We start from the raw sequence: 111193 nt of genomic DNA on the forward strand, positions 1-111193 counted from the left end.
GCCATCGCCGTCGAGAAAGCCGGTCAACACCGGGATCGGCTGCTTTTCGAGCGGATTGCCCAGCTTGTCGAAGCCGACGAAGACGACGTCATAGCCCGATACCGGCTTTCGGTTCCACGATCCGTGCCGTGCGACGAAGGCCCCGCTGGCGTACGGCCCGCCCAGCGAAACCTCGTCCGCGAAGACGAGACCGAGCGGCGCGGTATGCGCGCCGAGCGCATATTCCGGATAGCGCACGTATTCCTGCAGATACTGCGGCATCGGTGCTTCGACCCGGCCGTCGTATTCGAACCGGTAATAGATCCATGGCCAGCCGTAGTTGACCCCGATCGGCACGTTGCTCAAATAGTCGGGCGGGCCGTCCGATCCCATCATGTCGCGTTCGTTGACCACGGTCCACAGCTCGCCGCTGTCCGGGTTGAAGTCCATGCCGACCGGATTGCGCAGCCCTGCGCCATAGATGCGGTTGGCGTTGGTCGCGGTGTCGATCTCGTAGATGGCGGCGCGGCCCTTCTCCAGCTCCATGCCCCGCTCGCCGATGTTCGATGCCGATCCGATCGAAACGTAGATATGCTCCCCATCCGGGCTCAGCACGAGGTTGCGGGCCCAGTGGTTGCCACCCTTGGGCAGATCCATCACCTTGACCGGCCCACCCTCGATCCTCGTTTGCCCGGGGCTGAACGGAAAGGCGAGGACGGCATCGTTGTTCGCGACATAAAGCTTGCCGTCGTGCGCCACCATGCCGAACGGCGAATTCAGGTTCTCGAGCAGCACGCTGCGCGCCTCTGCCCGGCCGTCGCCGTCGGCGTCGCGCAGCAGCACGATCTGATTCGCCGAAGGGCCGGCGGCGCCGACCTTGGCCATGAAGAATTTCATGATCCGGTCCTGCAGCGACTTGGCCTCGACCGTCGGCGCATTGGTCAGCGCGACAAGAACGTCGCCATTGTTCAGCGTGAGCATCGCGCGAGGATGATCCAGCCCCTCGGCAAAGCGCGCTACGGAAAGTCCCTGCGCCGCGACGGGAGCATCCCCGGCGGCCCACCCGCTCGGCGTCACCAACTTCACTGTTGGCACCGTTTCGTAATTCGGCGGCGCGATGACCGGATCGGTACCCGTCACTTCGGCCAGTGTCAGTTCGGCGGGCGACCCATGGATGAAATAGGCCGCGAGGCCGACGAGGATCGCCGTCACCATGGCGATTGCGATGAGCGTATTGCGCAGCTTGGAAGTCATGCCTGTTCAATAGGGTGCCCACTCCGCAGGCACAATGGGGACGCACAGGGGGCGTTAAACGGCGGGCACACGCGATGGCGCTTTGCCGCGTCGCGCGTTATGGAGCGGCGCATGTACGATTTCGCCCCCGCCGATACCGGCGACAAACCCGCCCTCTATCGCGATCTGGAAAGCGCCGTGCGCGCGATCACCGATGGCGAGCGCGACGCGGTGGCCAACATGGCCAACTGCGCCGCCTTGCTCGCCGAGTTTCTGCCGGATCTCAACTGGTCTGGCTTCTACCGGATGGTCGGCGACGAACTGGTGCTCGGCCCCTTCGTAGGACGGCCGGCCTGCATCCGAATTCCGCTTGGCCAGGGCGTCTGCGGCACTGCTGCTGCCGAAGCTCGCTCGGTCTTGGTCGAGGATGTCCACGCCTTTCCCGGCCATATCGCATGCGACGCGGCCAGCCGCTCCGAACTCGTCGTTCCGGTGATGCACGATGGAGCGGTGATTGCGGTGATCGACCTCGACAGCCCGGCCCTCGCCCGGTTCGGCGCGGAGGACCAGGCAGGGATCGAGGCGGTGGCCGCGATCCTGTCTGACCGAATTTAGATCTCGCCGCCAGAAAGTCGCTGGCAGATCATGTCGAGCTGATCGAGGGTCTTGTAGCCCACGATGACCTGGCCCGAGGTCGGATCGCCATCCGCCTTGATCTGCACCGGCAGGCCGAGCAGTTCTTCCAGCGTCTTCTGCACCGCGAGAATGTCCGCATTGTCCGCGTCGCGGGGCGGGCGCGCAGCCCGGCGCCTCGGCGCATCGCCACTGGCAGCCTTGCGCACACGCTTCTCGACATCGCGAACCGAGAGGCGGCCGCCGGCAGCGTCCCTGGCGATTTCCTCGGCCTTCTCGCAATTGATCAGGGCGCGGGCATGCCCCATCGATAGCTCGCCCTGTTCGACCATAGTGAGAACGCCGTCCGGAAGGCTGAGTAACCGCATCAGGTTGGCGACGTGGCTCCGCGATTTTTCGACCATCTCGGCAATGTCGGCCTGCGACATGCCATCGCGGCTCGCGAGCCGATTGTAGGCGCGCGCTTCCTCGACCGGGTTGAGGTCCTCGCGCTGGATATTCTCGATCAGCGCCAGCGCGGTCACGTCGCGATCGCTTAGTTCGCGAATTATCGCAGGAATTTCATGGACTTGCGCCTTCTGAGCCGCTCTCCAGCGGCGCTCGCCCGCGACAAGCTGGTATTGGCCGCCCTTTCCCGGACGAACGATGACCGGCTGGATGACACCGCGCGACCTGATGGACTTGGCAAGATCCTCTAGAGCGCCTTCCTCGAAGCGGACGCGCGGATTTTCCGGATGCGGTTCGATGCTGGAGATCGCGAGCATGGCCAAGCCATCGCGAGGTGCGGCAGCACCGTCGATGCCAGAATTCGCGGCGACCGGCTCCTCGCGGCGCGTATCACCGAGCAAGGCGCCCAGTCCCCGCCCGAGCGCGGCGCGGCCTTTGGTCGACGGCTTGGTGGCGACGTTCTCGCTCATGCGGCTTTCCTTCGTTCGGGGAGACGTTCGATGAGTTCGCGGGCCAGGTCCATGTAGGCGCGCGATCCCGAACAATTATGATCGTAGACGATCGCAGGGAGCCCGTGGCTCGGCGCTTCCGAAAGGCGCACGTTGCGCGGAACGACCGACTCGAAGACGAGCTTGCCAAGGACCCCACGAACGTCATCGGAAACCTGATCGGTCAGGCGATTTCGCCGATCGAACATGGTAAGCGCGATGCCCACGATCTCCATTTCCGGATTGAACCGTTCACGGACCTGTTCGACCGTTCGCAGCAACTGGCTCAAACCTTCCAGCGCATAAAACTCGCACTGGAGCGGCACCAGAAGCTTGTTCGCCGCCGTCAGGGCGTTGAGCGTCAGCAATCCCAGCGACGGGGGACAGTCGATGAAACAGATATCGTAACCGGCTCCCGCCAGCCCGGCACCCAGCAGACCTGTTCGGTCATGCATTTCGACCAACTCGATCTCGGCCCCCGACAGGTCGACCTTGGCCGGGACCAGGTCCAGGTTTGGGATGGCTGTCGAAACAACGCACTCTTCAAGCGCTATGCCATCGACCAGGAGTTCGTAGCTCGAATTACCGCGGTCCTCCGCGTTGACACCCAATCCGGTCGAAGCGTTGCCTTGGGGATCGAGATCGACAAGCAGCGTTCGCCAGCCCATCGCCGCCATCGCCGTAGCCAAATTTACGGCGCTGGTCGTCTTGCCCACGCCGCCCTTCTGGTTTGCCACTGCGATGGTAATCATCATCGTCAACCCCGCTTCAGGTACGCCCGAGAAGTGTACCGGTAATGATCCCGGATTGCGGATCGGTCACCGACTGTTCCACGTGGAACAGATGCCGCCACCCCTTCAGCTCCTGCAATTCCTGCTTGGCCGACCGCCCTTTCGGCAAGAGCCAATGGGTAGCAGGTGTGGAAAAGGCGGCGGATAGCTTGAGCAGTTTAGGCAGAGGCGCGAAGGCCCGGGCACTGATCACGTCGAAGTTCTTTTTAGGCAAGGTTGTCACGTTGGCTGTCTGCACGATTATGTTGGAAAGGCCGAGATCGCCAACCTGTGCTTTGAGCCACTGCGTCCGCAACGGACGTTGCTCGACCAACGTGAACTGAATGTCTTCCGCCGCGATCGCGCAAACCAGGCCTGGGAAGCCCGCCCCCGTCCCGAGATCCAGCCAAGTGGAGAGTGTTCCACGTGGAACAAGCTGGAGCAGTTGGAGGCTGTCGACGATATGCCGGGACCAAGCGAGCGGGAGCGTCCCCTTCGCAACCAAGTTCTGCCGGTCATTTTCGCGACGCAGGTTTGCGACCAGCAAGTCCAGTTTTGCAACTTGTTCTGCGCTGATTCCCAGATTTGCGTGCAGCCATTCCTGCGACCACGCGCGATCCCGGTCGTCCTCTGCTGTCACGCGGCATCGCTTTGCTGCAGGCGTCGGGCATGCACCAATACCGCCGACAATGCCGCTGGAGTGATCCCCGGCACGCGACCTGCTGCGGCGAGACTATCCGGCATGGCCCGTTCCAACCGCTCGACCATTTCGCGCGAGAGTCCGGGGATGGTCCCGTAGGGAAAGGTGGCATCGAGCGAGACCGATTCGCTCGCCCGAAGATCCCGGATCTCCGCGTCCTGTCGAGCCAGATACGGCGCGTATCGAGCGTCCTCAAGCACCTCCTCCACAAGGTCGGGGTGCTCGCCATAGTCGCAATCGAGTAACCCAACGCCCACGGAAGCAACGGCGTCGAACCGCATCCAGTCCGCCAGGGGCGCCGGCGGCAAGTCGCGTCGCACCTCTAGCCCCGCCTCACGCAAATCGGTGGGAGAGTATGCGCGTGACAACTCGCCTTCCAAAGCATCACGGTGCTCTTCGCGGCGTTCGAACCACGCGATCCGCTCCGGCCCGACGCAGCCCATATCCAAAGCAATCGGCGTCAGGCGGGTCGTGGCATTGTTGGCCCTGAGCCGCAGGCGATATTCCGCCCGCGCGGTCAGCATGCGGTAGGGTTCGCTGACCCCGTGGAGCGTCAGGTCGTCGATCATCACCGCCATGTAGCTGTTCGCGCGGTCGAGAGCCGGCCCCTCACGATCCTGTACGGCACAGGCTGCGTTGAGCCCAGCGATCAAACCTTGCGCCGCTGCTTCCTCGTAACCGGTGGTGCCATTGATCTGCCCGGCGCAGTAAAGGCCGGGTATCACGCGGACCTGCAAGTCCCGGTCGAGCGAACGTGGGTCGATGTGGTCGTATTCTACGGCGTAACCGGGAATGGCCATCTCGACCTCGGCCAGACCCTCGATCGATCGGAGCATGGCAAGCTGCACATCGACCGGGAGCGAAGTGCTGATGCCGTTGGGATAGATCAGCGCGTCGTCGAGACCCTCCGGCTCGAGGAAGATCTGATGCGAATCGCGGTCGGCGAACCGGTGGATCTTGTCCTCTATAGACGGGCAATATCGCGGGCCGCGCGCGTCGATGGCTCCACTGAAGAGCGGCGAGCGATCCAGTCCCGCCCGGATGATGTCATGGGTTTTGGCGGTCGTGCGGGTGATCGCACAATGCACCTGCGGGTTCGGCCTCTGCCTTGTCAGCGGCGACATGGTCCAAGGATCCTCGTCGCTCGGCTGCCTGTCCAACCGACCCCAATCGATCGTGCGACCGTCAAGTCGCGGTGGTGTGCCGGTCTTCAGACGCTGCATCGGCAAGGCCGCATCACGCATCTGCGCCGCGAGTCGATGCGCGCCCGCCTCGCCAATGCGGCCGCCCTCGAACACGTCCTCGCCCCTGAACATCCGGCCTCCCAGGAATGTCCCGGTGCAGAGCACCACAGCGCTCGAATACAGCCTCGAGCTATCAGCCAGCTCGACCCCGCCGACCCGATCCCCATCAAGAATCAGCGCCGCCACCTCGCCTTCAATTTCCGCCAGATTTTCCTGTCCACGAACCATGCCCTGGATGGCCATGCGGAATAGCTGGCGATCGGCCTGAATCCGGGGACCCTGAACCGCGCTGCCCTTGGATCGGTTGAGCATGCGATAATGGATGGCAGCGGCATCGGCGGCCCGAGCAATCATACCATCGAACGCGTCGACTTCCCGCACGAGGTGCCCCTTGCCCAGCCCGCCGATGGCAGGATTGCACGACATCGCTCCGGTCCGGGATCGATCAAAGGTGACCAGTGCAGTGACGGCCCCGCAACGCGCCGCTGCCGTGGCGGCTTCGCATCCGGCGTGGCCCGCGCCGACAACGATGACATCGAAATGAGGCATGGCCGGCGGTCTAACGTTTAGACTGCGTCGCGTCAAAGTTGTTCCACGTGGAACATCACTTGCCGATGCAGAACCGGCCGAACAAGGCATCGAGCATGTCCTCGGTGGCGGCTCTCCCGGTCAAGCGATCGAAGGCGATGCACGCCAACCGCAATTGTTCTGCCACAAGGAGGGGGTCGATCTCCTCGGCCGCCGAGGCAACGGCAATCCGCGCCTGTTCGAGCAGCACCCCTTGACGCCGGGAAACCGCGACCTGCCCGGGGCGCGGCATCGCAGAGCGCGCACGCTCGACCAGCGCGGTCGCGAGCGCAGGAATTCCCTCCATCGTCTTCGCCGAAACGCGGAAGTCGGGTTGCGACTTGCGGATGCGATCGTCTCGGTCGGTCATGCTCTCGATCTCGATCGCTTGCGACGGCCCCTCACCCTCCGCGCCTAGCCAGATGACGAGATCGGCCTTTCCCACCTCTTCCCTCGCCCGCGCAACACCGATGCGTTCGACCACATCGTCGGTATCTTCGCGGATACCGGCCGTGTCGGATATGAGGAACGGCACTCCGGCAATCGACACCGGGCGCGACAGCACATCGCGGGTCGTTCCGGCAATCGGCGTCGCGATCGCTGCTTCCTCCCCAAGCAAGGCATTGAAAAGACTGCTCTTCCCCGAGTTCGGCGGCCCGGCAATGGTGACCCGATAGCCTTCCCTCAGCGCCTCTGCCCGCGGCACGCCAAGCCATTGGGCCAAGCCGGCGGCCAGCGCGTCGCACCGATGAGCGAAATCGGACGGCATGGTTGCCACGTCATCCTCGTCCGCGAAGTCCAGATTTGCCTCCACCAGCGCGGCCAGCCCGAGTAGCTCGACACGCCACGCCTCGACCTGATGGGACAATGCACCGGTCGCCAGAGCCTGGGCGTTGCGCCGTTGCAGCTCCGTTTCCGCTGCCAGCAGGTCTGCCAGCCCCTCGGCTTCGGCGAGATCCATCCGTCCGTTGGCGAAGGCGCGCCGGGTAAACTCGCCAGGCTCGGCCCGGCGCAGGCGAGGCAGTGCCGCCAGCGCGCTTTCGACGGCCGCGATGACAGCCCTGCCCCCATGCAGATGCAGTTCCGCGCAATCCTCGCCGGTGGCGCTGCCGGGACCCGGCAGGTAGAGGACCAGCGCCCGATCAAGGACGGAACGGTCCGCGTCGCGCAATGTCCTCAAGGCCGCATGGCGCGGCGCCGGGATCGATCCGCAGAGCGCCGACAGTGCTGCGCCCGCATCGGGACCGCTCAGCCGGACGACCGCGATGGCGGCGGGCGGACTCCCGCTCGACAAGGCAAAGATGGTATCCGCGCTCATGCCAAGCGCCCTAGCGCGCCGGGGCGGAGGGCAAAAGTCAGTTCTTGTTCGGCGCCTTGCCGCCAAAGGCCGCGTTGGTTCCGCTCTCGACGATTTGCTGGAACATGCGCAGACCCATCTCGCCCATCGGTGCAAAGCCCTTGATCAGTTCCTGCACCTGGTCGAGGCTTCCGGCACCCTTCATCGCGTTGACGAGGCTGTCGACATAGACGTCGTTGGCGCGCGAAACGTCGGGAAGGCCCATGAACCGCCGCGCCTCTTCGGGCGAGCAGTCGATCTCCACGTTCACTTTCATCCCGGCTTTCCTTCCTGCGCCGCGCGATCGATCGCAAACGACCGGCTGTCCGTCATGACAAGCTGTCACACCCCCTTGGCAAAGTCCATCTAGCCGCCCTAATCCTCGCATCGAACCTGACACAAAGCGGAGCCAGCCATGACCGAGACCGTCCGTATCGCCACCCTTGACGGGGCCGACAGCTTCGATGCCTACGTCGCCTGGCCGGAAGGCACGCCGCGCGCGGCGATCATCGTGATCCAGGAGATTTTCGGGGTGAACCCGGGCATCCGCGCCAAATGCGACAAGTGGGCCGCCGCAGGCTATCTCGCCGTCGCGCCCGATCTGTTCTGGCGCATTGAACGCGGCATTGAGCTGGACCCCGACGTCGAGCCCGAGATGCAGCGCGCCTTCGAGCTCTTCGGCCTAAACAAGCCCGATGACAACGTGAAGGACATCGAGGCAACGATCCACTGGATCCGCCGCGAGGCGGGTGTCCCGAAAGTCGGGGCGGTCGGCTACTGCCTGGGCGGAAAGCTCGCCTACATGACCGCGACGCGCACCGATATCGATGCCTCGGTCGGATACTACGGGGTGATGATCGACCAGATGCTGGGCGAATCGCACGCCATTGCGAAGCCGCTGCTGCTGCATGTGCCGACGGCCGACCACTTCGTGGATGCCGAAGCCCAGGCGAAGATGCACGAGGGGCTGGACGGTCACCCTCGTGTGACGATCCACGATTACGAGGGACTGGACCACGGCTTCGCCACCGAGAGCGGCAACCGCCGGGACGAGGCCGGTGCCCAATTGGCCGACAGCCGCACCGCGGAGTTTTTCGCAGCCAACCTCTGATTTTTTGGCCGAGAAACAGGAAAGGGCGGGCACTCCCAATCGAAATGCCCGCCCTTTCCTTAACCTTCCTGGCGCGATCTCTAAGCGCTACGAACCTTACTGGTTCATAGTCGCGAAGAAGTCCTCGTTGGTCTTGGAATCCTTCATCTTGTCGAGGAGGAATTCCATGGCGTCGACGGTGCCCATCTGCATGAGGATGCGGCGCAGCACCCACATCTTCGACAGGTTGTCCTTGCCGACCAGCAGCTCTTCCTTGCGGGTGCCGGACTTGCCGACATCGAGCGCCGGGAAGATGCGCTTGTCCGCGACCTTGCGGTCGAGGACGATTTCCGAGTTACCGGTGCCCTTGAACTCCTCGAAAATGACTTCGTCCATGCGGCTGCCGGTATCGATCAACGCGGTGGCGATGATCGAGAGCGAGCCACCCTCCTCGATGTTGCGGGCCGCACCGAAAAAGCGCTTGGGACGCTGCAGGGCGTTCGCATCGACGCCGCCGGTGAGCACCTTGCCCGACGAGGGAACGACGGTGTTGTAGGCGCGGCCGAGGCGGGTGATCGAATCGAGCAGGATGACGACATCCTTCTTGTGTTCGACGAGGCGCTTGGCCTTTTCGATCACCATCTCGGCGACTTGTACGTGGCGCTGCGCGGGTTCGTCGAAGGTCGAGGAGATCACTTCGCCCTTCACCGATCGCTGCATGTCGGTGACTTCCTCGGGCCGCTCGTCGACGAGCAGGACCAGAAGGAACACCTCCGGATGATTGTCGGTGATCGCCTTGGCGATGTTCTGCAGCAGCACGGTCTTGCCGGTCCGCGGCGGCGCGACGATCAGCGCGCGCTGACCCTTGCCCTGCGGACTGATGATATCGATGACGCGGGCGGACTTGTCCTTGACCGTCGGGTCGGTCGCATCGAGCGTCAGCTTCTGTTCGGGATAGAGCGGCGTCAGGTTGTCGAAGTTGACCCGGTGGCGCACCACGTCGGGATCGTCGAAATTGACCTTGAGCAGCTTGGTCAGCGCGAAATAACGCTCGCCGTCACGCGGCGCGCGGATCTCGCCCTCGACCGTGTCCCCGGTCCGCAGCTGGAACTTGCGAACCTGATTGGGCGAAACGTAAATGTCGTCGGGACCGGCGAGATAGTTCGCCTCGGGGCTGCGCAGGAAGCCGAAGCCGTCGGGCAGGACCTCGATCGTGCCGATGCCGAGGATTTCCTCGCCGTCTTCGGCCACTTCCTTGAGGATGCCGAACATCAGGTCCTGGCGACGCATGGTCGATGCGCCTTCGACGCCAAGCTCTTCGGCCATTTCGACCAGCTCGGCGGGGGTTTTCTGTTTGAGTTCCTTGAGATGCATGATGCAGTTTCCGTAGGGGACTGGCCGGTTCGAAGCGTTCGTTCGCGATGACGGCGGATTTCGAAGCCGTGGTCCAAGGGCTTGGAGAAAGCGGACCTGATCGCGGCCCCTGCCGTTCGCGGGAAGCCGGATCGACGGCAAGGACGCCGCCTGCTGCCCAGATATGCCGCCGGGCGTCCCTCGTCAATGACCGGCGCGCCATGGCGCCGCGCAAGCGCGCCTAGCCGAGGACGGCTCTCCCGACGATGACGGTGGTGACGATCAGGATCGCGGCGATGCCCGGCACTTCGTTGATCAGGCGCAGCTGCTTGCCGGTCAGCGCCGGCTCTCCGCGCGCGAGTTTGCGCGCATAGCCGATCATCCAGCCGTGATAGCCCGACAGGCCCAGCACCAGAGCGAGCTTGAGGTGAAACCACGCTTCGCCCCATGCCTGGATGGTGAAGGCAAGCGCCAGCCCGAACAGCCAGACCATCACGATAGCCGGGTTGAGAATGATCTTCCTGAGCTTCGCCTCACGCTCCACCCAGCGCGCCGCCTCTTCCGATCCCACGGGCGCTTCCTGGTGATACACGAAAAAGCGCGGCATCATCAACAGGCCGGCCATCCAGAAGATCACGAAGACCACGTGGCCGACCTTCAGCCAGGGATAGAGCAAGGTCAGGATCTCCTGCATGGGGTCGAGATAGGCAGGTGACCCGCCCGCTTCAATCGTGCAGCGGGCGTCGTCAACGCGACCATGCGCGAACGGCGCCCAACAGCTCCTCGACATGGGCGATCGGCGTATGCTGGCCGATGCCATGGCCGAGGTTGAAGACGTGCGGCCGGTCGGCGAAACAGTCGAGCACAAAGCGGGCCCGGTCCGTCATTCGCTGACCCCCGGACAAGAGAAGCAGAGGATCGAGATTGCCTTGCACCGGCATGTTCGCGGGCAGTTCGCGCGCCGCCCACGCCGGGTCGATCGTCTCGTCCACGCCGACCGCGTCGACCCCCGTTTCGCGCGCGTAGGCGGCCAGCTTCTCGCCCGCGCCCTTGGGAAAGCCGATCACCGACACATCGGGGCAGGCGGCGCGGAAACGATCGACGATGCGGGCGTTGGGCGCGATTACCCAGCGCTCGAATTCGTCCGGTGCAAGGCTTCCGGACCAGGAATCGAAAAGCTGCACCGCCTCCGCCCCGGCTCTCGCCTGGCCGATCAGGTATTCGACCGTGACGTCGCCGATGGCATCGACGATGGCCTGGAACGCCGCCGGATCGCCGTAGGCCATGGCCCGGGTCTCGTGCTGGTCGCGGCTGCCCTCTCCGTTCACCATGTAGGTCGCGACCGTCCACGGCGATCCGGCAAAGCCGAGCATTGTCTTGGTCTCGTCCAACCGAGCGACGCACAGTTCGACCGTGCGGTAGATCGGGGTCAGCCGTTCGGGCACCCTCTCCAGCGAGGCGAGCGCCGCATCGGCGAGGCGGGGCGAAAGGTGCGGCCCTTCCCCGGCCAGGAATTGCAGGTCCTGTCCCATCGCGTAGGGCACGATCAGGATGTCGGAAAACAGGATCGCCCCGTCGAACCCAAAACGGTCGATCGGTTGGATCGTGACCTCCGCCGCGGCCTCGCTGTCATAGACGAGGGCGAGAAACCCGCCCTTGTCGGCCCGCAAGGCACGATATTCGGGCAGGTAACGCCCGGCCTGACGCATCAGCCAGAGAGGACGGCGGGACCCATTCGTTCCCTTCAGCGTATCGATTAAAAGACCGGGCATGCGTGTCTCAGAACACCATAAAATAAGTTTTTAAAAGGGTGATTGGAGTCTGTTGGCCCTGTGGAAAGCGGGGACGGGTTGTTCCTGCCCGAATTGTCAGTCCGGCGCCAGAGCGGATCACGCCATGCGAATCCGCACGCTCTCGCGGTCAAACGAAACTTGTCCGCCTTCTCCACAGGCTGTGGCCAAACCCCGACCCTGTCCAGAAATTCCCGGTATCGAATCCGGTACAGCGGGGAGCGTTTGCGCGGTTTGACTTGTCCGCCTTCCTCTCCCGTGGTTTATCCGGTCGTCTTTCCACAGGCCCCGCCGACGATCGGGCCAAGTTCGGGCTGCCACGCGAATCGATGACCAAGCTGCATCTCCATCTCCTGTCCGATTCGACCGGCGAGACGCTGGAGATGATTGCCAAGGCGGCCCTCTCGCAGTTCGACGACGTGGAGGTCGAACGGCACTTCTGGCCGATGGTCCGATCGCACCAGCACCTGGAAAGGATCATGAACGAGATCACCACCAATCGGGGTCTCGTCATCTTCACGCTGGTCAACCAGGACATCCGTACCCGGCTGGAGGAGGCGTGCAAGGCGGCAGACGTCGCTACCGTTTCGGCGCTCGACACGGTGACCAACTGCCTGTCGCGGGTGCTGGGGCAGGAGCAGCTGCACCGGCCCGGGCGGCAGCACCAGATGGACGACGCCTATTTCGCGCGGGTCGAGGCGATCCAGTTCACCATCGCCCACGACGACGGGCTGCTCTGGGAGGAATGGGAGGAGGCCGACATCCTGCTGGCAGGAGTCTCGCGCACGTCGAAGACGCCGACCTCGATCTATCTCGCCAATCGCGGCTTTCGCGTCGCCAACATTCCCATCGTGCCGCAATCGCCGCCGCCGCAGGCGCTGTTCCGGTTGAAGCGACCGATGGTGGTAGGCCTGACCACCTCGCCCGACCGTCTGGTCCAGGTGCGCCGCAACCGGTTGCTCTCGCTCAACCAGTCGCCGGACACCGACTACGTCGAACGCGACAGCGTCGAGGACGAGGTCCGTTATGCCCGCCGCATCTTTGCCGACAACAACTGGCCGGTCATCGACGTCACCCGACGCTCGATCGAAGAGACGGCCGCGGCGGTGATCAACCTTCACAACGAACGGCGCATAGCGGAAAAGCCGGGCCCGAAGCCCGTCTGATCCGGTTGTGCCCCTCTTTGACGATGACGATGACGATGACGATGACATGCTGATCCTCGCTTCCAAGAGCGCCTCGCGCCAGGCGATGTTGTCCGCTGCCGGTGTCGCTTTCACCGCCGTGCCCGCCGATATCGACGAACGCGCTCTCGAAGCTGCCCTGCCCGACGCCGCGCCCGCCGACATCGCGGCGCAACTGGCCGAGGCCAAAGCACGAACGGTGTCCGCGCAAGATCCCGGCGCGCTGGTTCTCGGCAGCGATTCGCTGGTGGTGGTGGACGGACGCCGCTTCGACAAGCCGGCCGATCGCGAAGAGGCCGGCGCGCATCTGCGCCAGTTCTCGGGCCGGACGATGGAACTCTACAGCGGCGCGGTCCTCGTCCGCGATGGCCTGACCGTGGCGCGCATAGTCGATTGCGCCCGCCTTTCGGTGCGTGAATTGTCCGATCGGTTCATCGAAACCTATCTCGACGCCGAATGGCCCGAAGTCGGCCACTGCGTCGGCGTCTTCCGCATCGAGGCGCGCGGACCGCAGCTCTTTTCGGCGATCGAGGGCGATCAGTTCACCGTGCTCGGCATGCCGCTGCTGGCCGTGCTCGCGGCCTTGCGGGACGAAGGAGTGCTGCCGGCATGACTCGCCCCTACGCCGAGGTGATCGGCGATCCCATTGCCCAGTCAAAGTCACCGGCCATCCACGGCTTCTGGCTGGAGAGAGCCGGAATCGCGGCGGATTATCGCAGCTGCCACGTCCGCCCCGCCGATCTAGCGGACTACATCGCCAGCCGCCGCGGCGACGACGATTGGCGCGGCTGCAACGTGACGATGCCACACAAGCAGGCGATCATGCCGCTGCTCGACCGGATCGAGCCGATTGCCGCCAAGGTGGGCGCGGTGAACACGGTCGTCCCGGTCGATGGCGAGCTCGTCGGCTCCAACACCGATGTTGCGGGCTTTCTAGAGCCGTTGCGCACGGAGCTTGCCAAGCAACACTACTTCCGGATGGCGCGCATCATCGGCACCGGCGGCGCGGCGCGGGCGATCATTGCGGGCCTGGCGGACGAAGGCCTGGTGCTGGTGGTGGCGGGCCGCGACCCGGCCAAGGCCCGCGCCTTGCTGGACGAACTCGATCCCGGCGGCGAACACCACGTCGCACCGCTCGACCATTTCGCGGCCCCGACCGACTTTGCCTTCGACGACCGGGAAGGTTGCCTCGACCTCGTCGTCAACGCGACATCGCTGGGGATGGTGGGGCACGATCCGCTGCACTTCGATTTCGGCCACGTTCCGCCCGGATCGATCTGCTATGACATCGTCACCGCGCCACTGGAAACGCCGTTCCTGGCCGAGGCGAAGGCCCGCGGGTTTCGCACCATCGACGGGCTCAACATGCTGATCGGCCAGGCGGCGGCCGCGTTCGAACGGTTCTTCGCGGTTCCGGCGCCGCGCGACGACGACGACGACGAACTGCGCCGCAGGCTCGGCGCATGAGCCGGGAGATGCCGACACGCGACGGGCCCCGTCCGTTCATCCTCGGCCTGACCGGCTCGATCGGCATGGGCAAGTCGACCGTGGCCGGAATGCTGCGCGATTTGGGCGTGCCGGTGTTCGACGCCGATGCCGAGGTGCACCGCATGCAGGGGCCGGGCGGCGAGTTGCTTCCCGCGATCGAGGCGGCCTTTCCCGGCTCGACCGGGCCGGAGGGCGTCCGGCGCGCGGAACTGGGCGCGCTGGTCTTTGCCGATCCTGCCGCGCTGTCGCGGCTGGAGGCGATCGTCCACCCGGCGGTCGCGGCCGAACGGATCGGCTTCATGGATACGAACTGGCACGCACCGCTGGTCGTCTTCGACATCCCGCTGCTCTACGAACGCACCGGCAGCGCGGGGCTGGATGCGGTGGCGGTCGTCTCGGCCCCCGCCGAAGAGCAGCGCCGACGCGTCCTCGCCCGGCCGGGCATGACCGAGGCCAAGTTCGAGGACATCCTGTCGCGCCAGATGCCCGATGCGGAGAAGCGCCGCCGCGCCGATCACATCATCGATACCGGCCTCTCGCTCGCAGCAACGCGCCGCCAAGTGGCCGACCTGGTCGCGAGACTGAGGCGCTGAAACAGAAAAAGGCGGCCCCGCAGGACCGCCTTTCCCGATTATTGCGAACCAGAAACGAAGCTCACTCGGCCTTGTCGTCGGTCGAGCGCGTCGGCTCGTCCGTCTTCTTGCCCGGGCCCCTCGCCGAACCCTTGACGGTCTTGCCCTTGCGCGACTTGACCACCTTGGGAGCGGCAGGCGTGAGTTCGAAGGCGAGCACCGGCTTGCCGTCTTCCTCGCGGGTCGAGACGTGGACCTCGCCGCCCTGTGCCAGTTTGCCGAACAAGAGCTCTTCGGCCAGCGGCTGCTTGACCTTCTCCTGGATCAGGCGGCTCATCGGCCTTGCGCCATAAAGCTTGTCGTAGCCGCGATCCGCCAGCCACGAACGCGCGTCGCTGTCGAACTGGATGTGCACGTTCTGATCGGCCAGTTGCATCTCGAGCTGGAGGATGAACTTGTCGACCACCCGGCTGACGATTGCCTTGCCGAGATAGGCGAACGGCACGATGGCATCGAGGCGATTGCGGAATTCGGGGGTGAAGAGCTTCTTCACCGCATCGTCGCCCGCATCCGCCTTCGACACGTCGCCGAAGCCGATGCCGCTCTTGGCCATGTCTGCCGCGCCCGCGTTCGTCGTCATGATCAGGACGACGTTGCGGAAATCGACGGTCTTGCCGTGGTGGTCGGTCAGCCGCCCGTTGTCCATCACCTGCAAAAGGATGTTGAACAGATCCGGGTGCGCCTTCTCGATCTCGTCGAGCAGCAGGACGCAGTGCGGCTGCTGATCGATCGCATCGGTGAGCAGGCCGCCCTGATCGAAGCCGACATAACCCGGAGGGGCACCGATCAGGCGGCTCACCGAATGGCGCTCCATGTATTCCGACATGTCGAAGCGTTGCAACGGGATGCCCATGATGTCGGCCAGCTGGCGCGCCACCTCGGTCTTGCCGACGCCGGTCGGGCCGCTGAACAGGAACGAGCCGATCGGCTTGTCCGCATCGCGCAGGCCTGCCCGCGAGAGCTTCATCGCGGTGGAGAGCACCTCGATCGCCTTGTCCTGCCCGAAGACTACCTGCTTCAGGTCGCGCTCGAGATGTTCGAGAACCTTCTTGTCGTCCTTCGACACCGACTTGGGCGGGATGCGCGCCATGGTCGAGATGACCTGCTCGATCTCGCGAGAGGTGATCGTCTTGCGCCGCTTCGATGGCGGCACCAGCATCTGCATCGCGCCAACTTCGTCGATCACGTCGATCGCCTTGTCGGGCAGCTTGCGGTCGTTGATATACCGGGCCGACAATTCGACCGCGGTCTTGATCGCGTCGGGCGTGTACTTGACCTGGTGGTGTTCCTCGAAGGCGGAGCGCAGGCCCTTGAGGATCTTGATCGTGTCCTCGACCGTCGGCTCGTTGACGTCGATCTTCTGGAACCGGCGCAGCAGCGCCCGGTCCTTTTCGAAGTGGTTGCGGAACTCCTTGTAGGTGGTCGAACCGATGCAGCGGATCGCGCCGCTGGACAGCGCGGGCTTCAACAGGTTGGACGCGTCCATCGCGCCGCCGCTGGTCGCGCCCGCCCCGATGACGGTGTGGATCTCGTCGATGAACAGGATCGCCTCCGGCATCTTCTCGAGCTCGTTGACGACCTGCTTCAGGCGCTCCTCGAAATCGCCGCGATAGCGGGTGCCGGCCAGCAGCGCGCCCATGTCGAGCGAGTAGATGACCGCGTCGATCAGGACTTCGGGCACGTCGCCTTCGACGATCTTGCGGGCGAGGCCCTCGGCGATGGCGGTCTTGCCGACGCCCGGATCGCCGACATAGAGCGGGTTGTTCTTCGAGCGGCGGCACAGGATCTGGATGGTGCGATCCACTTCCGGCCCGCGACCGATCAGCGGATCGACCTTACCGGCCAGCGCCTTCTCGTTGAGGTTGACCGTGAACTGGTCGAGCGCGGAATCCTTCTTGCCCTTGCCGCTCTCGGCCTTCTCCTCCTGCTTGGCCTCTTCCTCCTGCGTGCCCTTGGGAGTCCGCTGTTCGACGGCGCGGCCCGACTTGCCGATGCCGTGGCTGATGTAGCTCACCGCGTCGAGGCGGCTCATGTCCTGCTGCTGCAGGAAATAGACGGCATAGGAATCGCGTTCGGAGAACAGGGCGACCAGCACGTTGGCGCCGGTCACGGTGTCCTTGCCGCTCGACTGCACGTGCAGGATCGCGCGCTGGATCACCCGCTGGAACCCGGCGGTGGGCGAGGGGTCGGCCTTGTCCGCAGTCTTCAGCGACTGGTATTCCTGGTCGAGGTACTGCTTCACCACATTGCCCAGTTCGGGCAGGTCGACGCCGCACGCTTCCATCACCTGCGCCGCATCCGGATCGTCGACGAGAGCGAGCAGGAGATGTTCCAGCGTCGCATACTCGTGGCTGCGTTCCGCCGCGTTGGCGAGAGCCGAGTGGAGCGTCTTTTCGAGGCTCTGGGCAAATGATGGCATCGTGAAAGGCCCTTTCTGTGCCTAGGAAGCGGTGCCCATAACCAGTCTACCGGAGTCGTCTGAACGAACGGCAAACGGAATGGTTGCTGCAATGCAGCACGATTGCTGCACCTGCGTAAAGAAAAATGCGACGATTGCAGGTCGACCCGCCGAAGTCCGGCAAGGCGACGTTCCGGTCACGCCGGTGGCTCGACCGGCCTGGTCGCGAAGAGTGCGTCGGCGGCAAGGCGATGCGCGGCGGCCTTTGCGCCGTGCGCCTTGACGCGGGCGATTTCCGCTTCGAGCTGCGCGATGCGAACGTCCATCTCGTCCTGCGAATAGCTGTCCAGGCTTTCGCTGGCGAGGCGGCTGGCGTTGTCGCCGCGGATACGGGGGCGATCGTCGTCGTCCATCTTACGATGCCAATCTTGGGTCTCGATGGCTTGCTGTCAACGGGTGGCGCTAGTAGTCCACCGTTTGGCGCTGGAACGACCGGATGGGGCCGGCCGCTTCGGGGGCGTCGACAAGGGGATGACGCGAGTGCCTGATACGACCGTGCCGGAAACCATGACCGCGATCCTGTGCGACGGGGCCGGGGGGCCCGAAGTGCTGGTCCCGCGCGAGATCGACGTTCCTCGGCCCGGCGCCGGGCAGGTGCTGATCAGGGTGGCGCACGCCGGGGTGAACCGCCCTGACGTGATGCAGCGCAAGGGGCTTTATCCCCCGCCGCCGGGTGCGCCAGAGGTTCCGGGACTGGAGATTGCGGGGACCGTGGCGGCTGTCGGCGAAGGGGTGGGGCCGGAACTGGTCGGCACGCGCCAATGCGCGCTTGTCATCGGCGGCGGGTATGCCGAGTACTGTCTTGCCGAAGCGGGTCACTGTCTCCCGGTTCCCGAAGGGCTTTCGCTGGCCGAGGCAGCGGCGATTCCCGAAACGCTCTTCACCGTCTGGCACAACGTCTTCGAACGCGGGCTGGCGGCAGAGGGCGACTGGCTGCTGGTCCACGGCGGCACCAGCGGCATCGGCACGATGGCGATCAAGCTGGCGGTCCTGTTCGGCATCCGCATCATCGTGACCTGCGGCGATGCGGCCAAGTGCGAGGCCGCCCGCAAACTGGGCGCGCATCACGCGATCGACTACAGGAAGCAGGACTTCGTCGAGGAGGTGAGGCGCATCACCGACGGCCGCGGTGTCGATGTCGTGCTCGACATGATCTCCGGCGATTACGTCGCCCGCAACATCGACTGCATGGCCGAAGACGGCCGCCACGTGACGATCGCGGTGATGGGCGGGGTCAAGGCCTCGATCCCGATGCACAAGGTTCTCACCAGGCGCCTGACCCTGACGGGATCCACGCTGCGCCCGCGCCCGAAAGCGTTCAAGACGGCGGTCGCCGACGAGATCCGCGGCTCGGTCTGGCCCTTCGTCCAGTCAGGCCAGCTCCGCCCCGCGATGGACACGAGCTTCCCCCTGCGCGATGCGGCCAGCGCCCATGCGCGGATGGATGGCGGCGAGCATATCGGCAAGATCGTGCTCGATATCTGAGCGTTGTTGGAAGCGGCGCAGGGACTGCAAAGTGCCGGCCCTGCACTGCGCCCTTGCCGAAAGGGCGCGCTTCCCCTAAATCGGGCAGGCAAGCGGCCGCTCCGGTAAGGGGCGGCCCTTATCGTATCTGCCGCCCGCGCGCATCGCTGATGCCGGTGCCGGGCCCGTACTCGAGAGGTGCTCCCGTGAGCCAGAATCAAGCCACTCCCCTGATGCCGCACGCGACGGCCAGCTGGTTGGTCGACAATACCGGCCTGACCTTCGAACAGATTGCCGATTTCTGCGGCCTCCACATCCTCGAGGTCCAGGCCATGGCCGACGATCTCGCCGGCGCGAAATACACCGGTCGCGATCCGGTGCGTTCGGGCGAACTGACGAACGAGGAGATCGAGAAGGGCCAGGCCGATTCGACCTACAAGCTCCGGATCCACAAGGCGCCGGTGCAGATCTCGCGTACGAAGGGCCCGCGCTACACCCCGGTGTCGAAGCGCCAGGACAAGCCCGACGGCATCGCCTGGATCCTGCGCAACCACCCCGAGATGTCGGACGCGCAGATCGGCAAGCTGATCGGCACGACCCGCAACACCATCGCCGCGATCCGCGAGCGGTCGCACTGGAACATTCAGAACATCAATCCCAAGGATCCGGTGACGCTGGGCCTGTGCTCGCAGCGCGAACTCGACGCCGCTGTCGGCAAGGCCGCAAAGAAGGCCGGGATCGAGGCCGAATCGGTGCCCGATTCGAAGCTGGTCGACGATCGCCAGGCGCTGATCGACGAGCTGAAGAAGGAGCGCGAAGACGCCGCGCGCGCCGCTGTCGTCGCCGCACAGGAGGCCGAGGCCGAAGCCTGGCTCGCCGCGCGCCGCGAGGAAGGAACGTCGGAATAAACATCGACGCCGCGGTGCCGTAACGGCAGCCTCGGCGCCGTCGCCCGCTTCTGCAAAAGACCCGGCCCGCTTCGCTGCGGTGCCGGGTTTTTTGCTGTGCGCGCAAGACGGACGGCTTGCCGCCGGCGGGATAACAGTCCACAATAACTGACATGAATGTAAGTAGCATGGAGAGCGTGCTTCCCGGCGAATGGCCCCGCAGCGGGCCCGGGGAAGGCGAACCGCACAACTATCGGCATCCGATCGCGTGGAGCAGCGCGTTCGAACCCCTGTCGGTCCCCGACCTGTTCGCCCGCGGCGTCGCGCTGGGCGGCACGAAAAAGATCGTCGATTTCTACGGACGGCGCACGAGTTATGCGGAGATGGACGCCGAAGTCGCGCGCGTCGCCCATGCGCTGCAGCGGGCGGGCGTGGGGAAGGGCGACCGTGTCGGCCTGTTCCTGCCCAACGTCCCCGTTTACATCGCGGCCTATTACGGAATACTGCTGGCCGGCGCGACGGCGGTGAATTTTTCCCCGCTCTACACGGTCGAGGAACTGGCCGCGCAGGTCGAGGATTCGGGCGTGACGATGCTGTTCACGATCGATTCGGCGGCGCTGCTGCCGACGGCGCTCAAGGTCATGGATTGCTCGCGGCTGGAAAAGGTCGTCGTCCAGGGGCTGGCCGACATGCTGCCCCGGATGAAGGCGACGCTGCTGCGCATTTTCGGTCGCAAGCAGGTCACCCCGCTTCCCGACGATCCGCGCGTGGTACGCTACGACCGTTTCGTCGCGGGTTGCGACCGGCCGGCGCCTGTCGCCATCGATCCGGTCAGCGACGTGGCCCTGCTGCAGTACACCGGCGGCACCACCGGGCGGCCCAAGGGCGCAATGCTGACGCATCAGAACATTACCGCCAACGCCCGGCAGACCTTGCGCGTCGATGCCCACAGGGGCGAGCGCGACATCATGCTGGGTGTGTTGCCGCTGTTCCACATCTTCGCCAACATCGTGGTGCTCAATCGCACCGTGCTCGACGGCGGGATGATCGTCATGCTGCCGCGTTTCGACGCGCGCCAGACGCTGCAGGCGCAGACGCGGGTGCGCGCAACCTCGATGCCGGGCGTCCCGACGATGTACCAGGCGCTGCTCGACCATCCCGACGTGGCCAAGACCGACTTCGCGTCGCTGCGTGTCTGCATTTCGGGTGGGGCACCTCTGCCCCTGCCGCTGAAGCGCCGGTTCGAGGCGGCGACCGGCGCGCACGTCGTCGAGGGCTATGGCCTCACCGAATCGGGCATCGTCTCGACCAACCCCTTCGATGGGCGCGAGTTCGAGCGGCCCGGCACGATCGGGCAACCCCTGCCCGGCACGCGGGTCCGCCTGCTCGACAAGGAGGATCCGTCGCGCCTCGCTTCGCCTGGCGAACCGGGCGAGCTCGCGATCTGCGGCCCCCAGACGATGCTCGGCTATTGGCGCCGGCAAGATGCGGGCGACGTCTTTGCCGACGGCTACTTGCGCACCGGCGACGTCGCGACGATCGATGCCGACGGTTTCATCACCATTGTCGACCGGATCAAGGACATGATCAGCGTCGGCGGCTTCAAGGTCTTCCCCAGCCAGATCGAGGACGTGATCCTGGCCCGCGACACCATTCGCGAGGCGCTGGTGATCGGCGTTCCCGACGACTACCTGGGCGAAGTGCCCAAGGCCTATGTCACCCTGAACGAAGGTGCCGAGGAAACCGCCGAGGGGCTGCGCAACTGGATCAACGCGCAAGTCGGCAAGCACGAGCGGCTGCGCGCGGTCGAGATCCGCGACGAACTGCCCAAGACGATGATCGGCAAGCTCGACCGCAAGGCCCTTCGCGCCGAGATCGCCGCCGGCTGAGCGGTAGAACGGACGGGGCCCAAACGAACGGGCCCGCCACCTTGCGGCAGCGGGCCCGGTCGGTTCACAGGTCCAGGATCAGTTGGCGAGGCTGAGAACCGGTTCCTCGGTCTTCTTCATGCCGTTCTGAGGGCGCTGGGCAAAGCGCCCTTCGACCATCGCGCCCTGCTCGATGGTCAGCGTGTCGTAGAACACGTCGCCGGTGATCTTCGCGCTCTTCAGCACGACGAGCGTCTTGGCGGTGATTGCCCCCTCGATGGTGCCGGCCAGCCGCGCCGAATCGGCGGTGATCGAACCCTTGATGACGCTCGACTGGCCCTGCACCAGCGAACCGCAGGTGATGTCGCCTTCCACTCCGCCGTCGATGTGCAGGTCCTCGCTGGCGCTGATGTCGCCCTTGATCTTCAGGTCGGCGCCCAGCACCGAGAACGTGGAATTGGTCGCCACGGGATTAGCTGTCCTTTGCGGGCGCGAAGGCTCCGCGCTTCTGTCGTTCCTTGAGAACACGTTTGGCTCCGAGCAGGCTTGCGCCCTTTTCCAGCATGGGACGCGGATTCACCGCGCGATCGTTGATGCGAACTTCGAAATGGAGATGCGGCCCGGTCGAGCGCCCGGTCGAGCCGATCAGGCCGACGACGTCGCCGGCATCGACCGGCTGGCCGACGCGGGCCTTGAACCGGGACATGTGGGCGTAGCGGGTCATCAGACCGTTGCCGTGGCTGATCTCGATGACGTTGCCGTAACCGCCCTTCTGTCCGACGAAGCTGACCTTGCCCTTGGCCGCGGCATGAATCGGCGTGCCGACAGGACCGCGGAAGTCGAGCCCGGCGTGCATCGCCGCGTGGCCATTGAACGGATCGCGGCGATAACCGAAGCCCGAGGAAATCATGTCGATGCTGGCAGGAAGGACATTGGGGATCCCGGCAAGTCCACGCTCCAGCGCGCTCATCCGCGCGAGCGACAGGCCCAGCTTCTCGAATCGGGGGTCGATCGCTTCTGCGCCGGCAAAGGCCTCGAACGGACCGCCCATGGCCGAACGATCGGCGTGGCGCACGATCGCCACCGGGTCCAGGCCGATACCGCGGATCGCCGCGGCCGCCTTGGCCGCGCGCTTGTCGGCCAGTCGGGTCAGGCCTTCGACAAAGGCGACCTGGCGCGCCTCCATCCGGGCGACTCCTGCCGCTTCGGGGATGACCATGCTGACCTTGTCGACGGTGCGAGAGGTTTCGGCCGTGCTGTCCTGCACGCCCTTGACCGTGCCGGCAGCGGGCAGTTCGCCCAGGTGGTTCTCGACCATCTCGTCGATGAAATCCTGTCGGCGCGCCAAATCCTCTACGGTGCCGTCGAGATTGTCGCGATAGGCGGCGACGCGGCTTTCGGCGGTCGCGATGCGGGCTTCGCGCGAGGACAGCTCCTCGGCATTCTGGTGCTGCAGCACCTCGTTGGCGAGCGCCGCGGCCATCGTGCCGGTCCAGACAAGGGTCATCGCGGCAACCGTACCGGCGAGGCGCTTCTGGAATTTCCCGCTGATGCGGACGAAGCGGACCTGGCCTTGCGAGCGCATGATGAACTCGCGATCCGGAAACCAGTTCTGCAGGCGGGTGGATAACCCGCTGGCCGCCTTTTTCACACCAAGATCCCGTAATCCATCAAGCCAGGCTGGGGGTGCCCGGCTTTCCCGTCGGCGCTTTGGCTATCAGGGACGAGGTTAACGTCGAGTTCCGATTTCTTGCGACGGGATGAACCGTTGGGCTGTCGGGACGAGCCGAGACGATTTGCGGCAAAATTGTGGAAACCGCGGGAACAGAACTTGCCCGAACGTGTTTGGCCGAGCTGCTGACACCGATGTCGACAGAATCGACCCGCCCCGATTCTGCCGCAATCGCGAAAGCGACTGACAGCAGCCTGCGGCGGTGGTAACTGCGCGGCCATGACGACCACCGATACCATGACGCCCGAGACACCCGCCGCGGCCACCCTCTCCGCCGGTGCGCCGGACGTGGGCGCGGTCATTGCCGAACTGGCGGCACGCGCGCGCAGTGCGCAGCGTATTCTCGCCGGAATGTCGGATGCGACCAAGGCCGATGCCTTGCGCCGCGCCGCCGCCGCGCTGCGCGCAGATGCCGCCCTGATCCTCGAAGCCAATGCCAAGGACTTGGCCGCGGGGGAGGAGCGGGGGCTTTCGGGGGCGATGCTCGACCGGCTGCGGCTCGACGCGGCGCGGCTGGGCGGCATTGCCGACGCGGTGGAGCAGGTTGCCGGCTTGCCCGATCCGGTTGGCCAAGTCATCGACGCCGCCGAACGCCCCAACGGCCTCAGGCTCTCGCGCGTGCGGGTGCCCATCGGGGTCATCGGCATCATCTACGAAAGCCGCCCCAACGTGACCGCCGATGCAGCCTCGCTCTGCGTGCGGGCGGGCAACGCCACGATCCTGCGCGGGGGGAGCGAGGCGGTGCATTCCAACCGCGCGATCCTCGCCGCATTCCAGCGGGGCCTTGCCGCCGGTGGCGTGCCCGAAGACGCGGTGCAGCTTGTCCCGACACAGGATCGGGCCGCCGTGGGCGCACTGTTGCAGGCCGCCGATGGCGTCGACATGATCGTGCCGCGCGGCGGCAAGAGCCTCGTCGCCAGAGTGCAGGCCGAAGCGCGGGTCCCCGTGCTCGCCCACCTCGACGGCATCTGCCACACCTATGTCCACGCCGCCGCCGCGCCCGACATGGCCGAAGCGCTGGCGCTCAACGCCAAGATGCGCCGCACCGGCATCTGCGGCGCGATGGAGACGCTGCTGATCGACGCGGCCTATCCGGCGGGCGAGGCGCTTGTCGCGCGGCTGATCGACGCGGGCTGCGAATTGCGCGGCGATGGCCGGGCGCAGGCGCTCAACCCCGCCATCCTGCCGGCCAGCGACGAGGACTGGGACACCGAATACCTCGACGCGATCCTGTCGGTCGCGGTGATCGACGGGCTCGAACCCGCGCTGGAACATATCGCGGCGCATTCGTCGGGCCATACCGACGCCATCGTCACCGACGATGCAGCGGTCGCGGAGCGGTTCCTGAACGCGGTCGATTCCGCCATCGTCATGGCCAATGCCAGCAGCCAGTTCGCCGATGGCGGCGAATTCGGGCTGGGCGCGGAGATCGGCATCGCCACCGGCCGGCTGCACGCGCGCGGCCCGGTCGCGCTCGAAGGTCTTACGACCTACAAGTGGCAGGTCCGCGGCAACGGCCAGACCCGGCCCTGAACCGGCCCTCTCGCCAGTGACCGCGCCGATCTACACCGGCCTGCTTGGCGGAAGCTTCAATCCCGCGCATGGCGGTCATCGCCGCATCACCCTTTTCGCCATGGCCGCGCTGGGACTGGACGAGGCGTGGTGGCTGGTGTCCCCCGGCAACCCGCTCAAGCCCAAGGCGGGCATGGCGCCCCTCAACGCCCGCGTGGCGAGCGCCCGCCGCCAAGCGCGCCGCGCGCCGATCCGGGTGACCGCGATCGAGCGCGATCTGGGCACCGTCTATACCGAGGCGACGCTGACCGCGCTCGTCCGACGCTACCCCAAGCGCCGCTTCGTGTGGCTGATGGGCAGCGACAACCTGGCGCAATTCCACCGCTGGAAGAACTGGCGGAGGATAGCGCGGACCATGCCGATTGCGGTGATTGCCCGTCCGGGGTATGATGCGCAGGCCGTGACAAGCCCTGCCACGGCCTGGCTCCGGCCTTACCGGGTACCGGCCGCCAGATTGCGAAACCGGGAAAGTTGGAGCGCACCGGCACTGGTGTTCCTGGCATTCGATCCGGACAAGCGCTCGGCCACGGCCCGGCGCATGGCAGAGCCCGATTGGGCCGACGCCTGGCTTGCGGCCCGGCCCCGCGACGGGGTCACGCGCAGGTCCGTCTCGGGGGACCCGGCTTGAACCGCGCGCATCGCTGCGTGCCTTTCATGGTCCATTTCCGGTATCGTTCATCCTGCATGGTGCAGGAGGGAGTCCCGCGTTTCGCATTGACGTGGGCGCGACTCTCGTTGAAGGGCGCTGTCGAGGAGCCTACATCCATCTTATGAACACGGCCCAAGCCAAGCCGGCCTCGTCCGGCCTCCAGAACCAGACCCCGACGGGTCTGCCCACTTCCGTCAGCGGGATCGCCGACATCGATACCGTGCCCGGATCGCTCCACGCGCTGGTGCTCCAGTCGCTTGACGACGATCAGGCGCAGGACATCGTCTCGATTCCCCTTGCCGGCAAAAGCTCGATCGCGGACCACATGGTCATCGCGAACGGCCGCTCGAGCCGGCAGGTGACCGCGATGGCCCAGAAACTGGCCGAGCGGGTGAAGCACGAGGGTTTCGGCCCCGCGCGGATCGAGGGGCTGCCCGCCGCCGACTGGGTGCTGATCGACGCGGGCGACGTGATCGTCCACTTGTTCCGGCCCGAAGTGCGTTCGTTCTACAACCTGGAACGCATGTGGGGTTTCGGAGAGGGCGGCAGCGCCTGAACCCGCCCTGGCGCCGATGCCCGGACAAACCGCCAAGGTATAACCGGGCCACGCGCTGGACGACATTCGCGCGCGCGGTGTAACAGGCTCGCATGCGCCTGCACGTCATCGCTCGCGGCAAGATCGGCCGTTCGGCAGAGGCCGAGCTCGTCGCCCGCTATGCCAAGCGCGTGACCTGGCCCATGCAGTGGACCGAGCTGCCCGACGTGGGCGGCACCGTCCCGCCCCCGCTGTCTCCATGCCGAACGGTCCTGCTCGACGAACGGGGCAAGCCGATGTCGTCGGAGGATTTCGCCCGGCTCCTCGAACGCTGGCGCGACGACGGGATGCGCGAGGCACGCTTCCTGATCGGCGCGGCCGACGGCCATGGCGATGCCGCGCGGGCGGAGGCGGACCTGCTGCTCGGCTTCGGCCCGATGACCTGGCCGCACCTGATGGTTCGCGCGATGCTGGCCGAACAGCTGTGGCGCGCGACGAGCATCATCGCCGGCCATCCCTACCACCGGGCCGGATAGCGTTGCGGCGCTTGGTCCTGGCCGTGGCGCTTGCTGCCATTCCGGCCGTGGCGCTGGCTGCAACCACCGCCGACCGGCTGCGCGAGGTGGAGGCGGCCCGGCTTGCCGCCGAGCGCCAGGCAGCGCGCTTCGCCGACCAGTCCCGCCTGATCCAGGACCGCGCGTTGCGGCAGGAGGCCGAAGCGCGCCGTTTGACCGCCGAAATCGCGGAAGCCGAAAACCGGCTGGAGGCGGCACGGATTCGCGCCGGCACCGCGGAGGCGCGGCTCGCCGGGCTGCGCGACGGCCTCGCCTTGGGACAGGCACCGCTGACGCGGATGCTGGCGGCCCTGCAACGGCAGGCCCGCCGCCCCACGCTTCTGCTGGTGATGCGGCCCGGTTCGATCCGCGATTTCGTGAGGATGCGCGCCATGGTCGCCGGGTTGCAGCCGCAGATCGCGGCGCGCACCGCCTCGCTTAGGGCCGATCTGGCGCAGGCGCGCACCCTTGCCGCCGACGCCGAACGCGCCCGGGCGACGGGCGAAAAGGCTCGCTCCGACCTCTACGCGCGGCGCGAGGCCTTGGCCGAGAGCGGCGCGCAGGGCCGGATCACCGCGCAGCAACTGGCCCGGCAGGCGAACCGCGCGCGGCGCGACGCCACGCTCGCCGGGGCGCAGGCGCTGTCGATCGGGCAACTCGTCGCGGAAGAAACACAGGGACGGCGTACCCTCGCGCAGCTTTCGGCCCTGCCGGCGCCGAACCTGCTGGCCGGCGGGGACAGTGGGCCTGAGCGCAATGGACCTGAGCGCAAGGGGCCGAAGCCGCAAGTGCCGGTGGCGGGGCGTGTCCTCGCCGGGTTCGGAGAGCGCGACGCGGCTGGCGGACGCAGCAAGGGCATCACCATCGCCCCTGCCCCGAACGCGCCGGTCGGCGCGCCGCTGGCGGGCGAAGTCGCCTTTGCCGGTCCGTTTCGCGGCTATGGCACCGTCGTCATCCTGCGCCACGGCGACGGCCTGATCGGCATGCTCGCGGGCCTTGATCGCGCGGTGGTGGCGACCGGGGAGAAGGTGATGCAAGGCGAAGCCGTCGGCACCGCGCCGGCCCGCGATCCGGCCATCCTCTACGAATTGCGGCGGGGCCGGACGGCGATCCACCCGCTGCTACCCTGAACCGTTTAACGGCCGCCATCTGGCGTTCAGCGTTCACAGACTATACATTGCCTCGCAACAGGTCCCGCCCCGGATCGGCGGGTCACGCACAAGGACGACAATTGCCCATGGCTATCCGCTTCGCGCCTCTCCTGCGTACCGCAGCGCTCGTCACCGCGCTCGCGCTGCTGCCCGCGACGACGGCGGGTCTGGCCGCGGTGGACGCGCGCGGCGCCCCCGAATTTGGCAAGCTGATGGCGATCTACCAGCGGATCCAGGCCAATTACGTCGACCAGGTCGACAACGACAAGCTGCTGCGCGGCGCGATCGACGGCATGCTCGCCAGCCTCGATCCGCATTCGGCCTATCTCGACGCCACCGCCTTCGAAAGCCTGCGCACCCAAACAGAGGGCAGCTACGGCGGGCTCGGCCTGTCGGTGACAATGGAGGACGGGGTGGTCAAGGTGATCGCGCCGACGCGAGGCACCCCGGCCGACAAGGCGGGGGTGAAGGCCGGCGACTTCATCACCCACATCGACGGCAAGCTGATCTACGGCGGCACGCTGGACGAGGCGGTGGAGAGGATGCGCGGCGCGCCGGGCACCGCCATCGGGCTCACCATCTATCGGCCGGGCCGTGACGAACCGTTCGACGTCAAGGTGACCCGCGCCATCATCGATCTCCAGCCGGTCAGCTATACCGTCGACGGCAAGGTCGGTGTCATCACCGTCTCCTCCTTCAGCGCCAATGTCGGGCGCGAGGTCGAGAAGGCCCTGGCCGGCATCCGCAAGGACGTGGGCGGCGCGCCGCAGGGCATCGTCATCGACATGCGCTCCAACCCCGGCGGCCTGCTGGACGAGGCGGTGGCGATGAGCGACCTGTTCCTCGACAGCGGGCAGATCGTGTCGCAGCGCGGCCGTTTCGCGCGGGACAACGAAAGCTACATGGCGCGCAACGGCGACATCGCGCGCGGTGTGCCGATCGTCGTGCTGATCGATGCGGGCTCCGCCTCGGCGTCGGAAATCGTCGCCGGCGCGTTGCAGGATCATCATCGCGCGCTCGTCATGGGCCAGCGCAGCTTCGGCAAGGGCAGCGTCCAGACCCTGCTGCCGCTGACCCGCGACAGCGCGCTGAAGCTGACCACCGCGCGCTACTACACGCCGTCGGGGCGCTCGGTGCAGGAAGGCGGGATCGAGCCGGACATCGCGGTGCCGCAGATTTCCGATCCCGATGCCCGGCTACGCGCCGAACGGGCGATCCGCGAATCCGACTTGCGCGGGCACCTCATCAACGAACTGGACATGGACGACCGCGATCTCGAGCGTGACAAGATCGACGATCCGCGGTTCCAGATCTCGCCCGAGGAACTGGAAAAGCGCGGCATCAAGGATTTCCAGCTGCACTACGCAATCGATACCCTGCGCAACACCCGGCTGGCCCAGACGATGACCAGGCCCGCCGGGGCCAAGCCCGCGTCGCAGCGGCGCTGACCGCCAGAAGACGCTTGCGATGACCGATCGCCTGTCCACCGCGCGGCTGGTCGCGCTGATCGTCCCGGCGGCGCTGCTTGCCGGGGCCTATTTCTTCGAATACGGCATGGGCCTCTACCCGTGCGAGATGTGCTGGTGGCAACGCTATGCCCATTTCGCGGCGCTGGTGCCCGCGGTGCTGGCCTTCGTCGTGCCGTTGGGGCCGCTGCGCATCGGGCTGGTGCGGTTGGCGGCGCTCGGCATCCTCGTCTCGGGTCTGATCGGCGGTTTCCATGCCGGCGTGGAATACGGCTGGTGGGAAGGTTTTACCCAGTGCACCGGGCTGACCATCGCCGAAGGGCAAAGCGCGCTCGACGCCATCATGGGCGCGCCAACGGTGCGCTGCGACGAGGTGCAGTGGAGCCTGTTCGGCATTTCGATGGCCGGCTGGAACTTCCTGATCTCCACCGCCGCGGCCATCGTCATTCTGGCCCTGTCGCGGCGCCGCGCGGCACCGGGCGGCCTTTCGCGCGTTGGATAGGGCATGACCAGACAGCAGATCACGACGGGCGCGGAAACGATCGAGCAGATGATCCGCGTCGACCAGGCCGGCGAATACGGCGCGGCGCGCATCTATGCGGGCCAGATCGCGGTGATGGGCGACCGGGGGCCGGGTGCCGGGCAGATCGCCGCGATGGCCTCGCAGGAGCAGGAACACCTCGACCGCTTCAACGCGCTGATGGTGGAGCGCGGGGTGCGCCCGACGGTGCTCCAGCCGGTTTGGGACGTGGCCGGGTTCGCGCTTGGCGCGGCGACCGCGCTGATCGGGCCGGAAGCGGCCATGGCCTGCACCGCCGCGATCGAGGAAGAGATCGACCGCCACTATTCGCAGCAGCTCGACCAGCTGGGCGAAAGCGATGCGGAGCTGGGCGAGATGATCCGCGAATTCCGCGACGACGAGCGCGAGCACAAGGCGACCGCGCTTGCCGCCGGCGCCGAACGCGCGCCGGGCTATCCGCTGTTGTCGGGCGCGATCCGGCTGGGCTGCCGCGCGGCGATCGCTTTGTCCAAACGTATCTGACGGACGCGGGCGATGCGGCACCGCTTCACCTGTCATTCACGGCCGTTTCGGCTTATCATGCCGCAAGTGAACCGCCGCGCTGAAGGAGGCGCCCGTACGATGACCCGCACGATCCTTTCCGCCGTCGCCGCCCTGTCGGGCATCGCCGGTTTCGGCCTATCCGCCGTGCCTGCCGCTGCGCAGGATGCCGCCGATGACGTGCCGGTGAATCAGGTCATCGTCTACGGTGACCAGGCCTGTCCGCCCTCCACCGCCGAACAGATCGTGGTCTGCGTCCGGCAGGAGGACCCCTACCGCATCCCGAAGAACCTGCGCCCAACGGAAAGTCCCGCGAACGAGGCGTGGGCCTCGAAGGTCGCCGCCAACCGCGAAGTCGGCGCGACCGGCGTGGGTTCGTGCAACACCGTCGGCCCGGAAGGGGCGACCGGCTGCGGCATCAAGGAAATCGAACAGGCCTACGCCGAAAAGGCCAACAGCTCCGACGTCCAGATGGGCAAGCTGGTCGCCGAGGCGCGGGCCGAGCGCCTGTCGACCATCGACGAGGAAGCCCGCCTGCAGCAGGAACGGGTCGAGGCGATCGAGGCGGAATACGAAGCGCGTCGCAAGGCACAGGAAGCCGCCGCTGCCGACGCAGCGACCGATCCTCTCCCCGCGCCCGCCAGCGGCAACTGAGCGCCGGACACACGTTTTCGTCTGCGCGCCGCGTCAGCTCAGCGCGATGTCGGGCGCGTCTTCCTGCTTCATGCCGATGACGTGGTAGCCGCAATCGACGTGGTGCGTCTCGCCCGTCACGCCCGACGACAGTCCCGACAGGAGATAGAGCGCCGAGCCGCCGACATCGTCGATGGTGACGTTGCGGCGCATCGGGCTGTTCAGCTCGTTCCACTTGAGGATGTAGCGGAAATCGCCGATCCCGCTCGCCGCCAGGGTCTTGATCGGGCCGGCGCTGATGGCGTTGACGCGGATGTTCTGCGGGCCGAGATCGTTGGCGAGATACTGCACACTCGTTTCCAGCGCCGCCTTGGCCACGCCCATGACGTTGTAGTGCGGCACGACCTTTTCCGCGCCGTAATAGGTCAGCGTCACGATCGAGCCGCCATCGGGCATCATCGCGGCGGCGCGCCGGGTCACCGCGACCAGGCTGTAGGCCGAGATGTTCATCGTCATCAGGAAGTTGTCGAGGCTGGTGTCGACATACTTGCCGCGCAGTTCGTTCTTGTCCGAAAAGCCGATGGCATGAACGACGAAGTCGATGGTCGGCCAGCGCTCCGCCAGCGTGGCGAAAGCGGTGTCGAGCGCGTCCATGTCCGACACGTCGCATTCGATCAGGAAATCGCTGTCGAGGCTTTCGGCCAGCGGGCGCACGCGCTTGGCCAGCGCCTCGCCCTGGTAGGAGAACGCCAGTTCCGCGCCCTGCGCGCGCAGCGCCCGGGCGATGCCCCAGGCCAGCGACTTGTCGTTGGCAAGGCCCATGATGAGCCCGCGTTTGCCCTGCATCAGAGTGCCGGTCGGAAGTGCCTGTTCGTCCATAGATCCACTCATTGCTGGCCGCCGGAAGTCTCCGCCCCCGTATCCGCGGCCGTGTTGTCGTTCCCCGATGCGGGCGTGGTGGCCAGCGCCGCGTTGAGTTCCGCTCCCACGACGAGCCCTAGCCCGACCAGCCAGAAAAAGAAAAGGGCGATCATCACGCCGGCGAGGCTGCCGTAGGTGAGGTCGTAGGCGAAGACCGTGCGCAGCACCGCCGGCAGGGTGATCGAGACGAGAAGCCACCAGCCGGTCACCAGCACCGCGCCGGGCCACTTGGGATAGCGGCGGCCCCGGTAACGCTTTGGCGTTAGTGTCACGAACAGGAGCCAGAGCGAGAGCAGCAGGCCGCCCGAAGAGCCGAATCGCGACAGGGTCAGCGTGGCCGAGGTGTCGACCGCATCGGGAAACCACGCCTCGATCGCCTGCTGCGCGGCGGAGATGTAGAACTGGGCCGACAGGCTCATCATCAGGATCACGATCGAGCCGATGATCACCCCCGTCGAAAGGAGCCGGTGTTTCCAGAAGTTGACCGATGGCCTTGTGCTGTAGGCGCGGTGCAGGATATCGCGGATCGTCTCGATCAGGCTCCCCACGGTCCACAACCCGAACAGCGCCCCGCCAAACAGAAGCCAGCCGCTGCGCGCCGAAACGACATCCCTCGCGACCGGTTCGACCACTTCGGCGACGACCCTCGGCACGGCGAGCAGGATGGCGTTGATCGCCGCGGTCCGGTCCTCCGCCTCGCCGACCAGCGAGAATATGCCGGCGGCGACGATGAAGAAGGGGAACAGCGACAGGATGGTCATGTAGGCCAGGTTGCCGGCATGGATGAAACCGTCGTTCCATGCGCCGCAGGCAACGCGCTTGACGATCTCGAACGTACGGGTGCCGGGGCCGATTTCGGTGCGGACCCGGTGATAGTGAAACTTGATGTGCCGCTTCACCTTGACCGACCCGCCGTCGGGCGGGCGGTGCCGGTCAGCCGTTGCCAGGCGATGATCACACACCCAGCCGGGCGCGAACGGCCCGCGCATCGCGCCAGCCGTCCAGCCGTGCCTTCAGATCGGCGTCGTTTTCGGGCAGGTCGATCTCGAGCGTCACGAGCTGGTCGCCGCGGCTGCCGTCCTTGCGGGTGAAGCCCTTGCCCTTGAGCCGCAGGACCTTGCCCGACGAGCTGCCCGGCGCGACCGTCAGCATGACCGCGCCGCCGGTCGTCGGCACCTTGACCTTCGCGCCGTTGATTGCCTCGTCCAGCGTGACGGGCAGGTCGATGCGAACATCGTCGCCGTCGCGGCGGAAGAAGGCGTGGGGCTTCTCGACGATGGTGACGATGGCGTCGCCCGCACCGCCGGGGCCGGCCTGGCCCTTGCCGGCAAGGCGCATCTGGAAGCCGTCGTGTGCGCCGTTGGGAAGCTTGAGGTCGATGGTCTTGCCGTCGGACAGGGTGATCCGCTGGGGCGAGAGGTTGGCAATGTCGGTCAGCGGCACGGCGAGGCGGTATTCGACGCTGGCGCCTTTGGGCGGAGCGCGATGCTGGCCGCCACCTGGGCCGCCGCCCATGCCGCCGAACGGACCGCCACCGCCCATTCCCCCACCCATGCCCCCGGCACGTCCGGCGCGGTTGCCGCCGAACAGGCCTTCGAACAGGTCGGACAGATCGACTTCCTCGCCGCCGAAACCGCCGCCCATGCCGCCGGGCCTGCGCCCGCCGAACGGGTCGCCGCCGCGGAAACCGCCGCCGCCACCCATGCCGAAAGGCATCTGGGGATTGCCGTCGATGTCGATCTCGCCGCGGTCGAACTGCGCCCGCTTGTCCTTGTCCGACAGCAGGTCATAGGCCTTCGTCACGTCGGAAAAGCGTTCCGCCGCCTTGGGATTGTCCTGGTTGCGGTCCGGGTGCAGTTCCTTCGCCAGCTTGCGATAGGCGGACTTGATGTCCTTCTCGCTGGCGGTGCGCTGCACGCCGAGGATCGAATAGGGATCGGCCATGCGGTGATAGCTAGGCAGCGTTTGCGCTTTGCGCAACGGGGCGCGCCATCGGCGGTGGACAGGCGGGGCCAGCGCCGCAAGCGGACCGGGGCGTCACCACGGGCTTTGCGCCGCGCTGCCGCTGTGCCTATGCTAGGCCACGGGGCGGAGCCGAATCCGCGCCGTTTGCAAACCAACTTGACCGGACTGGCTGACGTGGAACCCGAACTCCTGGCCGAAGATGCGATCCCGACCGGCGATCCCTTCCGCCTCTTCGACGACTGGATGGCGGAGGCGCGGCAGAGCGAGCCGAACGACGCCAACGCGATGGCGCTCGCCACCGCCAGCGCGGGCGGTGCCCCGTCGGTGCGCATGGTGCTCTTGAAGGGCCACGGCGCGGACCTGGGCGAGGGCGGGGGGTTCGTCTTCTACACCAACCAGCTCAGCCGCAAAGGCAGCGAGATCGCGGCCAATCCGCAGGCCGCCCTGCTGTTCCACTGGAAGAGCCTGCGCCGCCAGATCCGCATCGAAGGCCCGCTCGAACCGGTGAGCGAGGCGATGGCCGACGAATATTTCGCCAGCCGCGCCCGCGATTCGCAGCTGGGCGCGCAGGCGAGCGACCAGTCGGCCCCGATGGCCGACCGGCGCGAATTTCTCGACAGGTTCGAAGACGTGCGCCGCCGCTACGAAGGGCGCGACGTGCCCCGTCCCGGGCACTGGAGCGGTTATCGCCTGATCCCGCAGGCCATCGAATTCTGGCAGGACCGCCCCTTCCGCCTGCACGAGCGGCGTCGCTTCACCCGCAGCGGCAGCGGCTGGGCCAGCACGCTGCTCTACCCCTGATCCGCGAAGCAACGATGGACCAGACCGATACGGGCCAGCGCGGCGTGCTGACGCGCAGCGCGGCGATCGCCAGCATGTCGGTGGCGTTGCTGCTGCTGGCGATGAAGATCTATGCGACGATCCACACCGGGTCCACCGCGATGCTGGGCAGCCTGGCCGACACCGCGCTCGACGTGGTGGCCAGCCTCGTCACCCTGATCGGTGTGTGGGTTGCGGCAATGCCCGCCGACCACGACCATCGCTTCGGCCACGGCAAGGCGGAGGCGCTGGCCGCGCTGGTTCAGGTCGTGCTGATCTCGATCTCCGCCGTCGGCATCGCGGCGCGCGCGATCTCGCGCTGGATCGAGGGCGGCGAGATCGAGGAAGCGGGCACGGGCATCACCGTGTCGGTGATCGCCATGGTCGCCACCATCGCCCTGCTGGCATGGCAGCGCCACGTGATCCGCAAGACCGGCAGCGTCGCGATCCAGACCGACCATGTCCATTACCAGTCCGACATCCTGCTCAACCTCGGTGTCATCGCGGCGCTGGCGCTGGACCAGTACGCGGGGCTGACCGGGGCCGACCCGCTGTTCGCCATCGCCATCGCCGCCTGGCTGGCCTGGAACGCCTGGCAGGCGAGCCAGCACGCGGTCGAACAGCTGATGGACCGAGAATGGCCGCTCGAAAAGCGGCAGCGGCTGCTCGATACGGTGCGTGACAATCCGGACCTGCACGGGCTGCACGACTTGCGCACCCGCACGGCCGGGGTCCGCGATTTCGCGCAGTTCCACATCACCGTCGACCCGCAGATGACCGTGGCCGAGGCGCACGACGTCATGGATGCGATCGAGGCGAAGCTGCTGCGCGAATTTCCCGATACCGAGTTCCTGATCCACACCGATCCCGAAGGCCATGTCGAGACCGATGTCGGCGTGCCGGTCGACCTGCTGTCCGAAGGGGCCGGAGCCGACGTTTCGCAGGACGGCGCGATCCTGCGCTAAGGCTGAGGAGCCAATCATGCCGGCAATACCCTATTGGCACGTCGATGCCTTCGCGTCCGCTCCGTTCACCGGCAACCAGGCGGCGGTGATGGTCTATGCCGATGGCTTTCCAGACGATGCGACGATGCAGCGCATCGGCGAGGAAAACAACTTCGCCGAAACCGCCTTTCTCGTGCCGCACGACGGCGCAGAGGCGGACTGGCACCTGCGGTGGTTCACGCCGGAGCTGGAGATCGGCCTGTGCGGCCACGCGACGCTGGCGGCGGGCCACGCGATGTTGGACGGGGGCGAGGCCGACGAGGTGCGCTTCCTGACCCGCAAGGCCGGCGTGCTGACGGTGCGCCGGGCCGGCACGGGGTACGAAGTCGCGCTGCCCCTCATCGCGACGGCGCCGGGACGCTTCGAGGCGGCCGTCGACGCGCTGGGCGCAGCGCCGCTCGCGGTGCAGACCTCGCCCGATCGCTACAACCTCTTCGTCTACGAGAGCGAGGCGGCGGTCCGCGCGCTGGTGCCCAACTTCAAGGCGCTGGCTGCGCTGGGCGATCACCAGTTCATCTGCACCGCCCCCGGCGCGAAGACCGATGTGATCAGCCGGGTCTTCGTGCCCGGCGCGGGCGTCGACGAGGATGCGGTCACCGGGTCTGCTCACTCCGTCCTGACGCATTACTGGACCGCGCGGCTGGGGCGGGACAGCTTCACCGCGCACCAGGCCTCGCGCCGGGGCGGCGACCTCACCTGCCGACTGGACCGCGATGTCGCCTGGCTGGGCGGCGACTGCGTGACGGTCCTCGAGGGGACGTTCCGCTACTAGCTCTTGGGAAACCGGGCGACGAGATCGCGCATCGCGCCGCGCAGGGCCGCCTGCTCCGCCTCGTTCGACACTCCGAGCCGCACCACGACGAGGTCCTGCGCCGGCGAGACCAGCGTATACTGCCCGTGAAACCCCAGCATCGCAAAGATCCGGTCCGACACCTCGCCCGGAAACAGCACCTCGTTGCGATCGTCGTCGCGCGGGCGGTTGAGCCAGACCTGTGCGCCATAGGCCGGATCGCGGGGCGAGGGCGTGGTCATGAAGCGGACCCACGCCTGCGGCACCACGCGCACCCCGTTCTCGGCCACGCCGCCCCGGCGCAGCATCTCGCCGAAGCGGGCCCAGTCGCGCGCTGTCGCGCTCAGCATCGATCCGCCGACGAAAGTGCCGCGCGCGTCGAATTCGGGCGTCGCGCTCACCATGCCGAGCGGAGCGAACAGCCGGTCGTGCAGGTATCCAGCCATGGCATCGTGGCGGTCCTGCGCCTCGTCGGACGCGGTCAGCGCGCGCGTCGCGATGTCGGCGAGAATCACGCTGCCGGGGGTGGAATATTCGAAGTCCGCGCCCGGGTCGGCATCGAGCGGCTGGGTTTCGGCATAGCGGGCCAGGTCGTCCCGCCCCTCCAGGAACAGCATCCGCGCGTTGTCCGACGCATAGGCCGGGTCCGTCACTTCGGCATGGCGCAGGCCCGACCGCATCTGCAGCAATTGCCGCACGGTGATCGCGGCGCGCGGGTCGCCCGCCCTTTGCCAGCGGGGCAGCGGCGCCGGTTCGTCGAGCGCCAGCGAACCGTCGGCGATCAGCATGCCGATGACGACGCCGGTCACCGTCTTGGTCATCGACCAGCCGAGGTGGCGGGTGGCCGGACCATAACCATCGGCATAGCGTTGGGCGACGATACGACCCTTGTGCATCACCAGCAGGGCGCGGGTCTCGCCGACCTCGTCCGCGAACACCGCGTCGATCGCGCGGGCCAGCCCTTCGCGCGACGCGCCGGCGTTGCCCTTGGCCAGGGCCGCCATCGATTCGGCCGACGGCGGATCGGCGTCGGGCGTCGCGGCACCGCCCGCATCGCAGGCGCTAAGCACTGGCAGCATGACGGCGGCGAGGATAAGGGGAAGGCGGCGGGGCATCACGGCCCGCCTGTTCCGACAGATCCACCCATCAAGGCAAGACGCAAACCACGATGCCCACCGGCAAATCGCAACCCGCTCGCAGGACGGGCACCTTCCAGCCCCGCCGTCACAAGGCGGCGATCGCCGTGGGCGTGCTCGCGCTGCTCGCCGTGTCGCTGTTCTGGGCGTGGGAGCCGCTGACCATGCAGGCGCGGGCGGGCACCGCCTTCGGCGCGCGAGTCGGCTGTTCGTGCCATTTCGTCGGCGGCCGGGCGGTCGGCGATTGCCAGAAGGATTTCGTCGACGGCATGGGCCTGGTGTCGCTGAGCGCGGACGACGAAGCGAAGACCGTTACCGCCAGCGTGCCCTTGCTGTCGAGCACCACCGCGACCTGGCGCGAAGGCTGGGGCTGCGTGCTGGAGCCCTACGAGGGCTGAGGCCGCGGCGCGGGGGCCCAGGCTCCTGCGGGAACCTCTCCTTGCGGCAGGCACATGTCGCCGGGCGCGCGGCCCTGGAAAGGCATCTGCTGCATGTCGATCGGTGGCGGCGGCATCGGCGGTATCGTCCGCGCACAGGTCAGCTCGCTCTTCCCCTGCGCGACGCAGGCGGCGAGCTGCTCGCGGCGTGCCTGCGCCATCCGGTCGGTCACTTCGCGCTGGTTCGCCTTCATCGCCGCCCGGTTCGCCTCCGCCTGTTCGGCGGTCAGGTCGCAGACCGGGGTTCGCGCGACGTTGTCGAGGATGACGGCATCGGGATTGCCGCCGCATTGCAGGCGCAGGGCGTGGACCGCGGTCTCGATTCCGGGGATCGCGGGGAGTGCATCGGTCGCGATGATCCCGGTCTCCCCCACCCGCAGGCTTTCCATTCCGGACAGGCTGCCGACCGTCAGCCAGCCCGCGTCGTCGATGAAGACCGCGTTGGCCCGGGGGCCGAGAACGAGCAGCGGCCCGGCGCCGGTGCCCAGTCGCAGGCAGCCGTTGGTCAGCACGATGCGGTCCTCGCTCGGCCCGCGAAGCGCGTTGTCGGCCGGTTCGGGCAGGTCGATGATCGAGATCCGCTCGTCCGGCAGATTGGCATAGCCGCCGGAAATCACCGCGACGACGCGGACCGCCGGGCCGACTTCGCCGATGAACGCCCCATCGGGCATGCCCATCGCTTCGGTCAGGCTCAGCGGGCCGCCGGTGGCGAAGCTTGATCGCATCAGCTGGTTTTCGGTGCCGTAACGGACCGGCGCGTCGATCACGTTGCCGAATGCGAATCGCGCGCCATGGCCATCGCCCGAAAAGCCGGCGCCGCGGGGCATGACGACGCCGTTGCGGGGCTGGATCAGCGAGACGGTCGGCTCGCGCAAGGGCGGAGCGAACCGATGGCGACCAAGGCCGAACGGGTCGAACCACGCCAGGATCGCCAGCAGCAGCCACGCACCGATCAGCACGCCGAGCCAGGTGCCGCGGCTCTTGCGGTCCGGCTCCAGCCTCAGGCCCCTTCGGTATCCTCGATCCATCCGCCGCCAACGACCCTTTCGCCGGCATAGAACACGGCGGCCTGTCCGGGCGCAACCCCGTATTCCGGCTGGGAAAATCGCACACGAACGGTGCTGTCGGCGCCCATCTCGCCCTCGATCGTGCACGGCACCGGCTTGGCCAGCGAACGCACCTTGACGGTGATCGGGCCATCGGGAAACGGTCCGATGCGATTGGTTTCGATCACGTCCATGGCGCCCACGGCGAGGAGCCGCTTCGGCCCGACCAGCACGGCCTGCCGCTCCGCGTCGATGCCGGTGACATAAAGCGGCTCGGCCTGTCCGCCGATCTCCAGCCCCCGGCGCTGGCCGACGGTGTAGTGGATGATGCCCTTGTGCTCGCCCAGCTGCGCGCCGGTTTCGGCGTGGAGGATCGGGCCGCTCCGGCCGGCAGCAGGGCGCAGCTTCTGGACGAGGCTGGCGTAGTCCCCTTCGGGCACGAAGCAGATGTCCTGGCTGTCGGGCTTCGCCGCGACGCCCAGGCCCAGTTCGGCCGCGATGGCGCGGACCTGCGGCTTGGGCAGGCTGCCCAGCGGAAAGCGCAGGAATTCGAGCTGCGCGTCGGTCGTGCCATAGAGGAAATACGACTGGTCGCGCGCGGGATCGGCGGCGCGGTGTAGTTCGGGGCCGTTTTCGCCCAGCACGCGCTGCACGTAATGCCCGGTGGCAAGGCAATCCGCGCCCAGTTCGCGGGCCATGCGGAACAGGTCGGTGAACTTCACCCCCATGTTGCAGCGGATGCACGGGATCGGCGTGCGCCCGGCCATGTATTCGTCGGCAAACTGGTCGATCACGTCCTCGCGGAAGCGGCTCTCGTGATCGAAGACGTAGTGCGCTATGCCCAGCCGGTCGGCCACGGCGCGGGCGTCGCGGATGTCGTCGCCGGCGCAGCACGCGCCCTTGCGCTTGACCGCCTCGCCATGGTCGTAGAGCTGCAGCGTCACGCCGATCACTTCGGCGCCGCTTTTTGCAGCCAGCGCGGCGACGACCGAGCTGTCCACCCCGCCGGACATCGCCACGACGATGCGCCGCACGGCGAGCGGCGGGTCCAGCTGGAACAGCGCGGCGAGGGCGCGCTCGTCCAGTTGGGTCCCGGGCAGCTCGGCACCCGGCAGCGCAGGACTGTCGGGCACGGCATCGGGCGCGGAACAGGTGGGCCAACGGGTTTCGGACATGGCGCGCGCCTTACACGCAATGGCCACGCGGCAAAAGCCTTCGAGTCCCACGCCTTGCCCGAACACCGCCATCGGTATTCATGCTTAACCAGACGTAACCGTCCCATTTACGGGTTTTTGACCAAGCAGCGGGCATGGTCGTGCCCATGTTCGCCAGATTCCCCCATCTGTCCGAAGTCGATGCTGATCGGCAGGCCGACAAGCCGCGGCGCCTGGACTGGCATTCGCTGCTCGCCAAGCTGGAGGCGGAGCGCGACTTGCGCTCCTCGTTCGGCGCGACGCTGGGGTCGAGCAGCCTCGCCCAGCTGATGGCAGAGGGCAGCTTCGATCCGCGCGCGGCGGAAATGCTCTTTTCGCTCGCCGCCGGAGTGGGGCCGTCCGGCGACATGCCGGAGCGGCGCTTCTCGCCCGATGACCTCGCCCGGATCTCCCACGCGATAACCGACGGGTCGGCGTGTTTACGCAATGCTAAGCCTTCACCGGCTAGGAAAGCCTATGAAGTGACTGCCGGCCCCGCCCGCACCGACGGGCTGGTCGTCGGCTCTGCGCCCCGCAAGGCGCAGCAAGGGAACGTATAGAGGACCAGATGACCGAGGATCGCGGATGATCGAGAACCAGGACATCAAGGCGGCGATGGTGATCGGCCCCCTGGGTGAGCCATTGACGCTGGACGATCTTCCTCCGCCCAGTACGAAGCGCTGGGTTGTGCGTCGCAAGGCCGAAGTGGTCGCGGCCGTCAATGGCGGGCTGCTGACGATCGACGATGCCTGCAAACGCTACGACCTGACCCTCGAGGAGTTTGCCTCGTGGCAGCGTGCGGTCGAGCGTTCGGGCATGAAGGGCCTGCGCGTCACCCGAATCCAGCACTATCGCGACCTCTACGAACGCCAGATGAAATACTGACGCGGCAGTCCCGCCGCGTGTTCCACGTTCTGTCGCAATCCTCTTTCGGCCTGTCCCGGAACTGCGCGTCGCCGCGCACGTTCACATAAGACAGGAACGAAAAAGGAGGAATGCCGTGGACTGGATCATAGCAATCATCGTGGGAGGTATCGCCGGTTGGCTGGCGAGCATGGTGATGGCGCGCGATGCCTCGATGGGCATTCTCATGAACGTCATTGTGGGCGTGGTCGGCGCGATCGTCGGCAAGTTCGTGCTCGGCCTGCTCAACATCGGGGCTGACGGCAACTGGCTGATGTGGTTCATCGCGGCGCTGGTCGGGGCGATCATCCTTCTGGCCATCGCCAACCTGGTGCAGCGAGGCCGCGTCCGCTGACAATAATATCAATGGATACGATCAGACGATTGTGTCCCAACCGATAGCTTGATAGGTCGCGCTCTGGACGGGCCCGTCGTTGTGGCGGGCCCGCAAGAGCGTCCCGGTTCACGGCGGAGCGGGGGCCTCTTGTCGAAGGTGTCTTGCCCGAGTAATACAGCATCGTTACGCGATGCTTGAGCGCGAGAACCGACAGGCTGGGTGGAATGAATTACGACACGCCGTTGATCGACCGCGACAGCGCCGGGGCAGGCCACGCCGCCCACGGGCGCGAAACCGTCGTCAGCGAAACGCACATCATCGACGAGGATGACGAGTTTCAGCGCGCCCGCCGTCGCAAGCAGATCATGATCGGCGGCGGGATCGTCGCGGCGATCATCCTCGCGATCATCCTGTTCATGGTATTCGGCAAGGGCGACGGCGCGGCCGAGGACGGCGCGAACGCCGCCCAGGTTCCGCTCGTCTCGGTGATCGTGCCGGGCAGCGAAAGCGTCAGCAGCGGCATTACCGCCAGTGGCACGTTCGCCGCGCGCAATCCGCTCCCGGTCGGTTCCGTGGGTGAGGGCGGGCAGGTCGTCTCGGTCCGCGTGGACGAGGGCGACTGGGTCTCGCAGGGCCAGGTGCTCGCGGTCATCGATCGGTCGGTGCAGACGCAGCAGGCCGCCGCCCAGGCGGCGCAGGTCCAGGTTGCCCGTGCAGACGCCAACCTCGCCCAAGCCAACCTCGACCGCGCGCTGCAACTGGTCGACCGCGGCTTCATCTCGAAGGCGGATGTCGATCGCCTGCGCTCCACCCGCGATGCCGCCGCCGCCCGCGTCCGCGTTGCAGAAGCGTCGTTGCGCGAACTGAACGCCCGCAATGCCCGGCTCAACATCCTCGCGCCCGCGGGCGGTCTCGTCCTCACCCGCGATGTCGAGGTGGGACAGGTCGTCAGCGGCGGCAGCCAGCCTCTCTTCGTGATTGCCAAGGGCGGCGAAATGGAACTGGCTGCGCTGGTCGGGGAAAGCGACCTGGCGCGGCTGACCGTCGGCGCGCCTGCCGCCGTCAGGCCGGTCGGGACGGACCGCGAATTCACCGGCCAGGTCTGGCAGCTTTCCCCCACGATCGATGAGACTTCACGCCAGGGCGAAGCCCGGGTGGCGCTCGCCTACGACCGCGCGCTGCGTCCGGGCGGCTTTGCCACGGCCACGATCGGCACCGGCGGCGTCAATGCACCGGTGCTGCCCGAATCGGCGATCCAGAACGACGCCAAGGGCAGCTATGTCTTCATCATCGACAAGGACAACAAGGTGCGTCGCCGCGCCGTCAAGACCGGGATCGTCACCGATGCCGGGATCACGGTGGCCGAAGGGCTGACCGGGAACGAGCGCGTGGTCCTGCGCGCCGGCGGCTTCCTGTTCGAAGGCGACACGGTAAAGCCGCAACTGACGAACCGCGCGAACTGACGGGCGCGCGGCGATGAACCTTCGCAACCTGTCCGCCTGGTCGATCCGCAACCCGATCGTCCCCATCGTCATGTTCGCCGGGCTGCTGCTGGCGGGCCTGTTCTCGTTCATGGACCTGGACGTGAACGACATGCCCGACATCGATTTCCCGGCGGTGACGGTCACCGTCGTCCAGCCGGGCGCCGCGCCGAGCGAGATCAACACCCAGATCACCCAGAAGGTCGAGGCGGCGGTCCGGTCGATCAACGGCGTCGACGAGATCCAGTCCACCGCCAGCGAGGGGTCGACCACCACTTTCGTGCAATTCGAGCTCGGCATCGATTCCAACGATGCGACCAACGAGGTGCGCAACACGATCGACCAGATCCGTAGCGATCTGCCCGACGGCATCCTCGATCCGCAGGTGACGAAGGTCGACATCGGCGGCGGCGGGGCGATCGCCTATTTCGCGATCTATGCCGACGACATGACGATGGAGGAACTGAGCTGGTTCGTCGATGACACGGTCGCCAAACAGCTGCTTTCGATCGAGGGCGTGGCGGCGGTCGATCGCAGCGGCGGCGTCGACCGGGAAATCCGCGTCGTGCTCGATCCGCAGAAGATGCAGTCGCTCGGCGTCACCGCCGCGCAGGTCAACCAGGTGCTGCGCCAGATCAACGTCGATGCCGCCGGCGGCCAAGCCGAGATCGCCGGCTCGCGCCAGTCGGTCCGCGTGCTGGGCAATGCCGCCGATGCCTACGACCTCGGCGAAACGCGCATCAACCTTTCGGGCGGGCGCATCATCCGCCTGAAGGACGTCGCCACCGTTAGCGACGGCTATGGCGAGCAGGACCGGATCGCCAAGTTGCGCGGACGCCAGGTCGTGACGTTCGGCATCTCGCGCGCCAAAGGTGCCTCGGATGTCACGGTCTACGACAATTCGGTGGAGATGATCGACAGGATCGTTGCCGAAAACCCGGGCGTCCACATCTACCCGCTCTACACCGGCGTCCCCTACACCAAGGGCCAGTACAAGAGCTCGATCGAGGCGCTGGTCGAGGGTGCGTTGCTGGCGATCGTCGTGGTCTTCTTCTTCCTGCGCGACTGGCGCGCGACGATCATCAGCGCCATCGCCATCCCGCTCTCGGCCATCCCGACCTTCTGGTTCATGGACCTGATGGGCTTTTCGCTGAACACGCTTTCGCTGCTGGCGCTCAGCCTTGTCGCGGGGGTGCTGGTCGACGACGCCATCGTCGAGATCGAGAACATCGTGCGCCACATGCGCATGGGCAAGAGCGCCTACCAGGCATCGATCGACGCTGCCGACGAGATCGGTCTTGCCGTCGTGGCAACGACGATGTCGATCGTCGCCGTCTTCCTGCCGGTCGGCCTGATGCCGGGCATTTCCGGCCAATTCTTCAAGAATTTCGGCCTTACCGTCGTAGCCGCCGTGCTGATGAGCCTTGCCGTGGCGCGCATGATCACGCCAATGGTCGCGGCCTACTTCCTGCGCGCCAAGGGTCATGCCGAGCATGGCGAAGGCAAGCTGATGGACATCTACATGAAGGTCCTGCCCTTCATGCTGGACGAGCGGAAGGCCGATGCGCGACGTGCTCAGCCTGCTCGGCGGGTGGAGATGTTCGTTCCCACGCTCGTGATGGGGGCTTTCGTGCTCGCCATTGCCGGCCCGGTCGGGCTGGCCGGGGCCGATTATGGCCTGACGACCGAATCGGCGATCAGCGCTGCGCTTGCTTCGATCCTCAAAAGCCTGACCGTCGCCGCGATCGCGGCCGGTCTCACCTTCGGGGTGGCGTGGCTGGTCGGCGCTGCCATGCGGATGAGCGGCCGCTCGAAAGTCGGCCCGTTCGAGCGGATGGTCGCATTCGGCCACAGGGCATGGGCCCGGCTGGGCGACCACCGCTTCTGGGCTTTTGGCGGCGGTGTCTCGGCGCTGGTCCTCACCATCGTCCTGTTCATGGTCTTGCCGCAACAGTTCCAGCCGACGATCGACCAGGACACGAGCCAGGTGCGCATCGAAATGGTGCCGGGCACGACGCTGGAACAGACCGAGAAGGTCGCCGATGCCGTTGCCGACCTGCTGTACCGGCAACCCGAAGTCGAACGCGCCCTCGAAAGTATCAACGAGGGGTCTGCACGCATCTATGTCGGCCTGAAGGAAGACCGCGAAGTCACGAGCAACGAATTTGAGCGCCGGATCGCGCCGCAGTTGCAGAACTTCCCCGACGCACGGATCAGTTTCGCCTCGCAATCCGGCGGCTTCGGGACCGGACGCGACATCTCGGTCATGCTCGCCGGGTCCGACCCGGTGCTGCTGGAAGCGACCGCCAACAAGATCGTCGATGAAATGCGGGGCCTGCCCACGGTGGTCGCACCGCGTATCGAGGCCGATCTGCAACGGCCCGAGCTGCTGGTGACCCCGCGCCCCGATCTCGCCGCACAGCTCGGCGTCACGACCCAGGCCCTGAGCCAGGCGGTGCGCATCGCGACGATCGGCGAAATCGACCAGAACGCCGCCAAGTTCTCGCTGGCGGACCGGCAGATCCCGATCCGCGTCATTCTCGCGAAGTCGTCGCGCCAGGATATCGCGACGATCGAGAACCTGCCCGTGCCGACCGCGAACGGAGGATCGGTGCCGCTCGGCCGGGTTGCGGACATTTCCTTCGGCGCCGGGCCGACCAAGATCGAGCGTTTCAACATGTCGCGCCGGGTCCTGATCGGTGCCGACCTTGCCGAAGGGGCGATCAAGGGTCCGGTGATGGAGCGGATCAACAAGCTGCCCACGATGGAGAACCTGCCCTCTGGTGTGACCACCCCTGTAGTGGGCGAGGACGAGTGGCAGGCCGAGATGATCCAGAACTTCATCATCGCGGTCATCACCGGCATCTTCCTCGTCTTTGCGGTGCTGGTCCTGCTCTACAAGCGGCTGGTCTCGCCGCTGGTCAACATGACCTCGCTGCTGCTCGCGCCACTGGGCGGATTGCTCGCGCTGATCCTCATTGGCCAACCCATTTCGATGCCGGTCTACATCGGCGTGCTGATGCTGCTGGGCATCGTCGCCAAGAACTCGATCCTGCTGATCGACTTCGCGATTGAGGAAATGGAAGGCGGCGTCGCCAAGAAGCCGGCCATCATCGATGCGGGACACAAGCGTGCCCAGCCGATCGTCATGACGACGGTCGCCATGGCCGCGGGCATGGTGCCGACGGCCCTGTCGCTGGGCGGCGACGGGGCGTGGCGCGCGCCGATGGGCACGGTCGTGATCGGCGGGCTGCTGCTCTCGACGCTGCTGACGCTGGTGATCGTGCCCGCGGGCTTCAGCCTTGCCGACGGTTTCGAGAAGCGCATCGGGCCCAAGCTGCGCAACATGTTCCTGACGTATCGTCCGGGCGATGCCGCGGCTGCGGACGCCCGCCCCGTCCCGGCGGAATAGGCGAAAGGTTCGCACCGTCCCGAAGCCGGTCATCCCCGCCATGCCCGATCGCGCCCGCACCATGCGGCGGATCGCGACCGGGCTGCTGGTGCTGATGGCGACCGTCTTCCTTGTCGCCCACCGGTACCAGGGGCTTCATCCCGCGGTCGGCTACGTCATGGCCTTTGCCGAGGCGGCGATGGTCGGCGCGCTGGCCGACTGGTTCGCGGTGACCGCGCTGTTCCGCCGCCCGCTCGGCCTGCCGATCCCGCACACCGCGATCATCCCCACTAACAAGGACCGCATCGCCGACACCATGGCGGCCTTCCTGCGCGCCCATTTCCTGACGCCGCAGGTGGTGGCGCGGCGCATGGGGCAGATGAACGTGGCCCGCGCCGCGGGTGACTTCCTGGCCAATCCGGACCGGCGCGGCACGCTGGGGGTGCGCGCGGGCGCGGCAGAGCTGCTGGCCGAAGTGCTTGAATCGCTCGATCCCGAACGCATGGGCGAGCAGGTCCGCGCCGGGCTGAAGGCGCAGGCCGATCGGCTGGAGGTCTCGCCGCTCATCGGCCAGGTGCTGCAGGCCGCAATCGCCGATCGCAAGCATCTGCCGCTGATCGACGCCGCGATCCGCTGGGCCGGCATCACGCTGGAGGCAAACGAGCCGATGGTCCGGGCGATGATCCACGAGCGGGCCAATGCTCTGCTGCGCTGGACCGGGCTCGACGAACGGCTCGCCAATTCGGTGCTGGACGGGCTCTATCGCCTGCTCGCCGAAATGCTGGTCGATCCCGACCACCCCGTTCGCGGCAAGGTGCAGGAGGGCCTGGAGAAGCTGGCCCACGATCTCGTGCACGATCCCGCGATGCGTGCGAGGGTGGAAGGCATCAAGCACGAGATCCTCAACAGCCCGGCCGTCGGGGCATGGTGGCAGGGCGTCTGGGAGCGGCTGCGTCGGCACCTGATCGACACCGCGCGACGGCCCGACGGGGTGCTGGCCGGGCAGCTGGGCGGGGCGATCGCCGAATTGGGGCAGGCCCTGCAGAACGATCCGCGCCTGCAGTGGCAGATCAACCGCTTCGTCCGGCGCAGCACCGTCGGCATCGCCAACCGCTATGGCGACCAGCTGGTCCGGCTCGTTTCCGAAACCGTCAAGCGGTGGGACGCTGTGACGATTACCGAACGGGTCGAAAGCGCGGTCGGGCGCGATCTCCAGTTCATCCGCATCAACGGCACGATCGTCGGCGGCCTCGTCGGCCTGGCCATCCATGCGATCGATCTCGGGCTGCGCTGATCGCGCGCGTCCCTAGGGGTAAACCCCTAGCGACGCCGAACCGGCCCATTGAGGGGCGCCCGTTAACCCCGATCCCTGCCGGTCCGCCCAAGGACCGCCGCGCGATGCAGGGATTGCTCCGATGTCCGCCATTTCCGATGCGCTGGAAAGCGAGGTCGCCGCGATCCGCGCCTTGCCCGACGGGTCCAGCCCGCGTCAGCGCCGCCTGCACGACCTGCATTTCGCGCGCATCATGCGGCTGATCGCGCCGCGCGTGCGCCATTTCACCCGCACCTACGGCCTCGTCGACATGGCCGAGGACGCGCAGCAGGCCTGCGCGATCGGGGTCCACCGCGCGATCGGGGAATACGATCCTTCGCGCGCCAAATTCACCACGTTCGTCAACTGGCAGCTGCGTTGCGAGCTCCAGGCGCTGCGCCATCGGGTGCGGCTCGATTCGCGCGGGGGTGCAAGGAAGGTCGGTGCCCGCACCGTCTCGCTCGACGCGATCGCCGCCGACGATGGCGGGCACGGTCCGATGGAGATCGAGGACGCATCGGCCCTCACGCGAGTGGAGGCGGCAACTGCGGACCGTCTGGCCATCGCCGCCTTGGCCACGCTGCTCGACCGATACGAATGCAACATGCGCGAGCGTGCGTTGCGCGACTTTGCGCGCCGCGCGGTCATCCGGAGAGCGACGCTGCCCGGCACCGTCCATCCGTCGGAGCTCGCGGCGGTGGAGCGCGATCTCGCCATGGAGCGGACCATCGTCACCCGCTATGTCTTTGCCGACAGCGACCGGGCCAAGTTCGATCCCGATCACCCGCTGGACAAGGAAAAGCAGCGGCAGATATCGCGGCGCGTGCTGCGCAATCTGCGCGCCCGGATGGACCAGGCGACGATCAACTGACCTATTGCGCGGTCAGTCCGCCATCGACGACGAATTCGCCGCCCGTCACGTACTTGGCACGGTCCGACAGCAGGAAGGCGACCATGTTGGCGATGTCGTCCGGCTCGCCCATCCGCTTCATCGGGATCGACGCGTTGATCGCGTCGTAGCCATCGGGGTTGTCGGCCAAGGCGACCTTCTGCATGTCGGTCCAGATGACGCCCGGATGGACGGAATTGACACGGATGTTGCTAGCCGCGACTTCCATCGCCAGCGCCTTCGAATAAAGCCGGACCCCGCCCTTGCTGGCGGCATAGGCGGTGCAGGCCGGGATGCCGACCAGCCCTGCGACCGAAGACAGGTTGACGATCGACCCGGCACCCTGCGCCTGCATCGTCGGCAGCGCGGCGCGGCAGCCGAGATAGACGCTCGTCATGTTGACCGCGATCTGCTTGTCCCAGCTTTCGTGGGTAAGTTCGGCGGTCATGCGCAGAACCGCGATCCCGGCATTGTTCACCAGTCCGTCTATCCGGCCGGTGTCGGCCAGCACGCGCTCGACCAGCGCGGTCCAGCCCGCTTCCTCGGTCACGTCCTGGGTGAGGCCCGTGGCGACATGCCCGGCCTCGCGCAGTTCGGCGGCGCGCTTTTCGACTTCGCCGCCATCGAGATCGGTCAGGTAAACGCGCGCGCCTTCTGCGGCGATCATCCTTGCGGTGGCAAAGCCCAGGCCGGCGGCGGACGCGGCGCCGGTGACGATGACGGTACGATCGGTCAAGGCAGTCTCTCCGTGATCTAGGGGGGCAATCAGGCGGTACGCAGCCATTCGCGGCGGTAGGAGCGGTCTTCCATCGAATGAAAGCCCGGCAGCGCGTCGGCAAGGTCGGTGGCGAGGAAAGCGTCCGCGGCGGGTTCCTTCCGGGCCCAGTCGTTGACTTCGCTGCGATGGGCGAAGCGCCACTCGCCCTCGCGCCGTTCGTAACGGTCGATGTAGCGACCGCAGATGGTCATGTCGAAGGGCGCGCCATCCTCAAGGATGCGGTGAAAGGCATAGAAGTAGACTTCGCCATAGGCGATGTCGGCATTGTCCTCGTCGAATTCGATCAGGTGCTGGCCGATCAGGTGCTGGTTGGCGAGATGCTCGGTCAGCAGGTCCTGCGCAAAGGCGACGAAGTCCGGGCCGGAGCCGGCGAATATCCCGTAATCGGTCGTCGAATCAGGCCAGAAGGTGCCCATCTGGAGCTCGCGGTCCAGGCGGTCCTGCCCGCGCATGTAGCGGGCGGCGAGGTCCCGGATCGCGTCCTTGGCAATCAGCTTTTCGATGGCGTCCACGTCGTTCTCTCCCGCTCGGCCCTGCCGGCGTGCGGCGGGTCTCGTTGCAGGACAGGGTGTGTCACGGCCCGCTTTCGCAGTGGACTGCAATATTGGACAGGTCGGGCGCTTGCTAGCCCATCGACGAGACGCATTCGCGCGCGAGATCGCGGGCCCAGTCGAACAGCGCGCCTTCGGCATGGGGCAACAGGATTTGGGCGACCGCGAGCTGCATGTGTCGTTCCAGATGCTCGGACGTGATCGTCCCGCTGGCCCAGTGCTCGATCGTGGCCACGATGTTCATCGAGAAGATCAGTGGCAGGGCATCGGGAACCTCGGCGGGCAGCAGCCCCCGATCGGCCAAATGGCGCAGGGATCGCCCGACATGGACCCGGTAGACCTCGTGCAAGCCGATGAGATCGGCATGTTGGATCAGCACCGGCGCATAGGACCGCGCCATGTCGGGATCGGCGAGCGTGTACCGCGCCAGCGTCGCGCACATCGTCAGGAGGAAACCGGTGCCCGGATCGGTTGCCGCTTCCCATGCCTCGCCGATGATGTCGTCGCTACGCTCGCGCGCGCTGGCGGCGATCAGCGCGGCCTTGCCGCTGTGGATATTGAACAGCGTGCGTTCGGCAACGCCGGCCTCCGCGGCGATCATCCGCATCGACACACCATCGTAGCCGTGGCGGGCGAGCATCGTCTGCGCAGCGGTCAGGATCTTGCGCCGCCGCTCCGACTGGCGGGGGGAAAGCCGGCGGGGGCCGGCCTCGGATCCTGGCGAAGTGCTCATGCCCGCATTGTTAGGCGCAAGCGGCGCCGCCTTTCAACGCGAATTGCAACCCGCTGCATTCCGGCGGCGCGTGAAGATGTCGGGAAGGTGGATGCCCCGCGAGGATTCGAACCTCGATTGACGGAGTCAGAGTCCGTAGTCTTACCTTTAGACGACGGGGCAATGCCGCGCGTGGGAACAGCGCCGCGGTCGGTGCCTCTATGCGCCAAAACGGCATAGGTCAAGCATTGTCCGGCCCGTTTCGGGCAGTCCGGTTGCCACATCGCATTGCTATCGTTAGCATGGCGTTCAGGTTCGCCGCGGCTCGCAATCGAAGGGCCGTGGTTCACAGACGTTTTTGAAAGTTTCAGCATGGCGGATCTTGAGCCGCCGGCATCGCAAGTCGACGATCGGAAGGTCCCGGAATCGGGCGCCGGTCAGGGAACGGACAGGGCTCATCCCCCGTCCGCGCAGGGCGCGCCGGACAACAGGGCACAGGCACAGGGAGCGGAGGACGAGGCAGCCGATCCGGCCAGCCCGGTTCGTGCCGTGGGCCAGGCGCCCGCGACCCCGCGCCAAGCCTATGCCGCGATCGACCTTGGCACCAACAACTGCCGCCTGCTGATCGCGCGGCCTTCGGGCGAGCATTTCGTGGTCATCGACGCCTTCAGCCGGGTCGTGCGGCTGGGCGAAGGGCTGGCGCAGACGGGAAGACTGTCCGACGCGGCGATGGACCGTGCGCTGGGCGCGCTGCGGGTCTGTGCCGACAAGCTGCGCCGCCGCAACGTCCACCTCGCCCGCTCGGTCGCGACCGAGGCCTGCCGCCGCGCGTCGAACGGCGAGGCCTTTATCGAACGCGTGCGCGAGGAGACGGGAATAGTCCTCGACGTCATCAGCGCGCAGGAGGAAGCGCGGCTTGCCGTGCTGGGCTGCCACGTCCTGCTGGAACAGGGCGAAGGCCCGGCGATGATCTTCGACATCGGCGGCGGTTCGACCGAACTGGTCCTGATCGAGACCGGCGACGCGGTGCCGCGCATCATGGACTGGCAGTCGGTGCCGTGGGGGGTCGTTTCCCTGACGGAAAGCTTTCCTGCCGCGGCGGACGAGACCGACACCGACCGGCTGCACCGCTACCGCCGGATGCGGGCCGCGGTGTCCGGCGCGTTCCGCGACTTTTCAGCCCGGCTCGAACCGTTCCGCGATGCGCCGATGGCGACCGGCCCGCGGCTGCTGGGCACCAGCGGTACGGTGACGACGCTGGCCAGCCTGCACCTTGGCCTGCCGCAATACGACCGGCGCGCGGTCGACGGATTGATCGTGGAGGCGACGGCGATGCGCGACATCGCCAAGCAGCTTTCGACTCTTTCGCCCGCCGAGCGGCAGGAGCTTCCCTGCATCGGGCGCGACCGCGCGGAACTGGTCGTCGCGGGCTGCGCGATACTCGAAACCATTCTCGACCTGTGGCCGGCCGCACGCCTGGGCGTCGCCGATCGCGGCATCCGCGAAGGCATCCTGCGCAGCCTGATGGCGGGCGCGCGCCTCAGCGAACAGAACCGGGCTCTGGCCCGCCGCATGAAGGCGCTTTGACATGGGATTTCGGGCATGAGCCGTTCGGGCGAGGACCGCCAGCGCCTCAAGAGCAACAAGAAGCGCACCGCATCGTCGGCGCGCTGGCTGTCGCGCCAGCTGAACGACCCTTACGTCGTCAAGGCCAAGGCCGACGGTTATCGTAGCCGCGCCGCCTACAAACTCGCCGAACTCGACGACAAGTTCGGCCTGCTGAAAGGGGTGCAGGCGGTCGTCGACCTCGGCATTGCGCCGGGCGGATGGAGCCAGGTGGTGGCGGAGCGCCGGCCGCAGGCGAAGATCGTCGGCATCGACCTGCTCGACGTCGATCCGCTGCCGGGCGTGACCATCTTCAAGATGGACTTCATGGACGATGCCGCGCCCGGCGCGCTGATGGAGGCGCTGGGCCAGGCACCCGATCTCGTGCTGTCCGACATGGCGGCCAACACGGTGGGCCACAAGCAGACCGATCACTTGCGGACGATGGGTCTTGTTGAAACGGCGGTCGATTTCGCGATCCAGACGCTTGCGCCCGGCGGCGATTTCGTCGCCAAGGTCTTTGCCGGCGGGACCGACACCGCGCTGCTCAACCTGCTGAAACAGAACTTCCGCGCGGTGAAGCACGCCAAGCCGCCCGCCAGCCGCAAGGACAGTTCGGAATGGTACGTCATTGCGCAGGGCTTCAAGGGGCGCGAATAGGTTCCGCTCCGCCTTCGCCGGCGCCGTCTTTCTTGCCCAGTACCCGGTCCAGCGTGACGCCCGCGGTAAAGCCGTGGACCAGCGTCGACAGCAGGATGGTGAAGACGACCGTCGCCCACAGTGTCCCCTCGTTGATCAGCTCGATCTGGCCGCCTGCGTAGGCGAGGTAGTAGATCGACCCCAGCCCGCGCACGCCGAAGAAGGCGATCACGCCCCGCTGCCGCCAGCCCAGATCGGTGCCCAGCAGAGCGACGAGGCCCGACAGTGGCCGGATCAGGAAGACGAGCGCCACGCCGATCAATGCGTGCGGCCAGTCGAAATAGGGCACCAGCGCAGGGATCGCCCCGCCCAGCATGACCAGCAGGATCGCGGTGACGGCATGCTCCAGCGCTTCGGAAAAGCCGTGCAGCCGGACATGATATTCGTGATCCGATTCGATCCGCCGCAAGGTCGCGCCCATGACGAAGGCGGCGATGAAGCCGTAGCCTTCGATCAGTTCGGTGAGGCCGTAGGTGAGCAGCACGCCCGCCAGCGCGATGACGCCGGTGCCCCCTTCGGCCAGCGGGTTGCCGCGGGGGAAAACGAAAAGCAGCTTGCCGAGCACCCACCCGGCACCCAGGCCGCAGAGAAGGCCGACCACGATCTTGTAGACGAGATATAGGCCGATCCATTCGCCGATCCACTCGCCGATGCCGCCCGATGCGGCCATGAAGATCGCGAGATAGACAAAGGGAAAGGCCAGCCCGTCGTTGAGCCCCGCTTCCGTCGTCAGCGCGAAGCGGACCGGGTGTTCCCCGCCTTCGAGCGGGGCGCCGACCTGGACATCGCCGGCCAACACCGGATCGGTGGGCGCGAGGACCGCGGCCAATAGCACCGCGCCGGCCACTGTCATCCCGGCCAGCGTTCCGGCAAAGGTGACAAACACGATGCACAAGGGCATGGCGACGATCAGCAGCCGGATCGTCGGTGTCCACAGCCGCCGCCCCAGGATCCGGTCGATGCGGATGCCGGTTCCGAAGAGCGCGATGATCACTGCGAATTCGGAGGCCAGTTCCCACACCGCAGGCCGGTCCACCGGATCGAGCGCCTGCGGCATCCCCGGCATCAGGCCGAAGACGGCCAGCCCGCCCAGCATCAGCAGGCCCGAAGCCGAAGGCTCCCGCTTGGCGAGGAATTGCGGCAACCAGTAAGCCGCGACGATGACCAGTCCGCAACCGACCAGAAGGATGTGATAGCCCGCAAGGCCGAAGAAGACGCCGTCCATGGGTCGACAACGCGCCGGGCGCGCGGTGGCTCCCGACACGGAGGGGCGGTCAGCCGCCATGAATCAGCACATCGACGACGACGTAGGTCTCGGGCCCGAAAGGGATGGTCACGCGGTCACCGTCGCGCTTCGTCTTGAAATCCCAACCGGCCGAACCGTCGCCGAACGCGGCGATGGAGGCGGAGAGGAGCGGCGCCGCCGATCCGGCCAGCACGGCGTTCCGCTTTGTGGCCGCACCCATCACTTGCAACTTGGAGGGGAGCCGATGTCGCGGACAGGGTCGTGATGGCGCAGTAGGGAAATATCGGGAGATGGCGTAGCAAAGGCTGCCAGGCGGTCATCCGCGATGGGGCGATACGGCACCAACGAAAAAGGGCGGCCCCGCAGGACCGCCCTTTCGTTTTCCGGGTGAACGGAAGAAGCTGTTGCCAGCCGTGCCCCGATCAGCGCTTGCTGAACTGGAACGAACGGCGGGCCTTGGCGCGGCCGTACTTCTTGCGCTCGACCACGCGGCTGTCGCGGGTCAGGAAGCCGGCGGCCTTGACCGTGCCGCGCAGGGCAGGCTCGAACTTCGACAGCGCTTGGGCGATGCCGTGCTTGACCGCGCCGGCCTGGCCCGAAAGCCCGCCGCCCTTGACGGTGGCGACGACGTCGTACTGGCCCTGGCGATCGGTGATCGTGAAGGGCTGGTCGATGACGAGGCGCAGCGTCGGACGCGCGAAATAGACTTCCTGGTCGCGGCCGTTGACGGTGACCTTGCCCGAACCGGGCTTGATCCACACGCGGGCGACGGCGTCCTTGCGGCGGCCGGTCGCATAGGCGCGGCCCTGCTTGTCCAGCTGCTGTTCGCGCAGCGGCGTGGTTGGCGCCTTCACTTCGTTGCTGGCGATTTCGGTGCCTTCGGTGAGGTTGGCGAGATCGGCGAGGGTGCCAGTCTCAGCAGTGTTCGATTCGTCAGCCATCATGCACCAACCTTGTTCTTGCGATTGCGGGCAGCAACGTCGAGCACTTCGGGCTTCTGGCCGTCATGCGGGTGCTCGGTGCCGGCGTAGAGGTGCAGCGCCTTCATCTGCTGGCGACCCAGCGGGCCGCGCGGAACCATGCGCTCGACCGCTTTTTCAAGGACGCGCTCGGGGAAACGGCCGGCGAGCACCTTGGCCGGGCTGGTTTCCTTGATGCCGCCGGCATAGCCGGTGTGCTTGTAATAGCGCTTGTCCTGCGTCTTGTTGCCGGTGAACTTCACCTTGTCGGCGTTGATGACGACGACGTGGTCGCCGCAATCGACGTGGGGGGTGAAGCTCGGCTTGTGCTTGCCGCGCAGATGGTTGGCGATAATCACCGCCAGGCGGCCTACGACGAGGCCATCGGCATCGATCAGGTGCCATTTCTTTTCGACCTCGGCCGGCTTGATTGACCGGGTCTGGGTGCTGAGCGCCTTCATGGCCGTCAGTTCCTTACGTTAGATGCGAGAATCGCCCCGGAAGGCCGAGGCGAAGTGGCGCGCTTTTGTCCGCAAGGGCCGCGCAAGTCAAGCAATACCGGGCGTTTCCGGCGCGGTAAAATAATACCGCAGCGTCGCCGAGCGCCTCGTTACGCCTGGCGCAGCATGCTTCCGGGCATGCGATCGCGATAGCCGAGCGCGTGAGCACCCCATACCGTGCTGACCAGCACCAGCGCGCCCGTCACCTGGTGCGCGACCGCGACCCACAGCGCCATGCCGGTCCAGATCGTGGCGATGCCGAGCAGGATCTGCGTGCCGAAGGCGATGTGGATGGCGACCGAGATGCCGCGATCCTTCACCCGCAGCCTGCGCGCCATCAGCACCAGCGCGGCGACCGCGACAAAGGCCCACCAGCGATGGATGAAGTGGACGAGGAACGGGTCGGCGGTAAAGGCATGGAGCGGCCCGTGCGACCAGTCGATCCCCGCGGGAAACAGCGAGCCCTGCATCAGCGGCCACGACTGCAGCAAGCCGCCGCCCGCAACATAACCGGCGTTGAGCCCGGCCATCCACGCACCGTAGAGCAGCTGGATCGCCAGCACCGCCAGCACCGCGACGGTAAAGCCCCTGAGCCGCGCGGTCGGATGGCCTTGCGCGTGATTGCGCAAGTCGAGCGCGGTCCACACCAGTCCGCCCAGCGTGAACAGTGCGGTCATCAGGTGGATGGAAAGCCAGTAATGCGACACGTCGGTCCGCATGTCCGACATCGCGGCCGTCCCGACGCCCGACTTCACCATCAGCCAGCCGAACACCCCCTGCAACCCGCCGAGCGCCAGCAGCGCCAGCAAGCGGGGCTTGTAGCCTGCCGGAATCGACCGGCGCACCCAGAACCACGCGAGCGGCAGGGCAAAGGCCAGGCCGATCAAACGGCCGAGCAGGCGGTGGAACCATTCCCAGAAATAGATGAACTTGTAGTCGGCCAGCGTCATGCCCGCGGGGCCATTGACCTCGATATATTCGGGGATCCGCTTGTAGGCCTCGAACTCGGCCTGCCATTGCGCTTCGCTCAACGGCGGCAGCGCGCCGGTCACCGGCTTCCACTCGGTGATCGACAGGCCCGATTCGGTCAGCCGGGTGATCCCGCCCACCGCGATCATCAGGATGACGAGCGCGGCGACGAAAAGCAGCCAGCGGGCCAGCGCGATGGGCCGTGCCGCGGCCTGGCGGGCGGCACCTTGCGAGGAGAGGATTGCCGTAGTCATGTCCGGCCCCGCCTCTGCTGCGATTCGTCGCAAAGCGCAAGGGGAAGCGGCGATCGCCCTTGCCAGATGATATGTTGTTACATATCTCGGCGGGCATGGACCGCCCCTCCCCCCTGTCCCGCATCAAGCTGGACCGATTCGGCATCGCCCTTTCGGGACTGTGCGCGGTGCATTGCGTCGGCTCGATCCTGCTGGTCGGCATCATTGGCCTCGGCGGCGAATGGCTGCTGGCCCCGGCCATCCACGAATACGGCCTGGCGCTTGCGGTCGTCATCGGTGCGCTGACCATCGGCATCGGTGTCCGGCGCCACGGGCGGATCGCGCCGCTCGTCCTCGGCGGTTTCGGCATTGCGCTGATGACCCTTGCGCTGATCGGACCGCACGGCGTGGGAGAAGCGCTGCTGACCATCGCCGGCGTGCTGTGCGTCGCGGTCGCGCATGTGCTCAACCTGCGGTTCCATTCGTTCTGATCCTTGTCGCAGGTCCGGCGCGCCTCTGCCGGCCTTGAACATGGCGGCGAAGCGGCTATGTCCGCCGTCATGGCTGAACATATCGCGATCACCGTCAACGGCGAGAGCCGCCGCGCCCCCGCCGGCAGCAGCATCGCCGACCTCGCCCGTCTGCTGGAACTGGACCCGGCCAAGGTCGCGGTGGAGCGCAATGGCGACATCGTCCCGCGCTCGACTCTGGAAACGGTCGGCCTTGGCGACGGCGATGTGCTCGAAATCGTGCATTTCGTCGGTGGCGGCGACCTGGGCGCTGGCCTTGGCGACGACAGCTGGACCGTGGCGGGCCGCACCTTCCGTTCGCGGCTCATCGTCGGCACCGGCAAGTACAGGGACTTTGCCCAGAACGCCGCCGCGTTAGAGGCGAGCGGGGCCGAAATCGTCACCGTCGCGGTGCGCCGGGTCAATATTTCCGACCCCAAGGCACCGATGCTGACCGACTTCATCGACCCGAAGCGCATTACCTACCTGCCGAATACCGCCGGCTGCTTTACGGCAGAGGACGCGATCCGCACCCTGCGCCTTGCGCGCGAGGCGGGCGGCTGGGATCTCATCAAGCTGGAGGTGCTGGGCGAGGCGAAGACGCTCTATCCCGACATGCGCGAAACGCTGAAGGCGACCGAGGTGCTGGCCAAGGAAGGGTTCCTGCCGATGGTCTACTGCGTCGACGATCCGATCGCGGCCAAGCAGCTTGAAAGCGCGGGCGCCGTCGCGGTCATGCCGCTCGGCGCGCCGATCGGCTCCGGCCTCGGCATCCAGAACCGGGTGACGATCCGCCTGATCGTCGAGGGCGCGAACGTGCCGGTGCTCGTCGATGCCGGTGTCGGCACTGCCAGCGACGCGGCGGTGGCGATGGAACTGGGCTGCGACGGCGTGCTGATGAATACCGCCATCGCCGAGGCGAAGGACCCGGTCCTGATGGCCCGCGCGATGAAGCTCTCGGTCGAGGCAGGCCGCGCGGCCTATCGCGCCGGGCGGATGGGAACGCGCAAGTACGCCGATCCGTCGAGCCCGCTGGCAGGCCTTATCTAAGGCGCCGTGGAAACCCCGCAGGAGGCGGCGCAGGACACCTTGCGGCAGACTGCCGCGGCCTTGTCCGACCTCGGCTTCACCGCGAAACCCGGTCTCCGCCTTGCGCGGGTGCGCGCCGATCTCGGCGACGAGATCCAGCTGCACCTCGACCACGCGAACCGGGCCGGAGAGGTGGTGCGGGTGCGGTTTTCCCTCGCGCTCCATTCCCGGGCCGTCCGTCGCTGGCGCCGGATGCAGACGCATCCCGAACTGCACGCCGACGGTCCGCTGGCCGGTATCGTATCCGCCACCCAGCTTGCGTTTGCGGCGGGCATCGCGGGGCGGGATTTCGACGTAGTCGAACCCGACGATCGCCCGCTCGTGGCGCAGATCGTCGCCGCCAGGGTGCGCGAGGTGGCGATCTCGTGGTTCGAGGAAACGGGAGACCCGCTGCGTGCGCTGGGCACGCTCGGCCGCCCGCTGACACAGGGCGGACCGGTCAATGCCAAATGGATCTACACGCTGGCGCTCGCCCACGGCCACGATGCGGAGGCGCGCGATGCGCTGGCCCTGCAATGCGTGCGTCATCCGGCCTTTGCCGTGGAATTCGCCCGCGACGTCGCCCGGATCCGCGCCGAGGGCCTCACCGGCGGCTATCGGGACACGACCGAGGAACTCGCCGCCTTTGCCGTGGCGGCGGGGATTGCGCCCTGAACTGTCGGCCAGGTTTACGAAATTGCTGTTCGCCTTAACCCGATTCTAACCGTGTCGGCTGCATGGTCGGAACACGCTCCGGACCGCTCCCGGCCCGCCGCGCGGAAGGAGGATTTGGTTTTGGCCCAGCTCGACACCCCGTCACTTGCCATCGCGGAACTGCGCGAATTCGCCGAGTTCGATCCGGCGGAACAGCGCTATATCCGCCGCAGTCTCGACATCGGGCTGGCCCGCGCCGACGCGCTCGACCGGTGGGCTCGCAACGCCGACGAGGCAGCCTCGATCCGCAGCCAGATCCGCGCCTACCACCAGCTGAAGGCGCTGCGCGGCTCGCTCCCGGCCATGCGTTCGGGCGAGCGGATGGACGAGTTCCTCGGCCAGCTCATCAAGCTGACCGTCTTCGACCTGGCACAAGGGTGCATCAACGGTTTTGCCGCCTATCGCTTCCTCTACGAACGACTGCTCGGGCCGGAGGCGCGGCCGTGGCTGCCCGCCGCGTTCTGCGCCGCATCGGCGCTGCCGCAGATCGTGCCCGAACGGCGCAAGCTGCTGCTCCATTCGATCAGCGAAGCGGCCGCATGCGCGCCCGGCTGGTCGAAGCGCCGCCCCGGTTTCTATCCCGACTGGATCGAGGACCAATCGGCGGAAATCCACTGAGGCGGCGCGAAAGACCGGCGGGCTAGCTCTTGTACATCGCGGCGATCCGCGCGGCATAGCGGTCGCGGATCTTGTGGCGGCGGATCTTGAGCGAGGGGGTCATCTCCTCGTTCTCGATGCCGAACGGTTCGTCGGCGAAGTCGATCTTGCGCACCTTCTCGATTACCGAGAGATCGGCATTCACCCTGTCGACCGCCGCGCGCACCGCCGCGCGGAATTCGCCGCTGGCCGACAGCGTCGCCCAGTCCGGCGCGACGCTGTTCGCCTTTGCCCATTCGCGCGACCATTCGGCATCGGGCACGATCAGGCCGACGATGTAGGGCTTGCGGTCGCCGCTCACCATCGCCTGCGCGATCTCGGGCTGCAGCGTCAGCATCCCCTCCACCCGCTGCGGCGCGATGTTGTCCCCCTTGTCGTTGACGATCATGTCTTTCTTGCGATCGGTGATGACGATCCGTCCGCGCTCGTCGAAATGGCCGATGTCGCCGGTATGCAGCCAGCCGTCCTTGAGCGCCTTGGCCGTCTCGCTCTCGTTGCGCCAATAGCCGTGCATGACTAGTTCGCCGCGGGTGAGGATCTCGCCATCCTCGGCGATGCGCACGTCCACACCGTGAAGCGGCGGGCCGACGGTATCCATCTTGATCCCGGCGGCAGGGCGGTTGCAGGCGATGACGGGTCCGGCTTCGGTCTGGCCATAGCCCTGCATCAGCGGCAGGCCGAGACCGTCGAAGAAATAGCCAAGGCCGGGATTGAGCGGCGCGCCGCCCGAAACCATCGCCTTGATCCGCCCGCCGAACTTCGCCCGCACCTTGGGGCGCAGCACCTTTTCGATGAGCGCGTCCTCCAGAGCGTCGAGCAGGGGTCGGGAACGCCCGGTCGCGCGCCGCTCGGCCAAGGCCGTGGCGCGGTCGGCCAGCATCTGGGCCGGCTTGCCCTGCTTGGCCAGCTGCTTGACGATGCGCGCCCGCAACACTTCGAACAGGCGCGGCACGACGACCATGATCGTCGGGCGTACCTCCTCGATATTGCTGGCCAGCTTGTCCAGCCCTTCCGAATAATGGATCGTCGCGCCCAGGCAGATGGGCATGAACTGCCCGCCGGTGTGCTCGTAGGAATGCGAAAGCGGGAGGAACGACAGGAAGCTCTCCCGCCCCCAGCCGAAATCCTCGGCGATGACCCGCGCTGCGCCCGAACAGTTCATCATGATCGCGCCGTGGTGCTGGCGCACGCCGCGCGGTGCGCCGCCGGTGCCGCTGGTGTAGATGATGCAGGCAAGATCGCCGCGCCCCACGCCGGCCATGCGTTCGTCGACCGCCGCGCGCGCGGCATCGGCATCGCCGGTGAGCAGGTCGGCCAGCGCGTGGAACCGCACCGTCCCGGCCTGTTCCTGCCGGATCGGCTCGAAGGCGACGACGTGTTCGACAGACGGGCTGTTGATCACCGCCGGAAGCAGCGGCTTTGCGAGTTTTGCGCCGGAGACGATCACCGCGCGCGCGCCGCTGTTTTCCAGCACGTGGAGATGATCGGGCGTGGTGTTGGTGGTGTAGGCCGGCACCGTCACCAGCCCGGCCGCCATGATGGCGAGATCGGCGATGCACCATTCGGGCCGGTTTTCGCTGACCAGCACGACGCGATCGCCGTCGCTCAGGCCAAGCTCGCGCAGACCTTGCGCCAGCACCACGACCCTGCGCGCGACCTCAGCCCAGCTCAGTGCTTGCCATGCGCCGTCGATCCGCGCGTGGAGAAAGGGCTGCGCGCCGCGCGCGTCGGCGCGGTCGAGGAACAGCGACACGAGATTGGGGGCATCGTCGATATCGGCGATGGTGGCGCCGTCCGGCCCCTTGTGGCTGTCTCCCACAGCGGTTTTCGCCATAGGGCGACCTCTCCTGATGCAATCCTCGTTTCCGAACGGCGTGATAGGCTGCGCGTTCCGCTGCGGCAAGTTACTCGGAAGCGCTTGCGCCTTCGCTGCGATGGTCGGCGGCGCCGCGCAATTGCCCGCCGACGCGTTCGATCGCATTGGCCTTGAAACCCGGTTCGCGGACGCGGACATCGGCATGGCCCAGCGCGCGAAGCGCCGGTGCCATGGCTTCGAGCGAAGTGCCCCTTTCCAGCCAGACGGTGTCGCCCGGCGCGAAGATCACCGGAAGGTCGATCGCGGCCTGCGCCGTCAGGCCCCAGTCGATGACGCCGACGATCGCCTTGGCGACCTGCGCGATGATCGTCGCGCCCCCCGCGGCGCCGATGGCCAGCCGCATCGTCCCGTCGGGGCCGTAGACGATGGTGGGCGACATCGAGGAGCGGGGCCGCTTGCCGCCCTCGACCCGGTTGGCGACGGGTCGGCCAGCCTTGTCGACCGGCGCAAAGTCGAAATCGGTCAGCTCGTTGTTGAGGTAGTAGCCGTTGACCATCAGCCCCGAACCGAAGGCACCCTCGACGGTCGAGGTGTAGCTGGCGACGCCGCCTTTGCCGTCGACCGTGACGAAATGGCTGGTGCCGTGTTCGGGCTGCGGCGCGGAATGGCCGAGCGCGACGGGCAAAGGGATGTCGCCCGGCTCGGCCTTCGCCATCGTGCTGCCGGGAGAGATCAACCGGCCGCGTTCACGAAGGTACGCGCCGTCCATCAGCGCGGTCACGTTCACCGGCACGAAATCGCTGTCGGCGAGGTACCGGCCCCTGTCGGCATAGGCGAGGCGCATCGATTCGGCGATGAGGTGCCAGGCGACGGGATCCTGTGGCCCGTGCGACGCCATGTCGAACCGTTCGAGCTGCTTGACGATCGCATAGACGGTGGTGGCGCCCGACGAGGGCGGACCCATGCCGCAGATCAGGTAGACGCGATATGTGCCGCAGGGGCTGGGCCGCTCTTTCGCGGAATATCCCGCGACATCGTCCGTCGTCATCGCGGTCGGCATGCGGATCAGCGGGACGTTCGTTGCGGCTGGCGGGACTGCCCGTGCCGGCATGTCGCCCTCGACCGCGCGGACGATGGCGACCGCGTTTTCGCCGGTCTGGAACGCTTGCGGCCCCTCGGCGGCAAGACGGCGCAGGAACCGGCCCAGCGCCGCATTGCGGACGAGGGTCCCCACCGGCACCGGCTCTCCGTCCGCGCCATAGAACAGCGCGCGGGACGCATCGGTCCGGCCGCCCGTCGACCGGTTTTCACGCAACGAGGCGTGCAGGCGCGGCGTGACGGCAAAACCCTGTTCGGCAAGGGCGATGGCCGGCGTGAACAGGCTCTCCCACGGGAGCGCGCCGTGATCGGCGTGGGCCTTGGCGGCCAGCATGATATTGCCGGGCACGCCGACGCTGAGACTGCTTTCGACCGCGGTGCGAAACCCGATCGGTTGTCCCTGCGCGTCGAGAAACCAGTCCGGCCCCGCAGCGGCGGGCGCGGTTTCGCGACCGTCGTAACTGGTCGGGTCGCCGTCGCCTTCGGGGTCGAGGACAAGGAAACCGCCGCCGCCGATACCGCTCGATTGCGGCTCCACCACGCTGAGCGCCAGCATCGTCGCGATGGCCGCGTCGGTCGCGTTGCCGCCGCTGCGCAGCATCGCCGCCCCCGCCTCTGCCGCGCGCGGATCGGCGGCGCTGACCATTCCGGGCGACGACTTGGCATCGCTCGAAGTGGCCGGATGAGTGGCGGGAACCGTCGCGCAGGCGCCCATGGCGAGGGGGGCGAGAACGGCAAGGAAACGCTTCATCATGGGCGGCACGCTATTCGCTGCCAACCGCCTCCGCAATCGAGGAAAACCCGTCGCGCACCATCAGTGCCGGCAACCCGCGCACAATCTTCGCGGCGATGCCCGGCCCTTCGTAGACCATCGCCGAATAGAGCTGGACGAGGCTCGCCCCGGCGCGGATCCGTTCCCAGGCATGCTCCGCCGTGGCGATCCCGCCCACGCCCACCAGCGGCAGGGTGCCGCCGGTCGCCTTGCGGAAATCGCGCAGCCGTTGCAGCGCCAGCGCCCGGATCGGCGCGCCCGACAGGCCGCCGCCCTCGTCGCGGCGGCTCGATGCCAGCGCGGGGCGGGTGATCGTGGTGTTCGACACGATCAGCGCGCCCAGCCGCTTGTCGATCGCGATGCGGGCGATGGCGTCGATGTCGGCAGGCTCCAGATCGGGCGCAACCTTCAGGAAGACCGGCGGCCCCGCATCGCCGCGCGCGTCGAGCACCGCGTCGAGCAGGCCGGTCAGCGCGCTTTCGTCCTGCAGCGCGCGCAGGCCCGGCGTGTTGGGGCTGGAGATGTTGACCGCGAGATAGCTGGCGTAAGGCGCCATGATCCGCGTCATCGTCGCATAATCGGCGACCCGATCCGCGCTGTCCTTGTTGGCGCCGATGTTGATGCCGACCACGCCGGGTTTGCCGGCACGCCGCTTCATCCGCGCCTCCACCGCCTCGGCCCCTTCGTTGTTGAAGCCCATGCGGTTGATGACGGCGGCGTCCTCGGCCAGGCGGAACAGGCGGGGCCTCGGATTGCCCTCTTGCGGGCGCGGGGTGACGCTGCCCAGTTCGGTAAAGCCGAACCCGCAGCGCAGCAGCGCGTCGGGCACTTCGCCGTTCTTGTCGAAACCGGCTGCCATGCCGACCGGGTTGGCAAAGGCGATCCCCGCCACCGTCGTCGCCAGCGCCGGATCGGGCCGCGGCGGGCTGGCCAGGAGCGAGGACGGCATCGACTTCAGCGCATCGAGCGCGAGGCCGTGCGCCTCCTCGGCGTCAAGGCGGAAGATCAGCGGGCGTAGCAGCGAGTAGATCATGCGGGCCCAGCGCCTATGCGAAGGCGATCGACCTGTCGACCTCTCGCAAGCATCTTGCCCGCGCGGCGCAAAGGCGCGATACCGGCGCCCGATTTCAGATGAAACCAAAGAGGCTTCCTGTCATGTCGCGTGTGTTTCCGGTTTCCTTGCGTTCGCTCGTTCTTGCCGGTGTCGCGGGGTTCGCCCTGTCGGGTTGTGCCGCGCCGACGTCCGGGGTTGCACAAGCGCCTGCCCCCGCGCCTGCCCCGGCCGCCGCTGTCGCCAATTCGACCGAGCTTGCCGCGTTGTTCGCCGCCGACGATGCCGCCGAACTTGCCCTTTCGCCCGAATGGAAAGCCTATCGCGGCATTCGCGACGCCGATTACGGCAAGTGGAGCGACCACACCTCTGCCATCAAGGACGCCTCTTTCGCGCTGCACCAGGACACGGCGGCCAAGTTGCGCGCCCGGTTCGACCCGGCAAACCTCTCGCCGCAGGACGCGCTGAGCTATCGCCTTTACCAGTACATGGCCAAGCAGGAGCTCGCCGCGCGACCCTATCGCGACTACGCCTATCCGTTCGAACAGATGTCGGGTCTGCAGAGCGAACCCGCCTCGTTCCTGATCAACACCCATTCGATCGCGGACCTGGCGCAGGCCGAAGCCTATATCGACCGGATCGGGGGCATCGCGGCGATGTTCGCGCCCGCCGTGGCGCAATCAGCGGCGAATGCCGACAAGGGGCTGATGCCGCCGAAATGGGTCTACGACCGGGTGGTGTCCGACATCGACAACCAGATCGCGGCGAAGGGCCCGGATTTCGCCGGCAACGCCATCATCGACGACTTTGCCGCGAAGATCGCCGCGATCGACATCACCGAAGCCCAGCGCGCCGACCTGATGACGCGGGCGCGGCAGGCGTGGGGCTCTTCGGCTCGTCCCGCCTTCGTCGCGCTGCGCGCCGAGATGCTGCGCCAGAAGGCGATGGCCGGAACCGACGATGGCATCTGGCACGTGCCCAATGGCGATGCGTACTACGACGTGAAGCTGGCCGAATACACGACGACCAACCTCAACGCCGACCAGATCCATCAGCTCGGCCTCGAGCAGGTGGCAAGGATCCACGCGGAGATGGAGGCGATCAAGGACAAGGTCGGGTTCAAGGGCACGCTCAAGGAATTCTTCGCCTTCACCCGCGACGACCCGCGCTTCTATTACACCTCGCGCGAAGCCTATCTGGCCGACACCCAGAAGCTGATCGACGCGATGGAGGCGGAGCTGCTCAAGTGGTTCGGCATCCTGCCCAAGGACCCGTTGAAGGTGAAGCCGGTCGAACCGTTCCGCGAGGCGGTGGCCGGCAAGGCGTTCTACCAAGGACCGGCAGAAGACGGTTCGCGCCCCGGCACCTATTACGTCAACCTCTACAACCTCAAGGCGATGAGCGCGAACGAGATGGAGGCGCTGGTCTACCACGAGGGCCTGCCGGGCCACCACATGCAGATCTCGATCCAGACCGGGTTGACCGGTCTGCCAGCCTCCCGCCGGTTCGGCGGCTACACCGCCTATACCGAGGGATGGGGCCTCTATTCGGAGGCGCTCGCCAAGGACATGGGCTTCTACACCGATCCCTATCAGGATTTCGGGCGGCTTCAGCTCGAACTCTGGCGTGCGGCGCGGCTGGTCGTCGACACCGGCATCCACCGCAAGCGCTGGAGCAAGGAGGACGCGGTCGCCTACCTGCTGGCCGAGACACCAAACCCCGAGCCGGACATCCGCCGCGAAGTGGAACGTTACGTCGTCTATCCCGGCCAGGCGACCGCCTACATGATCGGCAAGATGAAGATCCTCGAGCTGCGCGAGCGGGCACGGGCCGAACTGGGCAACAGGTTCGACGTGCGCGCCTTCCACGACGAGGTGCTCAAGTCCGGATCGGTGCCGCTCGGCATTCTGGAAGAAAATGTCGACGCGTGGATCGCCCGGCAGAAGGGCTGATCTTCGCTCCTCCGCCGCAGATGCTAACGACTCGCAACAATCGGGTTTTCGTTGAAAGGCCGTGACCTCGCTCCTAGGTGAAACCGGACCGGATCGCTCCGATTAGCGGGGCGGTCCGCCAATGGGCACCGACAGAGCGGGATTTCGATGCGGCTTTCGAGCATGGCCGACTATGCCGTCGTGGCAATGCGCGCCGCCGCCCTTCATTGCGGCGGCGACCGGACCAATGCGTCCGAAATCGCCGAGGAAACAGGCCTGCCGCTGCCCACGGTGCAGAAGCTGGTCAGCCGACTCGGCGGTGCGGGCCTGCTGCGTTCGGTGCGCGGCGCCGGCGGCGGTTTCCGCCTCGCCCGCCCGGCGGCCGCGATCACCGTGGCCGACATCGTCGAGGCGATCGAGGGGCCTATCGCGCTGACCCAGTGCTGCGACGAGGACGGCGACTGCGCCATCGAGCAGCGCTGCGGCACGCGTGCCCACTGGCCGCAGGTCAACCGAGCCATCCGCGGCGCGCTTGAACAGATCACGCTGGCCGATCTGGCCCACCAGGCGGTTCGCCCCGAAGACATGAAGGCGCAAATCCCGGCATGACCGACAACGTTGCACAGCAGGACGACATCGAGGACCCGATCCAGGACCGGGCGGCGCGCGACGCCGCCAAGGCGCTGGAGACCTACGAGTACGGCTTCTCCTCCGACATCGAGCAGGAGTTCGCGGAAAAAGGCCTGTCCGAAGACACCGTCCGCTTCATTTCGGCCAAGAAGAACGAGCCGGAATGGATGCTGGAATGGCGGCTGAAGGCCTATCGCCACTGGCTGACCATGCCGATGCCGGACTGGGCGAAGCTCAAGATCCCGCCGATCGACTATCAGGACGCGTATTACTACGCCGCGCCCAAGAAGAAGGCGACGCTCGCCTCGCTCGACGAGCTCGATCCCGACATCAAGGCGGTCTACGACAAGCTGGGCATCCCCATCGCCGAGCAGGAAGTGCTCGCGGGCGTTGAGGGCGCGCGCAAGGTCGCAGTGGACGCGGTGTTCGATTCCGTGTCGGTCGCCACCACCTTCCGCAAGGAGCTGGAGGAGGCGGGCGTCATCTTCCGCTCGATCTCCGAGGCGATCCGCGAATACCCTGACCTTGTGAGGAAGTGGCTCGGCAAGGTCGTGCCGATGCGCGACAACTTCTTCGCCACGCTCAACTGTGCGGTCTTTTCCGACGGCACGTTCGTTTATGTGCCCAAGGGCGTGCGCTGCCCGATGGAGCTGTCGACCTATTTCCGCATCAATGCCGAGAACACCGGGCAGTTCGAACGCACCCTGATCGTCGCCGACGAGGGCAGCTACGTCAGCTACCTCGAAGGTTGCACCGCGCCGATGCGCGACGAGAACCAGCTCCACGCCGCCGTGGTCGAGCTGGTCGCGCTGGACGATGCCGAGATCAAGTATTCGACCGTCCAGAACTGGTATCCCGGCGATGCCGAGGGCAAGGGCGGCATCTACAACTTCGTCACCAAGCGCGCGCTGTGCCAGGGCCGGAACAGCAAGGTTTCCTGGACGCAGGTGGAAACCGGTTCCGCCGTCACTTGGAAGTACCCCTCCTGCGTGCTGAACGGCGAAGGTTCGGTGGGCGAATTCTACTCGGTCGCGGTCACCAACAATTACCAGCAGGCCGACACCGGCACGAAGATGATTCACAACGGGAAGAACACCCGTTCCACGATCATCTCCAAGGGCATCAGCGCCGGGCATTCGAACAACACCTATCGCGGCCTCGTCCGCGTCGGCCCGAATGCCGAGGCGTCGCGCAACTTCACCCAGTGCGACAGCCTGCTGCTGGGCAGCGCATGCGGCGCGCACACCGTGCCCTATATCGAGGTGAAAAACCCCAGCGCCCAGATCGAGCACGAAGCGACGACCAGCAAGATCAGCGACGACCAGTTGTTCTACGCGATGCAGCGCGGGCTGGACGCCGAGCAGGCCGTGGCCCTGATCGTCAACGGCTTTGCCAAGGAAGTGCTCAAGGAATTGCCGATGGAATTCGCGGTCGAGGCGCAGAAGCTGCTCGCGATCTCGCTAGAGGGAAGCGTGGGATGACCGAGATGGAGGAAAAGAAGACGCTCAGGCTGCGCGAGGGCGCGGACGACGCCGCGCCCGCGATCAAGAAGAAGGGGCGCGGCTGGGAAATTTCCGAATCGCGGCTCGACGCCCTTCACGATCGTGCGCGCGAAATGAAGCGGCACCCGAGCGAGGCGCACAAGGCGCTGGCCGACAAGTTCGCCACCGCCAACCTCGGCCGGCACACCTTCAAGCGCCACGCCGTGGTCGGCAGCGCGATCGTCGACTTCAACTGCCACAGCCTCGGCATGGCGATCGACATCGACGAGGAGGGCGAGGACCCGGCCATCGCCACCCGCCGCGACAAGAGCCTCGAGGCGGTCGGCATCCGCGTCATGCGGATCAAGGCCGAGGACATCCTGACCAACATGGACGAGGTGCTGGCCCGCATCACCGCCGGGATGCGCCTGCGCATCGCCGACCGGCAGGAAGCGCGCCGCCAGCATTTCGACGCCAAGAAAACCAGCGGCCAGGGCTACAAGCCCCGCGTTCAGCGCGGCCCAAGAAGAGAAGACTGATGCTGAAAATCGAAAACCTCCACGCCGAAGTCGAGACGGCAGACGGGCCGAAGGCAATCCTCAACGGCCTGACGCTCGAAGTCGGCGCGGGCGAGGTCCACGCGATCATGGGGCCGAACGGCGCGGGCAAGTCGACGCTGGCCTATGCGCTGGGCGGGCGTCCAGGCTACGAGATCACCCAGGGCTCGGTGACCTTCGACGGCCAGGATCTCTTGGCGATGGAACCGCACGAGCGGGCGGCGGCGGGGTTCTTCCTCGGGTTCCAGTACCCGGTCGAGATCCCCGGCGTTTCCAACGTGCAGTTCCTGCGCGAGGCGGCCAACGCGCAGCGCAAGACGCGGGGGCAGGAGCCGCTGTCGGGCGGCGAGTTTCTCAAGCTGGCCCGCGAAAAGGCGGCGCTGCTGCGCATGGACATGGACATGCTGAAGCGCCCGGTTAACGTCGGTTTCTCGGGCGGCGAGAAGAAGCGGAACGAGATGGTCCAGATGGGCATCCTCGACCCGAAGTTCGCGGTTCTCGACGAGACCGACAGCGGCCTCGACATCGACGCGCTGCGCATTGTGGGCGAGGGCATCAATGCGATCATGCGCGGCGCGGACAAGGGCGTGCTGCTGATCACGCACTACCAGCGCCTCCTCGATTACGTGAAGCCGGACAAGGTGCACATCCTCGCCAAGGGACGCATCGTGAAGACCGGCGGCCCCGAACTCGCGCTCGAGCTCGAGCGCGAGGGCTATGCCGACGTGGAGGCTGCGTGAGCGAGGCCGCGACCCTTCTGCCGACCACCCGTGACGAGGACTGGCGCTATGCCGAGCCCGCTGCGCTGGCGACGCTGGCTGCGCCCGACCTGGCGGCGTGGGACGAGATGGTCGTCGCGCCGGGCGAAAGCCTGACGCGCGAATGCGTGCTCGATGCCGGCCATTCGGGCGTGCGGCGGCTCCGTCTGACGCTGGGCGCGGGGGCGAAAGCCGCGATCTTCGCCCTTGCTTCTGCCGACAGCTATACCCGGCTCGAAGTCGAGGTGACGCTGGGCGACGGGGCGCATTTCGAATTCGGCGGCGTGACCATCGGCGGCGGCGAGCATGTCCGCGAATTCGTCACCCGCTGCATCCATGCTGCGCCCAACGCGACCAGCAACCAGGTCGTGCGCGCGGTCCACTGGGGCCGGGCGACCGGCAATTTCCTCGGCCGCATCGAAGTGGCACGCGATGCGCAGAAGACCGACGCGGGCCAGAACTTCCGCGCGATCCTGCTGGAAAAGGGCGCGAGCGCGAACACCAAGCCGGAGCTCGAAATCTTTGCCGATGACGTGAAGTGCGCCCACGGCGCGGCGATCGGCGCGCTGGACCGGACCGCCGGCTTCTACATGGCCGCGCGCGGCCTTCCGCCCGAAATCGTCCGCAAGCTCCAGGTGCAGGCCTTCATCGCCGACGCCTTCGAGAATGCCGAGCCGGAGATGGGCGAGGCGCTGCTGGATCGTGCGCTCGGCGTGCTGGAAGGGGCGGCGCTGTGACCACGGCCGTGATCAGCCGGAAAGCGGATTTTCCCGGCCTGCTCAATGCCGACGGGGGGCTGTGGCACTACCTCGACACCGCGGCCACCGCGCAGAAGCCGCAGGCCGTCGTCGACGCCATGACCTGCGCCCTGGGCCGCGATTACGCCACCGTGCATCGGGGCGTCTATTCGCGCAGCGCGGAGATGACGCTGGGCTACGAGGCGGCGCGGCGCAAGGTCGCCGGCTTCATCGGCGGGCGCGAGGACGAGATCGTCTTCACCCGCGGCGCGACCGAGGCGATCAACCTCGTTGCTGCAACATGGGGTGCAGCAAACCTCAAGGCCGGCGACCGCGTCCTGCTCTCGATGCTGGAGCATCATTCGAACATCGTGCCGTGGCAATTGCTGCGCGAGCGGGTCGGTATCGAGATAGACGTCTGCCCGCTGACGCCCGATGGCCGCATCGATCTCGATGCTGCGCAGCAAATGCTTACGCCGCAACACAAACTGGTCGCGCTGGGGCATGTCTCCAACGTGCTCGGCTCGCGCCTCGATGCCGTGCGGGCGGCGGACATCGCCCATGCGGTCGGCGCGAAACTGCTGCTCGACGGGTGCCAGGCCGTGCCACGGATGCGGGTCGACGTGGCGGCTCTGGGCTGCGACTTCTACGTCTTTTCCGCGCACAAGCTCTACGGGCCGACCGGCATCGGCGCCCTCTGGGCGAGGCAGGAAATCCTCGACGCCATGCCCCCCTACCAGGGCGGCGGCGCGATGATCGACCGGGTGACGTTCGAGAAGACCACCTGGGCCGATGCGCCGCAGCGGTTCGAGGCCGGCACGCCCGCCATTACCGAGGCGATCGCACTGGCCGCGGCCATCGACTATGTCGAGGCGATCGGCATGGAGGCGATTGCCGCGCACGAGGACGACCTGGTCCGCAAGGCGCGCACCGAACTGGCGAAGATCAACTCGCTTCGCCTGTTCGGGCCGGAGGACAGCGCCGGCATCGTCAGCTTCCAGCTCGGCGATATCCACCCGCACGATCTCGGCACCATCCTCGACGAGGAGAACGTTGCGATCCGCGCCGGGCACCATTGTGCCCAGCCGCTGATGGACCACCTCGGCGTGGCCGCCACGGCCCGGGCGAGTTTCGGGCTCTATTCCGATGAAGACGACATCGCCGCGCTGATCCGCGGCATCGAACGGACAGTAAGGATTTTCGGCTGATGACCGACGAACCCACCAATCCCCCCTTGTCTGGCGCGCCCTTGGCCGAAGAGGTCGACAGCGTCACCCCGCCCCGCCGCGCGCGGGTCGAGGACGTGATCGAGGACAACGAGAGCCCGGCCGAAAAGCTGGAGCGCAAGAAGGACTACCTCGACGGTTTCCTGAAGGAACGGCCGCAGGCGGTTTCCGGCAACGAACCGGGCGGCGAACTGTACGAGAGCGTGATCGCCGCGCTGAAGGAGATCTTCGATCCCGAGATCCCGGTCAACATCTATGATCTCGGCCTGATCTACGGCGTGGACATCGACGACAACGGGCGGGCGGTGGTCACCATGACCTTGACGACGCCGCATTGCCCGGTCGCCGAATCGATGCCCGGCGAAGTCGAACTGCGCGTCGGCGCCGTGCCCGGCGTCGGCGATGCCGAGGTGAACCTCATCTGGGACCCGCCGTGGGACCCCGGCAAGATGAGCGACGAGGCGAAGCTCGAGCTGGGGATGCTGTGAGCCGCCCGCCCGCCAATCCCGCCGAAGCGATCGCGATGCTCGCCGATGCGTCGTGCGACCTGTTCGACCGTGACGTGGCGATGCGGATGATCGACGACGATCCGGCTGCGCTGCCGGCCTTGGTGCGTATCGCGTCGGACCCGGCCGAGCCGGAGATGCTGCAGCAGAGCGCGGCCAGCGCGATCGGCTGCATCTGGCAGAATCAGGACCGGATCGACACGGGTGACGACAGCGGCTTCACGCCGGTCGCGCGCGAAGAGATCGCGTTGTTCCGCAAACGACCGTCGGCCCAGGAGGTAGCCCAGCGCCTGACGGTGCGGCTTGCCGACTATCGCGACCCGTTCGATGCGGGCGCGGTTTTCATGCTGCTGAACAGCTACGCCAAGAGCGTGCAGGGCGGCGGCAAGGCGCTCGATCCTTCCTTGCGCGACCGCCTCGCTCCGGCCCTGGCCGAGGTGCCGGGCGCCTTCACGCTTCTGGCCCTGGAAGGTGGAACGCCGATCGGCCTCGCCAACTGTTTTACCGGCTTTTCGACCTTTGCCTGCGCGCCGCTGGTCAACATCCACGACATGGCCGTCGTCGCGGCACGCCGCGGCTGCGGAGTGGGCCGGGCGCTGATGCGTGCGGTAGAGGCGGAGGCCAGGAAGCGCGGCGCCTGCAAGATCACGCTCGAGGTTCTGGCCGGCAACGAGGGGGCCAAGTCGCTCTACGCCAGCGAGGGCTATGCGACTTATGCCCTTGATCCGGCGATGGGCAGTGCCCAGTTCTGGGAAAAGAAACTATGACCGAAACCAAGACCCGCCCCGCCCCCAAGGCCGCCGTCACGCTGACCCCCAGCGCCGAGCAGCGCATCGCCGACCTGATGGCGAAGGCGCCCGAAGGCACGATCGGCGTCAAGCTGTCGACCCCGCGGCGGGGCTGTTCGGGGCTTGCCTATTCGGTCGATTACGTCAGCGAAGCCAACTCGTTCGACGAGCGGATCGAGACGCCCGGCGGCCTGTTCTTCATCGACGGGGCGAGCGTGCTCTACCTGATCGGCAGCGTGATGGACTGGCGCGAAGACGATTTTCAGGCAGGCTTCGTCTTCGAAAACCCCAACGCCACCGGCAGTTGCGGCTGCGGAGAGAGCTTTACCGTTTGAGCGCGGCGACACAGGCCGCGCGGTCCACGTCCTTGCCGTCGGTCTGACGGCGCGCTTCCACCCAGGTCGCCGTTTCCGTGCGTCCGGGCGCGGGCGGGTAGAGAAAGACGTCGAGCACGCAGGCGGTGCCGGCGAACTGCAGCTTGCGCGCATCCGCTTCCCACACGTCGAGCCGCGGTGTCCCGAACTGGCGGACGAGGCCGTTCGCATCCGATCCGATCACGCCTTCCAATCCCGGCGCGCTCATCACGCGGGCGGTGCGGAAGCTGACTTCGGGTTCAACCGAAACGGGCGGTCCGGGAATGGGATGGCCGATGACGACCGGCCCCTTGGCAGGCTGCGGAACGGCCGTCGCGCAGGCGGCGACCAGCGGCACGAGGGCGAGGGGAACGAGCTTACGCATGACGTGCCCCCTGCCTTAGCGCGGCGCGATGAACCAGATGTGTCGCCGCCGCGGCCCCCAGAAAGGGGGCGAGCAGGTTCACCACCGGGATGGCCAGAAGCCCGGCGACCGAAAGCCCGAGCAGGAAGCGGCTGGAAAAACCGAGCGGCGCGGCACTCCCGTCCTTCTGGTGGCGGATCCAGACCATGTCCTGCAATTCGCGGCCGAGCAGGAAGCCGTTGACGACGAGGAAGACAATCGCCGGCCCGATCGCAGTGAACACCAGCGCGAGCGCAACGGGCAGGGCGACGAGGTTGGCGACGAGCGCCCGAACCCCTCCGCGCAGCGCGATGCCGACCTGCTCGCGCATCGGCAGATCCCGCGCGGCAAGGCCGGGATAGTGCCTTGCCTCTACCATCGCGACGACATCGTCGGCATAGAATTGCAGCACCGCGATGGCCACGATGCGCCACGCCAGCCATGCCGCGATCAGGCCGACGAGGCCGATGAGCGCGACCATCGCCATGCCGACGCCGGGCACCTGCTGTTCGTATTCGATCCCGAAGATCGCTGCCGCGCCCCAGGTCAGCAACGCGACCAGCGCTGCGCCGAGCAGCAGGGCGAGCACGATCGATATGGCGATGGACTTGGCCAGCAGGCCGATGACCTTGCGGTCGCCGACCTGGGCCAGGGCGAGAGCGAAGGCCTGCGGGATCGACAGGGCGGAGCGAGCATCGTTCATGGCCGCCAGATAGATGCGAGCCGCCGCTTGCTGTCAACGCAGCACTCGCCTAACCCCCGGCGCTTGTTCAGATAACGGCCCGGAACCCGAAGAAACCATGACCCAACCCCGCTTTGACGTTCTGGCCATCGGCAACGCCATCGTCGACGTGCTTGCCCCCTGCGACGATGCCTTCCTTGCCGGCGAGGGGCTCGACAAGGGCGCGATGGCGCTGATCGACACCGACCGGGCGGAGGCGCTCTACGCCCACATGGGTCCGGCGCGCGAGATTTCCGGCGGCAGCGCGGCGAATACCTGCGCGGGCCTTGCGGCACTGGGCAGCAGGGCAGCCTTCATCGGGCAGGTGGCGAAGGACCAGCTCGGCGACGTCTTCGCCCACGACATCCGCGCTGCCGGCATCCATTTCGATGTCGCCCCGCGCGAAGGCCATCCGCCGACGGCGCGGTGCCTGATCCTCGTCACCCCCGACGGGCAGCGGACGATGAACACCTTCCTCGGCGCATCGCAGCACCTTTCGGCCACCGCCATCGACGCCGACCTGATCGCCAGCGCGGCGGTGCTCTACCTCGAAGGCTACCTGTGGGATCCGAACGATCCGCGCGCCGCGATGCAAGGCGCGATCGACGCGGCGCGCGCGGCGGGGCGGAAGGTCGCCTTCACGCTGTCCGATGCCTTCCTGCTCGACCGGCACGGCGACGATTTCCGGGCGCTGATCGACGCGGGCCGAATCGACGTGCTCTTCGCCAACGAGGTCGAGCTGATGGGCCTGACCGGCGAGGCGGATTTCGAGGCGGGTGTCGCGATGCTCGCGCCGAAACTGCCGGTGCTGGTCGTCACGCGCAGCGAAAAGGGCGCCATCGCCGTCGCGGGCGGGCAACGGGCCGAAGTCCCGGCCGAGCCGGTCGCGAAGGTGGTCGATACCACCGGCGCGGGCGACAGCTTCGCGGCGGGTTTCCTGCACGGTCACGTGCGCGGCGCATCGCTGCGCGATTGCCTGACGATGGGCGCGGTCGCCGCCGCCGAAGTCATCAGCCACTACGGCGCCCGGCCCGAGGCGGACCTCAAGACGCTGTTAGCGCAGCGGCTGGGCTGAGGATCAGCCCTCCGCCTCGCGCGCAACCTCGCGCCAGCCGATGTCGCGGCGGCAGAACCCGGTAGCGAAATCGAGCGCGTCGACCATGCGATAGGCGGCGGCCTGCGCCTCGGTGACGTTGGCACCGGTCGCCGTCACGTTGAGGACGCGGCCTCCATTGGCGACCAACGCGCCGTCCTTCATCGCCGTGCCCGCGTGGAACACCTTGCCGCCCAGCGCCTCGGCCTCGTCGAGCCCGCCGATCGCGCCGCCCTTTTCGGGCGTGCCGGGATAGCCGTCCGCCGCCATCACCACGGTCAGCGCCGTGTCGGGCGAGAACTTCGGCGCAGGCATGCGGCCCAAGGCATTGTCGGCGCAGGCATAGAGATACTCGCCAAGGTCGTCCTGCAGCCGCATCATCAGCACCTGGCATTCGGGATCGCCGAAGCGGCAGTTGTATTCGATGAGCCTGGGCCCATCCTCGGTCAGCATCAGCCCGGCATAGAGCACGCCGGAATAGGGCGTCCCCTCCACCGCCATCTGCCGCACCGTGGGCACGATGATCTTTTCGAGCACCTGCCCGCGCAGCACTGGCGTCAGCACCGGGGCCGGACTGTAGGCGCCCATGCCGCCGGTGTTCGGCCCGGTATCGCCGTCGCCGACGCGCTTGTGATCCTGCGCGCTGCCAAAGGGCACGACCGTCGCGCCGTCGGTAAGGGCGAAAAAGCTCGCTTCCTCGCCGGTCATGAATTCCTCGATCACCACGCTCGCCCCGGCGGTGCCGAACATTCCGCCGAAGATGTCGCGGATGGCGTCCTCCGCTTCCTCGCGCGTCTCCGCGACGATCACGCCCTTGCCTGCGGCGAGGCCGTCGGCCTTGACGACCACGGGGATCGCGAAGTCGTCGAGCGCGGCCAGCGCGCTGGCGGCATCGTCGGCGCGGGCATAGGCGGCGGTGGGGATGCCGGCGCGGTCGCACAGCGCCTTGGTGAAGCCCTTCGATCCTTCGAGCTGCGCGGCGGCCTTGCTGGGGCCGAAGACCGGAAAGCCGTCCGCCCGCAAGGAGTCGCCCAGCCCGTCGACCAGCGGCGCTTCCGGGCCGACGACGACGAGGCCGATGTGATTCGCCTCGCAGAAGGCGATGACCGCTCCATGGTCGGTCACGTCGAGCGCGACGCATTCGGCCAGCGCGGCGACCCCCGGATTACCCGGCGCGGCATAGAGTTTTCCCGGCTCGCGCCCTTCGGGCCGCAGCAGGCGGGATTGCGCCAGCTTCCACGCCAGCGCATGTTCGCGCCCGCCCGATCCGATCAAAAGGAAGTTCATTGGCCAACCGCCCCACAGGTTTCGAGGATGAAGATGATGCGCGGCTCCTAGCGCCGGAACGGCGGGGGGACAACGCCGCGCCGTGGTCGGTGTCCGAAATCTCGAACATGCTGAAACGCACGGTGGAGGAACGCTTTGCCCACGTGCGCCTGCGCGGCGAGCTTTCGGGCGTGAAGCGGGCCGCCTCGGGCCACCTCTACTGCGCGCTGAAGGACGAGAACGCCGTCATCGACGGGGTAATGTGGCGCGGCAACGCGCAGCGCCTCGCCTTCCGGCCCGAGGACGGGGTCGAGGTCGTCGCCACCGGCAAGCTGACCACCTATCCGGGCCGCTCGAAGTACCAGATCGTGATCGAATCGATGGAGATCGCGGGCGAAGGGGCGCTGCTGGCGCTGCTCGCCCGGCTCAAGGCAAAGCTGGAGGGCGAAGGCCTGTTCGCCGCCGAGAGGAAGCGGCGGCTGCCGTTCCTGCCGCGCGTGATCGGCGTCGTCACCAGCCCGACCGGCGCGGTGATCCGCGACATCCTGCACCGGCTGAACGACCGATTCCCCAGCCACGTCGTGGTCTGGCCGGTCATGGTGCAGGGGCAGGGCAGCGCCGAACAGGTCGCCCGCGCGGTCGAGGGCTTTTCGCGCCTGCCCGCCGGTGGCCCGGTGCCCCGCCCCGACCTGCTGATCGTCGCGCGCGGCGGCGGTTCGATCGAGGACTTGTGGGGGTTCAACGAGGAAGTGGTCGTCCGCGCCATTGCGGCGAGTACCATTCCGGTCATTTCCGCTGTCGGTCACGAAACCGATACGACACTTTCGGATTTCGCCGCCGATTTGCGCGCGCCGACGCCCACCGCCGCGGCGGAGATCGCGGTGCCGGTGCGCCACGAACTTCGCGCGATGCTGGACGAATACGCGGCCCGGAAGCGTCGCGGGGTGATCCGCCCGGTCACGCTGGCGCGCGAACGGCTGGCGGGTTGGGCCGAACGTCTGCCCGACCCCTGTGCGATGGTTGCCGCCCAGGCCCAGCGGTTGGACGATTTTGCCGACCGCAACCGCCGCGGCCTTGCGCAGGTCGCCAGCCATGCGCGCACCGATCTGGCCGAACAGGCCGCGCGCCTGCGCCCCGGCGTCCTGACTCAGCGAATCGCACGCGATCGCCTCGCCATCGACCAGGCCGGCCAGCGCACCGCCGCCGCGCTCACCCGCGCCGCCGCGCCGATGCGGCGCGACCTTGCCGCCATGACCGCCCGCCTCCACGCCGCCAGTCCGCAGCGCCGGCTCGACACGGCGCGCCGCGATCTGGCCCGCGTCCCGCAACCGCACGCGCTCGTCGCCAAGCGGTACCGCGATGCCGTGCAAGCGCTGGGCACGCTCGCCCGCGTGCTGCCGCAGCTCAATCCCTACGCCCCGCTGGAGCGCGGCTATGCCGTCGTCACCGATCCGTCGGGCCATGCGGTGACCAGCCGCGACGTTGCCGCCAGTCACCCGGCGCTGACCTTGCGGTTCAAGGACGGCACGCTCGATGTCGCGACCGGTCAGCCGCCGGCTCCCGCCCCGGCTCCGGCGCGTCCCGCACGCAAGCCGTCGCGCGATCCGGGCGACACGGGGCAGCAGTCATTGTTTTGACAGGTCGCCGACGCTATCTGGATACCATGCTGATGAGTTCCCAAGGCCCCGCCCGCCTGATCTACGGCCCCAACGGCTTCCGCCAGCTGACCGCCGGCGACCATGTCCTGTGCGCCGTGTCGGGTCAGCCGATCCCGCTCGAACTGCTCCGCTACTGGAGCGTCGAGAAGCAGGAAGCCTATGCCAGCTGCGAAATCGCGACCGAACGACTCGCTCCGAACAGATGAGGGCGGCTGAATTGCCCCTGGTCCTGGCCGGGGTCGTCGGCGCGGTCGGCTGCACTGCCGTTCCCGCTCCCGAAGCTCCGGCCCCGGGGCCCCGTGCGGAGGTGACCGTGCCCACGAACGCTGCGCCCCGAGCGCTTCCTCCCGGTTCGTTCACCACGGCTGGCGAACCGACGCAGGGCGGCTGGCTGCGCGGCACGGCGCCTGTCGGCACGGTGCAGCTTGCGCTGGACGGCAAGCCTGTCCCGCTCGGAGCGAACGGCAGCTTCCTGATCGCCTTCGACCGCGACGCCGGCCCGGTCGCCACGCTGGTTGCGACCCGCAACGACGGCAGCCGGGTGACCCAGCCGCTCCAGGTCAGCAAGCGCGCATGGCGGATCGAGCACATCAACGCGCCCCGCAGGCCGGGTGGCGCGACCGAGGATTTCATGGCGATCCGCCAGCCCGAACTCGACGCGATCGCGGCCGCGCGGGCCGAAGACACCGGTGCGCAGGGCTGGCGACAGAAGTTCGTCTGGCCGGTCAAGGCGCGGATATCCGGCCTGTTCGGATCGCAGCGCATCTATCGCGGCGAACCGGGCGCATACCATTCGGGCATCGACCTCGCGCCGGGGGCCGGTGCGACTTACGTGTCGCCCGCGGACGGCGTCGTGGTGCTGGCGGTGCAGGGCTACTCGCTCGAAGGCAACCTCCTGATCATCGATCACGGCATGGGCCTCAACAGCGCCTTCCTCCACTCGCAGACGCTGCTGGTGAAAAAGGGCGACCGCGTCACGCAAGGCCAGCCGATCGGCCTTGTCGGCATGAGCGGGCGCGCGACCGGCCCGCACTTGCACTGGAGCCTCAAGTGGCAGGACGCGCGGCTCGACCCGCTCCTGTTCACCGGCCCGCAGGACTGACCGCGTGCCTTCGGCCGACGGCGCGGGCCAGGGATCTCGCCTGCGCCGGCTGGCCGCCGCCTTGCTGATCGGCGCGATGGCCTATGCCGCAACCGGCTCAAGCGCCGCGCCGCCGGACTACGATCCCCGCATCGACCTGACGATCACGCCGCTTCCGGTTGGTTCGGTGGGCGATATCGGCCCGTTCGCGATCAGCGGCGCTTGGCATCTTACCTCGCCCAATCCGCGTCTGCACGGCCTGTCCGGTCTCGATGTCCTGCCCGGTCATCGGCTGCTGGCGGCGATGGATGGCGGCGACTGGATGACGATTTCCGAACCGCGTCTTGGCAAGGCGGCGGAATGGCCCGACGTCCCGAACGGACAGGTCGCGGGCGCGTCCAGGCAGAAGGGCCTGATCTACGATGCCGAGGCTGCCATCGCTGGCGCGCATGGCGAGCGGTGGTTCGCGCTCGAAAACGTGAACGGCTTCACTCGGTTCGATCGTGATAACGAGAAGACCGCATCTAGGCTGGTTCGCCCCCTGGCCATGGCCCGATGGCCCACCAATCGGGGGCCGGAAGCGGCGGCGCAGCTGCGCGACGGGCGCATTGTTGCCATTGCCGAAACGCTGGAAGACGGCGGATGGCAACCGGCCTTGCTGTTTCCCGGAGATCCGGTCGACGGAGGCGATCCGGTGCGATTCCACGTCGCCATGCCCGACGATACCCGCGCGGTCGGTCTGGCGGCACTGCCCGACGGGCGTCTGCTCTTGCTGGGCCGCGCCTTCGTCCCGCCGCTCGGTTTCGCCACCAGCATTGCGGCGATCGACCCGGCGAAGGCGGTCGCGGGCGTGAGATTGCGCGCGGTGCTTCTGGCCCGGCTGGACCTCGGCGACTTGCAGGACAATTTCGAAGGCATCGCGGTGCGGCCCGAAGTAGGCGGCCGGCTGGCGATCTGGCTGGTGTCCGATTCGAATCGCGCAGCATTTCTGCAGCGCTCGCTTCTGCTCAAGCTGGAAACGGAAACGGGCGCCCTGCGGCTGGCCGCGGACGCCCGGAAACCGGAATAACCCGAAAGGATCAGGCCGCGGCGGCGGCCTTCTTCAGCTCGCGCTTCACCTTGAGGGCGCGCGACGAAAGCTTGGTGTCGGTGGTCTTCAGCAGCCAGTTGTCGAGCCCGCCGTTGTGTTCGACCGAACGCAGGCCCTGCGTCGAGACGCGGAACTTGAAGCTCTTTTCCAGCTTCTCGCTCAGCAGCGTGACGTTCTGCAGGTTGGGCAGAAACACGCGCTTGGTCTTGTTGTTGGCGTGGCTCACGTTGTGGCCGATCTGGCGACCCTTGCCGGTCAGTTCGCAGATGCGCGACATGGCTTTAAACTCGCTTGTAGAAACAGTGAATCCGTTAGGAAAGCGGCGCGCATAGCGGCGGTAAGCCGCGCCGTCAAGCAGACGGGCGCTGATCCGTTTCCGGTGCGCGGCCCCATTGCCGCAATTGTGCGATTCGGGCAAGGCCCGCAACGAACATGGATCGAACCGCCAAACGATGGCCGCTGCCCAGGGCGATGCAGGCCGCGCTGGAACAGGCGCAAATGGCCGGAGCCGCAGGCGAGGTGCCGGTCGGCGCCGTGGTCGTGAAGGACGGCGAGATCATCGCCCGCGCCCACAACGCACCCCGCGAATCGTGCGATCCGACCGCCCATGCCGAGATGCTGGCGATCCGCCGGGCCGCGGCGGCGCTCGGCGCGGAACGGCTGACCGGCTGCGACCTCTACGTCACGCTCGAACCCTGCCCGATGTGCGCCGGGGCCATCGCCCACGCCCGGATCGCGCGAATCTATTACGGTGCCTCCGACCCGAAGGGCGGCGCCGTCGAACACGGTTGCCGCACGTTCGAGCAGCCGACCTGCCTGCACCGGCCCGAAGTCTATGCGGGTATCGGCGAGGAAGAGGCCGCATCCCTCCTCCGATCCTTCTTTCAGGATCGGCGAGCGTGACGCTGAAGCACCCGCGCTACGCCCTGTTCCTGGCGGTGGCGGCGCTCGCCTTTGCGGTCCTGCGCCCGGCCCTGCCGCTCGTGGAGGCGATCGTCGCGGCGTTCGATGCCGGGGTGGCGGTATTCGTGCTGAGCTGCGTTCCGCTCTGGCGACACGGCGGTCCGGACGCGATGCGGGCGGAGGCGCGACGCGACGACGCCGGGGCGGTGCTGCTTCTTTTCCTGACCGCGTTGGTCAGCGCCGTGATCCTCGTGGCGATCACGCAGCTCGCGCTCGACAAGCAGCGGCTGGGACCGGGCGATGTCGCGCTCCTGGTGGGGACGCTGCTGGCCAGCTGGATCTATGCCAACCTCATCTACGCGCTGCACTACGCCCGGCTCTATTACGCGCCCGCGGGCGAGCGAAAGGCGGCCGAGGGCGGGCTCGACTTTCCAGGTGACGAGCCGCCGGGATTCGCCGATTTCGTCAATTTCGCCTTCGTTATCGGCATGACCTGCCAGACCGCCGATATCGACATCACCCGGAGCGGCATGCGCCGGGTGGCGACCTTCCACGGCCTGTTCGCCTTCGTCTTCAACCTCGGCGTCCTGGCGCTGACCGTGAACGTGCTGGCGAGCTAGAGAAGTTGGAAATCGAGCCCGATGTCGGCGGCCGGCGCGCTTTGCGTCAGGCGGCCGACCGAAACATAGTCCACGCCCGTGGCCGCGATCGCGCCGATGGTGTCGAGGTTGACCCCGCCCGAGGCTTCGCACGGCACCCGGCGCGCGACGAGGGCGACCGCCTCGCGCAGCATCGCGGGGCCCATGTTGTCGAGCAGCAGATGCGTGGCCCCTGCCCGCAGCGCCGGTTCGATCTGGTCGATGCGGTCGACCTCGCAGATGATGTCGCGCACGCCTGCCCGCACGGCGCGGCCCACCGCCTCGTCCACCGAACCGGCGACGGCGACGTGGTTGTCCTTGATCATCGCCGCATCCCACAGGCCCATGCGGTGGTTTTGCGCGCCGCCCATCCGGGTCGCGTACTTTTCCAGGTGGCGCAGGCCCGGAATGGTCTTGCGCGTATCGAGCAGGGCCGCGTGGCCATGCATCGCGGCGACGTAACGGGCGGTCATCGTGGCGATGCCGGAAAGGTGCTGCACGGTGTTGAGGGCGCTCCTCTCCGCCGTAAGCAGCGCGCGGGCAAGGCCCGACAGGCGCATCAGGTCGGTGCCCGCGGCGACCACCTCGCCCTCGCCGACAAGCACCTCGACCTCGCATGCCGGATCGAGCGCACGGAAGAAAGCGGCAGCGATGGGGAGGCCCGCGACAGTGATCGCGTCGCGGCTGTCCATGACGCCCGAAAAACGCGCGTCGGCGGGAATCACGCTATCACTGGTCACGTCGCGCCCGCCGCCCGGCAACCCCTTGCCCAGATCCTCGGCAAGCGTGTCGCGGACAAAGCGGTCGAGGTCGAAGCCGGTGAGGGAGAATGTCATGAGAAGGCAGTGCTACCGGAAAGCGAAGAACTCAAGAGCAACCGCAAGGCCGAACCGCCGCCCGCGCTTGTGAGAAGAAGCCAAGCCGGGCGGATGCTCGGCCCCCGGACCGTGAGAATGCCCGGCCAAAAAGCCGGGCCGACACGTCAATGCACGAACCGTGCGACGACGTCGCGGTAGCTGCGGCTGACCTTCACCTCGGCCCCCGATCCCAGCACCAGGAAGCATTCGCCGTTGGTGTGCGGCTTGACCTGGCGAACCTGGTTCAGGTTGACGATGGTCGAGCGGTGGACGCGCTGAAAGGCGCGCGGGTCGAGCCTGCGCTCGAGATCCTTCATCGTTTCGCGCAGGACCAGCGAGTTGTCGCCGGTGGAGATCACCATGTAATCCCCGGCCGCCTCGATATGTTCGATGGAATCGACGTCTACGCGGAAGATCTGGCCGCGATCCTTCACGTTGAGCATCTTTTCGTAGCGGGTATCGGCGAGGCCCTCGTCGTCGGGCATCTGGTCCATGGCGTCGGGCGCGACTTCGGCCAGCACGTTCTTCAGCTTCTCGGCTTCTTCCAGCCCCTTGCGCTCCGTCAGGCGGGTTCGCGTGCGCTCGATCGCGTCGGCGAGGCGGTCTTCCTCCACCGGCTTCATCAGGTAGTCGACGGCATTGGCCTCGAACGCCTTGAGCGCGTGTTCGGAATAGGCGGTCACGAAGATGAACAGCGGCGGATCGACGTCCATCACGCCCTTGACCACGGAAAACCCGTCGAAACCGGGCATCTGGATGTCGAGGAAGACGAGGTCGGGCTTTTCCGTCTTGATTGCGCGGATCGCCTCGCGCCCGTTGGAGCAGGTCGCGATCACCTCGATGTCGCTGAACGGCTCCAGCCGAAGCTGCAGCCCCTGGATGGCGAGCTTCTCGTCGTCGACGAGGATGGTGCGGATAGTCATGAGATCGGGTCCTGTGACGGTTTTCAGGTGGAACGGGTGGCGGGCGACATGGTTTCAGCCAGCCGCCGGATGCCCTCGCGGGCGGCATTCCCGATGGGCGTGGAAGCGGGCTCGTCCTCGTCGCCGAGTTCGGTTTCGTAGGGTATCTCGATGATCACCGCGAAGCCGTCCTGCGGGCGGGAGCGGATCTCGAAATGCTGCTGGTCGCCATAGGCCTGGGCAAGGCGTTCGGAGATGTTGGCAAGGCCCACGCCGGTGGAGCGGTGCCCGTCGCCGTGGACGGTGCCGATGACGTCGTCCGGGGTGCGCCCGCGCGGGATGCCGGGCCCGGTGTCGGACACGGTGATGCGCAGCCGATCGCCGATGCGTTCGGCGCGCACCTTGATCTCCGCCCCGCTTTCCTGCGTGCTCACCGCATACTTGATCGCGTTCTCGACCAGCGGCTGGAGGAGCAGGGAGGGAAGCAGTGCGCGCGCGGCTTCGGGCGCGATGTCGAAGCGGGTCCTCAGCCGCTCCTCGAACCGCATCCGCTCGATATCGAGGTAGAGCTTCAGCGTGTCGATTTCCTGCGCGATGGTAACCCGCGCGGTCGGCTGGTTGATCAGGGTGTAGCGCAGGAAGCTCGACAGGCGCGACAGCATCGCGTTGGCCGGTTCGGTCTGCTTCAGCAGGACCAGCGTGCTGATCGAATTGAGCGTGTTGAACAGGAAGTGCGGATTGAGCTGATAGCGCAGCATGGCGAGCTGCGCGCTGGTCGCCTGGTTTTCCAGCGCCAGCAGGCGGTCGTTCGCCTCTTCGACCTGAAGGTAGAAGTTGATCGCGTAATAGAGCGCCGACCAGGCGCCGAGCAGCGTCAGGTCGAGATAGAGCACGCCGAGGAACAGCTGCGCGAAACCCGAATCCGCCTGCGGGCGATAGAGAGTGATGACCCACGAATCGATGAACGCATAGACGCCGACCGCCGCCGCCAGCACGACCGCGGTGCCCGCCCAGGTGACGATGGCGCGGCGATACAGCAGCTGGCGATAGACGACCGAGAGGATCAGGCTCAGGGAGAAGCCGGTGACCGTGGCGATCGCCACGAGGACGAGAAAGGAGAGCGGCTGCGCGTTGGCGAGGCTGGACATCGCACGAAGGATCATCGCCCCGCCCCAGCCCAGGGCCTGCAGGCGCCAGAAGGCGCGGTTCTTGTCGGCGAAAAAGGGGACGGGTTTGACGGGCAGTACGGACATGCCCAACGAATAGCCCATTCCGCGCCCGCGCGACAGCGTGCGCACAGGACCGAGCGCCGCGCTCCAGATCGAAGGGAATTTGCGCGCCGCGCGGATCATCGACCCGACTTGGGGCTCTTTCCTTCCGGCGGGAAGCGGCGCGACCAGTCATATCCGCCGACACGGCCCGGTTCTGCGGCGAGCAGAGCGATCTCCGCCTCGACCCCGGCCAGCCGTTCGTCCCACGCATCGTGCGTCGGGTCGAGGAAGCCGACGTCGTTGGCTCGCGCCCAGCCCTTCATGAAGGCGGCCGCGCCCCGCGTGTCATAACCTGCGTTGGCCATCAGCCAGACCGCCAGCCGGTCGGCCTGCCGTTCGCGGGCGCGCACCTTGCTCCAGCCGCGCCCGTCCCGCAGCGCCAGACGGACGTGACCGAGCAGGTTGTGCGCCAGTTCGTGCGCGACGACGAAGGCGAACTGGTTCTCGTCGGCCAGGTCCAGCGCCATGCGCGCGCTGACCAGCACGCGCCGCCCGTCGGCCCTGGCCGCCTCTCCGCCGGTCTGGATCTCGAAGCGGCTGGCGCAGGCGGGCTTGCCGGGGATCCTGACCAAGCGTCCGCCGCCGTCCGCATCGTCCACCCCGATGACAACCCAGCCATTGCGGGCGAGCGAGGTGTCGACGAGGTCGAAAAGCGCGGTCTGCCGCGCGAAGCTGCCCGGCGCGGCGGGGGGCAGGTCGCTGTCGGTCACGGTGTCGACGATGGTGCGGACCGGCTCTCCGGCTTTCAGCCCCGCCTGCTGAGCCGGGGAACCGGCGGCGACGGCTCCGACGATGACTTGCGTCGAGGGCGATACGCCGAACGCGGCGCGCGCCAGGTCGGGCCGTTTCCAGCCCTGCAGGTCCTGCAGAAGCACCCCGGTCGCGGGTGCGACCTCGGGGCAGAATTCGCGATTGCCGTGCGCGAGCCGCCAGCCCGCGGTCTGCACCCGCTCGTCCAGACGGGTCACGACATGGAAGGGATCGTCCGTCTGGTCGGCCTGCGCGAACGCGGGCGGCGACGAAAGCGCCGCAAGCAGCGCCGCGAGCATCGATGCGGCGCGGCGCGGCAGGCGATCAGCCGCCCTGGCCGCTCTTTTCAAGGGCTTCGGCAAGCTGCGACTTGGCCAGGGCGCCTTGCAGCGTCGTATTGCCGACCACCCAGGCGGGCGTTCCGTCGAACTGCAACTGGCTGGCATAGGCGCGATTGGCCTCGATCTCGGCGCGGACCGCGTCGCTGGCGATCGCCTTCTGCGCCGCGGCGATGTCGAGACCGATGGCTTTCCCAACCTTGGCGATGGCATCCGCGGTCGGACGGCCTTCGTCGTACATGGCGCGGTGGAAGGCTTCGTACTTGCCCTGTTCGGCCGCGGCGAGCGCCCACTTGGCCGCCTCCACGCTGTCCTGCGACAGGATCGGGAATTCGCGAATAACGACCTTGAGATCGGGGTTTTCGGCGATCAGCGCATCGACCGCGGCGACCGACTGGCGACAGTAGCCGCAGGCATAGTCGCTGAATTCCACCAGCACGGTCTTTCCGTTCGGATTGCCGAGCACGGCACCCTTGAAGGGCGTGGCGACCTGCTCCTGGATGCCGTCCATCGCCGCGAGGGTTTCCTTCTCGCGCAGCTTTTCGACGATCTCGGGCAGGATTTCGGGGTGCTTGAGCAGGTAGTCGCGGACCACCGCCTCGATCGCGACGCGTTCCTTGGCATCGAAACCGGCATCGCGCACCGCGCTGTCGGCCGCGTTTTCCGGCTCCGCCCCGCGGGCCGATACGATCCACGCCGCGCCAAGCGCCAGCACCACGAGAAAAACGACGGCTGCGGCGATGCGCAGCGGTTTTGCGGCATAGGTCATGACGCCATCCTACTTGCGCTTCTTGTTTCGTTCAATCTGTGCCCGCGCTTCGAGCTTGATGTCCTGCGCGCGCAGCCAGTCGACGCTTTCGGCGGGCAGGCCGGCTTCGGCGGCGGCGGCATTCTGCATCGCCGCGGTGGCCTGGCCGGTCATCATCAGCTGTTCGGCGCTGGCAAGGCGGGCGCGGGGCGTGTCGCCGCGATCGGCGTAGATCCGGCCGAGGAGATACCATGCCGTGGGATTTTCCCGGTCGCGGGCGACGGCGTTGCGCAGGACCCGTTCCGCCTCCTCGCCATGGCTGCGATCCTCTGTCGCCAGCAGCGCATGGCCCAGCATCGTCGCGATGAGCGGCTGGTTGTTCGACAGCTCGACCGCGCGGCGCAGCGGGGCCAGGGCTTCGGCCGGTTTGCCCGATTCGAGCAGGACCTGCCCCTTCAGTTCGAGGAAATAGGGATTGTCGGGCTCGACCAGCAGCAGCGCGTCGATTTCCGTCACCGAGCGCCCGATCAGCGATTCCTTGTTGTAGGCGAAGGCGCGGGCGTAATGCGCCGCGACCGACTGGTCGGTCGTGGGATAGGCGTTCAGCGTGTCCTTCGGCTCGGCCTGATAGCCGTAGAGCTTGGCCTTGATGCGGCGAAAACGGTCTTCCAGCTTCGCGTCCGGGCTCTTCTGCCACGCCGGGTCCTTCTCGTACACGGCGGTCAGCGTCTCGATACGGTCGCGGCTGAGCGGGTGGGTGCGGAAGAAGGTGTCTTCCTGGCTCGCGTAGTAGCCCGCGCGGTGTTCGAGCGCCTGGAGCTTCTTGAAGAATTCGAGCGAACCGCGCCCCGACAGGCCCGCGCCCGAAAGGTACTGCGCGCCGGCAAGGTCGGCCGCCGATTCCTGGCCGCGGGTAAAGGCGAGGAACTTGCCCATCGCAGCCTGCTGTCCGGCGGCGAGGACGCCCATCGCCGCCTCTCCCGCCCCGGCAACGGCGGCGGCGGCGCCGAGCAGCAGCGAGAGGATCGAGATGTTGCTCGCTGCCTTCGCCCCGTCGGAAAAGCCGATCACGTGGCCGCCGGTGATGTGGCCCAGTTCGTGCGCGATGACGCCCTGGACCTGCAGCGCGCTGTCCGCCTCATTGATAAGGCCCGAATGGATGTAGACCGCCTGGCCGCCCGCGACAAAGGCGTTCACGGTGGGATCGTTGATCAGGATGATGTCGACGTTGCCCGGTTCCAGCCCGGCCGCCTTGATGAGGGGCGCGGCCATGTCGTCGAGCAGGGCCTCGGTCTCCGCATCGCGCAGGATCGACTGCGCCAACGCCGGGCGCGCGCCCAGGAGACAGAGCGCGAGCAGGGCGGCGACGAGCGCCAGTGGGCGGAAAAGGATCTTGTGCATGGACCTTGTCGCTTCCCGGACTGGTGCCGGGGCGCTGAACAAGGGCTTAAGGACAAAGCGCCGCGACCTCAAGCCGGGGCTGCGCGACGGTCACCCCGCGTCCGGGCCGGGCGTTGTGATCGCCTCGACGATGTGGGCGGTGTCGCCGCTTGCCGAAAGACCAATGCGGGCGAGGAAATCCTCGCCCACGTCGAAGGTCTCGCCCAGCCACAGCGGCACGCCTGCCGCCTCGATCCGGGCGACGGCCGCCAGTTCCTCCGCGGTGTGGGGATCGCCCGTCTTGCGGATGAAGATGGCGGCAATCCGCCCCGGATGGTCGTGGGCGAGGTGGGAGTAGGCGACCAGGTCGCCTTGCGTGTCGTCCCCGATCAGTGCGAAGCGCATCGTCGGATAGGTTGCCAGCAGCCCGTCGGCGGCGAGCCGCTTGTGCGCCCCGTGCCCGGCCGAGCCCATCGTCGCCCTGTCGAAATCCCAGTCGCGCAGATGTATCGGGCCGACGGGAAGCCCCCGCGCCTGCATGAAGGCGACGAGATAGGAGAACAGGTTCCATGGGCTCGAAGAGATGTAGAAGAACGGCCGCCACGGCGCGGCCAGCTGCTGCCCCGGTCGCTCGGCGGGGTCGGCGAGCGGCGCGCCGGTGCCGGCCAGTCGCCCGTAGAGCGTTCCGGCGTGGGGAACTTCGGTGCGATCGCCTGGCATCGTCGCCAGCAGCCGGCGCCAGTTGCGCATGACCTTCGCGGGGCCGCCGGTGATGCCGGTCTCGATGATCGTGTCGTCGATGTCCGAGATCACCCCCAGATCGCATTCGCGTCCGGGGGCGAGCACATAGCCGTCCGCGCTCTGCGGGCCGTGGCGGTTAACCCATTCGAAGCGCACCGTTTCCCACGCGGTCGACGCGGGCCGGGGCCAGCCGGGCAGGTCGACCGCGATGTGGGCATAGCCTTCGTCATCCGCGACGACGGCGTGGCGGTATTCCCGGCCGTCAGGTCCGCCCAGCACCAGCGTCATCGGCAGTTCGGGATGCTCGCGAGAGGCGAATTGCGACCACAGGGCGCGGAACTTCGCGAAGTCGCTCCGGTGGTCCCAGCTGGGCGCGCGGGCGAGAAGGGCGCGGGCGCTGATCGTCAGGCGGGTCTCGTTGCGATAGCCGAAAAAGGGAAAGACGTGCGGGGGATGGACAAGCATGGATTGGCAACGTTGCGGGCGGCGTTTGGTGCCGGCGGCCATGCCGAAGGGCCGGTCAACCCTCGCCCCGTTCCTCCAGCCGGTCGAAGGCGCGCTTCATCAGCTTGTTGTCGAACGGGATCTCGCCGAGCAGCACGACATTGCCCGAAGTCATGCGGCGGGCCATCAGCAGGGTGAACTCCGGCCCTTCGTCACCGATCGTGTCGAAGGTGCGCGGCGCGATCGCCCGCAGCCTGCGGGCCAGCGGCGCGGGCAGCGGCTCGATCTCGCGCGTCAGCTGAGCGCGGGTGGCGGCCTTGGCCAGGTCGGCGGCGATCTGTTCCGACAGCTGCGTTTCGGCAACCTCTTTCCAGTTGAGCACCCCGTAGATGTGATCGATCGTCACGTCGTCGCTCGAAAACGGCAGCAGGATGCCGCGATAGACGATCAGTTTGCCCTGCCGGTTCACGAACTCCGCCTCGAACCCGATGGGCGACTGGCGGGCGAGAATCTGGACGTAGTGTTCGGTAATGCGCGAGATCAGCGATCCGGCCGGAACGTCGGACAGCTGGCCGACAAAGCCATGGCCCGCGATGCCGCATTCATCGGCCAGCCGCGCGCCGAGGTGAAGGACCACCGGGTCGTCGATTCCCGCCGCGAAGTTCAGCAGCACCGCGTGGTCGCCGAAATCGCCGGCCCGCGAAGGATCGAAGGCACGGATGTCGGGAAAGCAGCGATCGGCCAGCAGGTCCGCCCACAGGTTGTAGGCGCGCACCTGCATGCGGCGTTCGTCCCGTCCGATGGCGGGCGGCGGAGCCTCGACTTCGCAGCGCGGGGCTGGCCGGCTCAGCCGCGGGGCGGCCAGCACGCCGGTTTCGCCATCGCCCGGCAGGTCGATCGCTCCATAGCCCTGCCGCCGCCAGCTTTCGGCCAGCGCGCGGAACCCACCGCGTGGCGTATCCATACGAGTCCCCAATCGAGTCCGGCAGTCGATGCCGAACCAAGCCGGGACTATGCGGCGAGGAGGGTAAACGCCCCGTTAAATTCCTGTCATTTGTTTAGCCGACCATCAGGCCGCGGCCGCGATCGCCCGGGCGCGGGCGAGACAACGCTCCGCCTCTTTCAGGTGCAGCCGTTCGACCATACGACCATCCATTCGAATAGCGCCGACGGTCGCGTTGGCGGGATCGGCGATGGCGGCCACGACCGCCCGTGCGTCGGCCACCTCGGCCTCGGTCGGGGCGAAGACGCGGTTGGCCACATCGACCTGCCTGGGATGGATCAGGGTCTTGCCGTCGAACCCGTTGTCGCGGGCCTGGGCGCATTCGGCGGCCAGCCGGGCCTCGTCCTCGATCGCGTTGCACACGCCGTCGAGCACGGCCAGCCCATGGGCGCGGGCGGCAATCACCGCCTGGGTCAGCACCGGCTGGAACGCGGCGCGACCGGGCAGCTGTGCGATGCCTGTGTCCTTGGCGAGGTCGTTGAGGCCCAGCACGAGGCCGGCCAGCGGCGTCGCCTTCGCGGCGGCCGCGATTTCGGCGAGGTTGAGAATCGACAGCGGCGTTTCGATCATGATCCACAGCGCGACATCGTCGCCGATCGCGGCATTGCGCATGGCCGCGGCAATCGCGGCGACATCGGCGGCGCTGTCCACCTTGGGCACGAGAATCGCGTCGAGCGGAACCCCCTGCATCGCGGCGAGGTCGTCATGCCCCCACGGCGTGCCGAGCGCGTTGGTGCGCACGACCCGGTTACGCGAACCGAAGCCGCCCTCGCGCAGCGCGGCGGCCACGGCCGCGCGGGCCGCCGCCTTCATGTCGGGCGCGACCGAATCCTCGAGGTCGAGGACGATCGCATCGGCGGGCAGGGTGCGGACCTTGGCAATCGCGCGATCGTTCGATCCGGGCATGTAGAGGACCGAGCGAAGCAGCAGGGGAGTGGTCACCGTGACAGGCCCTTGATACGAAAGCGGTTCACAGGATGTAGCGCATCCGGATCGGCTGGCTGACGTCGCGCTCCGCAACCTCGAAGGCCGCGGCGGAAAACGGCGGCGGGCCCATGCGGACCGGCGCATCGCGCGAGAAGCCGAAGCCTTCGGTCGGGATCATCAGCGCCTTGTCGATCTTGCCGTTGGCGTTTTCGTCATGGAGCAAGGCGATGGCGTAGCGCCCGGGGGCAACATTGCGAAAGGCGAAGCGTCCCGCCTTGTCGGCTGGGACGGACAGGTCTTGCCCGCCGGGACCGCGACAGTCTGGGAAATCGGCCTTGAGATGCGCCATGCAGGCCGAAACCAGCCCCTTGTCCGACCGCATGTTGCTGACCGTCACGAAAACGTCGACGCCCTGCGGCGGGGTTGCGCCCAGCAGGGGCGCAGCGGCGAACGGCAGCAGCCAGCGGCTGTCCAGGCGTAACTTCGATCTCATCGTCCATCCCATCCTGGCCGCGCCAGTCCCGCATCGGTCCTACAGACCCGATCCCAGAAGCGGAAGTACAGGCCGTAGTTGCACCGGTACTTTTCGTGGTGCAGCTGGTGATGGCTCGCCGTTATCAGCCCTTTTCCTAAGCGGGAATGAACAAGCGAACGCGGAAAGATCTCCCACCCCATGTGGTTGGTGACGCCCATCACGGTCATCACCGTCAGCACCAGCCCCAGCATCGCGACATGGATCGGGATCAGGAACACGAGCGCCGGGATCACCACCGCGCCGGTTAGCGCCTCCCACGGATGGAAGGCCATCGCGGCCCACGCGGTCGGGGGGCGGCTGGCGTGGTGGACGGCATGGGCGACGCGGAACGGGCCGGGACGGTGCATCCAGCGATGGGTCCAGTAGAACCAGGTGTCGTGGACGAAGAGATAAGCCAGCACCGAAAGCGGCAGTTGCCACAGCGGATAATCGCCCCAGTCGGAGTAGATCAGGGTCCAGCCCCGCTCGCGCCAGCCCCACGCGACGATCCCGGCAGGGATGCCGTAGATCGCGGCGGAGATCAGCGACCAGCGAAACTCGCTGCCCATCTGCGGGCCGAGCCCGTCATAAAGTCCCGGACGCACGCGCCGCGTGGCCCAGGCGAACCCTCCGCTGGCCAGCACGTATCGCACCGCGACGATGACGGTCATCGCCACGGCGGAAACAGCTGCGGCCACGATCGCGGCGCCGGCGGTCGTGAGGGATGCGGGGTCGGCGGACATCACCACGCCCCTTACCCCGTGGCGCCGGCTTCGCAAAGCCCGCCCCCGCTCCGTTCAACCGGCGAATTCGCCGCCCCACGGCGAACAGTGCGGGTCAAGCTCGACCTGTCGGCGACGCAGGGCGCAGCGGGCCAGTCGCTCGATCTCCACCTTCCTGCGCGCGGGCGCCAGTTTCAGCAACGGGGCCGGACGCAGGATTTCCGCGTCGTAGCCATCGGCGACGATCACGCCGCAACGATCGGGATGGAAGTCGGCCGTTTCGAGGCATTGCCGGTCGAGTTGCGGCGAAAGACCCCAGTAGAACCGGTCGCAATGGTCGAGATAATCGGTCCACTTGCCGTCACCCAAGAGGTCGGCGCGGCTGACCTTGATCTCGACGATCACGACCTGCCCGCGCGAATCGATGCCCATAAGATCCGCGCGCCGGCCGCCGATCAGCGGCATTTCGGCAATCGACCATATGTCGTTGCGAGCCATCAGCCGGCCGATGCCGCGCGCCACGGCGGCGGCACCGGCAAGGACGGGCGAATCGGCATGGGAACCGGGAAGCGGGAGGGCATGAACAGAATCGGCCATGCCCGCGACAATACGGAACGAAATGGGAACAGCGCAAGCCCGTCAAACGACCTGCGGACAATTCAGGCGGCGAGCTCCTCCGGCGAATCGTGCGCCGCCAGCAATTCGCGCCGCTTCGTCTCGAACCGGTTCAGCAGGGCCTTGGCCGCCACTTTCGCCTCTGCCCCGTGTTCGCGGGCGCGCAGGATCGCGAAGAGGCCTTGCGCCATCATCGCGCCCAGATCCTCCGTCTCCGAAAGGACGTGGGCGACATCGGCATCGGGCATGCCGACCGGATAGAGGGCGAAACTGCGCTCTGCCCCCGAACCGTCCTTGCCCAGCATCTTGGCGATGGCGTCGGCCGCCCGGTGCATCGCCGCCCAGCGCGCGGCGAGGACATCTTCCTCGCAGCCGGCGGGCGTCCCATCGTCATAGCTCGGAAAGTCATGCATCGCGCTCATGAAGACGAATGTCGCACGCGCTCGTTGAAAAAGCCCTAACGTGCGCATGCGGGCGGCGAAAAAGGCTGGCAAGCGACAAAACCCCCTGCTAGTTGCCGCAACCGTTCCACCAAGGAACCGCGCACCCGTAGCTCAGCTGGATAGAGCGCTGCCCTCCGAAGGCAGAGGTCACAGGTTCGAATCCTGTCGGGTGCGCCAATCAACGGCAGACGTGCGCGCAAGCGCCCGTTTCGCTACCCAGCCGTTCAGTCCGCCCGCTGGACGGCGCTTAAACGGCGACCGCCCTTGTCCGGATTCTCGCGACGGTTCGATGCGCTCACGTCGCCGCGAGAAGGGCGAGCAAGTCGGCATCGTCGGACGTGGTGTGCGGCTGGCTGTCGAACACCATGGTCTGCGATCCGTCAGGCGTCACCGGCGACCAGCGGGGCAGGCCCGCTGCGTTGGGATTCCCGCTCCGCGCGAACGCAACCCACGCACCGGACATGGTGCTGGCAAGGCGCAGTGCGTCCGCGCCGCCGCCCGTGGCCTGGCTGGCCAAGGCCGCGTTGTCGAACACGAAGGGAATCTCCGAGCAGTGGTAGGCGCCCGGCAGGCCGTCGAACACCGGGGTTTCCCAATCGAAGCGGTAGCCATAGGCGGCAGCCGCACCGTCGCGGGTCCGTGCCCGGAGGCATTCCAGCGCCGTCTGGCGCATGGATGCCGACACCACGATGGCATGCAGCTCGACCGGCGTGGCCTCCGGAAAGGAGCGCGCCGCAGCTTCGTAGAGCACGGCCATGCGGTCCGGCTTGCCCAGAAACGCGGCAAGCCCGTCGATCGCCTGTTCGCGGGTCATGAACTGGGCCGCCGGATTGAACAGGGCCATGTTGAATTCGTGCAGCGTCGTGCCCGCCATCGTCGCGACCTGACCGGAAAGCTTGGCCGCCTCCGGCGAGAAGGGTTCGAGCGGGATCGAGCCCGGTTCGAGGCGGGGGGCGAACCCGAGCGAGGCGTCGATGTCGCCCTTGGGCGCTTCCCCGCGCCATTTCGTCTGGGCCGTGTCGATCGCCTTGGCCAAGAGGGGCATCGGCACCGACTGCAACTTGGCCAGGTCACCCTTGGCGATGCCGAGATCGTCGAGCACGAGGTTCGCGACGCGGGCGGTCATCTCCGGGCTGTAGAGCTTGGCGGCTATGCCGCTTTGCATGATGGCTTTGTGGAACAGGCCTTTTGCCGCGGGCATTCCCAGCAGGGTCGCGATCTTCATGCCGCCGCCCGATTGCCCGAACACCGTGACGCTGGCCGGATCGCCACCGAACTGGGCGATATTGTCGCGCACCCACGCCAGCGCGGCGACGATGTCGAGGATGCCCGCGTTGACCGCGCCTGCCAGTTCCGGCCTGGCCGCAGCGCCGTCCCATGCCGCACCGAGATCGAGGTGGCCGAGGCCGTTGAGCCGGTGGTTGATCGACACCACGACCACGTCGCCGCGTTCGGCGAGCGCCGCCCCGTCATATGCGGCGATCTCGTAGCTGGAGCCGGCGGTAAAGCTGCCGCCGTGGATCCACACCATGACCGGCCGGGGGCGCGAGCCTGCGTCCGGCGTCGCCCAGATGTTGAGGTTGAGGCAATCCTCGCTTTGCCAGCCATAGCGGTGGTTGAGGAGAAAACCCATCCGCCCGCCCGGCCCGGCCGCCGCCTGCGGGCAGGCCGCGCCATAGGCAAAGGCATCGCGAACCCCGGTCCACGGCTTGGCGGGGCGGGGCGCCATGAAGCGGTTGGCTCCGCCCGTATCGTCGCCATAGGGAATGCCCAGCCAACGCTGGACCGTGCCGATCTGGACCCCGCGAACCTTGCCCTGCTGACCGGTACGGATGGCGCTTTCCGGCATGGTCACGCTTTTCGCCGTTCTGGCCGACCCTCTCGCGTGGGCGATGCCGCCAAGGACCGCCGTCGATACGATGGGAAGTGCCGCGGCGGCTGCGATCACGTTCCGGCGGCTCAGGCCCGTTGCGTTGCTCGGCATTGTCATCTGGTCCCCATATCGTTCGATCAGCCATGACGACTGCGGCAGGATCGCGCTTGCGGGCGCGATGGACGCGACATTTGATCGCTGTGCGGACAATGCCGGATTTCGGTCTCGCTCGGCGCGCTCCCTTTTCAAGATGGCCTGCATTCGCGCGGCAAGGGGGCTGCGGCGGATGCTCACAAGAAAACATGGCCGGATACGGCCTCAGACAGGGAAGTTCACGATGGGATCGAAGCTGGTGGTTACCAATGCTGCGCTTCATACGCGCATTTCGCGACACATGGCGGCCGGCCTTTCGATAGCCGCACTCGCCTGCGCCCTGGCCGTTCCGGCGCAGGCTCAGGATGCCGGTGCGCAGGCAGAGCAGGAAGGCACGAAGGACGGCGAAATCGTCGTCACCGCGCGAAAGTTCCAGGAATCGATCCTCGAAGTTCCGCTGTCGGTGTCGGCCGTGACCGGAACCGGGCTCGAGAAGCGCGGCATCACGCAGGCTCGCGATCTCGAAGACGCGGTTGCGGGGCTTGAAGTCAGCGAGAACAACTCGGGCAAGTCCGACCGTTCGGTCCAGACCTTCACCCTGCGCGGCTTTACCCCGGCCAGCGGCGTCGAAAGCACGGTCAGCGTATTCATCGACGGGGTTCCGGTTTCCTCGACCACCGCTCTCCAGTCGATCGCCAGCCCGGCCCGCATCGAGGTCCTGCGCGGACCGCAGGCGGCCTATTTCGGGCGCAACACCTTTGCCGGCGCGGTCAACGTCGTCACCAGGGACGCATCGAATTCGTGGACGGGCCTTGCCGAAGCCACTTTCGGCACGTTCGACACGCAGCGGCTTCGCGCCGAGATCAGCGGGCCGATCGTCACCGACATCCTCTCCTTCCGCTCGAGCGCGGAATACTATCACACCGGCGGCCAGTACGTGAACGAGGCCGACGGCCAGCGCCTCGGCAAGCAGGAGAGCCAGGTCTACACCCTGCAACTCGACCTGACCCCGTCCGACGCCCTGCGCGTCAAGGCGTTCGGCATGCGCTCGCTCGACGATGACGGGCCGTCGGCGTCCGCCCTGATTTCGGCGTACGACATCGAGGACTTCGTCGGCAACGTCCTGGTGCAGGGGCAGCCGAACTGCGTGCAGAACGGCAATCCCTACTTCTGCGGCAGCATCCCGACGAAGATCGACCCGCTCGCCTACAATTCCGCCCTGACCCCGGCGATGGAAGCCCTGCTGGCCAATCCGACCAACCGGCTGAACGGCGTCGACCTCATCGACGGATACGGCATGGGCCGCGAATACGATCATGCCCACCTGACGATCGACTACGATCTCGGCGGCGGACTCTCGCTCGCGTCGCTGACCGGGTTCAACGAGGAACGCTGGACCATCCTCAACGACATCGACCACTACTTCTCGTCGACCTTCAACTACGGCTTCATGGTCGAGCGGATGCACCGGGACTGGTCGCAGGAACTGCGCGCCCGTTTCGACAACGGCGGTGCGCTGTCGGGCACGATCGGCGGCAGCTATCTCGACGCCAAGACCTTCGGCACGCTGACTGGAATCGCGTTCTCCACGCCTGCCGCGGTGACGCCCGCCGGCATGAGCGAGGCCGAAACCTACGGCATCTTCGGCGGGATCAGCTACAAGCTCAGCGATGCCCTCGAACTGAGCTTCGAAGGGCGGTACCAGGTCGACGAGATTTCCTCGTTCGATCCGGCCGGCAACCTCCAGGTTCGCGGCAAGTTCGAGAATTTCCTGCCCCGCGCCATCCTCGACTACCAGTTCACCGACGACCTGATGTTCTACGCCTCCTATGCCAAGGGCGTGAACCCTTCGACCTTCAACACCGGGCTGCTCCAGTATTCGCCCGAGGTCTACGAGGCTGCCGTCGCCGCCGGACTGACGCTCACCACCGAGCCGGAAACGGTCGACAGCTTCGATGCCGGCATCAAGGGTTCGCTGTTCGACGGAGCGATGAGCTTCGCTCTCGGCGGCTATTTCGCGGCGTGGAAGAAGCAGATCAACCGCATCAACCTCGTCGTCGACGTACCCAGCGAGCCCGATCCGGTTCCGGTTTCCGGTGTCGCCAACACGGGCCGCGCCGACCTTTACGGCGTGGAGTTCGAGGCTGTCGTCAAGCCGGTGCAGGGAATCACCATGAACCTGTCGGGCGCCTACACCGCTTCGGACATCAAGGCCTACAGCAACCTGCTCGTCACCTCGCTGACCGGCGTCAGCGATTTCAGCGGCAAGGAGATGCCGGGCGTCGCGAAGTTCACCGGCAACATCGGCGTGCAGTATGACGGCAGGCTGGGCGCAGGCGAACTGCCCTTTTTCGTCCGCGCCGATTTCTCGCATCGTTCGGGTCAGTGGGTGAACCAGGCAAACCTGCTCAAGACCGACCCGATCGACAAGGTGAACCTGCGCGCGGGCATCACGTTCGACGCAATCTCGCTGCAGGCGTTCGTGAACAACCTGTTCGAGGACAAGTCGTACACCGCCGCGAGCGACTACTTCGCCTTCACTTACAATTTTGCCTACTTCGGAAACAACTCGGCACTCCTCGCCTCGCTGCCGCAGAAGCGGACTGCGGGCGTGACCGCCAAGGTCAGTTTCTAATCGAATCCGGCCGGGCAGCTTAGCCTGCCCGGCCGGATCCGCGGCCGCCGACCGCGCCGCCCGTCTCCCTCCCTCTACGAACGTGCCCCGAAGCCGGCCCGACAAGGAACTGACGATGAAGTTCACCTCCGTTTGCAAGCCTGGGCTGGGTGCGTTGCCGGCGATCGCCCTTGCCGCGACATTTGCGGCGTCGGTTTCGGCCGAGGGGGACGAGAATGCCGCCTGGGATCGCGCTGAGCGCCGTGCGGAGGCGACGGTGCGGGCGATGACCCCTGCGGAAAAGACGATCCTCACCCATGGCGTGATGGCCATGCCGCCGACGACCACGCCGCCCGACGCGGTGCCGGGTGCCGGATATATTCCGGGGATACCGCGCCTCGGCGTTCCGGCGCTGAAGGAAACCGACGCCAGCCTGGGTGTGGCCTATGCCGCCGGGCTGCGAAACGACAACGCCACCGCGCTGCCGTCCGGGTTGGCGATGGCGTCGACATGGGACGCGGATCTGGTCGAGACGGCCGGGCGGATGATCGGCGGCGAGGCCCGCGCCAAGGGCTACAACGTGATGCTGGCCGGCGGCGTCAACCTGATGCGCGATCCCCGCAACGGTCGCAATTTCGAATACTTCGGCGAAGATCCGCTTCTCGCCGGGACGCTGGTCGGCCACGCCATCCGCGGGGTGCAATCGAACAGGATCATCGCCACCATCAAGCACCTAGCACTGAATGGCCAGGAAAACGGACGCCATTTCGCCGACGTGCAGATCAGCGAGGGCAACGCGCGCGAAAGCGACCTCCTCGCCTTCCAGATCGGGATAGAGATCGGCCAGCCCGGTTCGGTGATGTGCGCCTACAATCGCGTCAACGGCCACCAGGCCTGTTCCAGCGACTGGCTGCTCAACCGGGTCCTGAAGCAGGACTGGGGCTACAAGGGCTTCGTCATGTCCGACTGGGGCGCGGTGCCCGATCTGCAGGCGGCGATGAACGGTCTCGACCAGCAGTCGGGCGAGCAGCTCGACACGGAGGTGTTCTTCGCAGACAAGCTGGCCGCCGCCGCCGCGAACAGCCCTGCCTGGGCGCGCCGGCTGGACGACATGAACAAGCGGATCCTGACCGCGATCTACGCCAATGGGCTCGAGAGCCATCCCGCCCAACCGGGCGGCGCGATCGATTACGAGGCGAACGCCGCCATAGCCGAGGACGCCGCGCGCCAGGGCATCGTGCTGCTGCGCAACCGCGACAACATCCTTCCGCTGGCGAAGAGTGCCCGCACCATCCTCGTCGTCGGCGGCCTTGCCTCCACCGGTGTGCTGTCCGGCGGCGGGTCGAGCCAGGTCATCGGCGAGGGTGGGCCTGCCGCCGCGATACCCTTGGGCGGCACCGGGCCGTTCGCGGCCTTCGCGCGCATGAACTACCACCGCTCCTCGCCGCTCGCGGCCATCCAGGCCATGGCCCCGCAGGCGACCGTTCGCTTCCGCAACGGCCGTTCTGTCGCCGAAGCGGCGGCCGCGGCGGGCAAGGCCGACATCGTCATCGTCTTCGCCAACCAGTGGTCGGGCGAAGGGTTCGATCACGCCGACCTGACGCTTCCCGAAGGGCAGGACGCGCTGATAGCGGCGGTGGCCGGGGCCAACCCGAACACCGTCGTGGTGCTGCAGACCGGCGGTCCCGTGGCGATGCCGTGGCTGGACCGGACCGCCGCAGTCATTCAGGCTTGGTATCCCGGCATCCGCGGGGGTCAGGCAATCGCGTCGGTCCTGTTCGGCGAAACCAATCCGTCGGGCCGGCTGCCGATCACCTTTCCGGCTGGCGAGGCGCAACTGCCGCGCGTGAAGCTGGACGGGTTCGACCGGCTGGAGCCGGACTTCATCGGGCGCAAGCCGGAAGGGGCCGGACCCCTGCCGGTCGATTACGACATAGAAGGGTCCGACATCGGCTACCGCTGGAATGCGCGGCAGGGACACAAGGCGCTGTTTCCGTTCGGCTTCGGCCTTTCCTACACCACTTTCGAGACCGGCGGACTGCGGGTCGACGGGAAGACGGCCTCGTTCACGGTCCGCAACACCGGAAACCGCGACGGCACGACCGTGGTGCAAGTCTACCTGACACAGACGCCGCGCGGGCGCCAGCAACGCCTCGTCGGCTTTGCCCGCGTCGCCCTGAAGGCCGGGGAGGTTCGCAGCCTCTCCGTCCCGATCGAACCGCGCACCATCGCGGAGTTCGAAGGTGGACGCTGGCAGATCGACAAGGGGCGCCACGCCTTCGCCTTGGGCGCAAGTGCCGAAGATCTCTCGGCCGAGGTTCCGGTCGACCTGGCGGCAAGGCGCTGGAAATAGCGGCGTTACCGGGTTTGCGATTCGAACGTTTCGGCGGACCGCTGCGCCCTTCGCCCAGGTTCAGGTCTCGAGCCTGCCGATCAGTTGCCGCATGCGGTGACGGCTCGTCTCGCGGCAGGCGGGGAAGCGGGCGAACAGGTCGCGATCGGCTTCCCAATTGTGCAGGGCCAGCCAGGCCGCCCTTTCCACGCCTCTTGCGTTGATTCCGGGCGGGGGCGGCATGTCCCAGCCAGCACCGTGCCAGTCTTCATTGCCCAGGGCGCGTCCCAGCGCCGCGGCAAGCTGCGTGTCGATCGATCGCATGGTTCGAGAGATGCGCCGCCAATATGACAGTTTGGCGTCAGTAGCGCGCCGAAGAGGTCAGACCAGGCCGAGCCGTTCCGAATAGATGAGCCGCCCGCCGGAGATGTTCCAGAGCGCCTCGTTGAAGTCGTCGGGGCTCATCGCGAAACAGCCGTTCGAGCGGCCCAGCCTGCCATAAGTGGCGACATGTTCGGCCCGCGCATATTCGGCCGGATGGGCGACGATGGCACGCGGCAGGGCGTTGGAGTTCTCCGGGTCCAGCCCGCCCAGCCGGATCGATGTGCCGTAGCGGCCATGATACCACTCGTAAGTGATGAAAGAGCCACGGCTGGTCGCGTTCGAGCCTTCGACGTTCGAGAAGGTCTTGAGCCAGCCGTCATGCTCGGGGTCCGAACCCATGCCATGGGCGACGAGGAAGCTGCGGACGGTCCCCGCCTCGAGATTGGCGAAATGGAAGCGGGGCTGGGCCGAATGGACGCCGAAGTCGGCGATGGCAGCCCGGTCCCGGTGCCACAGCGTCGCGCCAACCCGCTCGATCTGGATGCGCGCGACATCGAGCACCGCGCGGTCGCGCGGCGTCAGCGCGCTGGCCTGCGCGAAGACGCGGGTCGGTGCGGCAAGTGCCGCCCCCGCGACGAGCGCACCCTTGAGCAGGCCGCGTCGATTTGTCGCCGTTTTCATGCCCATGACATAGCATATAATGTCTTGCGATGCACTGAACCAGAGGCACGGGACGTCGCTGCGCAATCTCGGCACGGCCTGCTTTCCGAGCGTTGCGCGATCAGTATTGGGAGAGGTTCATCTGCCCGTCGGCGATGGCGACGCGGGGAATGCGCGACAGGAAGCTCTGGCCCAGAAGCGTGATCGGCAGGCCTTCGGGCACGATCATCGCCGGCACGTCGTGAACCTCGAACCCGCCCAGTTGCACCGTGTCCAGGCGCACCTCCACGCCGCGGATCGGGCCGCTCGCCCCTTGCGCGACGATGCCGAGATCGTCTTCGTTCCAGCTGAGGCCAAGCGCCTGCGCGTCGCTGCCGGTCAGCGCGACGACGCTGGCACCGGTATCGACGAGGGTCTGCACCTCGACGCCGTTGATCGAGGGGGTGGCATAGAAATGACCGTCGGGCTGGCGCTGCAGCATCATCTCGCCGGTCAGGTAGTCGGGTCGCTCGTCCTGCGCGGTATCGGCTGCCACCTGCGCCGCCTTGCCGTCACCGGCAGCCGGCAGGTCCGGACTGTCGGGCATCAGCGCGCCGATGGTGCAGGCCAGGGCCCCGGCCAGGAGGATGCCGCCCAGTTTCATCCCCACCGACTGCCATGTTGCCGGTGAAGATCGGGTAAATGCGTCAGGCCGGAACCTCGTCCGCCTGTCCCGCGTCGGTCATCCCGGCCTCGATCTCGGCCGCCTTCGCTTCCACCAGCGAGACGATGTGGTCGAGCATGTCCGCGCTTTGCACATGGTGGTCGGTCACCCCGGAGAGGTAGACCATGTGCTTGCCGTTGCCGCCGCCGGTGACGCCGATGTCGGTTTCGCGCGCCTCTCCCGGGCCGTTGACGACGCAGCCGAGCACCGAGAGCGAGAGCGGCACCTTGATGTGCTGCAGCCGGTCTTCCAGCGCCTGCACCGTGCGGATGACATCGAAGCCCTGCCGTGCGCAGGACGGGCACGACACGACGCGCACGCCGCGGGTCCTGAGGCCGAGGCCCTTGAGGATCTCGAACCCGACGCGCACTTCCTGCTCCGGCTCTGCCGATAGCGAGACGCGGATGGTGTCGCCGATGCCGGCCCAAAGCAGGTTGCCGATGCCGATGGACGACTTGACCGTCCCGCCGATCAGCCCGCCGGCCTCGGTAATGCCGAGATGCAGCGGGCAGTCGACCGCCTCGGCGAGCCCCTGGTAGGCGGCGACGGCGAGAAACACGTCGCTGGCCTTCACCGCGACCTTGAATTCGTGGAAGTCATGGTCCTGCAGCAGCTTGATGTGATCGAGCGCCGATTCGACCAGCGCCTCGGGGCAGGGCTCGCCGTACTTTTCGAGGAGATCCTTCTCGAGGCTGCCGGCATTGACGCCGATGCGGATGGCGCAGCCGTTGGCCTTCGCGGCGCGCACCACTTCGGCGACCCGCTCGCTCGACCCGATGTTGCCCGGATTGATCCGCAGGCAGGCCGCGCCCTTGTCGGCGGCTTCGAGCGCACGTTTGTAGTGGAAATGGATGTCGGCGACGATCGGCACCTGCGCGGCGCGGGTGATCTGGTCGAAATGCGCGGTCGATTCCTCGGTCGGGCAGGACACGCGGATGATGTCGGCCCCCGCCTCCTCGCAGCGGCGGATCTGGTCGATCGTGGCGGCGACATCCTCGGTCGGGGTGTTGGTCATCGTCTGCACGGTGATCGGCGCATCGCCGCCCACCGGCACCTTGCCAACCATGATCTGGCGGCTCTTGCGACGCTCTATCGTGCGCCACGGACGGATAGCATTCATCGGTCAATCCATGTTCGGGCGGGGTCCGGCCCCGGCCGTTTGCGCACCCATAGGAAATTCAGCCTGAATAGGCCATATCGCGTCGCACCAGTTGCGGGAGAGTTTGATGACGCCGGACCAACTTGACGACGAGGCCGACGGAGCCGGGGACCGGGCGTGCGAAACGCCGCTGCTCTACGGCCGCGTGCTCGACGGCAAGGGGGGCGGACGCCGTATCGACTGGGCCGAGGCGCAGGGCTGGACGCCGAAGGACGAAGAAGAAGTGCTCTGGCTGCACCTGTGCCGGAGCCGTCCGGGCGTTCAGGACTGGCTGGAGAGCGATCTCGGCATCCCCGAACCGACCGCTGAACTGCTGGTGTCGGACCTGACCCGGCCGCGCGCCTTTCGCGAGGGCGACACGCTGATCGCCACGCTGCGCGGGATCAACTTCAATCCGGGGTCGGAGCCGGAGGACATGGTCTCCATGCAGTTGTGGAGCGACGGGCGCCGTGTGGTCACCCTGCGCCGCCTGCCGCTGCAGACCCCGCGCGATACCCTCGCCGAGATCGACGCCGGCCACGGCCCGACAGACGCGGGCGCACTGATCACGTCGCTGACGGAACACATGATCGCGCACATGAACACCGCGATCATCGACATGAACCAGTCGATCGACGAGATGGAGGACGCCGGACCCGATGGCGGCACCGAGGAGGTGCTGGAGGAGATCGCGCGCATCCGCCGCGAGTCGCTGGCGCTCAAGCGGCACATGAGCCCGCAGCACGAGGCGCTGGAATTCATCAGCCGCGGTGCCCCCGACTGGTTCGAGCCGCACGACCGACGCGAGATCGCGGAAACGATCGCCCGCCTGTCGCGCTTTCTCGACGACATCGACATCTCCAAGGAAAGCGCGCTGGTGCTGCAGGACGATATCCGCGCGCGATCGGCGGCACGGGCCGAACGGACCAATTCGCTGCTGACCATCGTCGCCACCCTGTTCATGCCGCTGACCTTCCTGACCGGTCTGCTCGGCATGAACGTCGCGGGCATCCCGCGCGCCGATCACCCGCTCGCCTTTGCGGCGGTTGTGCTTCTGTGCGCGGTGATCCTCGTGATCCAGCTGGCGCTGTTCAAGCGGTGGCGCTGGTTCTGATCCGGGCGCCGACAAGCGGCAGGGCGCGGATCCTAGGGGCCATTACCTAGCGACCGCTTCCCCGCATCTTCACGGCGCCTGGCCGATCCTTGCCTGCAAAGGCACAAGGATTCGGTTGCATCAAGGAGCTGCTCGCCATTCCGGTGGTCGTGCTCGTCGTTGCGCTGGTTCCGACGACCGGTTTCGGAAGCGACGGTGGCGAGAAGGTCACCGAACGCACCACGACGTCGTCGATGGAATCGGTCTTCGTCGAAATCGGGAACACCGACACGACCCGGCGCACGATCCGGGTCACTGCGCTCGGCGTCGCATCCGAGACGCCTGCCGCGCAGGTGCGCCTTTTGCCGACCGACAGCGCCGATCTCGACGGGGGGGAAGCGAAGCGCGTGCTGGCGGTGTTCGAACACCTGCAACCGGGAGAGCGGCGCGAGGCGCGCATCTGCCACGCCCCAGTCAACATGCCCGCCGAGCGCACGTGCGAACGGGTGACGATCGAGCGGACCTGACCTCCGCCGCCCCGCCTCAGAGCGGGCGTTCGAGCAGCCACTCCTCGTCGCGGTGGTTGCCGACCCAGAATTCGATGTCGGCGATCTTGGCGAAACCGTGCCGCGCGTAGAACCGCTGCGCCGCGTGATTTTCCGCCCAGACCGAAAGCTGCAACGCATCGCCGCGCCGCGACTTCGCCTCCTTCACCGCCCATTCCAGTAGCTGGCTGCCGATGCCCTGCCCGGTTGCGGCAGGGTCGGTGTAGAGCTGCGAGAGCGCGACGGGGCGCCTGGCCGCCGAATGATCGCCGAACTGCGCACCCTCCACGATCTTGCAGTAACCGACGAGTTTCCGGCCGCGAAACGCGAGGCGGTAGGCCACCGAACGATCGGCTAGCTGGCGCTCGACGGCTTCGGGCGAGTGCGCGGAATGGAGGAAGGCGGACAGGTCTTCCTCGGCATAGAGATGGCCGAAGGCGGCGTCGAAGCTCTTGCGACCCAGCACGACGAGCGCGTCGCGGTCTTCGGGTGTTCCGTCGCGGAAGACGATGTCTTCCCTTGCCGCCAAGGAAGTGGTGCCCCCGGTCTGCGCGTCCGTCACTCTCGATCTCCATGCCAAGCGGCGCCGTTGCCATGCCCGCTGCGCGCGATGGGCGCAAGCGGGCAGTGCGGCGGGGCCGACAGCGATGTCAGTTGCCGGCGCTTTCGATACGCCCGGCGGGAGCGGGCCGCTACAACAGGGCCTCAGCCCCGGTCCAGCGCCTTTCGCAGATCGGCCGGGGAAATCGGCTTGATCAGGACGTGATGCGGGGAATCGCTGGCGATCCGCTCCAGCGACTTGGGCTCGTTGGAGCCGGTGACATAGACGAACTTGGTGTCGGGGATCCGCCGCTGTACCGCCTCGGCCACGTCGACCCCGTCGCGCGGACCGCCAAGGCGCAGGTCCATCAGGACGAACTCGGGTTCGGCATCGATGATGACGTCTTCGGCCGCGTCGGCGTCGTGCGCCATGCCGACCACCTCCACGCCATAGAACTGGCACAGGTCCTGAAGATATTCGCAGATCAGGACATCGTCATCGACGATGACGACCCGCTTGGCGCTGCTGTCCGGTCTCTCGGGCACTGTCACTCCGCTCTGTCGCCGTTCGGGGCCGTCGCCGGCGGGATGCCGCCGCCCTGCCCCGAAAGCGCGTCCGGCCATAGACCGGGGCCGCACACGGTGTCGACCCCGCGCCGCCCGCCATCGTTCAACCGCGCGATCCGTCGGGCGAGGCGAGTCCCTAAAGAGGCTGTCCGTCGCGGTCGCGGTAGATCTCGCGCCGGCCGACATGATTGGCGGGGCCGACGAGGCCGTCCTTTTCCATCCGCTCGATCCATTTCGACGCGGTGTTGTAGCCGACGCCCATCTGCCGCTGGATCCAGCTGGCCGACGCCTTCTGGTTTTCGAACACCATCTGGCAGACCTGCACGTACTTGCGGTGTTCGGGATCGTCCGAGGCGTTGTCGATGTCGTCGAAGCCGAAGCCGCCGTCCTCCGGTTCCTCGGTAACCGAATCGACGTAGGCGGGGGCGCCCTGGCCGCGCCAGTGGTTGGCGACTTCCTCGACCTCCTCATCCGAAACAAACGGCCCGTGGACACGGGTCAGCGGCTGGCTCGACGCCTTGTAAAGCATGTCGCCCTTGCCCAGCAGCTGTTCCGCACCCTCCTGGCCGAGGATGGTGCGGGAATCGATGCGGCTGGTGACGTGGAAGGAAATGCGCGTCGGCATGTTCGCCTTGATGACGCCGGTGATGACGTCGACCGACGGGCGCTGCGTCGCCATGATCAGGTGGATGCCCGCCGCGCGCGACTTCTGCGACAGGCGCTGGATCAGGACCTCGATCTCCTTGCCGACGGTGATCATCAGGTCGGCCAGTTCGTCGACGATCAGCACGATCTGGGGCAGCACCTCGTAGTCGAGCTGCTCTTCCTCGAAGATCTCCTCGCCCGTCTCCCGGTCGAACCCGGTCTGGACGCGGCGGCCCAGCGGCTTCCCCTTGGCCGCCGCGGTGCGGACGCGTTCGTTGAAGCCCGACAGGTTGCGCGCGCCGATCGAGCTCATCATGCGGTAGCGCCGCTCCATCTCCTCGACCGCCCACTTCAGCGCGCGGACCGCCTTGGGCGGCTCGGTCACCACCGGCGAAAGGAGATGCGGGATGTCGTCGTAGCTCTTGAGTTCGAGCACCTTGGGATCGATCAGGATCAATCGGCACTCGGCGGGCGTCAGGCGGTAGAGCAGCGAGAGCAGGATGGCGTTGAGGCCGACCGACTTGCCCGAACCGGTGGTGCCCGCAACGAGCAGGTGGGGCATGGCGGCGAGGTCGGCAACGATCGGTTCGCCCGCGATGTCCTTGCCCAGGATGATCGGCAGCATCCCCTTGTGGTCGCCGAAGGCCGCGGATTCGATCAGTTCGCGGAAGGACACGGTCTGGCGGTCGGCGTTGGGCAGTTCGATGCCCATCACCGTCTTGCCGGGAATGGCGGAAACGCGGGCCGAGATCGCGCTCATGTTGCGGGCGATATCGTCGGCAAGGCCCATGACGCGGGCGGATTTCACGCCGGGGGCCGGTTCCAGCTCGTACATGGTGACCACGGGGCCGGTCCGCACGGCGGTGATCTCGCCCTGCACCTTGAAGTCCTCGAGCACGTTCTCGAGCAGGCGGGCGTTCCTTTCCAGCGCCATCTTGTCGACCTTCACGCCCGACAGGTCGGGGATTGGCGCGAGCAGTTCGGGGCTCGGCAAGGCATAAGCGGCGTTGAAGAAGTCGCCCTGTTGCGGCTTCGCCTTCGCGGCGGGGCGGGGCGGTGCCATCGGGTCGGCGATCTCGGGCGCGCGGCGCGGCACCTCGACCCGCTCCGGCTCGTCGTCGACCACGGTTTCGACCTGCGCGGACTTCTTCCGGCCCTTGCGCGGCAGGGGGACGATGTCGGCATCTTCCTCGGCACGCTCTCGCCGCAGGCCGAGGGGGAGGGTGAGGAGGCCCGCCCAATCGAGCGCGAAGACCCGTCCGATGCAATAGGCCCCGCCCGCCAGCGCCAGCACCGCCAGCGCGAGGATCACCCAGCCGCCATAGGGCGAAGGCGCAAGGCCCGAGAACGCATAGATGAGCTTCGAGCCGGCCAGCCCGGCCATGCCGCCCATCCCGGCAGGCAGGCCCCAGACCGGTCCGTCGACGAGCAGCGCCATCACCGTCGCGATGAGCACCATCGCCAGCGCCAGCATGCCGAGCGGGCGCGCCCAGTGTGGCCGTTCCACCTCCTCGTGATCAGCCAGTTGCCACAGGCGCCGCGCAAAAACCCAGAGCAGGGGCAGGATCAGCACCGCGACCGGCCCGAAAACGAGGAACAGCCCATCGGCGGCATAGGCGCCGGGCACGCCCATCCAGTTTGCCGTACCGCTGTTCGCCGCGGTGGAGAACGAACCGTCGGTCTGGTTGTAGCTGACCATGGCCAGCGCCAGGAACAGCGCGAGCAGCACCAGCGCGCCGCCGGCCAGCAGCTCGCTCGTGCGGCTGAAGCTGCGGCGCAGGGCAGCGCGCCAATCGGGCGCGGATCGGGCGGCGCGGGTAGCCATCGTCAGAAATATCCCGTTTGTCTGTGGCCGCCGAAAATACGCGCCGCGCGCAGGCACGGTCAATGAAGCAGGCGCGGCCCTGTGGGTATCAGGCCGGGAACATCGGGCCTTGGGACATCAGGATAGTCCGTCGATCGCGGCCCAGCCGTGCGGCGCCAGACGGCGCGCCCGGGCACAGGTCATGCCGCCGAGAAAGATCACCGGGACGCAGGCTGCGCGGGCGAGCAGCCGCGCCCGCACCTCGCCCAGCACCTGTGCGCCGGGGTGCGACCGGGTGGCGAAGACCGGCGAGATCAGCACCAGCGAAGCGCCCGTCCGGTGCGCCGCGCCCAGTTCGCGCCAGGAATGCACGGTGGCCAGCCGGGGCAGCCCGCCCGGTGCGAGCGGCGGCCCGTAGCTGGCATCCGCGTCGGCCCGCCGCGCATCCCGCGGCAAACCGGCCCAGGCGATTACGATCCCGCGCTTGCGGGCGAGGCGTGCGAGCCGCCTGAACCGGGCCAGCCGCTGCGCGGGCGGCTGGTGATAATGGCGATAGATCAAGCCGCTGCCGCGCGGCATGCGGGCCAGCGCCGTTTCCAGCCGGGCATCGTTGCGCGCATCGCTGATCAGCCACATCCGCGGCAGACGCGGGGATGCGGGCGTTTGCGCAGCAAAGGTCTGGCCTGTCTTCACCGCATCGCTATAGCAGCCCGCCATGACCGAGCCAGCGCAAGCCCTCTGCGAAATTCGCGACGACATCGCCCACGCCGCCCGCATCGCCCGCCGCAAGGGTGAGGATGTGACGCTGATCGCCGTATCGAAAACCCGGACGCCCGCAGAAATCGAACCGCTGCTCGAAGCGGGGCAACGCGTCTTCGGCGAGAACCGGGTTCAGGAGGCCCAGGCGAAATGGCCCGACCTGAAGGCCAGGTACCCGGACGTCCGGCTGCATCTTGTGGGGCAGCTCCAGTCGAACAAGGCCGAGGATGCGGCGCTGCTGTTCGACGCGATCCACTCGCTCGACCGGCCGAGCCTGGTAACCGCACTGGCCAGGGCCTTCGAGAAGACGGGGCGAAGCGTGCCGTGCTTCGTCCAGGTCAATATCGGCGACGAAGAGCAGAAGGGCGGCTGTGCCATCGCCGACCTGCCCGCGCTTCTGGCCGAGGCGAAGGCGGCGGGTCTGCCGATCGCGGGCCTGATGTGCGTGCCGCCGGCCGATGTCGAACCCTCGCCCTATTTCGCGCTGCTCGCCAAGCTGGCGGCAGACAATGGCCTTTCCAGGTTGTCGATGGGAATGAGCGGCGACTTCGAGGCGGCGGTAAGGCTTGGCGCGACGCATGTCCGCGTCGGCACCGCGCTGTTCGGACCGCGCGACTGACCGGGGCGCCCGCGCCGGAACGTCGCCGCCCGCGGCCCGTTGTGTCTGCAAAGGAGACGACATGGACGACGTGACCATCACCCGCGAAGACGGCGAACGCCGTGGAGCCTATCGCGCCGAAGTCGAAGGCCACGCGGAGGCCGGCGAACTCACCTATCAGAAATCGGGCGACGTGCTGGTCGCCGACCATACCTACGTGCCGGACGAGCTGCGCGGGAAAGGCGTGGCGGCAAAGCTGGTCGATGCCCTGATCGCCGACGCGCGCGAGGAAGGCACGAAGATCAGACCGCTGTGCAGTTATGTCGTCGCGGCCTTTCGCCGCCATCCGGAGTGGAAGGACGTGCTCGCCTGACGATCGCGCCGAACCAACGCAGCCAACTTCAGCGGCAGGCGGTCATTTCTTCGGTCCGCCGCCGTTGTTTCCACCGTTGTTTCCGCCGCTGTTCCCGGCGCCGCCGCTGTTGCCCGGCGTCGATGTCGGCGTGGGGGTCGGTGTCGGGCTCGGCGTAGCTGTCGGCGCGGGGGTCGGTGTGGGCGTCGGTGCGGGCGTGGCGGTAGGTGCGGGCGTCGGCGTCGGCGTCGAGGTATTGCCCCCGCCGTTTCCATTGCCCGTGCCGGCCGGAGCCGTGGCGTTGGTCGCGGCGAGGTCGCTTTCCATCTTGCTGCCGGACTCACCCGCATTCGCGCCCAGCACCAGCGCAGCCGCGCCCAGAGCCGGCCCGACCACCGCGATGATCAGCGCATATTCCGATGCGGACCCGCCGCGTTCATCAGTCCAGAAACGACAAGCCATCTGCCAAAGCCCCTTGGTCCGGGCAAGCGGGCCGCACTGGCCGCACGTCACCGGAAATTCGCCGATACTCCAGCCGGTCGCGGCGACGAAGC

116 protein-coding genes and 2 tRNA genes (1 of these 118 running past the window's edge) are annotated in these 111193 nt (G+C 67.2%); 59 read left to right on the forward strand and 59 right to left on the reverse strand.

Annotation, left to right across the window (positions count from 1 at the left end):
- A protein-coding gene (locus J2X37_RS06705; protein WP_310019183.1) for a sorbosone dehydrogenase family protein crosses the window boundary here: on the reverse strand, positions 1-1233 show its 5' portion. It extends 141 nt beyond the left edge of the window; 1233 of the gene's 1374 nt are visible here — the first part of the coding sequence; its start codon is at positions 1231-1233; the stop codon falls past the left edge of the window.
- A gap of 111 nt (positions 1234-1344) precedes the next feature.
- Between J2X37_RS06705 and J2X37_RS06710 the strand changes: the two genes are divergently transcribed.
- Positions 1345-1827, forward strand: coding sequence for a GAF domain-containing protein (locus J2X37_RS06710; protein ID WP_310019185.1), 483 nt, complete (start codon positions 1345-1347; stop codon positions 1825-1827).
- Here J2X37_RS06710 and J2X37_RS06715 read toward each other — a convergent pair.
- Genes J2X37_RS06715 through J2X37_RS06740 form a run of 6 tightly spaced genes read right to left on the reverse strand, consistent with a single transcriptional unit; the run spans position 1824 to position 7674 of the window.
- Complete coding sequence (locus tag J2X37_RS06715) at positions 1824-2762, reverse strand: ParB/RepB/Spo0J family partition protein (protein ID WP_310019188.1); 939 nt, start codon at positions 2760-2762, stop codon at positions 1824-1826. The two genes, J2X37_RS06710 and J2X37_RS06715, sit on opposite strands and share 4 nt — an antisense overlap.
- A complete protein-coding gene (locus J2X37_RS06720; protein ID WP_310019545.1) occupies positions 2759-3532 on the reverse strand; it encodes a ParA family protein in 774 nt (257 codons plus the stop codon). The genes J2X37_RS06715 and J2X37_RS06720 overlap by 4 nt, the downstream gene beginning before the upstream one ends.
- 16 nt (positions 3533-3548) lie before the next feature.
- Complete coding sequence (gene rsmG / locus J2X37_RS06725; protein ID WP_310019190.1) at positions 3549-4190, reverse strand: 16S rRNA (guanine(527)-N(7))-methyltransferase RsmG; 642 nt, start codon at positions 4188-4190, stop codon at positions 3549-3551.
- On the reverse strand, positions 4187-6043 hold the full coding sequence (mnmG, locus tag J2X37_RS06730) for a tRNA uridine-5-carboxymethylaminomethyl(34) synthesis enzyme MnmG (RefSeq protein WP_310019193.1): 1857 nt from the start codon (positions 6041-6043) through the stop codon (positions 4187-4189). The genes rsmG and mnmG overlap by 4 nt, the downstream gene beginning before the upstream one ends.
- 55 nt (positions 6044-6098) lie before the next feature.
- On the reverse strand, positions 6099-7379 hold the full coding sequence (mnmE, locus tag J2X37_RS06735) for a tRNA uridine-5-carboxymethylaminomethyl(34) synthesis GTPase MnmE (protein WP_310019195.1): 1281 nt from the start codon (positions 7377-7379) through the stop codon (positions 6099-6101).
- Between the two features lie 37 nt (positions 7380-7416).
- Positions 7417-7674, reverse strand: a complete 258-nt coding sequence (locus J2X37_RS06740) for a DUF6489 family protein (protein WP_310019197.1) — start codon at positions 7672-7674, stop codon at positions 7417-7419.
- A 138-nt stretch (positions 7675-7812) separates the two neighbouring features.
- Here J2X37_RS06740 and J2X37_RS06745 point away from each other — a divergent pair, with 138 nt between their 5' ends.
- Positions 7813-8508: a dienelactone hydrolase family protein gene (locus J2X37_RS06745; RefSeq protein WP_310019199.1), complete on the forward strand. Its 696-nt coding sequence runs from the start codon at positions 7813-7815 to the stop codon at positions 8506-8508.
- 96 nt (positions 8509-8604) lie between these two features.
- Here J2X37_RS06745 and rho read toward each other — a convergent pair whose 3' ends face one another.
- The 3 genes from rho to hemE form a co-directional block, all read right to left on the reverse strand.
- Positions 8605-9861 carry a transcription termination factor Rho gene (gene rho, locus J2X37_RS06750; RefSeq protein WP_310019202.1) on the reverse strand — a complete coding sequence of 419 codons (1257 nt, stop codon included), beginning with the start codon at positions 9859-9861 and terminating at the stop codon, positions 8605-8607.
- A 220-nt stretch (positions 9862-10081) separates the two neighbouring features.
- Positions 10082-10534, reverse strand: coding sequence for a CopD family protein (locus J2X37_RS06755; RefSeq protein ID WP_310019204.1), 453 nt, complete (start codon positions 10532-10534; stop codon positions 10082-10084).
- Positions 10535-10586: 52 nt separating this feature from the next.
- Positions 10587-11612, reverse strand: coding sequence for a uroporphyrinogen decarboxylase (gene hemE, locus J2X37_RS06760; RefSeq protein WP_310019206.1), 1026 nt, complete (start codon positions 11610-11612; stop codon positions 10587-10589).
- 347 nt (positions 11613-11959) lie between these two features.
- Here hemE and J2X37_RS06765 point away from each other — a divergent pair, with 347 nt between their 5' ends.
- The 4 genes from J2X37_RS06765 to coaE are packed head-to-tail and all read left to right on the forward strand — an operon-like array spanning position 11960 to position 14895.
- A complete protein-coding gene (locus J2X37_RS06765) occupies positions 11960-12796 on the forward strand; it encodes a pyruvate, water dikinase regulatory protein (RefSeq protein WP_310019208.1) in 837 nt (278 codons plus the stop codon).
- Between the two features lie 46 nt (positions 12797-12842).
- Positions 12843-13427 (forward strand): nucleoside triphosphate pyrophosphatase, encoded by a 585-nt coding sequence (locus tag J2X37_RS06770; RefSeq protein ID WP_310019210.1) that lies wholly within the window; start codon positions 12843-12845, stop codon positions 13425-13427.
- Positions 13424-14281 carry a shikimate dehydrogenase gene (aroE, locus tag J2X37_RS06775; protein ID WP_310019212.1) on the forward strand — a complete coding sequence of 286 codons (858 nt, stop codon included), beginning with the start codon at positions 13424-13426 and terminating at the stop codon, positions 14279-14281. The genes J2X37_RS06770 and aroE overlap by 4 nt, the downstream gene beginning before the upstream one ends.
- The gene (coaE, locus tag J2X37_RS06780; RefSeq protein WP_310019214.1) at positions 14278-14895 is read left to right on the forward strand and encodes a dephospho-CoA kinase; all 618 of its coding nucleotides are present in this window, start codon (positions 14278-14280) and stop codon (positions 14893-14895) included. Before aroE ends, coaE begins: the two co-directional genes overlap by 4 nt.
- Before the next feature lie 61 nt (positions 14896-14956).
- Here coaE and clpA read toward each other — a convergent pair whose 3' ends face one another.
- Positions 14957-17353 (reverse strand): ATP-dependent Clp protease ATP-binding subunit ClpA, encoded by a 2397-nt coding sequence (gene clpA, locus J2X37_RS06785; RefSeq protein WP_310019217.1) that lies wholly within the window; start codon positions 17351-17353, stop codon positions 14957-14959.
- A gap of 176 nt (positions 17354-17529) precedes the next feature.
- On the reverse strand, positions 17530-17745 hold the full coding sequence (locus J2X37_RS06790) for a DUF1192 family protein (RefSeq protein WP_310019220.1): 216 nt from the start codon (positions 17743-17745) through the stop codon (positions 17530-17532).
- A gap of 154 nt (positions 17746-17899) precedes the next feature.
- Here J2X37_RS06790 and J2X37_RS06795 point away from each other — a divergent pair, with 154 nt between their 5' ends.
- From J2X37_RS06795 to J2X37_RS06805, 3 genes are all read left to right on the forward strand, one after another.
- A complete protein-coding gene (locus J2X37_RS06795; RefSeq protein ID WP_310019549.1) occupies positions 17900-18877 on the forward strand; it encodes an NAD(P)H-quinone oxidoreductase in 978 nt (325 codons plus the stop codon).
- A gap of 212 nt (positions 18878-19089) precedes the next feature.
- Positions 19090-19764, forward strand: a complete 675-nt coding sequence (locus J2X37_RS06800; RefSeq protein ID WP_310019552.1) for a DUF1013 domain-containing protein — start codon at positions 19090-19092, stop codon at positions 19762-19764.
- 152 nt (positions 19765-19916) lie between these two features.
- On the forward strand, positions 19917-21632 hold the full coding sequence (locus J2X37_RS06805) for a long-chain fatty acid--CoA ligase (RefSeq protein ID WP_310019222.1): 1716 nt from the start codon (positions 19917-19919) through the stop codon (positions 21630-21632).
- A gap of 78 nt (positions 21633-21710) precedes the next feature.
- On the opposite strand, the gene J2X37_RS06810 is transcribed toward J2X37_RS06805, so the two are convergent.
- Positions 21711-22079: a polymer-forming cytoskeletal protein gene (locus J2X37_RS06810; RefSeq protein ID WP_310019224.1), complete on the reverse strand. Its 369-nt coding sequence runs from the start codon at positions 22077-22079 to the stop codon at positions 21711-21713.
- Positions 22080-22083: 4 nt separating this feature from the next.
- Positions 22084-23262, reverse strand: coding sequence for a M23 family metallopeptidase (locus J2X37_RS06815; protein ID WP_310019226.1), 1179 nt, complete (start codon positions 23260-23262; stop codon positions 22084-22086).
- Between the two features lie 318 nt (positions 23263-23580).
- On the opposite strand from J2X37_RS06815, the gene J2X37_RS06820 reads away from it, so the two are divergent.
- From J2X37_RS06820 to J2X37_RS06860, 9 genes are all read left to right on the forward strand, one after another.
- On the forward strand, positions 23581-24876 hold the full coding sequence (locus J2X37_RS06820; RefSeq protein WP_310019555.1) for a glutamate-5-semialdehyde dehydrogenase: 1296 nt from the start codon (positions 23581-23583) through the stop codon (positions 24874-24876).
- A 16-nt stretch (positions 24877-24892) separates the two neighbouring features.
- A complete protein-coding gene (locus J2X37_RS06825; protein WP_310019228.1) occupies positions 24893-25543 on the forward strand; it encodes a nicotinate-nucleotide adenylyltransferase in 651 nt (216 codons plus the stop codon).
- Positions 25544-25685: 142 nt separating this feature from the next.
- Complete coding sequence (rsfS, locus tag J2X37_RS06830; protein ID WP_310019230.1) at positions 25686-26120, forward strand: ribosome silencing factor; 435 nt, start codon at positions 25686-25688, stop codon at positions 26118-26120.
- A gap of 92 nt (positions 26121-26212) precedes the next feature.
- Positions 26213-26635, forward strand: coding sequence for a 23S rRNA (pseudouridine(1915)-N(3))-methyltransferase RlmH (locus J2X37_RS06835; protein ID WP_310019233.1), 423 nt, complete (start codon positions 26213-26215; stop codon positions 26633-26635).
- Positions 26636-26682: 47 nt separating this feature from the next.
- Entirely contained in the window at positions 26683-27783 is a 1101-nt protein-coding gene (locus J2X37_RS06840; protein ID WP_310019235.1) for a peptidoglycan DD-metalloendopeptidase family protein, read from the forward strand.
- Positions 27784-27896: 113 nt separating this feature from the next.
- Complete coding sequence (locus tag J2X37_RS06845) at positions 27897-29252, forward strand: S41 family peptidase (protein ID WP_310019558.1); 1356 nt, start codon at positions 27897-27899, stop codon at positions 29250-29252.
- 19 nt (positions 29253-29271) lie between these two features.
- A complete protein-coding gene (locus J2X37_RS06850) occupies positions 29272-29772 on the forward strand; it encodes a disulfide bond formation protein B (RefSeq protein WP_310019237.1) in 501 nt (166 codons plus the stop codon).
- A 3-nt stretch (positions 29773-29775) separates the two neighbouring features.
- Positions 29776-30312 carry a demethoxyubiquinone hydroxylase family protein gene (locus tag J2X37_RS06855; protein WP_310019239.1) on the forward strand — a complete coding sequence of 179 codons (537 nt, stop codon included), beginning with the start codon at positions 29776-29778 and terminating at the stop codon, positions 30310-30312.
- Between the two features lie 99 nt (positions 30313-30411).
- Positions 30412-30984: a hypothetical protein gene (locus J2X37_RS06860; RefSeq protein WP_310019241.1), complete on the forward strand. Its 573-nt coding sequence runs from the start codon at positions 30412-30414 to the stop codon at positions 30982-30984.
- 33 nt (positions 30985-31017) lie between these two features.
- Here the strand turns inward: J2X37_RS06860 and fabI are convergent, their stop codons facing one another.
- The 3 genes from fabI to J2X37_RS06875 are packed head-to-tail and all read right to left on the reverse strand — an operon-like array spanning position 31018 to position 33828.
- On the reverse strand, positions 31018-31842 hold the full coding sequence (gene fabI, locus J2X37_RS06865) for an enoyl-ACP reductase FabI (RefSeq protein WP_310019243.1): 825 nt from the start codon (positions 31840-31842) through the stop codon (positions 31018-31020).
- 8 nt (positions 31843-31850) lie between these two features.
- Positions 31851-32873 carry a YihY/virulence factor BrkB family protein gene (locus tag J2X37_RS06870; RefSeq protein ID WP_310019244.1) on the reverse strand — a complete coding sequence of 341 codons (1023 nt, stop codon included), beginning with the start codon at positions 32871-32873 and terminating at the stop codon, positions 31851-31853.
- The gene (locus J2X37_RS06875; RefSeq protein ID WP_310019246.1) at positions 32839-33828 is read right to left on the reverse strand and encodes a DnaJ C-terminal domain-containing protein; all 990 of its coding nucleotides are present in this window, start codon (positions 33826-33828) and stop codon (positions 32839-32841) included. The genes J2X37_RS06870 and J2X37_RS06875 overlap by 35 nt, the downstream gene beginning before the upstream one ends.
- 195 nt (positions 33829-34023) lie before the next feature.
- On the opposite strand from J2X37_RS06875, the gene pdxH reads away from it, so the two are divergent.
- From pdxH to J2X37_RS06890, 3 genes are read left to right on the forward strand one after another with little or no spacing between them, the layout of a single operon-like run.
- Positions 34024-34650, forward strand: a complete 627-nt coding sequence (pdxH, locus tag J2X37_RS06880; protein WP_310019249.1) for a pyridoxamine 5'-phosphate oxidase — start codon at positions 34024-34026, stop codon at positions 34648-34650.
- Positions 34651-34664: 14 nt separating this feature from the next.
- Complete coding sequence (locus tag J2X37_RS06885; RefSeq protein ID WP_310019251.1) at positions 34665-35633, forward strand: cation diffusion facilitator family transporter; 969 nt, start codon at positions 34665-34667, stop codon at positions 35631-35633.
- 16 nt (positions 35634-35649) lie between these two features.
- Positions 35650-36444 carry a PhzF family phenazine biosynthesis protein gene (locus J2X37_RS06890; protein ID WP_310019253.1) on the forward strand — a complete coding sequence of 265 codons (795 nt, stop codon included), beginning with the start codon at positions 35650-35652 and terminating at the stop codon, positions 36442-36444.
- Here J2X37_RS06890 and J2X37_RS06895 read toward each other — a convergent pair.
- Positions 36441-37577 carry a serine hydrolase gene (locus J2X37_RS06895; RefSeq protein ID WP_310019256.1) on the reverse strand — a complete coding sequence of 379 codons (1137 nt, stop codon included), beginning with the start codon at positions 37575-37577 and terminating at the stop codon, positions 36441-36443. The genes J2X37_RS06890 and J2X37_RS06895 overlap by 4 nt on opposite strands.
- A gap of 53 nt (positions 37578-37630) precedes the next feature.
- Here J2X37_RS06895 and J2X37_RS06900 point away from each other — a divergent pair, with 53 nt between their 5' ends.
- Positions 37631-37996, forward strand: a complete 366-nt coding sequence (locus J2X37_RS06900) for a hypothetical protein (RefSeq protein ID WP_310019257.1) — start codon at positions 37631-37633, stop codon at positions 37994-37996.
- Here J2X37_RS06900 and J2X37_RS06905 read toward each other — a convergent pair.
- Together J2X37_RS06905 and mnmA are read right to left on the reverse strand one after the other, a co-directional pair.
- A complete protein-coding gene (locus tag J2X37_RS06905; RefSeq protein ID WP_310019259.1) occupies positions 37984-39063 on the reverse strand; it encodes a hypothetical protein in 1080 nt (359 codons plus the stop codon). The genes J2X37_RS06900 and J2X37_RS06905 overlap by 13 nt on opposite strands.
- Entirely contained in the window at positions 39036-40256 is a 1221-nt protein-coding gene (gene mnmA / locus J2X37_RS06910; protein WP_310019261.1) for a tRNA 2-thiouridine(34) synthase MnmA, read from the reverse strand. Before mnmA ends, J2X37_RS06905 begins: the two co-directional genes overlap by 28 nt.
- A 146-nt stretch (positions 40257-40402) precedes the next feature.
- Here mnmA and J2X37_RS06915 point away from each other — a divergent pair, with 146 nt between their 5' ends.
- The 7 genes from J2X37_RS06915 (at position 40403) to J2X37_RS06945 (ending at position 48569) form a co-directional block, all read left to right on the forward strand.
- The gene (locus J2X37_RS06915) at positions 40403-40834 is read left to right on the forward strand and encodes a hypothetical protein (RefSeq protein WP_310019263.1); all 432 of its coding nucleotides are present in this window, start codon (positions 40403-40405) and stop codon (positions 40832-40834) included.
- A 25-nt stretch (positions 40835-40859) separates the two neighbouring features.
- Positions 40860-41159: a DUF1153 domain-containing protein gene (locus tag J2X37_RS06920; RefSeq protein WP_310019265.1), complete on the forward strand. Its 300-nt coding sequence runs from the start codon at positions 40860-40862 to the stop codon at positions 41157-41159.
- A 115-nt stretch (positions 41160-41274) separates the two neighbouring features.
- A complete protein-coding gene (locus J2X37_RS06925) occupies positions 41275-41532 on the forward strand; it encodes a GlsB/YeaQ/YmgE family stress response membrane protein (RefSeq protein WP_310019267.1) in 258 nt (85 codons plus the stop codon).
- 206 nt (positions 41533-41738) lie between these two features.
- Positions 41739-42977, forward strand: coding sequence for an efflux RND transporter periplasmic adaptor subunit (locus J2X37_RS06930; RefSeq protein ID WP_404979602.1), 1239 nt, complete (start codon positions 41739-41741; stop codon positions 42975-42977).
- A gap of 13 nt (positions 42978-42990) precedes the next feature.
- Positions 42991-46407, forward strand: coding sequence for an efflux RND transporter permease subunit (locus J2X37_RS06935; RefSeq protein WP_310019270.1), 3417 nt, complete (start codon positions 42991-42993; stop codon positions 46405-46407).
- 40 nt (positions 46408-46447) lie between these two features.
- Positions 46448-47680, forward strand: coding sequence for a DUF445 domain-containing protein (locus J2X37_RS06940; RefSeq protein WP_404979597.1), 1233 nt, complete (start codon positions 46448-46450; stop codon positions 47678-47680).
- A gap of 121 nt (positions 47681-47801) precedes the next feature.
- Positions 47802-48569: a sigma factor gene (locus tag J2X37_RS06945; protein WP_310019272.1), complete on the forward strand. Its 768-nt coding sequence runs from the start codon at positions 47802-47804 to the stop codon at positions 48567-48569.
- Position 48570: 1 nt separating this feature from the next.
- Here J2X37_RS06945 and J2X37_RS06950 read toward each other — a convergent pair whose 3' ends face one another.
- The 4 genes from J2X37_RS06950 to J2X37_RS06965 all read right to left on the reverse strand — a co-directional run bounded on the left by J2X37_RS06950 (position 48571) and on the right by J2X37_RS06965 (position 50811).
- Positions 48571-49323 (reverse strand): SDR family oxidoreductase, encoded by a 753-nt coding sequence (locus tag J2X37_RS06950; RefSeq protein ID WP_310019274.1) that lies wholly within the window; start codon positions 49321-49323, stop codon positions 48571-48573.
- 29 nt (positions 49324-49352) lie between these two features.
- A complete protein-coding gene (locus J2X37_RS06955; RefSeq protein WP_310019276.1) occupies positions 49353-49877 on the reverse strand; it encodes a nuclear transport factor 2 family protein in 525 nt (174 codons plus the stop codon).
- A 112-nt stretch (positions 49878-49989) separates the two neighbouring features.
- Positions 49990-50649, reverse strand: coding sequence for a TetR/AcrR family transcriptional regulator (locus tag J2X37_RS06960; RefSeq protein ID WP_310019277.1), 660 nt, complete (start codon positions 50647-50649; stop codon positions 49990-49992).
- An 88-nt stretch (positions 50650-50737) separates the two neighbouring features.
- Positions 50738-50811: transfer RNA gene (locus J2X37_RS06965), tRNA-Gln, on the reverse strand.
- 189 nt (positions 50812-51000) lie between these two features.
- Here J2X37_RS06965 and J2X37_RS06970 point away from each other — a divergent pair.
- On the forward strand, positions 51001-52215 hold the full coding sequence (locus J2X37_RS06970; protein WP_310019279.1) for a Ppx/GppA phosphatase family protein: 1215 nt from the start codon (positions 51001-51003) through the stop codon (positions 52213-52215).
- 15 nt (positions 52216-52230) lie between these two features.
- Complete coding sequence (locus J2X37_RS06975; protein WP_310019281.1) at positions 52231-52893, forward strand: RlmE family RNA methyltransferase; 663 nt, start codon at positions 52231-52233, stop codon at positions 52891-52893.
- Here J2X37_RS06975 and J2X37_RS06980 read toward each other — a convergent pair.
- The 5 genes from J2X37_RS06980 to J2X37_RS07000 form a co-directional block, all read right to left on the reverse strand.
- A complete protein-coding gene (locus J2X37_RS06980; protein ID WP_310019283.1) occupies positions 52877-54157 on the reverse strand; it encodes a cation:proton antiporter in 1281 nt (426 codons plus the stop codon). The two genes, J2X37_RS06975 and J2X37_RS06980, sit on opposite strands and share 17 nt — an antisense overlap.
- A gap of 49 nt (positions 54158-54206) precedes the next feature.
- Positions 54207-54371, reverse strand: coding sequence for a hypothetical protein (locus tag J2X37_RS06985; protein WP_310019285.1), 165 nt, complete (start codon positions 54369-54371; stop codon positions 54207-54209).
- A 229-nt stretch (positions 54372-54600) separates the two neighbouring features.
- Entirely contained in the window at positions 54601-55119 is a 519-nt protein-coding gene (gene rpsI / locus J2X37_RS06990) for a 30S ribosomal protein S9 (protein ID WP_310019287.1), read from the reverse strand.
- Entirely contained in the window at positions 55119-55598 is a 480-nt protein-coding gene (gene rplM, locus J2X37_RS06995; protein WP_310019288.1) for a 50S ribosomal protein L13, read from the reverse strand. Before rplM ends, rpsI begins: the two co-directional genes overlap by 1 nt.
- Before the next feature lie 149 nt (positions 55599-55747).
- On the reverse strand, positions 55748-56860 hold the full coding sequence (locus J2X37_RS07000; protein WP_310019290.1) for a COX15/CtaA family protein: 1113 nt from the start codon (positions 56858-56860) through the stop codon (positions 55748-55750).
- Between the two features lie 95 nt (positions 56861-56955).
- Between J2X37_RS07000 and J2X37_RS07005 the strand changes: the two genes are divergently transcribed.
- The 4 genes from J2X37_RS07005 to J2X37_RS07020 all read left to right on the forward strand — a co-directional run bounded on the left by J2X37_RS07005 (position 56956) and on the right by J2X37_RS07020 (position 59748).
- On the forward strand, positions 56956-57330 hold the full coding sequence (locus J2X37_RS07005; RefSeq protein WP_310019292.1) for a MerC domain-containing protein: 375 nt from the start codon (positions 56956-56958) through the stop codon (positions 57328-57330).
- Between the two features lie 69 nt (positions 57331-57399).
- Complete coding sequence (gene thiS / locus J2X37_RS07010; protein WP_310019294.1) at positions 57400-58398, forward strand: sulfur carrier protein ThiS; 999 nt, start codon at positions 57400-57402, stop codon at positions 58396-58398.
- 6 nt (positions 58399-58404) lie between these two features.
- Entirely contained in the window at positions 58405-59091 is a 687-nt protein-coding gene (locus J2X37_RS07015) for a hypothetical protein (protein ID WP_310019296.1), read from the forward strand.
- Between the two features lie 120 nt (positions 59092-59211).
- On the forward strand, positions 59212-59748 hold the full coding sequence (locus J2X37_RS07020; RefSeq protein WP_310019299.1) for a hypothetical protein: 537 nt from the start codon (positions 59212-59214) through the stop codon (positions 59746-59748).
- A gap of 22 nt (positions 59749-59770) precedes the next feature.
- On the opposite strand, the gene J2X37_RS07025 is transcribed toward J2X37_RS07020, so the two are convergent.
- The 3 genes from J2X37_RS07025 to J2X37_RS07035 all read right to left on the reverse strand — a co-directional run bounded on the left by J2X37_RS07025 (position 59771) and on the right by J2X37_RS07035 (position 64506).
- Positions 59771-61621: an AMP-dependent synthetase/ligase gene (locus J2X37_RS07025; RefSeq protein ID WP_310019302.1), complete on the reverse strand. Its 1851-nt coding sequence runs from the start codon at positions 61619-61621 to the stop codon at positions 59771-59773.
- A 70-nt stretch (positions 61622-61691) separates the two neighbouring features.
- Positions 61692-63455: a gamma-glutamyltransferase family protein gene (locus tag J2X37_RS07030; protein ID WP_310019304.1), complete on the reverse strand. Its 1764-nt coding sequence runs from the start codon at positions 63453-63455 to the stop codon at positions 61692-61694.
- Positions 63456-63465: 10 nt separating this feature from the next.
- Entirely contained in the window at positions 63466-64506 is a 1041-nt protein-coding gene (locus J2X37_RS07035; RefSeq protein WP_310019307.1) for a quinone-dependent dihydroorotate dehydrogenase, read from the reverse strand.
- A 122-nt stretch (positions 64507-64628) separates the two neighbouring features.
- On the opposite strand from J2X37_RS07035, the gene J2X37_RS07040 reads away from it, so the two are divergent.
- The 10 genes from J2X37_RS07040 to J2X37_RS07085 all read left to right on the forward strand — a co-directional run bounded on the left by J2X37_RS07040 (position 64629) and on the right by J2X37_RS07085 (position 73473).
- A complete protein-coding gene (locus tag J2X37_RS07040; RefSeq protein ID WP_310019309.1) occupies positions 64629-66476 on the forward strand; it encodes a DUF885 domain-containing protein in 1848 nt (615 codons plus the stop codon).
- 147 nt (positions 66477-66623) lie between these two features.
- Positions 66624-67064 (forward strand): SUF system Fe-S cluster assembly regulator, encoded by a 441-nt coding sequence (locus tag J2X37_RS07045; protein WP_310019311.1) that lies wholly within the window; start codon positions 66624-66626, stop codon positions 67062-67064.
- Positions 67061-68566 carry a Fe-S cluster assembly protein SufB gene (sufB, locus tag J2X37_RS07050; RefSeq protein WP_310019313.1) on the forward strand — a complete coding sequence of 502 codons (1506 nt, stop codon included), beginning with the start codon at positions 67061-67063 and terminating at the stop codon, positions 68564-68566. Before J2X37_RS07045 ends, sufB begins: the two co-directional genes overlap by 4 nt.
- A complete protein-coding gene (locus tag J2X37_RS07055) occupies positions 68563-69105 on the forward strand; it encodes a DUF559 domain-containing protein (protein WP_310019315.1) in 543 nt (180 codons plus the stop codon). The genes sufB and J2X37_RS07055 overlap by 4 nt, the downstream gene beginning before the upstream one ends.
- On the forward strand, positions 69105-69863 hold the full coding sequence (gene sufC / locus J2X37_RS07060; RefSeq protein WP_310019317.1) for a Fe-S cluster assembly ATPase SufC: 759 nt from the start codon (positions 69105-69107) through the stop codon (positions 69861-69863). The genes J2X37_RS07055 and sufC overlap by 1 nt, the downstream gene beginning before the upstream one ends.
- Positions 69860-70618, forward strand: a complete 759-nt coding sequence (locus J2X37_RS07065; RefSeq protein WP_310019319.1) for a SufD family Fe-S cluster assembly protein — start codon at positions 69860-69862, stop codon at positions 70616-70618. Before sufC ends, J2X37_RS07065 begins: the two co-directional genes overlap by 4 nt.
- A complete protein-coding gene (locus J2X37_RS07070) occupies positions 70615-71826 on the forward strand; it encodes a cysteine desulfurase (protein WP_310019321.1) in 1212 nt (403 codons plus the stop codon). The genes J2X37_RS07065 and J2X37_RS07070 overlap by 4 nt, the downstream gene beginning before the upstream one ends.
- A complete protein-coding gene (locus J2X37_RS07075; protein ID WP_310019323.1) occupies positions 71826-72332 on the forward strand; it encodes an SUF system Fe-S cluster assembly protein in 507 nt (168 codons plus the stop codon). The genes J2X37_RS07070 and J2X37_RS07075 overlap by 1 nt, the downstream gene beginning before the upstream one ends.
- A complete protein-coding gene (locus tag J2X37_RS07080; protein ID WP_310019325.1) occupies positions 72329-73117 on the forward strand; it encodes a GNAT family N-acetyltransferase in 789 nt (262 codons plus the stop codon). Before J2X37_RS07075 ends, J2X37_RS07080 begins: the two co-directional genes overlap by 4 nt.
- Entirely contained in the window at positions 73114-73473 is a 360-nt protein-coding gene (locus tag J2X37_RS07085; protein ID WP_310019327.1) for an iron-sulfur cluster assembly accessory protein, read from the forward strand. Before J2X37_RS07080 ends, J2X37_RS07085 begins: the two co-directional genes overlap by 4 nt.
- Here the strand turns inward: J2X37_RS07085 and J2X37_RS07090 are convergent.
- Together J2X37_RS07090 and J2X37_RS07095 are read right to left on the reverse strand one after the other, a co-directional pair.
- A complete protein-coding gene (locus J2X37_RS07090; protein ID WP_310019329.1) occupies positions 73463-73876 on the reverse strand; it encodes a hypothetical protein in 414 nt (137 codons plus the stop codon). The genes J2X37_RS07085 and J2X37_RS07090 overlap by 11 nt on opposite strands.
- Complete coding sequence (locus tag J2X37_RS07095) at positions 73869-74597, reverse strand: EI24 domain-containing protein (RefSeq protein WP_310019331.1); 729 nt, start codon at positions 74595-74597, stop codon at positions 73869-73871. The genes J2X37_RS07090 and J2X37_RS07095 overlap by 8 nt, the downstream gene beginning before the upstream one ends.
- A 97-nt stretch (positions 74598-74694) precedes the next feature.
- On the opposite strand from J2X37_RS07095, the gene J2X37_RS07100 reads away from it, so the two are divergent.
- Positions 74695-75690: an adenosine kinase gene (locus J2X37_RS07100; RefSeq protein WP_310019333.1), complete on the forward strand. Its 996-nt coding sequence runs from the start codon at positions 74695-74697 to the stop codon at positions 75688-75690.
- Between the two features lie 3 nt (positions 75691-75693).
- Here the strand turns inward: J2X37_RS07100 and purD are convergent, their stop codons facing one another.
- A complete protein-coding gene (purD, locus tag J2X37_RS07105) occupies positions 75694-76995 on the reverse strand; it encodes a phosphoribosylamine--glycine ligase (protein WP_310019335.1) in 1302 nt (433 codons plus the stop codon).
- Here purD and xseA point away from each other — a divergent pair.
- From xseA to J2X37_RS07125, 4 genes are read left to right on the forward strand one after another with little or no spacing between them, the layout of a single operon-like run.
- Positions 76995-78611, forward strand: coding sequence for an exodeoxyribonuclease VII large subunit (gene xseA, locus J2X37_RS07110; RefSeq protein WP_404979598.1), 1617 nt, complete (start codon positions 76995-76997; stop codon positions 78609-78611). The genes purD and xseA overlap by 1 nt on opposite strands.
- A gap of 26 nt (positions 78612-78637) precedes the next feature.
- Complete coding sequence (locus tag J2X37_RS07115) at positions 78638-78838, forward strand: DUF2093 domain-containing protein (RefSeq protein ID WP_310019337.1); 201 nt, start codon at positions 78638-78640, stop codon at positions 78836-78838.
- A gap of 11 nt (positions 78839-78849) precedes the next feature.
- On the forward strand, positions 78850-79734 hold the full coding sequence (locus J2X37_RS07120) for a M23 family metallopeptidase (RefSeq protein WP_310019339.1): 885 nt from the start codon (positions 78850-78852) through the stop codon (positions 79732-79734).
- Positions 79735-79738: 4 nt separating this feature from the next.
- Positions 79739-80782, forward strand: a complete 1044-nt coding sequence (locus J2X37_RS07125; protein ID WP_310019341.1) for an esterase-like activity of phytase family protein — start codon at positions 79739-79741, stop codon at positions 80780-80782.
- A 10-nt stretch (positions 80783-80792) separates the two neighbouring features.
- Here the strand turns inward: J2X37_RS07125 and rpmB are convergent, their stop codons facing one another.
- On the reverse strand, positions 80793-81080 hold the full coding sequence (gene rpmB, locus J2X37_RS07130) for a 50S ribosomal protein L28 (protein WP_310019343.1): 288 nt from the start codon (positions 81078-81080) through the stop codon (positions 80793-80795).
- Between the two features lie 155 nt (positions 81081-81235).
- Here rpmB and J2X37_RS07135 point away from each other — a divergent pair, with 155 nt between their 5' ends.
- Together J2X37_RS07135 and J2X37_RS07140 are read left to right on the forward strand one after the other, a co-directional pair.
- Positions 81236-81706 (forward strand): nucleoside deaminase, encoded by a 471-nt coding sequence (locus J2X37_RS07135; RefSeq protein ID WP_310019345.1) that lies wholly within the window; start codon positions 81236-81238, stop codon positions 81704-81706.
- Entirely contained in the window at positions 81703-82326 is a 624-nt protein-coding gene (locus J2X37_RS07140) for a DUF1345 domain-containing protein (RefSeq protein WP_310019347.1), read from the forward strand. Before J2X37_RS07135 ends, J2X37_RS07140 begins: the two co-directional genes overlap by 4 nt.
- Here J2X37_RS07140 and nadC read toward each other — a convergent pair.
- The 13 genes from nadC to J2X37_RS07205 form a co-directional block, all read right to left on the reverse strand.
- Complete coding sequence (gene nadC, locus J2X37_RS07145) at positions 82323-83180, reverse strand: carboxylating nicotinate-nucleotide diphosphorylase (protein WP_310019350.1); 858 nt, start codon at positions 83178-83180, stop codon at positions 82323-82325. The two genes, J2X37_RS07140 and nadC, sit on opposite strands and share 4 nt — an antisense overlap.
- Positions 83181-83326: 146 nt before the next feature.
- Positions 83327-84124, reverse strand: coding sequence for a LytTR family DNA-binding domain-containing protein (locus J2X37_RS07150; RefSeq protein ID WP_310019352.1), 798 nt, complete (start codon positions 84122-84124; stop codon positions 83327-83329).
- Between the two features lie 23 nt (positions 84125-84147).
- Positions 84148-85356, reverse strand: coding sequence for a histidine kinase (locus J2X37_RS07155; RefSeq protein WP_310019354.1), 1209 nt, complete (start codon positions 85354-85356; stop codon positions 84148-84150).
- Between the two features lie 95 nt (positions 85357-85451).
- A complete protein-coding gene (locus tag J2X37_RS07160; protein WP_310019356.1) occupies positions 85452-86423 on the reverse strand; it encodes a M48 family metalloprotease in 972 nt (323 codons plus the stop codon).
- Positions 86424-86448: 25 nt separating this feature from the next.
- Complete coding sequence (locus J2X37_RS07165; RefSeq protein WP_310019358.1) at positions 86449-87231, reverse strand: DsbA family protein; 783 nt, start codon at positions 87229-87231, stop codon at positions 86449-86451.
- A 9-nt stretch (positions 87232-87240) separates the two neighbouring features.
- Positions 87241-88611, reverse strand: coding sequence for a M48 family metalloprotease (locus J2X37_RS07170; protein ID WP_310019361.1), 1371 nt, complete (start codon positions 88609-88611; stop codon positions 87241-87243).
- A gap of 90 nt (positions 88612-88701) precedes the next feature.
- Positions 88702-89796 carry a phosphatase domain-containing protein gene (locus J2X37_RS07175; RefSeq protein WP_310019363.1) on the reverse strand — a complete coding sequence of 365 codons (1095 nt, stop codon included), beginning with the start codon at positions 89794-89796 and terminating at the stop codon, positions 88702-88704.
- 55 nt (positions 89797-89851) lie between these two features.
- Positions 89852-90739, reverse strand: a complete 888-nt coding sequence (locus J2X37_RS07180; RefSeq protein WP_310019365.1) for a hypothetical protein — start codon at positions 90737-90739, stop codon at positions 89852-89854.
- A 105-nt stretch (positions 90740-90844) separates the two neighbouring features.
- Positions 90845-91720, reverse strand: coding sequence for a CoA ester lyase (locus J2X37_RS07185; protein ID WP_310019368.1), 876 nt, complete (start codon positions 91718-91720; stop codon positions 90845-90847).
- 28 nt (positions 91721-91748) lie between these two features.
- Positions 91749-92198: a DUF2141 domain-containing protein gene (locus J2X37_RS07190; RefSeq protein ID WP_310019370.1), complete on the reverse strand. Its 450-nt coding sequence runs from the start codon at positions 92196-92198 to the stop codon at positions 91749-91751.
- Entirely contained in the window at positions 92195-92962 is a 768-nt protein-coding gene (locus tag J2X37_RS07195) for a sterol desaturase family protein (RefSeq protein WP_310019373.1), read from the reverse strand. Before J2X37_RS07195 ends, J2X37_RS07190 begins: the two co-directional genes overlap by 4 nt.
- Before the next feature lie 54 nt (positions 92963-93016).
- On the reverse strand, positions 93017-93538 hold the full coding sequence (locus J2X37_RS07200; protein ID WP_310019375.1) for an MmcB family DNA repair protein: 522 nt from the start codon (positions 93536-93538) through the stop codon (positions 93017-93019).
- 62 nt (positions 93539-93600) lie between these two features.
- Positions 93601-93978: a hypothetical protein gene (locus J2X37_RS07205; RefSeq protein ID WP_310019377.1), complete on the reverse strand. Its 378-nt coding sequence runs from the start codon at positions 93976-93978 to the stop codon at positions 93601-93603.
- Between the two features lie 121 nt (positions 93979-94099).
- Between J2X37_RS07205 and J2X37_RS07210 the strand changes: the two genes are divergently transcribed.
- A tRNA-Arg gene (locus J2X37_RS07210) sits at positions 94100-94176 on the forward strand.
- A 118-nt stretch (positions 94177-94294) separates the two neighbouring features.
- Here J2X37_RS07210 and J2X37_RS07215 read toward each other — a convergent pair.
- The gene (locus J2X37_RS07215; protein WP_310019567.1) at positions 94295-95848 is read right to left on the reverse strand and encodes a carboxylesterase family protein; all 1554 of its coding nucleotides are present in this window, start codon (positions 95846-95848) and stop codon (positions 94295-94297) included.
- A 361-nt stretch (positions 95849-96209) separates the two neighbouring features.
- Between J2X37_RS07215 and J2X37_RS07220 the strand changes: the two genes are divergently transcribed.
- Positions 96210-98600, forward strand: a complete 2391-nt coding sequence (locus tag J2X37_RS07220; protein WP_310019379.1) for a TonB-dependent receptor domain-containing protein — start codon at positions 96210-96212, stop codon at positions 98598-98600.
- A gap of 115 nt (positions 98601-98715) precedes the next feature.
- Positions 98716-100932 carry a glycoside hydrolase family 3 C-terminal domain-containing protein gene (locus tag J2X37_RS07225; protein ID WP_310019381.1) on the forward strand — a complete coding sequence of 739 codons (2217 nt, stop codon included), beginning with the start codon at positions 98716-98718 and terminating at the stop codon, positions 100930-100932.
- A 60-nt stretch (positions 100933-100992) separates the two neighbouring features.
- On the opposite strand, the gene J2X37_RS07230 is transcribed toward J2X37_RS07225, so the two are convergent.
- From J2X37_RS07230 to ispG, 4 genes are all read right to left on the reverse strand, one after another.
- On the reverse strand, positions 100993-101235 hold the full coding sequence (locus J2X37_RS07230) for a hypothetical protein (protein ID WP_310019382.1): 243 nt from the start codon (positions 101233-101235) through the stop codon (positions 100993-100995).
- Positions 101236-101292: 57 nt separating this feature from the next.
- A complete protein-coding gene (locus J2X37_RS07235; protein WP_310019384.1) occupies positions 101293-101916 on the reverse strand; it encodes a murein L,D-transpeptidase catalytic domain-containing protein in 624 nt (207 codons plus the stop codon).
- A gap of 100 nt (positions 101917-102016) precedes the next feature.
- Positions 102017-102538 carry a TIGR02281 family clan AA aspartic protease gene (locus J2X37_RS07240; protein WP_310019386.1) on the reverse strand — a complete coding sequence of 174 codons (522 nt, stop codon included), beginning with the start codon at positions 102536-102538 and terminating at the stop codon, positions 102017-102019.
- 43 nt (positions 102539-102581) lie between these two features.
- Complete coding sequence (ispG, locus tag J2X37_RS07245) at positions 102582-103718, reverse strand: flavodoxin-dependent (E)-4-hydroxy-3-methylbut-2-enyl-diphosphate synthase (RefSeq protein ID WP_310019388.1); 1137 nt, start codon at positions 103716-103718, stop codon at positions 102582-102584.
- A 106-nt stretch (positions 103719-103824) separates the two neighbouring features.
- On the opposite strand from ispG, the gene J2X37_RS07250 reads away from it, so the two are divergent.
- On the forward strand, positions 103825-104850 hold the full coding sequence (locus tag J2X37_RS07250; RefSeq protein ID WP_310019390.1) for a zinc transporter ZntB: 1026 nt from the start codon (positions 103825-103827) through the stop codon (positions 104848-104850).
- Between the two features lie 89 nt (positions 104851-104939).
- On the forward strand, positions 104940-105356 hold the full coding sequence (locus tag J2X37_RS07255) for a hypothetical protein (RefSeq protein WP_310019392.1): 417 nt from the start codon (positions 104940-104942) through the stop codon (positions 105354-105356).
- Positions 105357-105372: 16 nt separating this feature from the next.
- Here J2X37_RS07255 and J2X37_RS07260 read toward each other — a convergent pair whose 3' ends face one another.
- From J2X37_RS07260 to J2X37_RS07275, 4 genes are all read right to left on the reverse strand, one after another.
- On the reverse strand, positions 105373-105936 hold the full coding sequence (locus tag J2X37_RS07260; RefSeq protein WP_310019394.1) for a GNAT family N-acetyltransferase: 564 nt from the start codon (positions 105934-105936) through the stop codon (positions 105373-105375).
- A gap of 143 nt (positions 105937-106079) precedes the next feature.
- Positions 106080-106460: a response regulator gene (locus J2X37_RS07265; RefSeq protein WP_310019397.1), complete on the reverse strand. Its 381-nt coding sequence runs from the start codon at positions 106458-106460 to the stop codon at positions 106080-106082.
- Positions 106461-106617: 157 nt separating this feature from the next.
- Positions 106618-108951 (reverse strand): DNA translocase FtsK 4TM domain-containing protein, encoded by a 2334-nt coding sequence (locus J2X37_RS07270; protein ID WP_310019399.1) that lies wholly within the window; start codon positions 108949-108951, stop codon positions 106618-106620.
- A 117-nt stretch (positions 108952-109068) separates the two neighbouring features.
- Positions 109069-109647 carry a thiamine phosphate synthase gene (locus J2X37_RS07275; protein ID WP_310019402.1) on the reverse strand — a complete coding sequence of 193 codons (579 nt, stop codon included), beginning with the start codon at positions 109645-109647 and terminating at the stop codon, positions 109069-109071.
- On the opposite strand from J2X37_RS07275, the gene J2X37_RS07280 reads away from it, so the two are divergent.
- Together J2X37_RS07280 and J2X37_RS07285 are read left to right on the forward strand one after the other, a co-directional pair.
- The gene (locus J2X37_RS07280; protein ID WP_310019404.1) at positions 109646-110308 is read left to right on the forward strand and encodes a YggS family pyridoxal phosphate-dependent enzyme; all 663 of its coding nucleotides are present in this window, start codon (positions 109646-109648) and stop codon (positions 110306-110308) included. The genes J2X37_RS07275 and J2X37_RS07280 overlap by 2 nt on opposite strands.
- Positions 110309-110369: 61 nt before the next feature.
- Entirely contained in the window at positions 110370-110660 is a 291-nt protein-coding gene (locus J2X37_RS07285) for a GNAT family N-acetyltransferase (RefSeq protein WP_310019407.1), read from the forward strand.
- A 42-nt stretch (positions 110661-110702) separates the two neighbouring features.
- Here the strand turns inward: J2X37_RS07285 and J2X37_RS07290 are convergent, their stop codons facing one another.
- A complete protein-coding gene (locus tag J2X37_RS07290) occupies positions 110703-111101 on the reverse strand; it encodes a hypothetical protein (protein ID WP_310019409.1) in 399 nt (132 codons plus the stop codon).
- Positions 111102-111193 lie beyond the last annotated feature (92 nt).

Source organism: Croceicoccus sp. BE223 (assembly GCF_031457155.1).
Classification (GTDB): Bacteria; Pseudomonadota; Alphaproteobacteria; order Sphingomonadales; family Sphingomonadaceae; genus Croceicoccus.

Coding starts and splice junctions, on each gene's coding strand:
- J2X37_RS07045 (WP_310019311.1), top strand. CDS start 66,624: ATGCGGCTTTCGAGCATGGCCGACTATGCCGTCGTGGCAATGCGCGCC.
- J2X37_RS07025 (WP_310019302.1), bottom strand. CDS start 61,621: ATGGCGAAAACCGCTGTGGGAGACAGCCACAAGGGGCCGGACGGCGCC.
- J2X37_RS06795 (WP_310019549.1), top strand. CDS start 17,900: ATGACCGCGATCCTGTGCGACGGGGCCGGGGGGCCCGAAGTGCTGGTC.
- rsfS (WP_310019230.1), top strand. CDS start 25,686: ATGAACACGGCCCAAGCCAAGCCGGCCTCGTCCGGCCTCCAGAACCAG.
- J2X37_RS07285 (WP_310019407.1), top strand. CDS start 110,370: ATGGACGACGTGACCATCACCCGCGAAGACGGCGAACGCCGTGGAGCC.
- J2X37_RS07230 (WP_310019382.1), bottom strand. CDS start 101,235: ATGCGATCGATCGACACGCAGCTTGCCGCGGCGCTGGGACGCGCCCTG.
- J2X37_RS06755 (WP_310019204.1), bottom strand. CDS start 10,534: ATGCAGGAGATCCTGACCTTGCTCTATCCCTGGCTGAAGGTCGGCCAC.
- J2X37_RS06900 (WP_310019257.1), top strand. CDS start 37,631: ATGCCCACCGGCAAATCGCAACCCGCTCGCAGGACGGGCACCTTCCAG.
- J2X37_RS07290 (WP_310019409.1), bottom strand. CDS start 111,101: ATGGCTTGTCGTTTCTGGACTGATGAACGCGGCGGGTCCGCATCGGAA.
- J2X37_RS06805 (WP_310019222.1), top strand. CDS start 19,917: ATGAATGTAAGTAGCATGGAGAGCGTGCTTCCCGGCGAATGGCCCCGC.
- coaE (WP_310019214.1), top strand. CDS start 14,278: ATGAGCCGGGAGATGCCGACACGCGACGGGCCCCGTCCGTTCATCCTC.
- J2X37_RS06920 (WP_310019265.1), top strand. CDS start 40,860: ATGATCGAGAACCAGGACATCAAGGCGGCGATGGTGATCGGCCCCCTG.
- aroE (WP_310019212.1), top strand. CDS start 13,424: ATGACTCGCCCCTACGCCGAGGTGATCGGCGATCCCATTGCCCAGTCA.
- purD (WP_310019335.1), bottom strand. CDS start 76,995: ATGAACTTCCTTTTGATCGGATCGGGCGGGCGCGAACATGCGCTGGCG.
- J2X37_RS07165 (WP_310019358.1), bottom strand. CDS start 87,231: ATGACCTATGCCGCAAAACCGCTGCGCATCGCCGCAGCCGTCGTTTTT.
- J2X37_RS06855 (WP_310019239.1), top strand. CDS start 29,776: ATGACCAGACAGCAGATCACGACGGGCGCGGAAACGATCGAGCAGATG.
- J2X37_RS06945 (WP_310019272.1), top strand. CDS start 47,802: ATGTCCGCCATTTCCGATGCGCTGGAAAGCGAGGTCGCCGCGATCCGC.
- J2X37_RS07200 (WP_310019375.1), bottom strand. CDS start 93,538: ATGGCCGATTCTGTTCATGCCCTCCCGCTTCCCGGTTCCCATGCCGAT.
- J2X37_RS07100 (WP_310019333.1), top strand. CDS start 74,695: ATGACCCAACCCCGCTTTGACGTTCTGGCCATCGGCAACGCCATCGTC.
- J2X37_RS07155 (WP_310019354.1), bottom strand. CDS start 85,356: ATGTCCGTACTGCCCGTCAAACCCGTCCCCTTTTTCGCCGACAAGAAC.
- J2X37_RS07005 (WP_310019292.1), top strand. CDS start 56,956: ATGGACCGCCCCTCCCCCCTGTCCCGCATCAAGCTGGACCGATTCGGC.
- J2X37_RS06875 (WP_310019246.1), bottom strand. CDS start 33,828: ATGGCCGATCCCTATTCGATCCTCGGCGTGCAGCGCACCGCCAGCGAG.
- J2X37_RS06715 (WP_310019188.1), bottom strand. CDS start 2,762: ATGAGCGAGAACGTCGCCACCAAGCCGTCGACCAAAGGCCGCGCCGCG.
- J2X37_RS06720 (WP_310019545.1), bottom strand. CDS start 3,532: ATGATTACCATCGCAGTGGCAAACCAGAAGGGCGGCGTGGGCAAGACG.
- J2X37_RS07175 (WP_310019363.1), bottom strand. CDS start 89,796: ATGCTTGTCCATCCCCCGCACGTCTTTCCCTTTTTCGGCTATCGCAAC.
- J2X37_RS07240 (WP_310019386.1), bottom strand. CDS start 102,538: ATGAAACTGGGCGGCATCCTCCTGGCCGGGGCCCTGGCCTGCACCATC.
- J2X37_RS06975 (WP_310019281.1), top strand. CDS start 52,231: ATGAGCCGTTCGGGCGAGGACCGCCAGCGCCTCAAGAGCAACAAGAAG.
- J2X37_RS07135 (WP_310019345.1), top strand. CDS start 81,236: ATGGATCGAACCGCCAAACGATGGCCGCTGCCCAGGGCGATGCAGGCC.
- J2X37_RS06960 (WP_310019277.1), bottom strand. CDS start 50,649: ATGAGCACTTCGCCAGGATCCGAGGCCGGCCCCCGCCGGCTTTCCCCC.
- J2X37_RS06890 (WP_310019253.1), top strand. CDS start 35,650: ATGCCGGCAATACCCTATTGGCACGTCGATGCCTTCGCGTCCGCTCCG.
- mnmG (WP_310019193.1), bottom strand. CDS start 6,043: ATGCCTCATTTCGATGTCATCGTTGTCGGCGCGGGCCACGCCGGATGC.
- J2X37_RS07000 (WP_310019290.1), bottom strand. CDS start 56,860: ATGACTACGGCAATCCTCTCCTCGCAAGGTGCCGCCCGCCAGGCCGCG.
- rpsI (WP_310019287.1), bottom strand. CDS start 55,119: ATGGCTGACGAATCGAACACTGCTGAGACTGGCACCCTCGCCGATCTC.
- J2X37_RS06970 (WP_310019279.1), top strand. CDS start 51,001: ATGGCGGATCTTGAGCCGCCGGCATCGCAAGTCGACGATCGGAAGGTC.
- J2X37_RS06740 (WP_310019197.1), bottom strand. CDS start 7,674: ATGAAAGTGAACGTGGAGATCGACTGCTCGCCCGAAGAGGCGCGGCGG.
- sufB (WP_310019313.1), top strand. CDS start 67,061: ATGACCGACAACGTTGCACAGCAGGACGACATCGAGGACCCGATCCAG.
- J2X37_RS07095 (WP_310019331.1), bottom strand. CDS start 74,597: ATGAACGATGCTCGCTCCGCCCTGTCGATCCCGCAGGCCTTCGCTCTC.
- ispG (WP_310019388.1), bottom strand. CDS start 103,718: ATGAATGCTATCCGTCCGTGGCGCACGATAGAGCGTCGCAAGAGCCGC.
- J2X37_RS07215 (WP_310019567.1), bottom strand. CDS start 95,848: ATGCCGGAAAGCGCCATCCGTACCGGTCAGCAGGGCAAGGTTCGCGGG.
- J2X37_RS07085 (WP_310019327.1), top strand. CDS start 73,114: ATGACCGAAACCAAGACCCGCCCCGCCCCCAAGGCCGCCGTCACGCTG.
- rpmB (WP_310019343.1), bottom strand. CDS start 81,080: ATGTCGCGCATCTGCGAACTGACCGGCAAGGGTCGCCAGATCGGCCAC.
- J2X37_RS07270 (WP_310019399.1), bottom strand. CDS start 108,951: ATGGCTACCCGCGCCGCCCGATCCGCGCCCGATTGGCGCGCTGCCCTG.
- J2X37_RS07055 (WP_310019315.1), top strand. CDS start 68,563: ATGACCGAGATGGAGGAAAAGAAGACGCTCAGGCTGCGCGAGGGCGCG.
- J2X37_RS07170 (WP_310019361.1), bottom strand. CDS start 88,611: ATGCACAAGATCCTTTTCCGCCCACTGGCGCTCGTCGCCGCCCTGCTC.
- J2X37_RS07160 (WP_310019356.1), bottom strand. CDS start 86,423: ATGCTCGCGGCGCTGCTTGCGGCGCTTTCGTCGCCGCCCGCGTTCGCG.
- J2X37_RS06745 (WP_310019199.1), top strand. CDS start 7,813: ATGACCGAGACCGTCCGTATCGCCACCCTTGACGGGGCCGACAGCTTC.
- J2X37_RS06860 (WP_310019241.1), top strand. CDS start 30,412: ATGACCCGCACGATCCTTTCCGCCGTCGCCGCCCTGTCGGGCATCGCC.
- J2X37_RS06800 (WP_310019552.1), top strand. CDS start 19,090: ATGCCGCACGCGACGGCCAGCTGGTTGGTCGACAATACCGGCCTGACC.
- J2X37_RS06940 (WP_404979597.1), top strand. CDS start 46,448: ATGCCCGATCGCGCCCGCACCATGCGGCGGATCGCGACCGGGCTGCTG.
- rplM (WP_310019288.1), bottom strand. CDS start 55,598: ATGAAGGCGCTCAGCACCCAGACCCGGTCAATCAAGCCGGCCGAGGTC.
- J2X37_RS06915 (WP_310019263.1), top strand. CDS start 40,403: ATGTTCGCCAGATTCCCCCATCTGTCCGAAGTCGATGCTGATCGGCAG.
- J2X37_RS07150 (WP_310019352.1), bottom strand. CDS start 84,124: ATGACTATCCGCACCATCCTCGTCGACGACGAGAAGCTCGCCATCCAG.
- J2X37_RS07225 (WP_310019381.1), top strand. CDS start 98,716: ATGAAGTTCACCTCCGTTTGCAAGCCTGGGCTGGGTGCGTTGCCGGCG.
- J2X37_RS07280 (WP_310019404.1), top strand. CDS start 109,646: ATGACCGAGCCAGCGCAAGCCCTCTGCGAAATTCGCGACGACATCGCC.
- J2X37_RS06835 (WP_310019233.1), top strand. CDS start 26,213: ATGCGCCTGCACGTCATCGCTCGCGGCAAGATCGGCCGTTCGGCAGAG.
- J2X37_RS06850 (WP_310019237.1), top strand. CDS start 29,272: ATGACCGATCGCCTGTCCACCGCGCGGCTGGTCGCGCTGATCGTCCCG.
- J2X37_RS06930 (WP_404979602.1), top strand. CDS start 41,739: ATGAATTACGACACGCCGTTGATCGACCGCGACAGCGCCGGGGCAGGC.
- J2X37_RS06885 (WP_310019251.1), top strand. CDS start 34,665: ATGGACCAGACCGATACGGGCCAGCGCGGCGTGCTGACGCGCAGCGCG.
- J2X37_RS06870 (WP_310019244.1), bottom strand. CDS start 32,873: ATGCGCGGGCCGTTCGCGCCCGGCTGGGTGTGTGATCATCGCCTGGCA.
- clpA (WP_310019217.1), bottom strand. CDS start 17,353: ATGCCATCATTTGCCCAGAGCCTCGAAAAGACGCTCCACTCGGCTCTC.
- J2X37_RS06935 (WP_310019270.1), top strand. CDS start 42,991: ATGAACCTTCGCAACCTGTCCGCCTGGTCGATCCGCAACCCGATCGTC.
- J2X37_RS07075 (WP_310019323.1), top strand. CDS start 71,826: ATGACCGACGAACCCACCAATCCCCCCTTGTCTGGCGCGCCCTTGGCC.
- J2X37_RS07115 (WP_310019337.1), top strand. CDS start 78,638: ATGCTGATGAGTTCCCAAGGCCCCGCCCGCCTGATCTACGGCCCCAAC.
- J2X37_RS07040 (WP_310019309.1), top strand. CDS start 64,629: ATGTCGCGTGTGTTTCCGGTTTCCTTGCGTTCGCTCGTTCTTGCCGGT.
- J2X37_RS07035 (WP_310019307.1), bottom strand. CDS start 64,506: ATGATCTACTCGCTGCTACGCCCGCTGATCTTCCGCCTTGACGCCGAG.
- J2X37_RS06820 (WP_310019555.1), top strand. CDS start 23,581: ATGACGCCCGAGACACCCGCCGCGGCCACCCTCTCCGCCGGTGCGCCG.
- nadC (WP_310019350.1), bottom strand. CDS start 83,180: ATGACATTCTCCCTCACCGGCTTCGACCTCGACCGCTTTGTCCGCGAC.
- fabI (WP_310019243.1), bottom strand. CDS start 31,842: ATGGACGAACAGGCACTTCCGACCGGCACTCTGATGCAGGGCAAACGC.
- mnmE (WP_310019195.1), bottom strand. CDS start 7,379: ATGAGCGCGGATACCATCTTTGCCTTGTCGAGCGGGAGTCCGCCCGCC.
- J2X37_RS06790 (WP_310019220.1), bottom strand. CDS start 17,745: ATGGACGACGACGATCGCCCCCGTATCCGCGGCGACAACGCCAGCCGC.
- sufC (WP_310019317.1), top strand. CDS start 69,105: ATGCTGAAAATCGAAAACCTCCACGCCGAAGTCGAGACGGCAGACGGG.
- J2X37_RS07205 (WP_310019377.1), bottom strand. CDS start 93,978: ATGAGCGCGATGCATGACTTTCCGAGCTATGACGATGGGACGCCCGCC.
- J2X37_RS07180 (WP_310019365.1), bottom strand. CDS start 90,739: ATGGATACGCCACGCGGTGGGTTCCGCGCGCTGGCCGAAAGCTGGCGG.
- J2X37_RS07220 (WP_310019379.1), top strand. CDS start 96,210: ATGGGATCGAAGCTGGTGGTTACCAATGCTGCGCTTCATACGCGCATT.
- J2X37_RS07195 (WP_310019373.1), bottom strand. CDS start 92,962: ATGTCCGCCGACCCCGCATCCCTCACGACCGCCGGCGCCGCGATCGTG.
- J2X37_RS07030 (WP_310019304.1), bottom strand. CDS start 63,455: ATGATGAAGCGTTTCCTTGCCGTTCTCGCCCCCCTCGCCATGGGCGCC.
- J2X37_RS06980 (WP_310019283.1), bottom strand. CDS start 54,157: ATGGACGGCGTCTTCTTCGGCCTTGCGGGCTATCACATCCTTCTGGTC.
- thiS (WP_310019294.1), top strand. CDS start 57,400: ATGGCTGAACATATCGCGATCACCGTCAACGGCGAGAGCCGCCGCGCC.
- J2X37_RS06770 (WP_310019210.1), top strand. CDS start 12,843: ATGCTGATCCTCGCTTCCAAGAGCGCCTCGCGCCAGGCGATGTTGTCC.
- J2X37_RS07235 (WP_310019384.1), bottom strand. CDS start 101,916: ATGAAAACGGCGACAAATCGACGCGGCCTGCTCAAGGGTGCGCTCGTC.
- J2X37_RS06905 (WP_310019259.1), bottom strand. CDS start 39,063: ATGGATCGAGGATACCGAAGGGGCCTGAGGCTGGAGCCGGACCGCAAG.
- J2X37_RS06895 (WP_310019256.1), bottom strand. CDS start 37,577: ATGCCCCGCCGCCTTCCCCTTATCCTCGCCGCCGTCATGCTGCCAGTG.
- J2X37_RS06765 (WP_310019208.1), top strand. CDS start 11,960: ATGACCAAGCTGCATCTCCATCTCCTGTCCGATTCGACCGGCGAGACG.
- hemE (WP_310019206.1), bottom strand. CDS start 11,612: ATGCCCGGTCTTTTAATCGATACGCTGAAGGGAACGAATGGGTCCCGC.
- J2X37_RS06710 (WP_310019185.1), top strand. CDS start 1,345: ATGTACGATTTCGCCCCCGCCGATACCGGCGACAAACCCGCCCTCTAT.
- J2X37_RS07190 (WP_310019370.1), bottom strand. CDS start 92,198: ATGAGATCGAAGTTACGCCTGGACAGCCGCTGGCTGCTGCCGTTCGCC.
- rho (WP_310019202.1), bottom strand. CDS start 9,861: ATGCATCTCAAGGAACTCAAACAGAAAACCCCCGCCGAGCTGGTCGAA.
- J2X37_RS07275 (WP_310019402.1), bottom strand. CDS start 109,647: ATGGCGGGCTGCTATAGCGATGCGGTGAAGACAGGCCAGACCTTTGCT.
- mnmA (WP_310019261.1), bottom strand. CDS start 40,256: ATGTCCGAAACCCGTTGGCCCACCTGTTCCGCGCCCGATGCCGTGCCC.
- J2X37_RS07090 (WP_310019329.1), bottom strand. CDS start 73,876: ATGCGTAAGCTCGTTCCCCTCGCCCTCGTGCCGCTGGTCGCCGCCTGC.
- J2X37_RS07250 (WP_310019390.1), top strand. CDS start 103,825: ATGACGCCGGACCAACTTGACGACGAGGCCGACGGAGCCGGGGACCGG.